Consider the following 115,343-nt stretch of genomic DNA (forward strand, 5'->3'; position numbering starts at 1 on the left):
TTCTCCTGGACCACGGCGTCGAGATACACCGCCACGCCGGCGAGCGCCACAAGGCCAACCAGGCCTAGCTTGAGCGCCCAGCCCAGCCACGGGCGCAGGCTGCGCGAAGGAGGTTTTTTACGGGAACGGGGAGATCGGGTTCGAGTCATGGCGGCGGATTATACGCACTTTATTGATGATCAACATGAGCCGGACAGCGGTTTGCACGACCGCCCGTAGCGGCCATAATGCTTGCCATGATTTCTCCCAGACTTTAAAGGATCGCCCGTGAGCCAGTCCCTGATTGCCGCCCTGCAAAACCCGGCGTTGTACCCGCATCCGGTGGAAGCGTTTCAAGTCATTGAAACCCATATTTCCTGGGTGATCCTGACCGGTCCCTATGCTTATAAACTGAAGAAACCGATGAACTTCGGCTTCCTCGATTTCACCGACCTGGAAAAACGCGGTCACTTCTGCAACGAAGAGCTGCGCCTCAACCAGCGCCTGACCGAAGATTTGTATCTTGAAGTTTTGCCAATTACCGGCACTGCCGACGCACCGCAATTGGCGGGCGACGGCCCGGTGATCGAGTACGCGCTGAAAATGCGTCAGTTCCCGCAAAGCCAGATGCTGAGCACCTTGCAAGCCAACGGTGAACTCACCAGCGCGCACATAGACGAAATGGCCAGGCAGATTGCGCACTTTCACCTCAACGCGCCCAAGGTCCCGCAGGAGCACCCGGCCGGTACTCCGGAAGAAGTGATGGCACCGGTCCGCCAGAACTTCGAACAGATCCGCCCTTTCCTGAGTGACAAGGCCGACCTCATTCAACTGGAAGCCCTGCAAGCCTGGGCGCAAAGCAGCTTCGAACGCCTCAAGCCATTGCTGGAGCAGCGCAAGCTCAACGGTTTCACCCGTGAATGCCATGGTGATATCCACCTGGGTAACGCCACGTTGATCGATGGCCATGTAGTGATCTTCGACTGCATCGAATTCAACGAGCCGTTCCGCTTTACCGACGTGTATGCCGACACCGCGTTCCTGGCGATGGACCTGGAAGACCGTGGCCTCAAATGCCTGGCACGCCGATTTATCAGCCAGTACCTGGAACTGACCGGCGATTATCAGGGGCTGGAGCTGCTGAATTTCTACAAGGCTTATCGCGCACTGGTGCGGGCGAAAGTCGCCCTGTTCAGCATGCCGAGCGAAGCCGACCCGGTGCAACGCGCCACCACCCTGCGCCAGTACCGTAATTATGCCAATCTGGCGGAAAGCTACAGCACGATTCCGTCGCGCTTCCTGGCCATCACCCACGGGGTTTCGGCTGTGGGCAAAAGCCATGTGGCCATGCGCCTGGTCGAGGCCTTAGGCGCTGTTCGCGTGCGTTCGGATGTGGAGCGCAAGCGCCTGTTTGGCGAGCAGCAGGTTGAAAACACCCCGCAAGCCGGCATCTACAGCGATGACGCCAGTGCTGCGACGTACACGCGCCTGAATGAAATAGCCGACACCGTGCTGCGCGCCGGTTTCCCGGTGGTGCTGGATGCCACCTTCCTCAAACGCGCACAACGTGACTCGGCGGCCCGGGTTGCCGAAGCCACCGGCGCCCCGTTCCTGATTCTGGATTGCAACGCGCCCCAGGCCGTCATCGGCAGTTGGCTGGCACAACGTCAGGCAGATAAAAACGATCCGTCCGACGCAACGTTGCTGGTTATTGAAGAACAAAACGCCAGTCGTGACCCGCTGACCGCTCAAGAGCTGCTGTTGAGTAAACGCGTCGAGACCAATGAAAGCGGGACGCTCGATGCATTGGTCGGGCATATTCGTCAACGCTTGCCCGGTCTGTAAGAAATATTTCTTGGTCGTGTCGTCTACGTTGGCGCACGACCCTGCAATAGTGGCACTATAATGGCGCCATAATTCCAACAGGAGTCGCCGTCATGAGTCAGCCCAAGCTTCTTGATACCCCGCTCTACGCGCTCCTGCATAAGGACGACATTCGGGGCTTCAATCAAGAGCGCCCCGAAGGCGGCGTTATCGACATGCGCGGCGGCGACTTCCGAGGGTTGGACCTGCGCGAACTGAACGCTGCGGGGATCGACTTTACCGACGCCTATTTCCGCTCCGCCGACCTGCGCGGGCTGGATTTACGCGAATGCTCATTGGAAGGTGCCAGCCTGGCCCATGCGCAGATTTCCGGTACTTACTTCTCACCCGACCTGACGGCAGACGAGATTCTGATGTCGGTGAATTTCGGTACCCGCCTGCGTTACCGCACCAAATAACCTCAAAACTCCGGCTCCCGGCTGCGCTTCAGCTTGCCGGGCGTTTTCCCGTGCCTGACACGTAGGGTCATTCTTATAAGCTTTTCAGCCGTTCTCGAGCAAAGAATCACGCTTTTCCTACTGAGCGCTACACTCATTTTCAGGCTTGCCTGGTCACGATACCCACCGCACCATTCGGCCGTCGCAAGGAGGCTTGATGAACGATGAGCTGCAACACCTGAAGAATCTTGGCAAGACGTCGGCGCAGTGGCTGCATGCGGCGGGCATCCACAGCGCGTCCGACCTGCGCCGCCTGGGCGCGGTCGATGCTTACCGAGCCGTGCGAACTCGCGGGTTCCGGGCATCAAAAGTGTTGCTGTATGCGATTGAAGGCGCGTTGATGGACGTGCATTGGAACGACATTCCCACGGAGCGCAAGGAAGCGTTGAACCGTCAGTTGGAGGCGCTCTCAACCCGCCAGAAGATGTAGATCCACCAATCAATCCAGTATTTTCAGGATTTTTGAGAAAAGTAAGGGAATGTTGTTGACTCTCAAATGAGAATCGTTATGATTATCACAACTGGTCGCGAGATCAGCCGATAACTGAAAGACCATTGGTTCGGACTCTCAGATTATCTCCTCATCAGGCTAATCACGGTTATTTGACCCGGCTCTTGCCGGGTCTTTTTTTGCCTGCGAAACGCCGGTTCAACGCGCGATGATCAACGGATGACCACGCTCCGGATGCAACTGCACCAACACATCCAGACCAAACACCGCCTTGAGCGGCTCGGGGCGCAGCACCTGTGCGGGCGTGTCCAGGGCGCGCGGGCATCCGTTCTCCAGCAACAGAATTCGATCACAGTAACGTGCGGCCAGGTTCAGGTCATGCAGGATCACCAATACCGCTGCGCCACGATCGGCAAAGCGCCGGATCGCCTGCAAGGTCGTGTGCTGATGCAACGGATCGAGCATCGATGTCGGCTCATCCAGCAATAGCGTCTGGCCCGCTTCCCCCGGCCATAATTGCGCCAACACACGGGCCAGGTGTACCCGTTGACGCTCCCCGCCCGACAAGGCCAGGTAACTGCGACCACTCAAGTGCTCTACATCCGCCGCCTGCAGTGCCGCGCTGATGATTTCCTCATCGCGTACTCGCCCGGTCTGATGCGGCAAACGCCCCAGTCCTACAACCTCTTCGACACGGAACGCGAAGTCCAGGGTCGAGCTCTGGGGCAGTACCGCCAGGCGCTGGGCTCGTTGCGCGCCGCTCCATTGCTTTAACTCTTGCTGATCCAGCCAAACCTTGCCCTGATCAGGGGTCAACTCGCCGCACAGCGCGCTGAGCAAGGTACTTTTGCCTGCACCATTGGGGCCCAATACGCCGAGCACTTCGCCCGGCAGCAGCTCCAGGGTGACATCTGCCAATACGGTTTTACGCCCGCGACGGATCTGCAACGCTTCCACCCGTAGCATCAGGCGCGCCCTCGCAGCAATAAATAGAGAAAAAATGGCGCGCCAATAAACGCAGTGACGATACCGATCGGCAGTTCCGCCGGCGCCATCGCCAAACGCGCCACCAAATCCGCCAACAGCAACAAACTCGCGCCCGCCAGCACCGAAGCCGGCAATAACACCCGATGGTCCGGTCCGGCCAGCAACCGCACCAAGTGCGGCACCACCAACCCTACAAAGCCGATCATGCCCGCCGCTGCCACCGCCGCACCAACGCCCAGCGCCGTACAGAACACCAGCTCACGCTTGAGCTTTTCCACATCGATGCCCAGGTGGCTGGCCTCGGACTCACCCAGCAACAGCGCATTCAAGGCCTTCGCTCGGCGCGGCAACCACAGCGCCACGCCCGCACTCACCAGCAGCAACGGCCATAAACGTGAATAGCTGGCACCGTTGAGGCTGCCCAGGTTCCAGAATGTGAGGGTACGCAAGGTGGCGTCGTCCGCCAGGTAGGTAAACAGACCTACAGCAGAACCGGCCAGTGCAGTCAGCGCGATGCCGGCGAGCAACATTGTTGCAACGTTGGTCTGGCCATTGCGTCGGCCCAGTCGATACACCAGCGCCGTGACGCCCAGGCCGCCCAGAAACGCGCAAATCGACAAAAGATACGGCCCGAGCGCCTCCGGCAGCCCGCCAAAAAAAGATCCGCCGACAATTGCCACCGCAGCCCCCAGCGCCGCGCCACTGGACACGCCCACCAGGCCAGGATCGGCCAGCGGGTTGCGAAACAAGCCCTGCATCGCCACGCCCGACAAAGCGAGCACACCGCCCACGGCCAGGCCCAGTAACGTGCGCGGCAAGCGAATCTGCCCCAGGATCAACTCTGCCTGTTCGAGCCCCTGGGCCTCAATCGGCACTCCGATCATTCGCAGCGCAGCCCTGAGCGTGTCGAACAGCGGCAGGCTGACCGGTCCCAGGGCCAATGAAAGCCAGATCGCCAGCAGACATAACAGCGCAAGCCCGATAAACAGCGTTTTCGGTTTAACCAACCGGGTCATGGGGCGGGTTCAGCCTGGGACGGGTAAAAGCCTGCGGACAACTGCGCCAGGCTCTGCGGCAGGCGTGGCCCAAGCCCGCCCACCAGCAGCGTCGGGTCCAACTCCAGCACCCGGCCGTTCCTGGCCGCTGGCGTGGAAGCGAGGATGGGGTTTTCCTTGAACAACGCCACACGGGCCGCTTCACCACTGAGCGCCCGATCAGCAACTACTAGCACATCCGGGCTCAACCCGGCCAGCGACTCCGCCGAGAACGGTTTGTAACCACTGTGAGTCGCCAGATTACGGCCGCCGGCCTGCTCCAGCATCCAGTCAGCGGCGGTGTCTTTACCGGCGATCAACGGCTTGCCGCCGGCATGCCCGAGCAACAGCAACACACCGGGCGCTTTCTGCGTCAACCGGGCCTTGGTCACCCAGGCTTTCTGCTGATCCAGCGCCTGCTCATATCCGGCAAACAATTCGTTGGCCTTGGCCTCGCTGCGCAGCAGCTTGCCCAGGTGCGCCAGGTTGGCTTTCAGGCTGGGTAAATCCGGTTGTGCCGAGAACATCTCTACCTGTACGCCCGCGTTGCGGATCTGCGCCAGCACCGGTGGTGGCCCCATCTCTTCGGTCCCCACCAGCACCTGCGGGCGCAGGCTGAGAATGCCCTCGGCCGACAATTGGCGCTGATAACCAATACTGGGCAATGCCTTGAGCGACGCTGGATGCTGGCTGGTGGTGTCCACGCCGACCAGCTTCGGCTCGCCCCCCAATGCCGTCACCCATTCCGATAACGCGCCGCCGGCGCTGACCCAGCGTTGCGGCAGGTCCAAGGCTTGGGCCGCGTGGCTGACCAGCAGTCCGGCAACTAGCGCAATAACGCTGGCACTCAGGCGCATAACAGGGTTTCCTTCCAAGGCAGGGCCGCTCAAGCACTCATTGATGTGACAGATAAACCCTGCCCGGCATCGTAGTGAGCACCCGATCAGCTGACGGGCGAAGCGGGCATTTGATAATTGTTTGCATTTGAACGTCAAGGCACTTAAGGATTGAAATGAAGTTTCTCTGCCCCTCCGAGGCCTTGGCGCCCGACAGCAGCCTCGGTTTTGATATCGACGGTTGCAAACTGTTGGCCGTGCGGCGCGCTGGCGTTGCCTACTTCTATGTCAACCGCTGTCCCCATCGCGGCATCCCACTGGAATGGCAGCCGGACAGCTTCCTCGACTCAAGCGCCAGCCTGATTCAATGCGCCACCCATGGCGCGCTGTTCCTGATCGAAAGCGGCGAATGCATTGCCGGCCCGTGCGCAGGCCAAAGCCTCACCGCCCTGCCCGGCCGCGAAGACGCACAAGGCCTGTGGGTGCAACTCTAGTTGCCCAGCAGCACCTTCAACGGCCGTTCGATACAGATTTCTTCAGGCGTGACCCGCACGCCGTACGCCAGCACCTCCACACCCGCTGCCTTGGCCTCACGCAACGCGGCGGCGTAGCCCGCGTCAATTTCCACCGCTGGGCGCACCGCATCGATCCCCGACAAATTAACGCAGTACAACTGCACCGCCCGCACGCCTTCGCGCGCCAGGTGGGCCAACTCACGCAAGTGCTTGGCACCGCGCTGAGTCACCGCATCGGGGAACGCCGCCACAGAGGTGCCATCAAAGCCCAAGGTGACACTTTTGACTTCGACAAACGCCGGACCGTGCGGGTAGTCCAGGCGAAAATCGATCCGGCTTCGTTCCTGCCCGTAAGGCACTTCGCGTTTCAACGCGGTAAAGCCGTTGAGTTCAGTGATCAGCCCGGCGCGCAGTGCCTCTTCGACCAACTGATTGGCGCGTGCGGTGTTGACGCAGGCCAGCCGGCCCTGGGGCGTTTCGGCGATTTCCCAGGTGCCTGGCAATTTGCGCTTGGGGTCGGCGGAACGGCTGAACCAGACCTGGCCGCCTTCGACCATGCAGTTGAGCATCGAACCGGTGTTCGGGCAGTGAATGGTGAGCAACTCGCCGGTAACGGTTTCGATATCGGTGAGAAAACGCTTGTAGCGGCGGATCAGCCGCCCTTCTTCGAGGGGAGGATGAAAACGCATCAGCCTTGCCAACTCCGCAAGCCACGGGCAATTCGCTCCACCGCCTCTTGTAGCCGGTCGAGGTTTTGCGTGTAGGCAAAACGCACATGATGACCCGCCTGATAACGGCCGAAATCCAGCCCGGGGGTAAAGGCCACATGTTCGGTTTCCAGGAAATGGCGGCAGAACGCGAAGGCATCTCCACCAAACGCGCTGATATCGGCATACAGATAGAACGCGCCTTCGGGCTCTACGGCGATACCAAACCCCAACTCACGCAGGGCCGGCAGCAGGAAGTCGCGGCGCCGGCCAAACTCGGCCCGGCGCTCTTCCAGAATGCTCAGGGTTTGCGGGGTGAAACAGGCCAGGGCCGCGTGCTGGGCCATGCTCGGCGCGCTGATGTAGAGGTTCTGCGCCAACTTCTCCAACTCAGCGACCGCTGCAGGTGGCGCCACCAGCCAGCCCAGGCGCCAGCCGGTCATGCCGAAATACTTGGAAAAACTATTCAGGACGAAGGCATCGTCGTCGACTTCCAGCACGCTCGCGGCGTCGGTGCCGTAGGTGAGCCCGTGATAGATCTCATCCACCACCAGATGGCCGTCGCGCGCCTTGATGGCGTTGGACAGGTCGGCCAACTCGTCCCGCGTCAGAAGCGTCCCGGTCGGGTTGGCCGGCGAGGCAACCAGTGCGCCGACGCTGTCCTGGTTCCAGTGTTGCGCCACCAGGTCGGCGGTCAATTGGTAGCGTACTTGCGGGCCGACCGGCACCAGCTGCGCCGCGCCCTCGATCAAGCGCAGGAAATGCCGGTTGCAGGGGTAGCCCGGATCCGCCAGCAGCCAGTGCTTGCCCGGATCCACCAGCAGGCTGGTGGCCAATAACAACGCACCGGAGCCGCCGGGCGTGATCAGAATGCGCTGCGGATCGATGCTCAACCCGTAGCGCTGCTGATAGAAACCGCTGATCGCCTCGCGCAATTCGGGCAGCCCACGGGCGGCGGTGTAACGGGTTTTGCCATTGGCCAAGGCGGCCTGGCCTGCCTGGATAATCGGTTCGGCGGTGGTGAAATCCGGCTCGCCGATTTCCAGATGGATCACGTCGTGGCCGGCTGACTGCAGCTCATTGGCGCGCGCCAGCAATGCCATGACATGAAAAGGTTCGATGGCGCGACTGCGCGCACTGTAGGGCTGAGCCATTAGCCTTCCTAGACGGTGAGGACAAAATCAGGATTCTACCGAACCCTCGCGATAAAACATGTTCTATTGCCTGCCCGGCCGACTTCACGGCCAGGCAAGCGCCGGCAAAACGACTAAAATCAACATTCGAGACGAGACATACCCAGCCACGACGGGCCGCTGCAGTTTGCAACCCCCGACGCGACAGGCTCGACAACCGGGAGTGGCGCACCCCGAATCTATCTGGTAAGTTCGCCCGCTTGCAGCCGCAGGGCCGGCAGGTGTCGGTGACGTTGCAATCCTGCGCAATGGATTAGAAGAGTGAGAGGCGGTCTATTCATGTCCACCCAAGCAAAGCAACAGCAGACTCAAGGCCTCGGCGGCTTCGAACCCTATGTGGAAAAAAAGGGCGAGGAGTACATGGGCGAGCCCATGCGCGAGCACTTCACCAAAATCCTGAACAAGTGGAAACAGGATTTGATGCAGGAAGTCGACCGCACGGTTGACCATATGAAGGACGAAGCAGCCAACTTCCCTGACCCGGCCGACCGTGCCAGCCAGGAAGAGGAGTTCGCCCTCGAACTGCGCGCCCGCGACCGCGAGCGCAAGTTGATCAAGAAGATCGACAAGACCCTGCAACTGATCAAAGACGAAGAATACGGCTGGTGCGAATCCTGCGGCGTCGAGATCGGTATTCGTCGCCTGGAAGCCCGCCCGACCGCGGACCTCTGTGTAGACTGCAAGACCTTGGCCGAAATCAAGGAAAAACAGGTCGGCAAGTAATGCTTGTCGAGCTGAACGAATGGGGCGTGCGAACGCCCCATTTTTGTTGCTGGCGTTTACCGATTTTCCAGTAGTATCCGGCCCATGACTGCCTCTACCTATATCGGGCGCTTCGCCCCCACGCCCAGCGGCCATCTGCACTTCGGCTCCCTGGTCGCCGCCCTCGCCTCCTACCTCGATGCCCGCGCCAATCAAGGCCGCTGGCTGATGCGCATGGAAGACCTCGACCCACCTCGTGAAGAACCCGGCGCCCAGACGGCAATCCTGCATGCCCTGGAAAGCTACGGCTTTGAGTGGGATGGCGAACTGGTCCGCCAGAGCGAGCGGCACGACGCCTACGCCAAGGTGCTGAACGACTTGTTCAACCACGGCCTGGCCTACGCCTGCACCTGCTCGCGCAGACAGCTGGAACCCTACAACGGGATTTACCCCGGGCTTTGCCGCAATGCTGGCCACGATCAGCAAGATGCGGCTATCCGTTTGCGCGTGCCCGAGCTTGAATACCATTTTACCGACCGCGTACAGGGCGAGTTCCGACAGCACCTGGGGCGCGATGCAGGCGACTTCATCATCCGCCGCCGCGACGGCCTGTACGCCTATCAATTGGCCGTCGTCCTGGATGACGCTTGGCAAGGCGTTACCGACATCGTGCGCGGCGCCGACCTGCTCGATTCCACGCCACGCCAGCTTTACCTCCAGGAGTTACTCGGACTAAGGCAGCCGCGTTATCTGCATGTGCCGCTGATCGTCCAGCCCGACGGTCACAAACTGGGCAAGTCGTACCGTTCGCCACCGCTGACCGCAGACCAGGCCACGCCGTTGCTACTCAGAGCGCTGCGCGCCCTCGGTCAGCCGGCCGGTGACGAGCTGCTTTACGCCAGCCCCAGGGAACTGCTGGATTGGGGCATTCGGCAGTGGGATGCCACACGGATCCCGCGCACACTCACCCTGGCCGAAGCGCAATTGAACTGAAGGCGCTTGCAGCTTGCCAGCCATCCGTTACCATCGCCGCAATTCTTCAATCAGAGGCCAACATGTACATCTATCGATTGGTCCTGCTGCTGGTCGTCGGGATCTACCTGTTTTCCCCCGCCATCATGGACTGGTGGATTGATGCCACGGGCGCCTGGTACCGTCCTTATCTGCTCTGGCTGATCCTGATCGTCGTGACCTTCATCCTGCAGAGCCAAAAAGATGCCGATGAGCTTTAGCCTCACCCAGATGCTGCTGATCAGCGCCGCCTACCTGGCGGCGTTGTTCGGCGTCGCCTGGATCAGTGAGCGTGGAATGATTCCGCGGGCGATCATTCGCCATCCCTTGACCTACACCTTGTCCCTGGGCGTATACGCCAGCGCTTGGGCGTTCTACGGTACGGTGGGCCTGGCCTATCAATACGGCTACGGTTTCCTCTCCAGCTACCTGGGGGTGTCCGGTGCGTTCCTGCTGGCGCCGGTGCTGCTGTACCCGATTTTGAAAATCACCCGCACCTATCAGTTGTCCTCCCTGGCGGACCTGTTTGCCTTTCGTTTTCGCAGCACCTGGGCCGGCGCACTCACCACGATTTTCATGTTGATCGGCGTGCTGCCGTTGCTCGCCCTGCAGATCCAGGCAGTGGCCGACTCGATCAGCATCCTCACCCGCGAGCCGGTGCAACATCGCGTTGCCCTGGCCTTCTGCGCCTTGATCAGCCTGTTCACCATTTTCTTTGGCTCACGCCATATCGCCACCCGCGAAAAACACCAGGGCCTGGTGTTTGCGATTGCCTTTGAGTCGGTCATCAAGCTGGTCGCCATCGGCGGTGTCGGCCTTTATGCGCTCTACGGCGTGTTCGACGGCCCGCAACAGCTGGAATTGTGGCTGCTGCAAAACCAGACCGCCCTCGCCGCCTTGCACACGCCCCTGCAGGAAGGCCCCTGGCGCACGCTGCTGCTGGTGTTCTTCGCCTCGGCCATCGTGATGCCGCACATGTACCACATGACCTTCACCGAAAACCTCAACCCACGCTCATTGGTCAGCGCCAGCTGGGGTTTGCCACTGTTCCTGCTGTTGATGAGCCTGGCGGTGCCGCTGATTCTGTGGGCCGGCCTGAAACTGGGGGCCACCACCAACCCTGAGTATTTCACCCTCGGCATCGGCATTGCCGCCAACAGCCCGGCCCTGGCGCTGTTGGCGTATGTCGGCGGTTTGTCGGCGGCCAGTGGCTTGATCATTGTCACCACGCTGGCACTCTCCGGGATGGCGCTCAACCACCTGGTGCTGCCGCTGTACCAACCACCGGCCGAAGGCAACATCTACCGCTGGTTGAAATGGACGCGCCGCGCGCTGATCGTCGCGATCATCATGGCCGGCTATGCCTTTTACCTGCTGCTGGGCGCCGGGCAAGACCTGGCCAACCTCGGCATCGTGGCGTTTGTCGCCACCTTGCAGTTCCTGCCGGGCGTGCTCTCGGTGCTGTACTGGCCGACCGCCAATCGCCGTGGCTTTATCGCCGGGTTGCTGGCGGGCATCCTGGTGTGGCTGGTGACCATGCTGCTACCGCTGGTCGGCAACCTGCAGGGTTTCTACATACCGTTGCTGAACATGATTTACGTGCTGGATGACACCAGCTGGCACATGGCCGCAATCGCTTCGCTGGCCGCCAACGTCCTGATGTTCACCCTGATCTCGCTGTTCACCAACGCCAGCCCCGAAGAAACCAGCGCCGCCGAGGCCTGCGCGGTAGACAACGTGCGTCGCCCGCAACGCCGCGAACTGCATGCGGCCTCGCCCCAGGAATTCGCCACGCAACTGGCCAAGCCGCTCGGCGCCAAGGCCGCGCAAAAGGAAGTCGAACAAGCCTTGCGCGATCTGTACCTGCCGTTCGACGAGCGCCGTCCCTATGCGCTGCGGCGCTTGCGGGACCGTATCGAAGCCAACTTGTCCGGGCTGATGGGCCCCAGCGTGTCCCAGGACATGGTGGAAACCTTCCTGCCCTACAAGGCCGGCGGCGAAAACTACGTGACCGAAGACATCCATTTCATCGAAAGCCGGTTGGAGGACTATCACTCCCGCCTCACCGGCCTCGCCGCCGAACTCGATGCCCTGCGCCGTTACCACCGCCAGACCCTGCAGGAACTGCCGATGGGCGTGTGTTCCCTGGCCAAGGACCAGGAAATCCTGATGTGGAACAAGGCTATGGAAGAGCTTACCGGCATTGCCGCGCAACGCGTGGTCGGCTCTCGCCTCAATACACTCGGCGACCCCTGGAAAGAATTGTTGCAAGGTTTTATCAACCTGCCCGACGAGCATTTGCACAAGCAGCACCTGGCCCTCGACGGCCAGACCCGTTGGCTCAACCTGCACAAGGCCGCCATTGACGAGCCCCTGGCCCCAGGCAACAGCGGCCTGGTGTTGCTGGTGGAAGACCTCACCGACACCCAGATGCTCGAAGACAAGCTGGTGCACTCCGAGCGCCTGGCCAGTATTGGTCGCCTGGCCGCCGGTGTGGCGCATGAGATCGGCAACCCGATCACCGGCATCGCCTGCCTGGCGCAGAACCTGCGGGAAGAGCGCGAGGAGGACGGTGAAATCACCGAGATCAGCGGGCAGATCCTCGAGCAGACCAAGCGCGTGTCGCGCATCGTGCAGTCGCTGATGAGCTTCGCCCACTCCGGCGCCCATCAGAATCAGGACGAAGCGGTGTGCCTGGCCAAAGTGGCGCAGGACGCCATTGGGCTGCTGGCCTTGAACCGGCGCAATTTCGAAGTACAGTTCTTTAACCTGTGCGATCCGGACCACTGGGTCGATGGCGACTCACAACGCCTGGCCCAGGTCCTGATCAACTTGCTGTCCAACGCCCGCGATGCGTCCCCGCCGCACAGTGCGGTACGCGTCAAGAGCGAGGCTTTCGAGCACACGGTCGACCTGATCGTGGAAGATGAAGGCAGCGGCATTCCACAGAACATCATGGACCGATTGTTCGAACCCTTCTTCACCACCAAGGACCCAGGTGAAGGTACCGGTCTGGGCCTTGCACTGGTCTATTCCATCGTTGAAGAGCATTATGGACAAATCACCATCGACAGCCCGGCTGACACCGAAAGCCAACGCGGCACCCGTATCCGGGTGACCTTGCCGCGTCATGTCGAAGCGACGTCCGCTGTGAACTGAGACCGTCGAGAGAATTGAATCAATGCCGCACATTTTGATCGTCGAAGACGAAACCATTATCCGCTCTGCCTTGCGTCGCCTGCTTGAACGTAATCAGTACCAGGTCAGCGAAGCCGGCTCGGTGCAGGAAGCCCAGGAGCGGTTCAGCATTCCCACGTTCGACCTGATCGTCAGCGACCTGCGCTTGCCGGGCGCTCCGGGTACCGAATTGATCAAGCTGGGCCAGGGCACTCCGGTGCTGATCATGACCAGCTACGCCAGCCTGCGCTCGGCGGTGGACTCGATGAAGATGGGCGCGGTGGACTACATCGCCAAGCCTTTCGACCATGACGAGATGCTGCAGGCTGTGGCGCGCATCCTGCGTGACCGCCAGTCGGCCAGCAGCGCGCCAGCCGAACCGCGTCCGGCAGGAAAAGCAGCCGACAAACCGGGCGTCGATAACAGTAACGGCGAGATCGGCATCATTGGCTCCTGCCCGCCGATGCAGGACCTTTACAGCAAGATCCGCAAAGTGGCGCCGACCGACTCCAATGTATTGATCCAGGGTGAGTCGGGCACCGGCAAGGAACTGGTGGCCCGCGCGCTGCATAACCTGTCCAGGCGCGCCAAGGCCCCGATGATCTCGGTGAACTGCGCGGCGATCCCCGAATCCCTGATCGAGTCGGAATTGTTTGGCCACGAAAAAGGCGCGTTCACCGGTGCCAGCGCCGGGCGTGCGGGCCTGGTCGAAGCCGCCGACGGCGGCACGCTGTTCCTCGACGAAATCGGCGAGTTGCCCCTGGAAGCCCAGGCGCGCTTGTTGCGGGTGCTGCAGGAAGGCGAGATTCGCCGGGTCGGTTCGGTGCAATCGCAGAAGGTCGATGTACGCCTGATCGCCGCGACGCACCGTGACCTCAAGAGCCTGGCCAAGATCGGCCAGTTCCGTGAAGACCTGTATTATCGCCTGCATGTGATTGCGCTCAAGCTGCCGCCACTGCGCGAGCGTGGCGCCGATGTCAACGAGATCGCCAGCGCGTTCCTGCTGCGCCAGAGCGCGCGCATCAACCGTACCGATCTGAAGTTTGCGCCGGACGCAGAGCAGGCGATCCGCCATTACGCCTGGCCGGGCAACGTGCGCGAACTGGAGAACGCCGTCGAGCGCGCGGTCATCCTGTCGGAAAGCCCGGAAATATCCGCCGAGCTGTTGGGCATCGATATCGAGCTCAGCGATCTGGACGACGACGACTTCATCGGTCTGGCGCCACAACAGGGCGCAGGTAGCGCGACCAGCCATGAGCCGACGGAAGATTTGTCCCTGGAAGACTACTTCCAGCATTTCGTCCTCGAGCACCAGGACCACATGACCGAAACCGAACTGGCCCGCAAGCTTGGCGTAAGCCGCAAGTGCCTGTGGGAACGTCGCCAACGCCTGGGCATTCCACGGCGCAAGACCGGTGTTCCCAGCGAGAGCTGAGGTAACACCTGCTAATGTGAAAAAACTGTTACCGCAGATATTTCACGTAACAAAAACCGGGGCTTACGGTAACGAAGCCCCGGTTTTTTTTCGCCCGCCAAACCCCGCAAATCACCTCAAACCCCTGCGTTTGCTGGGCGGCGCAAAAGTTGGCACGCACCCTGCTATATGCTTAGTACAAAAACAATAACAAGCTTTGTACCAGACAATAAAAATAAGACGAATCGACTCACGCATAACAAAAACAACACGGCGGAGGCGCAGCTAACTGATTCTTTTGGAGAGGCGTTGCATTGGGGCTTGCCCCGCAACCAGGCCGAGAACAACAAAAACTGCCCTAAGGCAGAGCCTGAACTGGTTGGATCGTAGATCAGCAACACAGCGACCAAAGCAATCCGTTTGCTCTTGGCTCCCGATTGGGAGTGCCATGAAGGTGAAGCTTCCTGGCGAGGGCGATCAACAAAAACAAGAAGCCCGACACCATAATAAAAATAGAGTACGCAACTACTTCTGGGGGAGCTTCGGCTCCCCTTGTAGTTTCCGACAGTTAGCCCCTGGATTTGCCTTTTAAACGCTTATGGCGCAACGCCTGCAGCTTGTTCCTACACCATCCCCTGACTAAATGCTAGAATCCCGGCCCATCATGCGGTCATTCTTCGTTATGGCCGAACATTCCTTCAAACAGTGCATCCCATGCTGAAGAAGTTGTTCCAGTCATTCCGTTCTCCCTTGCGTCGTACGCAACACATTCGCAGCACGCCTGAAGTGCTTAACAGCAATCAGCATTCATTGCAGCGCGCTCAATTCAGCCGTTATGCGGTGAACATCGTCGAACGTTTGCAGAACGCCGGTTACCAGGCCTACCTGGTGGGCGGCTGCGTACGTGACATGCTGCTCAATATCACGCCGAAGGATTTCGACGTCGCCACTAGCGCCACGCCTGAACAGGTGCGTGCCGAATTCCGCAATGCGCGGATCATCGGGCGCCGCTTCAAGCTGGTGCATATCCACTTCGGTCGCGAAATCATCGAGGTCGCGACGTTCCGCGCCGGCCACCCGCAAAACGATGAAGAGGAAGACACCAATCAGTCTTCTCGCAACGAGAGCGGGCGCATCCTGCGCGACAATGTCTACGGCACGCTGGAAGAAGACGCGCAACGCCGCGACTTCACCATCAATGCCCTGTATTACGATCCAGTCAGCGAGCGGATCCTCGATTACGCCAATGGCGTACACGATATCCGCAACAACCTGATCCGCCTGATCGGCGACCCGACGCAGCGCTACCAGGAAGACCCGGTGCGCATGCTGCGCGCTGTGCGGTTCGCCGCCAAGCTCAACTTCGGTATCGAGAAACACACAGCCGCACCGATTCGCGAACTGGCACCGATGCTGCGGGAAATCCCGTCGGCACGCCTGTTTGAAGAAGTGCTCAAACTGTTCCTTTCGGGCTACGCCGCCGACACCTTTGAAATGCTCGTCGACCTGCAGTTGTTCGATCCACTGTTCCCGGCCAGCGCCGAGGCATTGGAACACAACCCGACGTACACCCACACGCTGATCAGCGAAGCGTTGATCAACACTGACTTGCGCATCAAGCAGAACAAGCCAGTGACCCCGGCGTTCCTGTTTGCCGCGCTGTTGTGGCCGGCCCTGCCCAAACGCGTACTGCGCTTGCAGGACCGTGGCATGCCGCCGATTCCCGCCATGCAGGAAGCCGCCCACGAGCTGATCACCGAACAGTGCCAGCGCATCGCCATTCCGAAACGCTTCACCCTGCCGATCCGCGAAATCTGGGACATGCAGGAGCGCCTGCCGCGCCGCAGTGGCAAACGCGCCGACCTGCTGCTGGACAACCCGCGCTTCCGCGCCGGCTACGACTTCCTGTTGCTGCGCGAAAGCGCCGGCGAGCAGACCGACGGCCTGGGTGAGTGGTGGACCGACTATCAGGATGCCAATGACAGCCAACGCCGCGAGATGATTCGTGAGCTCGGCAGCAAAGGCGATAGCCTAGGCGAAGGGCCGAAAAAGCGCCGCCGCAGCTCCAGCAAGCGCAAACGCAGCGCCGCCGATGCCTCGGGCGCAACAGGCGAATAATCGTGGAACGTATCTACATCGGCATGGGCAGCAACCTGGCTGCCCCGCAGCAGCAACTGCGCAACGCTATCGAAGCCCTGGCGCACTTGCCCGACACGGCCCTCGTCGATGTATCCGCCTTCTATCAAAGCGACTCCCTGCTGCCAGGCCAACCGCGCTACACCAACGCGGTGGCGGCCGTGGACAGCAACCTCACGCCGCTGGGCCTGCTCGACGCACTGCACGCCATCGAAAACGATCAGGGCCGCGAGCGCACTGAGCGTTGGGGGCCACGTACGCTGGACCTGGATATCCTGCTATTCGGTAATCGCCTGATTGATGAGCCGCGCCTCAAAGTGCCGCATTACCAGATGCACCTGCGGGCGTTCGTGCTTTATCCATTGGCTGAACTGGTGCCTGCCGACTTTCAGTTGCCCGAGGGCCAAACGCTGGGTGAACTGCTGACAGCTTGCCCATTCGTCGGCCTGGAACGCTTGCCTCTGTAGGAGCGAGCTTGCTCGCAAAAATCGTCAACGATCACGCGCTCAGCCTGATTGAACGCGGTGCCCTTGGATTCTTCGCGAGCAAGCTCGCTCCTGCAATCGCGTCCGTAACAGGGGTAACACCGCCATCGTAACAAGGCGGTAACACATCCAATTGACTTCCCGTGTCCTCCTCACGACTATAGGCGTCCCGCCGCCGCCAACCCGGCGCTGAAGGGCGCAATCCAGGCCATATAAGCACTGCTATCAAGACGGTGCGCCTGTATAAACGAAGACTCACGCGCGTTACTCGCTGTTTCCAAGCGCCTGAACGAGGACCCTTTTCATGCCAGACATTACCCTGACCACCTTGCAGAGCCTCAAGCTCAAGGGTGAAAAAATCACCATGCTGACCTGCTACGACGCGACCTTCGCCCACGCCTGTTGCCAGGCCGGGGTCGAGGTGTTGCTGGTAGGCGACTCCCTGGGCATGGTTCTGCAAGGGCATGACAGCACGCTCCCCGTCACCACCGATGAACTCGCGTACCACACCGCCAGCGTCAAGCGTGGCAATGACGGTGCGTTCATCATCGCCGACCTGCCATTCATGGGGTATGCCACGCTCGAACAGACCTTCCAGAACGCCGGCAAACTGATGCAGGCGGGTGCGCACATGATCAAGGTCGAAGGTGCCGTATGGCTCGCCGAGTCGATCCGGCTGCTGGCTGAGCGCGGCGTACCGGTCTGCGCGCACATGGGCCTGACGCCCCAGTCGGTCAACCTCCTGGGCGGCTACAAGGTCCAGGGCCGCAATGAAGCCCAGGCACGCCAGATGCGCGCCGATGCCATCGCCCTGGAACAAGCCGGCGTCGCGATGATTCTGCTGGAGTGCGTGCCCAGTGAACTGGCCGCCGAAATCACCCAGGCTGTCAAAGTACCGGTGATAGGCATAGGTGCTGGCTCCGCCACCGATGGCCAGGTGCTGGTGCTGCACGACATGCTCGGCCTGTCGATCAGCGGCCACGTGCCCAAGTTCGTGAAAAACTTCATGGCCGGCCAGCCCAGCATTCACGCCGCACTGAGCGCTTATGTCAGCGAAGTCAAGGCCGTGACCTTCCCTGGCGCCGAACACGGATTCTCTGCATGAACACCGTTAAAACCCTGCGCGAACTGCGCGCCGCCGTGACCCACGCGCGCAACGCCGGCAAGCGCATCGGCTTCGTGCCGACCATGGGCAACCTGCACAGTGGCCACGCGACCCTGGTGAGCAAGGCTGCGCAGCAATCGGATTTCGTGGTGACGAGCATTTTCGTCAACCCGCTGCAATTCGGCGCCGGCGAAGACCTGGACAAATACCCGCGCACCCTCGCCGCCGATCAGGAACGGCTGCTGCAAGCCGGTTGCAACCTGCTGTTCGCGCCAACGGTGGAGGAAATGTACCCCGGCGGCATGACCGGCCAGACCCGCGTCAGCGTGCCGCTGCTGTCCGAAGGACTGTGTGGGGCCAGCCGTCCAGGCCATTTCGAAGGTGTCGCCACGGTGGTCAGCAAGCTGTTCAATATGGTCCAGCCGGACATGGCCGTATTTGGCCAGAAGGACTATCAGCAACTGGCGGTGATCCGTGCCATGGTGCATGACCTGAACATGCCGATCCAGATCATCGGAGAGCCGACCGTCCGCGCAGCCGATGGCCTGGCGCTGTCATCGCGCAATGGCTACCTCACCGAAGAGCAACGCGCGATTGCACCGGTGCTGTACCGCAGCCTCAGCCAGATTGCCGCCGCCATCAAAAGCGGTGAGCGTGATTTCGCCAGGCTGCGCGCCGAGCACATCCAGCAGATCGAAGCCGCTGGTTTGCGCATGGACTACCTGGAGGTGCGCCAAGGCGTACACCTGCGGCCAGCCACGCCTGAGGATCGGGACATTGTGATTCTGGTTGCGGCCTATCTGGGCGCGACTCGCCTGATCGACAACCTGCATCTGACCCTCGACTGACCCCTGCCAACAGCCCGCCGATTGCCCTGATCGCTGTGCCGGTATAAAAAAGTACCGGCTACAGCGCAGACAAAGCCAAGACATATCGACACGCTAGGTTTAATGTAATCGCCCTGCGCGTATGGTTAGCGCTGTCCGGAACCCGTGGCCAGTTAAAAGACTGGATGTTCCGGATTTTGAAGTGTCCTAAAAGGCAGTCCCTGTAATAAAAAGGAAACCCGCAGCGATGGCGTACTACCGCACCCCTCATGACGTTACCGCGCTGCCCGCCTGGCAAGCGCTCAATCAACATCGCCAAGCCATGCAGGATTTCAGCATGCGCGAGGCCTTCAATGCCGACCCCCAGCGTTTTTCAGAATTCACCCTGAGCAGCTGCGGGCTTTTCCTCGATTACTCGAAAAACCTGATCACCGGCGAAACCCGCGACCTGCTGGTGGGCCTGGCCAACGAAGTCGGCCTTAAAGACGCGATCAACTCGCTGTATGCCGGCGAGCCGGTCAACTCCTCCGAAGGCCGCCCGGCGTTGCACACCGCCCTGCGCCGTCCGGTAGGCGACAAGTTGTCGGTCAACGGCGTGAACATCATGCCGGACGTGCACAAAGTGCTGAACCAGATCACTGACCTGGTTGGCCGCATCCACGACGGCCTGTGGCGTGGCTACACCGAGAAGCCGATCACCGACGTGGTGAACATCGGCATCGGTGGTTCGTTCCTCGGCCCGGAGCTGGTCTCCGAAGCGCTGCTGTCCTACGCCCACAAAGGCGTGCGCTGTCATTACCTGGCGAACATCGACGGCAGCGAGTTTCACGAGCTGACCATGAAGCTGCGCGCCGAGACCACGCTGTTTATCGTCTCGTCCAAGTCCTTCAACACCCTCGAAACCCTGAAGAATGCCCAGGCCGCCCGCGCCTGGTACTTGGCGCAGGGCGGCTCGGAAGCCGAGCTGTACCGCCACTTCATCGCCGTGTCGAGCAACAACGCAGCGGCCGTGGCGTTCGGTATCCGCGAAGAAAACATCTTCCCGATGTGGGACTGGGTCGGCGGTCGTTACTCGCTGTGGTCCGCGATCGGCTTGCCCATTGCCTTGGCGATCGGCATGTCCAACTTCAAGGAACTGCTGTCCGGTGCCTACACCATGGACCAGCATTTCCAGAACGCGCCGTTCGAAGCCAACATGCCGGTGCTGCTGGGCTTGCTGGGCGTGTGGTACGGCAATTTCTGGGGTTCGCAGAGCCATGCGATCCTGCCGTACGACCACTACCTGCGTAACATCACCAAGCATTTGCAGCAGTTGGATATGGAATCCAATGGCAAGAGCGTGCGCCAGGACGGCACGCCGGTCGCCACCGATACTGGCCCGGTCATCTGGGGCGGCGTGGGCTGCAACGGGCAACACGCTTATCACCAGTTGCTGCACCAAGGCACCCAACTGATCCCGGCTGACTTCATCGTGCCGATCGTGAGTTTCAATCCGGTGTCCGACCACCATCAGTGGCTCTACGCCAACTGCCTGTCCCAGAGCCAGGCATTGATGCTTGGCAAGACCCGCGCCGAAGCCGAAGCCGAGCTGCGCGAAAAAGGCATCCCCGAAGCTGAAGTGCAGAAACTGGCGCCGCACAAGGTGATCCCGGGCAACCGCCCGAGCAACACCATCGTGGTTGAACGCATCAGCCCCCGTCGCCTCGGCGCGCTGGTTGCCATGTACGAGCACAAGGTGTTTGTCCAGAGCGTGATCTGGGGCATCAACGCTTTCGACCAGTGGGGTGTCGAGTTGGGTAAAGAGCTGGGCAAAGGCGTTTACAACCGCCTGACCGGCGCCGAAGAAACCTCGGCCGAAGATGCTTCGACCCAGGGCCTGATCAACTACTTCCGCGGCCGTCACCGCGGCTGATCCGGCGACTTCAAGGCCAATGTCCGTTTGGACGTTGGCCTTGAACCCTGTCTCCTCAGGGTGCATCTTTATGACTTGTCGCAAAACAAGAATAAGGAGCGCTCATGTTCGATATCAGCCAATTCCCCCGCGCCGATGCCGTCCGCCGGGCTGCGCAACTCAGTCAAGATGAGTATCAGCGTCTCTATCGCCAATCCATCGAACAGCCGGACACCTTCTGGGCCGACCAGGCCAAGAGCTTTCTCGATTGGATAACACCATGGCACACCGTCCATAGCGCCGACATCAACACCGGCGCTGCGCAATGGTTTGCCGGCGGCCAACTGAACGTCAGCTACAACTGCATCGACCGTCACTTGCCCCTGCGTGCCGATCAGCCGGCCTTCATCTGGGAAGGCGATGATCCGACACAATCTTCCATCATCACTTACCGCCAACTTCATCAAAACGTCAGCCGCCTGGCCAACGTGCTGAAGAGCCGTGGCGTAAGCAAAGGCGACCGGGTGTGCATTTATATGCCAATGATCCCGGAAGCGGCCTACGCCATGTTGGCCTGCACACGCATTGGCGCGGTGCACTCGGTGGTATTTGGCGGATTCTCACCGGACGCCCTGCGCGACCGCATACTGGATGCTGACTGTCGCACGGTCATCACCGCCGATGAAGGCGTACGCGGCGGCAAACCGGTCGCGCTGAAACACAACGTGGATAAAGCGCTGGCCAGTTGCCCGAACGTCAGCACCGTCTTGGTGGTCCAGCGCACCGGCGCAAACGTGAACTGGAACGAAGGCCGCGACCTCAAGTATCAACAGGCCCTGGAGGCCGCGAGCAATGATTGCCCGCCCGAACCGATGGATGCCGAGGCCCCGCTGTTCATTCTTTATACCTCCGGCAGTACAGGCAAACCCAAGGGCGTCTCGCACAGCACCGGCGGCTATCTGCTGCAAGTGGCGATGACCTTCAAGTACGTACTGGACTACCGCGAGGGCGAAGTGTTCTGGTGCACCGCCGACGTGGGCTGGGTTACCGGCCACAGCTACATCGTCTATGGTCCCCTGGCCAATGGCGCTACGTCGTTGATGTTCGAAGGTGTGCCAAGCTACCCGGACAGCTCGCGCTTCTGGCAGGTCATCGACAAACACCAGGTGAATATTTTCTACACCGCGCCGACCGCATTGCGCGCCCTGATGCGTGAAGGCCACGGCCCGCTGCAAAGCACTTCCCGCGCCAGCTTGCGCCTGCTGGGCAGCGTCGGTGAGCCGATCAACCCGGAAGCCTGGGACTGGTACTTCAACGCCGTCGGCGAACAGCGCTGCCCGATTGTCGATACCTGGTGGCAAACCGAAACCGGCGGCATCATGCTCAGCCCGCTGGCCAGCGCCCAGCTTATCAAGCCAGGGTGTGCCACCCAGCCGATGTTCGGCGTGCAACCGGTGCTGCTGGATGAACAAGGCAAGGAAATCAGCGGTGCCGGCAGTGGCGTGCTCGCGATCAAAGCCAGCTGGCCGGGGCAGATTCGCAGCGTCTATGGCGATCCGCAGCGCATGCTCGACACCTACTTCAAACCCTACCCCGGTTACTACTTCACCGGCGACGGCGCGCGGCGCGATGATCAGGGCGATTACTGGATCACCGGGCGAATCGACGATGTTATCAACGTATCAGGCCATCGCATCGGGACGGCCGAAGTCGAAAGCGCCCTGGTGCTGCATGACCTGGTCGCCGAGGCCGCGGTGGTCGGCTACCCCCACGACGTCAAAGGCCAGGGCATTTATGCGTTCGTCACCCCAATGAATGGCGTCGAACCCAGCGACGCGCTGAAAAAGCACCTGCTGGAGTTGGTCAGCAAGGAAATCGGCAGCTTCGCCAAGCCGGAACTGATCCAATGGGCGCCCGCCCTGCCAAAAACCCGCTCCGGCAAGATCATGCGCAGGATTTTGCGCAAGATTGCCTGCAACGAGCTGGGCAGCCTGGGCGATACCTCGACGCTGGCCGACCCGAGCGTGGTGGATGGCCTGATCAATGCACGCCTGAACCGATAGCAACGCTTGAACGGATAGCAACACCTGAACCGATAGCCTCGAAATAACCCCCGGCCTGTTCAGGCCGGGGCTGTTAAACTGCGCGCCCCCTTTGTACTCACTTACCCGCAAGCAAGGCGCGCTCCATGACTCCCTTGAACCAGGCGCTGCGCGCCGCTCTCGATCATCGCCAAGACCTGATCAGTGAACTGCATGCCCAAAGTACCGATTGCTACCGCTTGTTCCACGGCAGCCAGGAAGGCGCCGGCGGCCTGACAATCGACCGCTACGGTCCGCAATTGTTGGTGCAAAGCTTCCACCAATCCCTGCAAAGCGCTGATCTGTTGGACCTGCACCAACTGATCAACCACTACATGGGCCTGGAGTTGCTGCTGGTATACAACGACCGCTCCCGGGGCAATTCGCGCATCGACCGTGAAGACGCGGTATACCGCGCCGAACCTGCCGCACTGGAAGACCTGGTCGGTCACGAATGGGGCCTTAATTACCGTGTGCGTGGACGGCATGCCGGGCAGGACCCGCTGCTGTTTCTCGACCTGCGCAACACTCGCGGCTGGGTCAAGGACCACAGCGCCGGTAAAAGCGTGCTCAACCTGTTCGCCTACACCTGCGGCGTCGGCTTGAGCGCCGCTGCCGGTGGCGCACGCGAGGTCTGCAACCTGGACTTTGCCGAGGGCAACCTGGCCGTAGGGCGCGAGAACGGCCTGCTTAACCCGCATGTGCCGACGATGGAATTCGTGCAGTCCGATTATTTCCCGGCCATTCGCCAACTGGCCGGCCTTGCGATCACCCAGCGCCGTGGCCAGAAACTGCCGAGCTATCCGCGCCTGGAACAGCGCCAGTATGACCTGGTGCTACTCGATCCCCCCGCCTGGGCCAAAAGCGCGTTCGGCACCGTCGACCTGTTGCGCGACTACCAAAGCCTGCTCAAGCCGGCATTGTTAGCCACCGCCGATAATGGTGTGCTCATTTGCTGCAACAACCTGGCGAAAGTGAGCATGGAGGACTGGCGCGAACAGGTGCTGCGTTGCGCGGAAAAAGCCGGACGCCCTGTACGCGATTGGCAGGCTATGGCGCCGGGAGCCGACTTTCCGTCGAAAGATCAGCAACCTCCGCTGAAGACCCTGATCCTGCAATTGTAGGAAGTTTCCCAAGCCCTGCGGTTCTTCGGAACCGAAATCCCGTGCCATACTCCAAGGCACTCTCGTTCGACATAGATGGCGTCACCCATGCCCAAAGGATTGATCCGCGCCCTAGGCGCCTTGTTGACCGCCCTTGCGTTGTACAGCTTGCTGGGCTTCCTGATTCTGCCCGGCATTGCCCTTCGCATTGCCAACCAACAGTTGGCCGATTACGCGACGGTACCGGCGCGTATCGAGCGTATCGAGCTCAACCCCTTCAGCCTGGAGCTGACGCTATGGGGCCTGAAGATCGGTGAACCGGGCAAGGAACAGCTGGGTTTCGAGCGCCTCTACGCCAACCTGCAGATCGACAGCCTCTGGACCCGCGCCCTGCACCTGGCCGATGTGCAACTCGATCAGCCCAAGACCGAACTGCTCTTCGACAAGTCCGGTCAACTGAACCTGGCGCAGTTGTTCAAGTTGCCGCCGAGCGAACCAACCCCCGCCGACCCCGATGCCAAGCCTTTCCCGCTGCGTATCGACAGCATCAAGCTGGCGCGCGGTTATGTGCACTTCCAGGATCTGCGCCCCAGCGAACCCATCGAATTTCTCTACGACACACTCGACTTCGAGCTGAAAAACCTCAGCACCTTGCCGGAAGATAACGCCGACATGACCCTGGTGGCCGCCGGCCCCGAGGGTGGGCAGATCGACTGGAAAGGCAACTTCAGCCTGGTACCGATCACCTCCGAAGGCTCGCTGAAAGTCACCGACGGCAAGATGAAAGCCTGGTGGCCGTACGTGCGCGATGCGTTGCCGCTGGTGCTCGAGGACGGTGTGCTCAATTTCAGCACCGACTATAAATTCAGCCTGGCCAAAGAGACCGAACTGAACCTGACCAACACCGCCGCCAGCATCGCGCCCTTTGCGATCAAGGCGCCGGATGGCCGGCCCTTGGCACGCCTGGAACGCCTGGACGTCAGCGAGACCACGGTAGACCTGGCCAAACAGAAGGTGGTGATCGGCAAGATCCGCAGCAACAAGCTGGAAACCTGGGCTGCCCGCGAAGCCGATGGGCAACTGGATTGGCAAAAACTGTTCGCCAGCCAACCCGGCAAACCGGCCAAACCCCCGGAGCCCGCCTCCGCGCCAGCCACGGCCGATTCGCCTGAAGCGCCACCGGCGGCGCCGAATAAACCCTGGCAAGTGCTGCTCAAGGATGTGCAACTGCGCAATTACCAGGTGCACTTGGCTGACCGTCAGGCCAACCCTGCGGTAGCCCTGGAGCTGGGCCCGTTGAACGTCGACGTGCAGAACTTCGACAGCCTCAACCAGAGCCCTTTTAGCTTGAAAGTCGACACCGGCCTTGGCAAGCAGGGCAAGATTCAGGCAACCGGCGAGGTCAACCTGAACCCGGTCAGCGCCAAGCTGAAGGTGAACACCCAAGACATTGACCTGCGTGTCGCCCAAGCCTACATCAGCCCGTTCATCCGCCTGGAGCTGCGCAGCGGCATGCTCGGCAGCAACCTGGACGTGAACCTGAAAAGCACCGAGCCGCTGGCCCTCCAGGTCACCGGCCGGGCGCAGATAGATCAGTTGCACACCCTCGACACCCTCAAGTCCCGCGACTTCCTCAAATGGCAGCGGCTGATGCTGGAGGGCGTCAATTACCAGCATGGCGACAGCCTGACGATCGACAAGGTCAACCTGCTGCAGCCCTATGCGCGCTTCATGATCAACGATGACCGCACCACCAACATTGACGACCTGCTGATTCCACAGCCGGCCGACAGCGGTACCAAGCTAGCGGCCAAGTCGGCATCAAGCAAAGACAAGCCGCTGGGCATCCGCATCGGCCAGATTGCGATCAACGACGGCTCGGCCAATTTCGCCGACTTCAGCCTCACGCCCAACTTCGCCACCGCGATTCAACAACTCAACGGCCAGATCGGCACCATTGACAGTCGCCAGGCCAAGCCGGCCAGCGTCGACATCAAGGGCAAGGTAGACCGTTATGCGCCAGTGACCATCAAGGGCAGCGTAAACCCGTTTGACCCGATGGCGGCGCTGGACATCGCAACCAGCTTCAAACGCGTCGAGTTGACCACCCTGACCCCGTACTCGGGCAAATTCGCGGGCTTTCGAATCCGCAAGGGTCGCCTGAACCTGGACTTGCATTACATGATCACCAAAGGCCAGCTGAAGGCCGAGAACAAGGTGGTGGTCGAGCAACTGCAACTGGGTGAGAAGGTCGACAGCGCCGATGCCGTGGACTTGCCGATTCGCCTGGCAATTGCCCTGCTCAAGGACAGCGACGGCAAGATCTCCATCGAATTGCCGGTCACCGGTGACTTGAACAATCCACAATTCAGCGTGATGCCGATTGTGTGGCAGACCCTGCGTAACCTCGTGGTGCGCGCAGCGACGGCACCCTTCAAGTTCATTGGCGGGCTGGTTACCGGCGGGGGCTCGGAAGACCTGGGTAATGTGTCGTTCGCCGCAGGCTCCAGTGAATTGAATAAAGACGCCGAAGGCGCCCTCAACACGCTGGCCAAGGCCCTCAAGGAACGCCCTGCCCTGCGCCTGGAAATCGAAGGGACCGCAGCGGCCAGCAGTGACGGCCCGTTGCTGGCCGCACAACGGCTGGAGCGTGAGTACCAGTACAACTACTACAAAATCCTGCAGCGTCGCGGCGATAAAGTCCCGGCCCAGGCGTCATTGCTTGTCGTGCCGGAGAAGGAAAAGCCGCCTTTGCTGGAAGGCATTTACCGTACCCGCCTGAAACAGCAACCGCCGGCCGAATGGAAAGACCTGGGTAACGATGAGCGCACAGCCAGGCTCAAGGACGGCGTGATCAAGTTCTGGAGTGGCAGTGACGTGCTGCTGCGCCAGCTGGGCCAGGACCGCGCCAGTACCATCAAGGATTATCTGGTGGATAAGGCGCAGCTGGAAGACGACCGCGTGTACTTCATTGATGCGCAGTTGGGGCAGGCCGAGAAGGATGGCCGGGTCGTTACGCCGATGCACCTGGATGCTGAGTAACCAATGTGGGAGGGGGCTTGCCCCCGATGGCGGTAGTTCAGTCAATGATACGTCGACTGCTACACCGCTATCGGGGGCAAGGCCCCCTCCCACATTTCTAGCCTCGCCTGGCCAGCAAATTATTGCGCACCAAATAGAACAGGCCCCGACACAAGTGCCGGGGCCTGTAATGACCACATCCGTGTGGTCGGTCGCATGAACTCCAGAGGTGCATGGGGTGGATATCTGACTCACCCTACGCCGCCGCCATCCAGTTCAGACGAAACCTGCAGCGTTACTCTGCTTTCAGGCCATCGGCCGATACAGCTTTAACGCCTTTGATTTTCTTGGTGATCGCAACAGCCGTTTCTTTCTGCGCGGCGGTCACTGCGGTAGGGGAAGACAGGGACACAACGCCTTTGTTGGTTTCAACCTTGATGTCGGTGCCAGGAATACCTTTCTCGGTAACCAGGTCAGCTTTCACTTTGGTGGTGATCCAAGTGTCGCTGGTGGCGCCTTTGGCGTCAGCCGCTGCACCTTTGGTTTTGTCGATGCCGTCAGCCTTGGTAGCGCCGCCAGCCAGCAGGCCATCAGCAGAAACAGCGGTCACACCTTTGATTTTCTTGGTGATCGCTACAGCAGTCGCTTTCTGCGAGTCAGAGATAGCTACGTCGGAGGACAGGGAAACCACGCCTTTGTTGGTTTCAACCTTGATGTCCGAACCTGGGATGCCTTTCTCAGTCAGCAGGTCAGCTTTGACTTTAGTGGTGATCCAAGTGTCCGAGGTAGACTCTTTGGCTTTGGTCACTTCACCTGCCGCCAAGGTCATCGGGGCTTGGGAAGTCTGAGCAAAGGCTACGTTAGCACCCATGGCCAGAGTCAGAGCGGTAGCAGTAGCGAGAGCGAACTTCTTCATACGAGTAACTCCTGTTTTATTAAAAGACTGCAGTACATAAATCTTGGTGCTGCAGCGCTACTAGGGTTAGTGCAGGCAGTGTGCCAAGTCGCCACACAGCTAAAACTCCTTATAAAACAACAAGTTAAAAAAACATCTGATTTTCGTAATCGTGCAACTTGCATGAAGGTCATCGTGCCTGCATGCAAGTTGCGGCTTTTGGGAGGGGCTAAACAGCTGATTCCGCTTCACTTTCTCGCACGCATAAAAAAAGGACTCCGTAGAGTCCTTTCTTTCAGCGTGAAGCTTGCGGGTAATTAAACGCCCGAAGCCTTGGCTGCTGCTACGTCCTTGATGGACAGTTTGATACGGCCGCGGTTGTCCACGTCCAGCACCAACACTTCCACTTCCTGGCCTTCTTTCAGAATGTCGGTCACTTTCTCAACGCGAGCGTCGCTCAGCATGGAGATGTGAACCAGACCGTCTTTGCCCGGCAGGATGTTGACGAATGCACCGAAGTCGACGATGCGCTCAACCTTACCGACGTAGATCTTGCCGATTTCGGCTTCAGCGGTGATACCTAGGACGCGCTGACGTGCAGCTTCAGCCGCTTCCTTGGTTTCGCCGAAGATCTTGATCGAACCGTCGTCTTCGATATCGATCGAGGCCTTGGTTTCTTCACAGATCGCACGGATCGTCGCGCCGCCTTTACCGATGACATCACGGATTTTGTCGGTGTCGATTTTCATCGCGATCATGGTCGGAGCATTTTCCGACAGCTCGGTACGCGACTGGCCAATGATCTGGTTCATCTGGCCGAGGATGTTCAGGCGCGCTTCCAGGGCCTGGCCCAGAGCGATTTCCATGATCTCTTCGGTGATGCCCTTGATCTTGATGTCCATCTGCAGCGCGGTCACGCCTTTGGCGGTACCCGCTACCTTGAAGTCCATGTCGCCCAGGTGGTCTTCGTCGCCCAGGATGTCGGTCAGGATGGCGAACTTCTCGCCTTCTTTAACCAGGCCCATGGCGATACCGGCAACCGGCGCCTTCATCGGCACACCGGCGTCCATCAATGCCAGCGAAGCACCGCAAACGGAAGCCATGGAGCTGGAACCGTTGGACTCGGTGATTTCCGATACAACACGAATGGTGTACGGGAACACGTCAGCAGCCGGCAGCATGGCCTGGACCGAACGACGGGCCAGACGGCCGTGACCGATTTCGCGACGGCCAGCACCACCCATGCGACCACACTCGCCCACCGAGAACGGAGGGAAGTTGTAGTGCAGCATGAACGGGTCTTTTTTCTCGCCTTCCAGGGTGTCCAGCAGTTGTGCGTCACGGGCGGTGCCCAGCGTCGCGACTACCAGGGCCTGGGTTTCACCACGGGTGAACAGCGCCGAACCGTGAGTCTTCGGCAAAACGCCGACTTCAATGTTCAACGGGCGTACGGTGCGGGTGTCGCGACCGTCGATACGCGGCTTGCCGTTGACGATGTTTTCGCGAACGGTGCGGTATTCGATTTCGCCGAAGGCTGCTTTGACTTCGCTGGCGGAAGGCTGGCCTTCTTCACCGGAGAGCTTGGCCACGACCTGGTCCTTCAACTCGCCCAGGCGAGCATAACGGTCGGCCTTGACGGTGATGGTGTAGGCATCGGAGATGGCAGCGCCGAACTCTGCGCGGATAGCGCCCAGCAGTGCGGTGGCTTCAGGCTGTGGAGCCCAGGCCCAGGTTGGCTTGGCAGCTTCGGCAGCCAGTTCTTTAACGGCGTTGATCACAACCTGGAACTCGTCGTGAGCAAACAGTACGGCGCCCAGCATCTGGTCTTCGGTCAGCTCTTTGGCTTCCGATTCAACCATCAATACCGCTTCCGAGGTACCGGCAACGACCATGTCCAGGCTCGAGGCTTTCTGTTGCTCGTAAGTCGGGTTCAGCAGGTAGCCGGTGCTTTCGTGGAACGCAACGCGGGCGGCGCCGATCGGGCCATCGAAAGGAATGCCGGAGATGGCCAGTGCAGCCGAAGTACCGATCATCGCAGCGATGTCCGGATCGGTTTTCTTGCTGGTGGAAACGACGGTGCAGACAACCTGCACTTCGTTCATGAAGCCTTCTGGGAACAGCGGACGGATCGGACGGTCGATCAGTCGGGAAGTCAGGGTTTCTTTCTCGGAAGGACGGCCTTCGCGCTTGAAGAAACCGCCAGGGATCTTACCGGCAGCGTAAGTCTTTTCCTGGTAATGAACGGACAGAGGGAAAAAGCCTTTGCTCGGGTCAGCGGTCTTGGCGCCAACCACGGTCACCAGTACGGTAACGTCGTCGTCAACGGTAACCAGCACTGCGCCGGAGGCTTGACGGGCGATACGGCCTGTCTCGAGGGTAACGGTCGACTGACCGAACTGGAATTTTTTGATAACCGGGTTCACGGTGTCCTACCTTCTTTGTGGCTCTTGGGGAACTTGTTTTCTTGCGAAATTCTTGGGCAATGTCGGGAATCGGCCCAACCCTTGTCCAGGGTAAAACGTGTATCCAGATAAAACTTGAGGCTGGGAGCCTGCCATGGGCCAGCGGGAATCCCACTGACACACGGCAGACAACCAACCTCTAGCGCAATCGCTGATTAGCGACGCAGACCCAGGCGACCGATCAGAGCCTGATAACGACCCAGATCCTTGCCTTTCAGGTAGTCCAGCAGCTTACGGCGCTGGTTTACCATGCGGATCAGACCACGACGGGAGTGGTGATCTTTACCGTTGGCCTTGAAGTGACCTTGCAGTTTGTTGATGTTGTGGGTCAGCAGTGCAACTTGCACTTCTGGCGAACCAGTGTCACCAACAGCTTGCTGATAGTCAGCTACGATTTGTGCTTTTTCTTGAACGTCGAGAGCCATGAGGCAATCCTTTTTTTCAGGAAACCATCCAAAGGATGATCTCAATAGGCCGAGGGCATACCCTCGTATCTATAAATGAGAAGTGACCATGCCTATTAACAGCCACCCTCGTTCGGTCATTCTGACCGAATCAGTCGACGCGGCGCGATGCGCCCGTCTTCGCTCACTTCACCGATACCGATAAAGCGACCGTTATGATCCTGTACTCGCACCATGCCGAACTTCGGGGCATCCGGGGCGCGTACCGGCTGGCCGTTGAGCCAGTAGAACGCGCTGTGTTCCGAGAAGTGCAGCAATGGCCAATCCAGCAAACCGCTGTCCGAGGGCATCAGGAAGCGATCTACCGCTTCGTTGCCGCCTTCGGCGTGTACCGCTTCGAGCTCTTCCAGCGTGACCGTCTGGGCCAGGGTGAAAGGGCCGGCCTGTGTACGTCGCAGTTCGGCAACGTATGCGCCACAGCCCAGTTGCTCACCAATATCTTCCACCAGGGTACGGATATAGGTGCCTTTGCTGCAGTCCACTGCCAATCGGGCGGTGTCACCTTCACAGGCGAGCAATTCCAGCCGGGCAATAGTAACAGAACGCGGTTCACGCTCCACCACTTCACCCGCACGTGCCAGCTTGTAAAGAGGTTGCCCGTCACGCTTGAGAGCCGAGTACATCGGCGGTATCTGGCTGATTTGCCCACGGAAAGCGGGTAAGGCGGCTTCAATATCGGCACGACCAACGGTCACATCGCGAACCTGCAACACATCACCTTCGGCGTCGGCCGTGGTGGTGGTCTTGCCCAGTTGCATCAGGGTTTCATAACCCTTGTCGGAATCGAGCAGGTATTGCGAGAACTTGGTCGCCTCGCCAAAGCACAACGGCAGCACGCCAGTGGCCAGCGGGTCGAGGCTACCGGTGTGCCCGGCCTTTTCGGCATTGAGCAGCCAGCGAACCTTCTGCAACGCGGCATTGGAGGTAAAGCCAATGGGCTTGTCGAGCAGAATGATGCCACTGACGTTACGGCGGATACGTTTGACCTGAGCCACCGCTTACTCCTTGGCGTCTTCAGGTGTGGACGGGTGCTGGCTGTCTTCAGCCACGGCGCGCTCGATCAGTGCCGACAAATGTGCGCCACGTACGACGCTTTCGTCGTAGTGGAAGTGCAACTGTGGAACGCTGCGCAATTTCATTTCACGGGCCAACTGCATGCGCAGGAAACCTGCGGCCGAGTTGAGCACCTTGATGCTTTGCGCGATTTCTTCGCTGTTGTCCTGGCCCATCACGGTAATGAAGATTTTGGCGTGACCCACGTCACGGCTCACTTCAACGGCGGTGATGGTGACCAGGCCAACGCGCGGGTCTTTGACTTCGCGACGGATCAGTTGAGCCAGCTCACGCTGCATCTGATCGCCGATACGTTGGGTACGGCTGTATTCTTTTGCCATGTCTTGTTACCTGTTGCTGCCACACGGTGAAACCCGTGGGGTCTGAAAGCGGCAAACGCCCGGCCTGACAAAAGCCAGACCGGGCGTTGCGTTTAGAGTCCGTACGCTGCGCGGGGCATTTGCATGCCCACACGCGGCGTGGCTCCGGAAGTGCGCGAGTTAGAGGCTGCGAGCAACCTGGACCTTCTCGTAGACTTCGATCTTGTCGCCAGGCTTGACGTCGTTGTAGCTCTTGACGCCGATACCGCATTCCATGCCGGCACGTACTTCGGAAGCGTCATCCTTGAAGCGGCGCAGGGATTCCAGCTCGCCTTCGAAGATAACGATGTCTTCACGCAGTACACGGATTGGACGGTTACGGTGCACAACACCTTCAATAACCATGCAACCGGCGATCGCGCCGAATTTCGGCGAGCGGAACACGTCACGCACCTCGGCAACACCCAGGATATTCTCCCGAACGTCGCTGCCAAGCATGCCGGTAAGGGCTTTCTTGACGTCTTCGATGATGTCGTAGATGACGTTGTAGTAACGCATGTCCAGGCCTTCCTGCTCGACGATCTTGCGAGCGCCAGCATCGGCACGCACGTTGAAGCCGAACAGTACAGCGTTGGAAGCCAGTGCCAGGTTGGCGTCGGATTCGGTGATACCACCGACACCGCCACCGACAACGCGCACTTGCACTTCGTCGTTACCCAGGCCGTTCAAGGCGCCGTTCAACGCTTCAAGGGAGCCGCGTACGTCAGATTTGAGAACGATGTTAAGCGTCTTCTTCTCTGCCTGGCCCATGTTCTCGAAGATGTTTTCCAGCTTGCCGGCGTGAGCACGAGCCAGTTTGACTTCGCGGAACTTGCCTTGACGGAACAGAGCCACTTCACGGGCTTTCTTCTCGTCGGCAACCACGCTCATCTCGTCGCCAGCGTCCGGGGTACCGTCCAGGCCGAGGATCTCGACAGGGATGGAAGGACCGGCTTCCTTGATTGGCTTGCCGTTCTCGTCGAGCATGGCACGCACGCGGCCATAGTTCGAACCGACCAGCACCATGTCGCCTTGGCGCAGGGTACCGTCTTGAACCAAGACGGTTGCAACCGGGCCGCGACCTTTGTCGAGACGCGATTCAACCACAACACCACGGCCTGGAGCCGATGGAGTTGCTTTCAGTTCGAGTACTTCAGCCTGCAGCAGGACTGCTTCGAGCAGTTCGTCCACGCCAGTACCGACTTTGGCCGAGACCGAAACGAACGGCGTATCACCGCCCCACTCTTCGGACGTCACGCCGTGAACCGACAGTTCGCTACGGATGCGATCGAGATCGGCGCCCGGCTTGTCGATCTTGTTCACTGCAACAACCAGTGGAACACCAGCGGCCTTGGCATGCTGGACAGCTTCAATGGTCTGCGGCATCACGCCGTCGTCCGCTGCAACGACCAGGATCACGATGTCAGTCGCCTTGGCACCACGGGCACGCATTGCGGTAAACGCGGCGTGACCTGGGGTGTCGAGGAAGGTGACCATGCCGCGCTCGGTTTCAACGTGGTACGCACCGATGTGCTGGGTGATACCACCGGCTTCGCCAGCAGCTACCTTGGCACGACGGATGTAGTCGAGCAGGGATGTCTTACCGTGGTCAACGTGGCCCATTACGGTCACAACTGGCGCACGGGAGAACGTCTCACCTTCAAACTTCAGGGACTCGGCCAGGGAATCTTCCAGGGCGGTGTCGCTGACCAGGGTCACTTTGTGGCCCAGTTCTTCGGCTACCAGCTGAGCAGTTTCCTGATCAAGCACCTGGTTGATGGTCGCTGGAGTACCCAGTTTGAACATGAACTTGATGATTTCAGCAGCCTTGACCGACATCTGATTGGCGAGATCGCCAACGGTGATGGTCTCGCCGATCTGCACATCACGCACGACAGGGCCGGTTGGGCTCTGGAAACCGTGGGCGTTGCGTTTTTTCAGCTTGGCCTTGCCGCGACCACCGCGACGGAAGCTATCGCTCTCTTCGTCGGTAGTACGTGGGGCAACGCGCGGAGCAGGCGCTTTCTCTTTGACCGAGGCACGATGTGGAGCGTTTTTACGCTCGCCATCGCCACCACCACCGCGACGATTGTTATCGTCGGCACGTGGTTTGTCCGGACGACGAGGTTCGTCGCGCTTGCGGGCGTCTGCTGCAGGAGCAGGTGCGGCAGCCACCGGAGCGGCCTCACGCACAGCTTCAACAGGCGCGGCAACCGCGTCAGTGTTAGCAGGTTGCGCAGCAGTAGGCTGGCGACGCGCTTCTTCTTCGGCGCGACGCTTGGCTTCTTCTTCAGCCTTCTGACGAGCAGCATTTTCTACTGCGCGACGCTCTTCAAGTTCGCGTTTGCGCTCGGCTTCGATTTCTTCCGGGCTGCGCTGTACGAAGACTTTCTTCTTGCGTACTTCAACGCTGATGCTCTTGCTACCCGCTACACGCAGGGTGCTGGTGGTTTTGCGCTGCAATGTAATCTTGCGCGGTTCTTCCACTTTCGCCTTGTGGCTGCTCTTCAAGTGAGTCAGCAAAGACTGCTTCTCACTATCGCTCACACCTTCATCGGCGGCGGTGTGCGGCAGACCTGCCTCACGCATCTGCTGCAACAGGCGCTCTACCGGTGTTTTGACCTCATCGGCCAGTTGTTTCACCGTGACTTGCGTCATGCACTTCTCTCCTCAGGCCGCGCCTAATTACTCGAACCAATGGGCTCGGGCGGCCATGATCAACTTGCCGGCACGATCTTCGTCAATGCCGTCGATGTCGAGCAGATCGTCAATAGACTGCTCGGCCAGGTCTTCGCGGGTAATTACGCCGCGCACCGCCAGTTCCATCGCCAAATCCTTGTCCATACCCTCAAGCGAGAGCAGGTCTTCGGCCGGATGGGCGTCTGCCAGCTTTTCCTCAGTAGCGATGGCTTTAGTCAACAAACGATCCTTGGCCCGAGCGCGAAGCTCGTTGACGGTGTCTTCGTCAAAGCCGTCGATGTTGAGCATTTCTTCCAACGGTACGTAGGCAATCTCTTCCAGGCTGGTGAAGCCTTCATCTACCAGCACCTGAGCCAGGTCTTCATCGACTTCCAACTCTTCGATAAAGTTGCGCAGGATGTCGCCGGTTTCAGCTTGCTGCTTAGCCTGGATGTCCGATTCGGTCATCACGTTCAGGGTCCAACCGGTCAGTTGGCTGGCCAGACGCACGTTCTGACCACCACGACCAATGGCCTGAGCCAGATTGTCTGCGCCAACGGCGATGTCCATTGCATGGGCATCTTCGTCAACGATAATTGCCGCCACTTCAGCTGGCGACATGGCGTTGATCACGAACTGCGCCGGGTTATCGTCCCACAGGACGATGTCCACACGCTCACCGCCCAACTCACCCGACACTGCCTGGACGCGCGAACCGCGCATACCAATGCAAGCGCCCTGCGGGTCGATACGTTTGTCCTTGGAGCGGACCGCGATCTTGGCGCGCGAACCCGGGTCGCGGGACGCAGCCATGACTTCGATCAGGCCTTCGGCAATTTCCGGCACTTCGATACGGAACAGCTCGATCAGCATTTCCGGCGCGGTACGCGACAGGATCAACTGAGGGCCGCGGTTCTCGGTGCGGATTTCCTTGAGCAGCGCACGCAGGCGCACGCCGACACGGAAGGTTTCGCGAGAGATGATGTCTTCACGGGCCAGCAACGCTTCAGCATTGTTGCCCAGGTCGACGATCACGTTGTCGCGGGTGACTTTTTTCACGGTGCCGGAGATGATTTCACCCAGGCGCTCGCGATAGGCGTCGACGACTTGAGCACGCTCGGCTTCGCGAACCTTCTGCACGATGACCTGCTTGGCGGTCTGTGCAGCGATACGGCCGAACTCGATCGATTCGATCTTCTCTTCGACGACATCACCGACGTTGGCGCCAGGGTGCGTTTGCGCAACCTTGCTCGGCCAGGTTTCAATCGCCGGATCATCAAGATCGGCTTCTTCGACGACCGTCCAGCGACGGAAAGTCTCATAGGCACCGGTGTGGCGGTTGATTTCCACACGCAGATCAACTTCATCTTCAAAACGCTTTTTGGTAGCAGTGGCCAGGGCCAACTCCAGCGCTTCAAAAATCACGTTTGCCGGTACGCCCTTTTCATTGGATACCGACTCAACAACCAGCAGTACTTCTTTGCTCATCGTACGCCTCGCCTTTCGCAAGCCATTGGATCCGCGGGATCCGCGTCTCAGCCAAAACTGGGAATAATGTTGGCCTTGTCGATCATATCGATCGGCAACAGGAACTCATGGTCTTCTACCTGCACCACGACATCCTGCTCTTCTACACCGCGCAGAAGGCCCTGAAAGTTGCGTCGCCCTTCGAAGGGGGAGCGCAGCTTGATCTTCACTTGTTCACCGGCAAATTTTGCAAACTGCTCAATAGTGAACAGTGGGCGTTCCATGCCTGGCGAGGAAACTTCAAGGGTGTATTCAACGGCGATTGGATCTTCAACATCCAGGACACCGCTGATCTGACGGCTGACAATGGCACAATCGTCCACCAGCACGCCGCCCTCTTTATCGATATAAACGCGCAACATTGAGTGGCGACCTTGAGCCGAAAACTCAATACCCCAGCATTCATAGCCTAGGGCCACGACCACCGGGGCCAGCAAGGCCTGCAACTCTTCTAGCTTGCTCGACACCTGAACCCCCTCGTGCATGTATGTGCATGCTGTGCAAAATAAAAAAATGGGCGAAACGCCCATCCTTGAAACGCCGTCGAACAGCGGCGTTGAAAGTGTCCAGCTAACAAAAAGCCCCTTAAAAGGGGCTCCGCTAAAACTGGTTGCGGGGGCCGGATTTGAACCGACGACCTTCGGGTTATGAGCCCGACGAGCTACCAGACTGCTCCACCCCGCGACAAAGCTGGGGCGGAAGTATACGACCGATCCCTTACAGGGTCAATGTAACCTTCCACCTACAAGAAAGCCCGCAACAGCGGGCTCTCCTGATAATTGGTACCGAGAAGGGGACTCGAACCCCTACACCCTATGGGCACAACCACCTCAAGGTTGCGTGTCTACCAATTCCACCACCTCGGCAATACAGCGTTTACAACCTTCTTACTTCTGCTCTTGAGCTGGAGGCACGTCAGTCGCTGGAGTAGCCGACTTTTGCTCTTGAAGCACCGGGACATCATCAGAAGCCGGTTTTGCTTTTGGTACTTCCAACACTGCTGGGTTTGGCAAACCTACTTGAGTCAGCACATGAGCTTTCTCTTTAGCAAAGTAACCTAACCCTAAGCTGGTTATGAAGAAACCGGCGGCAAGTATAGCAGTAAACTTACTAAGAAAGGTAGAGGAACCTTGGCTTCCGAATACAGTATTTGAAGCACCTGCACCGAAAGACGCACCAGCATCCGCACCTTTGCCCTGTTGCAACAAAACCAGGGCAACTACGCCCAGGGCAGCCAACAGATGAAAAACGACTACGACTGTTTCCAGCATTTTTTCAGTTTCCCGCGGCGCGACAGATCGCACCGAACTCATCTGCATTCAGGGAAGCTCCACCAATGAGCCCCCCATCGATATCCGGCATGCCGAACAGTTCGACCGCATTGGCCGCCTTCACGCTGCCGCCGTATAGAAGACGCACACCTTGTGCGACTTCAGAATTCTCTGCCGCCAACTGCGCGCGGATGGCTGCGTGCACATCCTGCGCCTGTTGCGGTGTAGCAGTCAGCCCGGTGCCAATGGCCCAGACCGGCTCGTAAGCAATGACCGCTTTTGCAAACGCACCGACACCCAGCTCTTCGATGATGCTGCCCAGCTGACGCGAGACAACTTCAAGTGTCTTGCCCGACTCACGCTGCTCAAGGGTTTCCCCAATGCACAACACTGGAATCAAGCCACAAGCCTGTGCCGCTGCGAACTTGCGATTGAGGGTCCCATCACGCTCGCCCATCATCTGACGACGCTCGGAGTGCCCGACAAGCACATAGGAACAACCCGCATCAACCAGCTGACTCGGCGAAATCTCGCCGGTCAACGCACCTTGCATGGGCTCCACCGCAGAATTCTGCGCGCCGACCTGAATCGACTTACCCTTCAAGCCATCAACCACTTGGTTGATATGCAAGCAAGGCGGGAACACCGCGACATCAACACCGCCAGGCAAGGCCAAGTGACGAAGGCCATTGATCAGCTCAGCGACACTGGCGCGGGTACCGTGCATCTTCCAGTTACCAGCTACCATAGTGCGACGCATGCTGTACCCCGTCGGTCAAAGTGGGCGCAGATGTTACCCAACCACATCACCACTGGCAAGCCGAATTCAGGCGCAAACTTCAGTTACCAGTTTTGCCAGGTCTTCGGCATGGCCGCGAACCTGTGTTTCGTCCTCGCCCTCGACCATCACCCGCACCAGAGGCTCTGTGCCGGACTTGCGCAATAACACACGCCCACGCCCAGCCATCGCCTGGGTCACGCGCTCGCACGCTTCCTTGACAGAAGGGTGCTCGATCGGGTTTTCGCCACCGGCGAAACGCACGTTGAGCAGTACCTGCGGACACTTGCGCAGTGCTTGCCGCGCCTGGGCCAGGCTTTCCTGACGGCGACGCAAGGCCAGAAGCACCTGCAGCGCAGCGATAATAGCGTCGCCCGTCGTGGTGTGCTGGAAGCACACCACGTGCCCCGAATTCTCGCCGCCCACCAGCCAGTTGCGCTCCAGCAGCTCGGCGATCACATAACGATCACCGACATTGGCCCGAATGAACGGAATGCCCAGCTCCGCCAATGCCAACTCAAGCCCGAGATTACTCATCAGGGTGCCAACGACACCGCCCTGCAGCTTGTTCCGCTCATGCAAGTCTCGGGCAATGATGAACAGCAGATCATCGCCATCCACGATCATGCCGGTGTGATCCACCATCAGCACGCGGTCGCCATCGCCATCGAATGCAATGCCCAGGTCCGCGTGCTCAGCCAGAACGGCCGCCTGCAACTGCTCCATGTGCGTGGAGCCGCAGTTGTCGTTGATGTTCAACCCGTTAGGCTGGGCCGACAGCACGGTGACCTGCGCACCGAGTTCCTTGAATACGCTCGGCGCCACTTTGTAGGTCGCGCCATGGGCGCAATCGACGACAATCTTAAGCCCGGCAAAACTGGTGCTGCTCGGAACGCTGCTCTTACAGAACTCGATGTAGCGGCCGGAGGCATCATTGATGCGAGACACTTTGCCCAGCTTGCTGGACTCCACCACCGTCATCGGAGCATCCAGCAGCTCTTCGATCATCAGCTCGATCTCGTCCGGCAGTTTAGTGCCCTGCCCCGAGAAAAACTTGATGCCATTGTCATCATGGGGGTTGTGCGAAGCACTGATCACGATACCGGCTTCAGCGTGAAAGGTACGCGTCAGGTAGGCGATCGCCGGCGTCGGCATAGGGCCCAGCAGCATTACATCGGCGCCGGCAGCGGACAACCCGGCCTCCAGCGCGGATTCAAACATGTAGCCCGAAATACGCGTGTCCTTGCCAACCAGGATGCGGCACGCGCCCATGCTGCGAAACGCCATACCTGCCGCCCAACCCAGCTTGAGCATGAAATCCGGCGTAATCGGGTATTCACCGACCCGACCACGGATACCGTCGGTGCCAAAATATTTTTTAGTCATGAGTGCTCCATCATTCTTATTCGGCTGATTCTACAGCGGCAATCATGCGCACCACGTCCACCGTCTCGGCAACGTCATGCACACGCAAAATACGAGCGCCCTTGGTCACGGCAAGCGCAGCCAGCGCGAGACCGCCAAACAAGCGCTCACCCACCGGGCGATTCAAGGCCTGCCCTATCATGCTCTTGCGCGAAACGCCGACCAACAGGGGCCGACCGAGGGCATGCAGGGCTTCCATATGTTTGAACAGGCTTAAATTATGTTGCAGGGTCTTGGCGAAGCCAAACCCCGGATCAAGGATGATCTTTTCAGGACCAATGCCCACGCGGGCACATTGAGCGACCCTGTCGGCAAGAAAACCACTGACTTCGCCCACCAGATCCTCGTAGTGCGGATTATCCTGCATATTGCCGGGCTCGCCCAGCATATGCATCAGACACACAGGCAGTCCAGTCGCCGCAGCGGCGTCGAGAGCACCGTCACGCCGCAACGCACGCACATCATTGATGAGCCCCGCCCCCAGGCGCGCAGTCTCACGCATCACTGCCGGCGTTGACGTATCCACGGAGATGATCACATCCAGCTCACGGGCGATGCGCTCGACAATCGGCGCCACCCGTTCCAGTTCCTCCACAGGAGAAACAGCGCGAGCCCCAGGCCGAGTCGACTCGCCGCCGACATCGATCAACGTTGCACCGGCAGCCACCATCGCCTCGGCATGACGCAGCGCGGCATCCTGCTGGCTGAAGCGGCCACCATCGGAAAACGAGTCTGGAGTGACGTTAAGAATGCCCATGACATGTGTATGGGCCAAATCAAGAACCCGGTTGCCGCAAGGCAACCGGGTGGAGGACGACGCGAAAATCATTTCAAACCTTAGTGGTCAGCTGCAGGGCCGCCGATCGGGGCTTCAGGACGCTCATTCTGCACCACTGGCGGAGTGCCCGAGGTACCCGAACCACCTTCCCAATCGCGCGGCTCCCGAGGTGTACGACCGGCCATGATGTCGTCGATCTGATCGGCATCAATGGTCTCGTACTTCATCAGCGCATCTGCCATCGCGTCCAGCTTGTCGCGATTGTCGGTGAGGATCTGCCTGGCCGTGCCGTAGCACTGGTCAATGATGCTGCGCACCTCGGAGTCGATCAGCTTGGCTGTCTCACCCGAGAAACTGGCGCTTTGACCGCCACCGCCACGTCCCAGGAATACCTCGCCTTCTTCCTCGGCATACATCAATGGACCGAGTTTTTCCGACAAGCCCCACTTGGTCACCATGTTCCGTGCGATCTGGCTGGCACGCATGATGTCGTTGGAAGCGCCGGTAGTCACCCCGTCGAAGCCCAGGGTCATTTCTTCCGCAATTCGACCGCCGTACAGCGAGCAGATCTGGCTGATCAGGGCGCGCTTGGAGAGGCTGTAGCGATCCTCTTCCGGCAGGAACATCGTCACACCCAACGCACGACCGCGTGGAATGATCGACACCTTGTAGACCGGGTCATGCTCAGGCACAACGCGGCCAACAATGGCGTGACCTGCCTCGTGATAGGCGGTGTTCTGTTTTTCTTTCTCGGACATGACCATGGATTTGCGCTCAGCGCCCATCATGATCTTGTCCTTGGCCAACTCGAACTCTTTCATTTCAACGATGCGCTTGCCGGTGCGGGCCGCGAACAACGAAGCCTCGTTCACCAGGTTGGCAAGGTCGGCACCGGAGAAGCCTGGCGTACCACGGGCAATCACGCCCGGAGCCACGTCGTCGCCCATCGGCACTTTGCGCATGTGGACTTTAAGGATCTGCTCGCGACCACGGATATCCGGCAAGCCCACGACCACCTGACGGTCGAAACGGCCTGGACGCAGCAGCGCAGGGTCCAATACGTCCGGACGGTTGGTTGCGGCGATGACGATAATGCCGTCATTCATCTCGAAACCATCCATCTCCACCAGCAACTGGTTGAGGGTCTGCTCACGTTCGTCATGACCGCCGCCCATGCCGGCGCCACGGTGGCGACCAACAGCGTCGATTTCGTCAATGAAGATGATGCATGGCGCGTGCTTCTTGGCCTGTTCGAACATATCGCGAACACGGCTGGCACCGACGCCGACGAACATCTCGACAAAGTCAGAACCGGAAATGGTGAAGAACGGCACCTTGGCTTCGCCGGCAATCGCCTTGGCCAGCAAGGTTTTACCGGTACCCGGCGGGCCGACCATCAGCACGCCGCGAGGAATACGCCCGCCCAGGCGCTGGAACTTGCCCGGATCGCGCAGGAACTCGACCAGTTCACCCACTTCTTCCTTGGCTTCGTCGCAACCGGCGACATCCGCCAGGGTCGTTTTCACCTGGTCCTCCGAGAGCAGCCGTGCCTTGCTCTTGCCGAAGCTCATCGGCCCGCCCTTGCCTCCCGCACCACCTTGCATCTGGCGCATGAAGAACATGAACACGGCGATAATCACCAGGATCGGGAAGCTGGCTACCAGGAGCTGGGTCCAGATGCTCTGCTGCTCAGGCTGCTTGCCTTCCACGACGACCTTGTTGTCTACCAGGTCGCCGATCAGACCGTTGTCCTGAATGGCCGGACGAATGGTCTTGAAGCTGTCGCCATCGACACGCTTGCCGGTAATCACATAGCCATCAACCGCTACGCGCTCGACCTTGCCATCCTTAACTTGCTGGATGAAGTCGGAATAGTTGAGGGTCTGCGGCTCGTTAGGGCTGGAGAAGTTGTTCATCACTGTCACCAGGACAGCCGCGATGATCAACCACAGGATCAGATTCTTTGCCATATCGTTCAATTAACTACCCTCTGAAGCAAGCTCCGCTACTGGCGCGCGCTTCGCATGATATTCACCGGCCTAACTTACTACATTACCTACACCACTGGCAGGCGCCGTCTGTAACCCTTTGTGAAACTTTAACTACACAATATTCGTAAAGCTTCGTGACGAAAGCGACATAAAAAAACCTATCGCCCTCCTCGAATTCCTCAAAAACGCTCTTCGCTCGCCGCGCCTTCCACACCGCGAAAGCCGCGGCAGAGCAGGTATTGCTCACGGGACCTGTCCCGGGAAGAGTCAGGTTTACGCGTTTGAACCTTGTCAAACAGCTTGCGGATGTTCTTGTGGTACTCGTCAAACCCTTCACCCTGGAAGACCTTGACCAGAAAATCACCACCCGGACGCAACACCCGTCCAGCCAGATCCAGTGCCAATTCGCACAGGAACATGGCGCGCGGCATATCAACAGCCGGTAATCCACTCATATTGGGGGCCATGTCGGAAATCACAAGGTCTACCTGCGAATTTCCGACGGCCTCGAGGATCTGCGCGAGCACGGCGTCCTGAGTGAAGTCCCCATGAACAAAGGTCACATCGGGGATGCTGTCCATTTCCAGGATATCGGAAGCGATCAAGCGGCCCTGCCCACCAATCAGACGACTGGTCACCTGGGACCAGCCACCGGGAGCAGCACCCAGGTCGATAACGCTCATGCCAGGCCGGATCAGTTTGTCCTTGTCCTGGATCTCCAGCAGCTTGTAACTGGCCCGGGAACGGTAGCCGTCCTTCTGCGCCTTTTTGACGTAAGGATCGTTGAAATGTTCTTGTAGCCACTTAAGGCTGGTTTTGGAACGGGCCACGGGCCACCTCGAAAATAAAACGGGTCGTGATTAACTGGGCGGTCCCGGACTCGCTCGGGTAAACTGGCCGCCGCTTTTTACAAGATCAGACGCAGGGGTCAGATTATGCCGCTCACTCAAGAGCAGAAGAAACAGTACAAATCCATTGGCCACCATTTGAAACCAGTTCTGATTGTGGCAGACAACGGTTTGACTGAAGGTGTGTTAGCCGAGTTCGAACGCGCACTCAATGATCATGAACTGATCAAGATCAAGGTCAACATCCTTGATCGCGAAGCGCGCCTGGCCGCCATTGCAGAACTGTGCAAGGTTGGCAAAGCGGACCTGGTTCAGGTTATCGGCAAGATGGCGCTGCTGCATCGCAAGAACTTCAACGTTAACAAGCAATTGTCGAACGTTCATCGCTTCAAATGATGACAAGGGTCAAGGGCGTGCTTCGCGCGCCCCGCCACTCCATCCCGGCGCAGGCTGTATCGCCAGCACCAAGCCAGAAAACCCTAGCACAAGATAGCTGAACAACTGCCAGCGCAACGCTTGCGGCAGCCACACATGCACAATGCAATACATTGCGCACGCATACAGCGCCATCAACAGCAGTTGGCCGCGAATATCCCGCCACAAACTCCCCAAGCCTTCAGCCTTGACCAGCACCAACGCCTGGAGCGTCACGCATGCTGCGGCAAAACTCACCAGCAACGTAGTCAGCAAGCCGTCGATCTCATCGATCAGCAAGGGTGCCAGGCCTATTAAACCCAGCGCCGGCAACACGCCAATATGCAACAACCATAGGCCACCCACCCAAAGCATCTGGGAAAGTTGCCACAGCATGGCGCCCGCACGAAGCGGGCGCCGTCCTTCAGATGTGACGAACTTCGACAATCTCGTACTCGATCACGCCGCTCGGCGTTTTTACGGCAACCACGTCGCCTTCTTCCTTGGCGATCAGGGCGCGGGCCAGCGGCGAACCAACAGAGATCTTGCCGAGTTTGAAGTCAGCCTCGTCTTCGCCCACGATTTGGTAGACAACACGCTCATCCGTCTCGACGTTGGCGATTTCCACCGTGGTGCCGAAAATCACCTTGCCGGTATGCGGGATGGTCGTGACGTCGATGATCACCGCATTCTGCATACGGCCTTCGATGTCACGGATCCGCGCCTCGACCATACCCTGCTGCTCGCGAGCAGCGTGATATTCGGCGTTTTCCTTCAAGTCACCCAGTTCGCGGGCCGTACCGATGTCCTGGCTCAGCTTTGGACGTACGACCTTGGTCAGATGGGCGTGCTCCTCTTCCAGGGCCTTGGCGCCCTGGACGGTCATTGGATATTTGATCATGCCTTCAATCCTGCGTGTAGATCCTGCAAGCGACGCACGGTCTTTTCCGGACCGAACTTGAGCGCTTCGCAGATGGCTTCGCCTGCAGCAATGGTGGTGGTGCAGTAGATCTTGTGCTGCAAGGCATTACGGCGAATGGAGTAGGAGTCGGCGATCGACTGGCGACCTTCGGTGGTGTTGATGATCAGCGTGACTTCGTCATTCTTGATCATGTCGACCACGTGCGGACGGCCTTCGGTCACCTTGTTCACGCGGCGCACTTTCAGGCCGGCAGCCTCGATCAGCTTGGCGGTCCCGGCGGTAGCCACGACTTCAAAGCCCAAGTTGATCAGATCACGGGCTACACCCGCAACCAGTGGCTTGTCGTCATCACGCACGCTGATGAACGCAGTACCGCCGGTCGGCAGCACTTCGCTGGCGCCCATCTGAGCCTTGGCGAACGCTTCGCCGAAGGTGTCACCCACGCCCATCACTTCACCGGTGGACTTCATCTCCGGGCCGAGGATCGGGTCCACGCCAGGGAACTTGGCGAATGGGAACACCGCCTCTTTCACGCTGTAGAAGTTCGGAATGATTTCCTTGGTGAAGCCGATTTCCTTCAATGTCTTACCGGCCATTACGCGGGCAGCGATCATAGCCAGGGAAACACCGATACACTTGGAAACGAACGGCACGGTACGCGAAGCGCGCGGGTTGACTTCAATGACGTAGATGTCTTCGCCTTGCAGCGCCAACTGTACGTTCATCAGGCCGACCACACCCAGTTCCAGGGCCATTTTCTTGACCTGTTCGCGCATCTCGTCCTGGATATGCGCAGGCAACGAGTACGGCGGCAGCGAGCAGGCGGAGTCACCGGAGTGAACGCCAGCCTGTTCAATGTGCTGCATGATCGCGCCGATCACTACGTCAGTACCGTCACAAACCGCATCTACGTCCATTTCGATGGCGCAGTTGAGGAAGTGGTCGAGCAGCACAGGGCTGTCATTGGACACTTTCACCGCGTCACGCAGGTAGCGCTTGAGTTCGTCTTCTTCGTAGACGATCTCCATCGCACGGCCGCCCAGTACGTAGGACGGACGCACCACCAGCGGGTAGCCGATCTTGCTGGCTGCGCGGATGGCTTCGTCTTCGCTGCGCACGGTGGCGTTCGGCGGCTGGCGCAGGTTCAGGCGCTCGACCATTTGCTGGAAGCGCTCGCGGTCTTCAGCTCGGTCGATGGCGTCCGGGCTGGTACCGATGATCGGCACGCCAGCCGCTTCCAGGGCACGCGCCAGTTTCAACGGGGTTTGCCCGCCGTACTGGACGATCACGCCTTTTGGCTTCTCGACGCGGCAGATTTCCAATACGTCTTCCAGCGTTACCGGCTCGAAATACAGGCGGTCGGAAGTGTCGTAGTCAGTGGAAACCGTTTCCGGGTTGCAGTTGACCATGATGGTCTCGTACCCGTCTTCGCGCAGTGCAAGGGCGGCGTGTACGCAGCAGTAGTCGAACTCGATGCCCTGGCCGATACGGTTCGGACCACCACCGAGGATGATGATCTTGTCGCGGTCCGACGGCGCGGCTTCGCACTCTTCCTCATAGGTGGAGTACATGTACGCCGTGTCGGTGGCGAACTCGGCTGCGCAGGTGTCAACGCGCTTGTAGACCGGGAAGATATCCAGCTTGTGGCGATGGGTACGCAGGTTCTTCTCGGTCACACCCAGCAGCTTGGCCAGGCGTTGGTCGGAGAAGCCTTTGCGCTTGAGGCGGAACATCAGGTCGCGGTCGATCGACGAAAGACCGAGGGTCTTGACCTTCTCTTCTTCCTTGATCAGGTCTTCGATCTGCACCAGGAACCACGGGTCGATCATGTTCATGCCGAAGATATCTTCGACGCTCAGGCCGGCGCGGAAAGCGTCAGCCACGTACCAGATACGCTCGGCGCCCGGCACGGTCAGCTCGCGCTTGAGGATGCTCATGCTTTCCGGGTTGCTCAGGTCGAGCTTTTCGTCCAGGCCGCAAACACCGACTTCCAGGCCGCGCAGGGCTTTCTGCAGGGATTCCTGGAACGTGCGGCCGATTGCCATGACTTCACCGACAGACTTCATCTGGGTGGTCAGGCGCGCATCAGCCTTGGGGAATTTTTCGAAGGCAAAGCGCGGCAGCTTGGTCACAACGTAGTCGATAGACGGCTCGAAAGAGGCCGGCATGGCGCCGCCGGTGATTTCGTTTTGCAGCTCGTCCAGGGTGTAACCGATCGCCAGCTTGGCAGCGATACGCGCAATCGGGAAACCGGTGGCTTTTGAGGCCAGCGCCGACGAGCGTGATACACGCGGGTTCATCTCGATCACGACCATGCGGCCTGTGTCCGGGCAGATGCCGAACTGAACGTTGGAACCACCGGTTTCAACGCCGATCTCACGCAATACCGCCAACGAGGCGTTACGCATGATCTGGTATTCCTTGTCCGTCAGGGTCTGCGCTGGAGCCACGGTGATCGAGTCACCGGTATGCACGCCCATCGGGTCGAAGTTTTCGATGGAGCAGACGATGATGCAGTTGTCCTTCTTATCGCGGACAACCTCCATCTCGTATTCTTTCCAGCCGATCAGGGATTCGTCGATCAGCAGCTCTTTGGTCGGCGACAGGTCCAGGCCACGGGCGCAGATTTCTTCGAACTCTTCACGGTTGTAGGCAATGCCGCCACCGGTGCCGCCCATGGTGAAGGACGGACGGATAATGCACGGAAAGCCGAGCTTTTCGAGAACAGCGTTGGCCTCTTCCATGCTGTGGGCGATACCGGAGCGCGGGCAATCAAGGCCGATGGACTTCATCGCCTTGTCGAAACGCGAACGGTCTTCAGCCTTGTCGATGGTGTCGGCGTTGGCACCGATCATCTCTACGCCGAACTTTTCCAGGACGCCTTCGCGCTCCAGGTCCAGGGCGCAGTTCAGCGCGGTCTGGCCGCCCATGGTCGGCAACAGCGCGTCCGGACGCTCTTTCTCGATGATCTTGGCAACGGTCTGCCATTTGATCGGTTCGATGTAGGTGGCGTCGGCCATGGCCGGGTCGGTCATGATGGTGGCCGGGTTGGAGTTCACCAGGATGACGCGGTAGCCCTCCTCGCGCAGGGCTTTACAGGCCTGGGCGCCGGAGTAGTCGAATTCGCAGGCCTGGCCGATCACGATCGGGCCAGCGCCGAGAATCAGGATGCTTTTTATGTCTGTACGTTTTGGCATGGGTTTGTCACTCAAATCCGCAGGTCAGTCGGCAAGCCGTCTTGAACAATCCTTGAAGAGCCTGCGGGGGCCACCGAAATCAGGGGCCGCCCGCACGCCGCTCAGTCAGCGTCGCTTGGCCATCTCATTGATGAAACGGTCGAACAGCGGCGCTACGTCGTTCGGGCCCGGGCTGGCTTCAGGGTGGCCCTGGAAGCTGAACGCGCTCTTGTCGGTGCGCTCGATGCCTTGCAGGGAGCCGTCGAACAGCGACTTGTGAATGGCGCGCACGTTAGCCGGCAAGGTCGCTTCATCCACCGCAAAACCGTGGTTCTGGCTGGTGATCATTACAACGCCAGTATCCAGGTCTTGCACCGGGTGGTTGGCGCCGTGGTGGCCGTGCCCCATTTTCAGGGTCTTGGCGCCGGAAGCCAGGGCCAGCAACTGGTGGCCCAGGCAGATGCCGAATACCGGGATCTCGGTTTCCAGCACTTCCTTGATCGCCTGGATGGCGTAGTCGCATGGCTCGGGGTCGCCTGGGCCGTTGGACAGGAACACACCGTCCGGCTGCAGGGCAAGCACGTCGCTGGCCGGGGTTTGTGCAGGCACCACCGTTACGCGGCAGCCCCGCGCAACCAGCATGCGCAGGATGTTGTATTTGACGCCGTAGTCGTAGGCAACCACATGGTATGGCAGCTCGGCCGCGTCGATGGTCGCGTGACTGTCGGTCTTCAGGTCCCAGACAGTGGAGCGCCATTCGTACTGCTCTTTGACGCTGACGACTTTCGCCAAGTCCATGCCCTTCAGGCCAGGGAACCCTTGCGCCGCGGCAATCGCCGCCTCTTCGGAGATATTGTCACCGACCATGATGCAGCCATTCTGCGAGCCTTTTTCACGCAGGATGCGCGTGAGGCGGCGCGTATCGATACCGGCGATCGCCACCACGTTGTTGGCTTTCAGGTAATCGGACAGCGACATCGTGTTACGCCAGTTGCTCGCCACCAGAGGCAGGTCACGAATCACCAGACCTGCCGACCAGACACGATCAGACTCGACGTCTTCCGGTGTAGTACCGGTGTTGCCGATGTGCGGATAGGTCAGGGTGACGATCTGTTGGGCGTAGGAAGGATCGGTAAGGATTTCCTGATAGCCGGTCATGGCAGTGTTAAACACCACCTCTCCAACGGTTTGACCGTCGGCTCCAATGGCTTCGCCGCGAAAAATGCTGCCATCAGCAAGGGCGAGTATGGCTGGCTTAGTCAAGAAGACCTCCCGTAAATAAAGCCTGAAAGGGCGATCGCAGGTTGTAAAAAAGCGGAGTGACGTATGGACACGTCACCCCGCTTCTTCACCGAATAATTCTGCGCGCTTTTAGTGGACACACTAAAGCTGTAGCTTACAGAAAAAGGCTTTTTGGGTCCACCGCTAATGAGCCTTAAAGGCAGGAGAATGCGACAGGGCGTCGCCTAGCGGGTAAAAACGGGGCCTAAGCATAAGCTTGAAGCCCTGTTTAAGCTACTGATTAGTGCAGGTCGAGCACGTCGCGCATGTCGTACAGTCCAGGCTCGCGCCCCTCCAGCCAAAGCGCAGCACGTACCGCACCCTTGGCGAACGTCATGCGGCTGGAAGCCTTGTGCGTGATCTCAAGGCGCTCGCCTTCAGTGGCGAACAGCACAGTGTGATCACCCACCACATCACCACCGCGCACTGTCGCAAACCCGATGGTGTCGCGCGCGCGTGCACCGGTATGCCCCTCGCGGCCATACACCGCCACTTTCGACAGGTCACGCCCCAATGCATCGGCGATGGCCTCGCCCATGCGCAAAGCAGTTCCGGACGGCGCATCGATCTTGTGACGATGATGGGTTTCGATAATCTCGATATCCGCCTCATCACCCAATACGCGAGCGGCCATGTCCAGCAACTTGAGAGAAAGGTTCACGCCCACGCTGAAGTTAGCAGCGAAGACCACCGGGATATCCTTGCCCGCCTCTACCAGCAAGTGCTTCTGCTCAGCCGTCAAACCGGTGGTACCGATGACCATCGCCTTTCCCGCCTTACGGCAGAACGCGAGGTTTTTCAGCATCACCTCCGGCAGCGTGAAATCGATCAATACGTCGAACTCGTCAGCCACCTGCTCCAGGTTGCCGGACAACGAAACGCCGATACGGCCCAGCGAGGCCAACTCACCGGCATCCGCACCGATCAACGTGCTGCCCGGGCGAACGATCGCCGCGGTCAGCCCGGACGCCGGCGAGCGCTGCTGCACCGCTTCGACCAGCGTCTTGCCCATGCGCCCGGCAGCGCCCATTACGGCTATACGTCGCATACTCAATTCCTTACAGGTCGCCGAAGAAGCGCTTCACGCCATCGAAAAAGCCCGTGGTTTTTGGCGAGTGGGAGTCATCACCCGCTAACGAACTGCGGAACTCTTCAAGCAGCTCGCGCTGACGGCGATTCAAATTGACGGGCGTTTCTACCGCCACACGACACATCAAGTCGCCCGCCCCACCACCGCGCACTGGCGCAACGCCTTTGCCACGGATGCGGAACTGCTTGCCGGTTTGCGTGCCTTCAGGGATCTTGAGCTTGACCCGCCCGTCGAGGGTCGGAATCTCCAACTCGCCGCCCAGTGCCGCATCGACAAAGCTGATCGGCACTTCACAGAACAGATGCTTGCCATCGCGCTGGAAGATCGAGTGCTCGCGTACATTGATGACCACGTACAGATCGCCGGTAGGACCACCTTGAGCACCCGCCTCGCCCTCGCCCGACAGACGAATGCGGTCGCCGGTATCCACGCCCGCCGGCACTTTCACCGACAGCGTCTTGTACTCTTCGACACGGCCTTCGCCATGGCAGGAGTCGCACGGATCGGAGATGATCTTGCCCTGGCCATGGCAGCGCGGGCAGGTTTGCTGCACCGAGAAGAAGCCCTGCTGCATACGAACCTGACCGATACCGCCACAGGTCGGGCATGTGATTGGCGAAGAGCCTTTCTTTGCACCCGAACCGTCGCACGGCTTGCAGTTGACCAGCGTCGGTACACGGATATTGACGCTGGTGCCGCGCACGGCTTCTTCCAGGTTCAGCTCCAAGGTGTAACGCAAGTCGCTGCCACGCTGGGCACCGCCACGCTGACCGCCACGGCCACCGCCGAAGAAATCACTGAACACATCGCCGAAAATATCGGAGAAGTTCTGCCCACCAAAACCGGCACCGCCGCCGCCCATGCTTGGGTCGACACCGGCATGCCCATACTGGTCGTAGGCTGCACGCTTGTTCGGATCAGACAGACATTCGTAGGCCTCATTGGCCTCTTTGAACATTTCTTCGGATTCTTTGCTATCCGGATTACGGTCCGGGTGGTGCTTCATTGCCAGGCGGCGGTAAGCCTTTTTCAGGTCCGCGTCGGCGCAGCCACGCTCCACACCCAATACTTCGTAATAGTCACGCTTTGCCATAAGTCTTTGCACTCTTAAGGACGTTCAGCCAGACCCTCCTGAGCCTCGCCAAACTCGTTGAGCCCCAATGCAGGCCCGGACCCAACTCACGTCAATTCAACGATCCTGGTCATTACTACTCTTTAGCCGGCCACCCGACTAAAAACGCGGCATTTACTGCTCGGAAAGCAGGAGCATTCCCGATCACACCGCCAGCATCCGAACGCTGTCGCATACTGTAAAAATTCGCATACCCCAGACACGCCAACGCGGGAGCAAGCTCCCGCGCGGCGACATCCTACCAGTCACCGCTTGTGAGCGGTCAACCGGGCGACCAAGTTACTTCTGGTCTTTGACTTCTTCGAACTCGGCATCGACCACATCGTCGTGCTTGGCTTCAGGCTCTGCTTGTTGTGCAGCACCCTCGGCCGGCTGGCCTTGCTCGGCGTACATTTTCTGAGCCACTGGCGCGGACACCTTCGACAGCTCCTCAACCTTGGCTTCGATAGCGGCCTTGTCGTCGCCTTTGATAGCGGCTTCCAGGGCAACCACGGCAGCTTCGATTGCAGTTTTCTCTTCGGCAGTCACTTTGTCGCCAGCGTCAGCGACCATTTTGCGCGTCGAGTGAACCAGCGCATCACCCTGGTTACGGGCGCCAGCCAGCTCGGCAAACTTGGCATCCGCATCAGCGTTGGCTTCAGCATCACGAATCATCTGTTGAATTTCTTCATCAGACAGGCCGGAGTTGGCCTTGATGGTGATCTTCTGCTCTTTGCCGGTAGCCTTGTCTTTCGCACCAACGTGCAGGATACCGTTGGCGTCGATGTCGAAGGTCACTTCGATCTGCGGCACACCACGTGGAGCTGGTGGAATCTCGGCCAGGTCGAATTTACCCAGGGATTTGTTCTGCGCAGCTTGCTTACGCTCGCCTTGCAGCACGTGAATGGTCACGGCGCCCTGGTTGTCATCGGCAGTCGAGAACACCTGGGATTTCTTGGTAGGAATCGTGGTGTTTTTCTCGATCAGCGCAGTCATCACGCCACCCATGGTTTCGATACCCAGGGTCAGCGGGCTGACGTCCAGCAGCAGCACGTCTTTCACGTCACCGGCCAATACCGCGCCCTGGATGGCAGCACCCATGGCAACCGCTTCGTCCGGGTTCACGTCTTTACGTGCTTCTTTACCGAAGAACTCGGTGACTTTCTGCTGTACCAGCGGCATACGGGTCTGGCCGCCGACCAGGATCACGTCGTTGATGGAACCAACGTCGATACCGGCGTCTTTCAGCGCAATGCGGCAAGGTTCGATGGTGCGCTGAACCAGGTCTTCAACCAGCGCTTCCAACTTGGCGCGAGATATCTTCACGTTCAAGTGTTTAGGGCCGGTTGCGTCGGCAGTGATGTACGGCAGGTTCACGTCGGTGGACATGCTCGACGACAGTTCGATCTTGGCTTTCTCAGCAGCCTCTTTCAGGCGCTGCATCGCCAGCGGGTCACCCTTGAGGTTCATGCCGCTTTCTTTCTTGAATTCGTCAACGAGGTAGTCGATCAGACGGATGTCGAAGTCTTCACCACCCAGGAAGGTGTCGCCGTTGGTGGCCAACACTTCGAACTGGTGCTCGCCGTCAACTTCAGCGATTTCGATGACCGAAACGTCGAACGTACCGCCACCCAGGTCATAAACGATCACAGTGTGGTCGCCTTTGGCCTTGTCCATACCGTAAGCCAGGGCAGCTGCGGTAGGTTCGTTGATGATACGTTTTACGTCCAGGCCCGCGATGCGGCCGGCGTCTTTGGTCGCCTGGCGCTGGCTGTCGTTGAAGTAGGCCGGAACGGTGATCACCGCTTCGGTCACGGTTTCACCCAGGTAGTCTTCGGCAGTCTTCTTCATCTTTTTCAAGACTTCAGCCGAGATCTGCGGCGCAGACATCTTGTTGCCATTTACTTCAACCCAGGCGTCACCGTTGTCAGCCTTGGCGATTTTGTAAGGCACCATCTTGATATCTTTCTGTACGACTTCTTCGTCGAATTTACGACCGATCAGACGTTTTACCGCGTACAGAGTGTTGTGCGGGTTGGTAACAGCCTGACGCTTGGCCGACTGACCGACCAGGATCTCGCCGTCGTTGGCGTAAGCGATGATCGACGGCGTGGTACGCGCGCCTTCAGCGTTTTCGATAACCTTGGCTTTGCCGTTTTCCATGACCGAGACGCACGAGTTGGTGGTCCCCAGGTCGATACCGATAATTTTGCCCATGATTCACTCTCCCGAAACTTGAATTTGGATGCCGCAGCAGTTGTGGCTAACTGCGGTAGCACTTAAACGCTTGACTTATAAATGGGGGCCTTGCGGCGGATTTCAAGCCTGCTCATCAATAGAAGGCGAAACGGGTGCCGGCGCCTTGCTCACCACGACCATCGCCGGGCGCAACAAGCGGCCATTGAGCAAGTAGCCCTTCTGGAACACTTTCAATACGCTGTTAGGCTCGAGGTCATGACTTTCCTGCATCGCCATTGCCTGGTGGTGCTCCGCGTTGAACGGCTCACCGCCTTGCGGATCGATGGCTTCCAGCTGATAACGCTTCAGGGTGTCCTGGAACATTTTCAGGGTCAGTTCGATCCCTTCGCGCATAGGGCGGATGTTTTCGTCGTCCGGGTTGGACAATTCAAGGCCACGCTCCAGGCTGTCAATAATCGGCAGCAGGTCGTTGGCGAATTTTTCCAACGCGAATTTATGCGCTTTTTCTACGTCCTGCTCGGCACGACGGCGGACGTTCTGCAGATCGGCGGCAACACGCAACGACTGATCCTGCGCTGCGGCCAGCTGCTCTTCGAGCACTTGCACACGAGTTCCCAGTTCATCACCGGCAGCCGAATTGGCGTCTGGCGTTTGCGTATCCTGCGTCTGTTCGTCAGCCATAGATTTCTCCTTTCAAAATCATGCGCGAACTCAACTCGCGCTTCTGTTCCGGTATATGGGGCCACAATTTTCAGGTTCAAGGGCGCAGGCGTTACCAAAAGTCTTTCGCATGACTTGGATCATTTCCTGCCTCTACATTCCTAATCGCGCTAAAAAATCACATCGATCAAGCAAATCGAGCTAAGCGTCAGGATTGTCAGCCCAGAACAAAACACTGTATAAATAACCAGACCTAAAGCCTGGGAGCGACCTTCATGCTCGTGCACCTGTCCGTACATAACTACGCCATCGTTGAACATCTGGATCTCGAACTGGATCGCGGCATGAGTGTAATCACAGGCGAGACCGGCGCCGGCAAGTCGATCATGCTCGACGCCCTGGGCCTGACACTCGGCGACCGTGCCGACAGTGGCGTGGTGCGCCCCGGTGCCGACAAGGCCGATATCCTGGCCACCTTCGACCTGGTGGACATTCCCGAAGCCGAGGCCTGGCTGGCCGAGCGCGACCTCAATAATGAAGGGCCGTGCATTCTGCGCCGGGTGATCACCGCCGAAGGACGCTCACGCGGCTACATCAATGGTACGCCCTGCCCCCTTGGCGACCTCAAAGCCCTGGGCGAATTGCTGATCGATATTCACAGCCAGCATGAACACCAATCCCTGCTTAAAACCGACACCCATCGCCGCTTGCTCGATGAGTACGCCGGCGCCACCGAACTTGCCCGCCAGGTTCACCTGGCCGCTCAACGCTGGCGGCAGACGCGCCAGGAACTGGAACGCCTTTCCAATTCCGGCGACGAGCAACGCGCTCGTCACCAACTGCTCAGCTATCAACTCGAAGAGCTGGAAAGCCTGGGCCTGGGCGAGACCGAACTGGAGCAGCTTGAGCAGGAACACAAGAACCTGACCAACGCCGAAACACTGCTGGGTATCTGTCGCCAGGTGATCGAGCAATGCAGCGAAAGCGATTCCGGCAATGTGCTTAACGCACTGACGGCGAGCCTCAATCGGCTGTCCAGCGTGAATAACGCATCCGGCTCACTGAGTGAAGCCACCACATTGCTGACCAGCGCGCAGATCCAGGTGGAGGAGGCGGTCGGCGAGCTGAATCGCTTTCTGGATCATTTCGATGCCGACCCGGCGCGCCTGCAGGAAATAGAAGAGCGCCTGGACACCATCTACACCCTGGCGCGCAAGCATCGAATCCAGCCAACCGAAGTGGCGGCGATGCAGCAAAAACTGCTGGATGAAATCGAAACCCTGAACGCGAACGACGAGTCCATTGAACGCCTCGGCGAAGAACTCGCCTCCTTCGCTCGGCATTATCAGGAAAAGGCTCGCGAGTTGAGCGACCTTCGCCAGCAGGCCGCCACCCGCCTGGCCGGTGCCGTGGAACAGGAAATCCAGCGCCTGGGCATGCCCGGTGGTCGCTTCACCATCCAGTTGAACGCCAACACCAGCCATGAGCTGCAACCCCATGGCCTGGAGCAGGTGGAGCTGCTGGTCAGCGCCAACCCGGGGCAACCGCTCAAAGCCCTGGCAAAGGTCGCCTCCGGCGGCGAGCTTTCACGGATCAGCCTGGCCATCCAGGTCATCACCGCGCAAACCTCGCGCGTACCGACACTGGTGTTCGATGAAGTGGACGTAGGCATTGGCGGGCCGACTGCGGAGATTGTTGGCCAGTTGTTGCGACGCCTGGGGGATCGAGGCCAGGTGCTTACGGTGACCCACTTACCGCAAGTGGCAGCCCAAGGGCATCAGCATTTGTTCGTGCATAAGGTGCGAGGCAGCGACGCGACGCGCACGGCCGTGTCCAAACTGAACAAGTCGGAGCGCGTGGAAGAAGTGGCGCGGATGCTTGGCGGTATTGATTTGACCAAGGAGTCTCTGGCTCATGCGAAGAAAATGGTCGTCGCCGCGAAGGCTTGAGGCGAGCATTTTGCTTCTTATATAAAGCACGAAGGCGACCCTAGGGTCGCCTTCAATCGTTTCGCAGAGCAACTCTGCGTCGATTTTTACTTTTTCTTACGGATGTACAGCACCAGATTATGGTCGACCAAATCGAAGCCATGCTCCTCAGCGATCTTATGCTGCAGCGCTTCGATCTCAGGGCTGGTGAACTCGATTACCTCATTGGTATCCAGGTCAACCATGTGGTCGTGGTGCCCGCCATCGGCCAATTCAAACACTGCATGACCGCCGTCGAAATTATGACGAACCACCAGCCCTGCGGCTTCAAACTGGGTCAGGACACGGTAGACCGTGGCCAGGCCGACGTCTTCATTAGACTCCATCAGCGCCTTGTAAACGTCCTCGGCACTCATGTGGCGCTGCTCAGCAGAATCGAGCATTTGTAGAATCTTGACTCGGGGCAGAGTCACTTTGAGACCGGCTTTGCGTAGTTCGCTATTTTCAACCATGGTTAGCTTTCTCGCGGATGCTGCTTCGCAGCTTCTCTTAATACGGGTATGATCGGCGTTTACGTTGTCCCAGCCAAGATAGTGGAAGTCGCCCACCGATGCAAAACACCAAGCTCTTGCTAACCAGTTTCACCTTTGTGGGACTGCTCGCACTCGCCGGTTGTTCATTCCCCGGGGTTTACAAAATCGACATCCAGCAGGGCAATGTCGTCACGCAGGACATGATAGACCAGTTACGCCCGGGAATGACCCGACGGCAAGTACGGTTTATCATGGGCAATCCCCTGCTGACCGACACTTTCCATGCCGATCGCTGGGATTATCTCTACAGCCTCCAGCCTGGCGGCGGTGAGCGCCAGCAGGAGCGTGTCAGTGTCATCTTCAATGGCAATGACCAGCTTGTCAGCCTGTCCGGTGACTTCATGCCCGGCGTAAGCCGCGATGAAGCGCTGATGGGCAAGGACAGCGGTACCAGCGTGACCGCCCCTGCACAGGAAGCCGAGAAGCCGAAATCCGAGGTGCCGGCCAAGCCAGGCTCCTTGCTGGACCAGATCCAGAAAGACGTCGATGGCGTGGAAACCGTGCCAGTCCCGACGCCACAGCCTCTGGACACCAGCCCGCAGTAACAAGGCGACACTCAACAAAAAGCCCGGCATGCCGGGCTTTTTGTTGCTTGCTGATTTATGAGCTTTGCTGCCTGGCCTTCGCCGCTTTGGCCGCACGCTGCCTGCGCACTTCCTTGGGATCTGCCAGCAACGGCCGGTAGATCTCAATTCGATCACCTGGCTGCACCACACGCGTATCAGCGTCGGCAACCACCTTACCGAAGATTCCCAACGGGCATTCAGCCAGTTCCAACTGCGGGAATTGCTCAGCAATCCTCGACACGTGCACCGCCGCCCTCAGGCTTGTGCCCTCCGGCACCGCCACCGCCAGTAACACTTGGCGCTCAATGGCGGCATGCACCACTTCAATGTCAATCATGCAGCTGCTTGGCTCGCTGGCAGAATGCATCCACCAGCGTATTCGCCGCTTGGTTGAATAAAGGTCCCAACGTCGCCCGGACAATAGGCCCGGCGTAATCGAACGACAGATCCAGGCTGATCTTGCAGGCCTTGTCCGTCAGCGCCTTGAATACCCATACCCCATGCAACTGAGTGAACGGCCCCTCCTGCAGATTCATCTCGATGGATTTTCCAGGTACCAGCACATTGCGCGTAACAAAATGCTGACTAAGCCCACCCTTGGCTACGCCGACGCTGGCCACCATGTACTCATCACCGCCCTCCAACACCTCGGCAGTCGAGCACCATGGCAGGAATTCCGGGTAACGCGCCACGTCGTTGACCAGGTCATAGAGCGCCTGCGCGGGATAGGGCAACAGGGCCGAACGTTGAATATGCGTCGTCATGTGAGCGTTATTTCCACAGCTGAGCGGGCAAACATCGCGAAAGAACAGCCAGATCCGCGAGAGAAAAAAACCAAAGAACTGCCGGCATTGTCCGGGATTCATCGAACACGCTCAAGCACGCAGGTTGACCGTAGCCGACTCGCTCGCAACTCCCTATAATGCCGCCCCTATGGCTAAACAAAAGAAACACCCCACAGGGACCATCGCGCAAAATAAAAAAGCGCGACACGATTACTTCATCGAACATCGGTTCGAGGCTGGTCTGGTCCTGGCCGGCTGGGAAGTAAAGAGTCTGCGTGCCAGCAAGCTGCAGCTGGTCGACAGCTATGTGCTGCTCAAGGATGGCGAGGCATGGCTGCTTGGCAGTCATATCACCCCGCTGACCACCGCGAGCACCCATGTAATTGCCGACCCGGTGCGCACGCGCAAGCTGCTGCTCAACGCCCGCGAGCTGGAAAAACTCGCTGCGGCAGTGCAACAGAAAGGCTACGCCTGCATCTGCTTGTCCTGGTACTGGAGCAAGCACCTGGTCAAGTGCGAGATTGCGCTGGGCAAGGGCAAGAAGGAATACGACAAACGCGATACCGAACGCGAGCGCGACTCCAATCGCGAATTGCATCGCGCGGTGCGCAACAAGGGCAAGGAAGAATAACCTTGTGACCCTGTAGCCTCGGGCAACTCGCCCGAGGCTACATGCCTTTACGTCGCTCCGCCCGGGCCACGCGCTGAACCTCCTGACGCACCTCCTCCAGCACTTCCTGCACATACAGCAGGTGACGTGTTGAAATTTCGCGCGCCTGCTCGGCCCGCCCTTCGATAATTGCCAAATACAGGTCGCGATGCTGACTGATCAGCATGTCGCGGGTCTCGGTGCGCTGCTGATACATGCCGCCAATGTTGGTCACCACGTTACGCTTGAGCAAATCGAACAGCCCACGAATGGTATGCAGCAACACAGCGTTATGGCTCGCTTCCGCAATGGCCAGATGAAACCGCGCATCTGCGGCGCCCTCCTCCACTCGACTCACCTCATCGGCCCGGGCATAACAATCCTGCAACGCTTCGAAAGCCGCCGTCAGCCGCTCACGGTCAACTTCCGTTGCTCGTAATGCCGCGTAATACGCGCAAGAAGCTTCCAGTGTCTGGCGAAACTCCAACAGGTCCCGTTGAGCTTCAGGGTTGTTTTCCAACAGATTCAACAGAGGATCACTAAAGGTCGACCCCAGGGATTCCACGACATAGTTGCCACCGCCTTGACGACTGACCAACAACCCTTTGGCCGCCAGCTTCTGGATCGCTTCTCGCAGCGATGGCCGTGACACGCCAAATTGCTCAGCCAAAGCACGTTCGGCCGGCAAGCGCTCGCCCGACTTCAACGTGCCCTCAAGGATCATGCCCTCAAGTTGCTCGACGATATCGTCAGACAAACGGCGCTGACGCACCTGATCAAACCCCATAACCCACTCTCCACCATCCCGACCACTCGCCGGGGCTTCTATTCTGGCCTATCGCCGCGCTCGCGGCACCTATCAGAACGCCTTCGATTCACCCCATCAGAACAACCACGCCCGGCTGTACGACCAAAGTTTCGCGGGCGGCAAATTGACACACCCCCAACAAGCCTCTTAATCTAGCCAACAGCGGTTGTAAATTGGTATTACCAATTACCCAAGCCATACAAACAACAACAATCAGGGGCCACCCCATATGCAAACCTGGCAACAGCTCTACAGCCCTCTCGGCAGTCTCGGTGTATCCGCACTGGCCGCCGTTATTCCCATCGTATTTTTCTTCCTGGCCCTGGCCGTGTTCCGTCTCAAGGGGCACGTGGCTGGCAGCATCACCCTCGCGCTGTCGATCCTGGTCGCCATCTTTGCCTTCCAGATGCCGGTAGACATGGCCCTGGCTGCCGCCGGCTACGGCTTTGCCTATGGTTTGTGGCCGATTGCGTGGATCATCGTGGCGGCGGTATTTCTCTACAAGTTGACGGTCAAGAGCGGTCAGTTCGAAGTGATCCGCAGCTCGGTCCTGTCGATTACCGACGATCAACGTTTGCAGGTACTGCTGATCGGTTTCTGCTTCGGCGCGTTCCTCGAAGGTGCGGCCGGTTTCGGTGCGCCCGTGGCAATCACCGCCGCCTTACTGGTCGGCCTGGGTTTCAACCCGCTCTACGCCGCCGGCCTGTGCCTGATTGCCAACACCGCCCCAGTCGCTTTTGGCGCGCTGGGCATCCCGATCATCGTTGCAGGCCAAGTCACCGGCATCGACGCCTTCAAGATCGGTGCCATGACCGGCCGCCAACTGCCGCTGCTGTCGCTGTTCGTGCCCTTCTGGCTGGTGTTCATGATGGACGGCCTGCGCGGCGTTCGCGAAACCTGGCCCGCTGCCCTGGTGGCGGGCCTGAGCTTCGCCGTCACGCAATATTTCACATCCAACTTCATCGGCCCGGAACTGCCGGACATCACCTCGGCATTGGCCAGCCTGATCGCCCTGACCCTATTCCTGAAAGTCTGGCAGCCCAAGCGCAGCGCCGGCGCGCAGATCGCCGGTGCCACCTCGAGCACGGCGGTTACCGCCAGCGCTGGCGGCTTCGGCCTGCCGCGCAACACCGTTGTTTCGCCGTACAGCCTGGGGCAGATTTTCAAGGCATGGTCGCCGTTCCTGATCCTCACCGTGCTGGTCACCATCTGGACACTCAAACCCTTCAAAGCGATGTTCGCCGCAGGCGGCTCGATGTACAGCTGGGTATTCAACGTGGCGATCCCGCACCTGGACCAACTGGTGATCAAAGTCGCACCAATCGTAACGAACCCCACCGCCATCCCGGCCGTATTCAAGCTGGACCCGATCTCAGCAACCGGTACCGCGATTTTCTTTTCGGCGCTGATCTCGATGGCAGTCCTGAAAATAGACTTCAAAACTGGTCTTACCACTTTAAAAGAAACCTTCTATGAGCTGCGCTGGCCAATCCTGTCCATCGGTATGGTGCTGGCCTTCGCCTTTGTCACCAACTACTCGGGCATGTCCTCCACCATGGCCTTAGTCCTGGCCGGCACAGGCGCTGCCTTCCCGTTCTTCTCGCCTTTCCTCGGTTGGCTTGGGGTTTTCCTGACAGGCTCGGACACCTCGTCCAACGCACTGTTCAGCTCGTTGCAAGCCACCACCGCGCACCAGATCGGCGTTAACGACACTTTACTGGTAGCGGCCAATACCAGTGGTGGCGTGACCGGTAAAATGATTTCGCCGCAATCGATCGCCGTGGCCTGTGCGGCGACCGGCCTGGTGGGCAAGGAATCCGACCTGTTCCGCTTCACCCTCAAGCACAGCCTGTTTTTTGCCACCCTCGTCGGGTTGATCACCTTGGCGCAGGCATATTGGTTCACCGGTATGCTGGTGCACTGAGACCTGCACGCAATAGGGTAAAAACCGACGCCGGACAACGGTTCCGGCGTCAGCTATTTCTGGAGGACCGATGAGCCTGCCTGCAGCATTCCTGAGCGACGTCGCACAGCTGATTCCGAAGGATCGGCGATTCGACGATCCACTTTCCACCCTCGCCTTCGGCACCGATGCCAGCTTTTACCGATTGATCCCACAGTTGGTGATTCGGGTTGAGTCGGAAGACGAAGTCGTCACGCTGCTGCAACTGGCCCAGCGCGACCGCGTCCCCGTGACCTTCCGCGCGGCGGGCACCAGCTTGTCCGGCCAGGCCATCAGCGACTCGGTGCTGATCGTGCTGGGGGAGCAGTGGAATGGCCGCGAAATACGCGGGCATGGCACGCAGATCCGCCTGCAACCGGGCGTCATCGGCGCCCAGGCCAATGCCTGGCTTGCGCCATTCGGGCGCAAGATCGGGCCGGACCCGGCGTCGATCAATGCCTGCAAAATCGGCGGCATCGTCGCTAACAACGCCAGTGGCATGTGCTGCGGTACGGCACAAAATACCTACCACACCCTGGCCGGTATGCGTCTGGTTCTGGCCGACGGCAGCCGCCTGGACACCGAAGACTCTGCCAGCGTCCAAGCCTTCCGCCAGACCCACGGCGCGCTGCTCGAACGCCTGGCAACACTGGGCCGCGAAACGCGGGCAAATGCCGAACTTTGCGCAAAGATTCGCCACAAATACCGTCTGAAAAATACCACTGGCCTGTCGCTCAATGCCCTGGTGGATTTTGATGACCCGCTGGACATCCTCAGCCATCTGCTGGTGGGCTCCGAGGGCACGCTAGGGTTTATCAGCGCGGTGACCTACAACACGGTGATCGATCACCCGAACAAAGCCTCGGCGCTGATCGTGTTCCCGGATGTCGAGACCTGCTGCAACGCGGTAACTGTGCTGAAAACCCAACCGGTCTCGGCGGTTGAGCTGCTGGACCGGCGCAGCCTGCGCTCGGTACAGGACAAACCGGGTATGCCGGCGTTCGTACAGCACCTGTCGGATAATGCCTGCGCGCTGTTGATCGAATCCCGCGCCGCCTCCCCTTCATTACTGCATGAACACATGGCGCTGATCATGGCCTCCCTGGCAGCGTTTCCGGTGGAGAAACAGGTCGACTTCACCGAGGACCCGCTGGAAAACGCCCGGCTCTGGGCAATCCGCAAAGACACTTTTCCCGCCGTGGGCGCCGTGCGCAAAACCGGCACGACCGTCATCATCGAAGACGTCACCTTCCCGGTTGAACAACTGGCGATTGGCGTTAATCGTTTGATCGAACTGTTCGACAAACACCACTACGACGAAGCCATCCTTTTCGGACACGCGCTGGAAGGCAATCTGCATTTCGTCTTCACTCAAGGCTTCAACAGCGCGGAAGAAATCGCACGCTATCAGGCGTTCATGGACGACGTTGCACAGCTGGTGGCGGTTGAATTCGGCGGCTCGCTGAAAGCCGAACACGGCACTGGCCGCAACATGGCGCCGTTTGTCGAGCTGGAATGGGGCAGCGATGCCTATCAGCTGATGTGGCAGCTCAAGCGCCTGCTCGACCCCAACGGCATCCTCAACCCGGATGTGGTGCTCAGCGATGACCCGCAGATTCATCTCAAGCACCTCAAGCCCCTGCCCGCCGCCGACGAGCTTGTGGATAAGTGCATCGAATGCGGCTTCTGCGAGCCGGTGTGCCCGTCCAAAGGCCTGACCTTGAGCCCGCGCCAACGCATTGTGATCTGGCGCGATATCCAGGCCAAACAACGCGCCGGCGTCGACACTACCGAATTGGAAACCGCCTACCACTACCAAGGCATCGACACCTGCGCCGCCACCGGGCTGTGCGCCCAACGCTGCCCTGTCGGCATCAATACCGGCGACCTGGTGAAAAAGCTGCGCAGCCGCGACGCCGACCGTACGAAAACCGCCGAATGGCTCGCCACCCATTTCGCCACTGCGCTGCAAGGTGCGCGCTTCACCCTGCATGTCGCCAACGGCGCGCGCATGCTGCTGGGAGCGCCGCGCCTGGCAAAGTTATCGGCCACCGTCACCCGGCTGTCCAAGGGCCAGGTCCCACAATGGACCAACGCCATGCCGCAACCGGAAAAAGCCATTCGCTTCAGCCCGGCCGTCACCGACGAGCGACCACGAGTAGTCTACCTGGCGGCCTGTGTCTCACGCGCCATGGGCCCGTCGGCGGGGGATAAAGAGCAAATGTCGCTGTACGACAAAACCCGTGGCCTGCTGGAAAAAGCCGGTTACCAGGTAGTCTTTCCCGACCATCAAGACAACCTGTGCTGCGGCCAACCCTTCGCCTCCAAAGGCTATGCCGAACAGGCAGAGCACAAGCGCCAGGAACTGCTCGGCGCCCTGCTCCACGCCAGCCGTGGCGGCCTCGACCCGATCTATTGCGACACCAGCCCGTGCACCCTGCGCCTGATGCAAGACCTGGGCGAGACACGCCTGGACCTCTACGACCCGGTACGCTTTATCCGCACCCACCTGATGGACCGCCTCGACTTCACGCCGCAAGAGGCGCCGATTGCCGTCCATGTGACCTGCAGCACCCAACACCTGGGTGAAAGCCAAGCGCTGATTGACCTCGCCCGGCGCTGCGCCAAAACCGTGGTCATCCCCGAAGGCATCCACTGCTGCGGTTTTGCCGGCGACAAAGGCTTTACCACGCCAGAACTCAACGCCCACGCACTGCGCACCCTCAAGGAGGCGGTGCAACAGTGCAGCGAAGGCATCTCCACCAGCCGCACCTGCGAGATCGGCCTGAGCCAGCACGGCGGCATCGATTATCACGGTTTGGTGTACCTCGTAGACCGCGTAACCCAGGCCCGCGCCCATTAAGCCTGCAAAAAAACAGAACCCCTGCGCGCCGGCGTAGTCATTTGCATAGGCCTCGACAAACGAGGCTCATCCGTGATGTCGCTGGCAGGCCCCCAACGCCAGCAGCGTCGAGCCCAATCGTGCAAGGAGATACCCTATGAAGCGTTCCGCTCTTGCTGGCTTGTTCATTACCGCTGCGATGCTGGCATCCCCTGTTTTTGCGGCCGGTGAGCCTGACCTGTGCAAAATCAACCTGGACAAAATCAACAACGGTAAAGCGCTGCTCGCCACCGACACCAGTGGCAAAAGCGGCGAGATAGACACTGCGGTCTCCCAAGCCAAAGCGGCGCACGCTGCTGGTGATGACAAGAAGTGCATCGAAATCACCTCCAAGGCCCTACAAGACCTGCAGAACGGCGACAAAGGCGGTCAGTAAGCGATAGGGCCGACCTTCGGGTTGGCCTTTCGTGAAGGTTTGGCGTACACTACACAAGCTTGTCACTCACTAGAAACAACGAGTTACAAGCACGGGGCCGTTTAGGATTCGACGCCGGTCGCGAAACTTTAGGTGCATGCCGAGTTGGTAACAGAACTCGTAAATCCACTGTTGCAACTTCTTATAGTTGCCAATGACGAAAACTACGGCCAGGAATTCGCTCTCGCTGCGTAAGCAGCCTTAGCCCTGAGCTTCTGGTACCTTCGGGTCCAGCAATCACCAGGGGATGTCTGTAAACCCAAAGTGATTGTCATATAGAACAGAATCGCCGTGCAGTACGTTGTGGACGAAGCGGCTAAAACTTACACAACTCGCCCAAAGCACCCTGCCCTTCGGGTCGCTGAGGGTTAACTTAATAGAAACGGCTACGCATGTAGTACCGACAGCGGAGTACTGGCGGACGGGGGTTCAAATCCCCCCGGCTCCACCAAATAAGCTATACAAATCAGGCACTTAGCGTTTATCGCGAGTGCCTTTTTTGTGCCTGAATGGTTGGTTTTGGCTCGGTTATGCCAGCTTAATGATAGCCTCGACCGATTTCGTACGAGGCTTCCCAGGCGAACAAAATTCGCAACGATAAGTCGCTCAAGCGCAAGGATCTGAATGATGCTCGGTGTTGAAGTCTTTGAGGATGCGTACAGAAAACTAGCCAGTCGGTATGCTGGCCTAACATCGGATGTATATCTCGTTCCCTCCAAGCAGATGAGTGAGCACACCGACCTTTTGGACATCTGTAAGGTTAGATACGATGAAAAACTCTACTTCAACGATGACGCAGCTGACTTAGAAAAGTACGGCATAGAAGGGGCGGGAGGGATCACGATAAATTTTCTGTTGGCTGGTAGGGGTCATAGTGCCGTGTTCGTCAACGAAAACTGCATGCCTGAAGGGACTCGAGAAGACCTCGTTTGGCTCTGGAGATACAACTCTCTCCACCACGAGCTGATGCATGCGCTGGACTTCAAAAAACAGAAGAATTTCAACACATCCAATAGGACGATGGACCTTGTGGGCGCTGAGGTTTTTGCTGATCAAAAAACTTTGCTGCACCTAAAGTCTCTTAGCTCCAACGGTTTCATGAAAATCGCGCTGCAATCGTATGCATCGAACGTTAAGACAATGGGCGAGAAGGGCGGAATCAGGACTGATATCTACAACCGGCTGATCAAGAAGATTGACTGCAAGACAATCGACTACTGGTCAACGATGGAGATATAGGAGGGCCCATGAAGCGGGGAGCATCCGATCTTGTACCGACGCCCATTCAACGTAAATCAGGGTCGGTTAGCGCGCCATTGAAGTCGCCATTGGTCGGCTGACCATCTCGTACCGCAATGTGATGCTAGGCGTTTTCTGGCACGACATCTTTCCAAAACATCCAACTGGTGCTCGCTGCGCAGACCGAGGGGGTCGTGCCTCACCTCTGGGTACAGAGCGAATGAGCAAACTTACAATCCAACTGTTCGGGCTGGATAAACTGGGGAATATCGAGCGTACTATGGCTAGGCTGGAACAGGCACTAGTAAGAGGTTGGCGGGGTAGTTGTGATTTGTAAGCGCACAACAAAGCAGTGCAGTACGTGCAGTGCCTTGTTATGCGGTCTGATTGAATCACTTTGCGGTTCACACTAAGGCTGGCAGGCCTAGCTCTTTTAGGAACGCATTGTGTTTTTCCCGTGCCTCCTGAATGGTTTTTTCCAGTGTGACCAGTTCGGCATTCACGATTTGTAAGTCAATCTCTACCTCTGCGCTGGCCGTGCTGATGTAGCGAGAGATATTCAGGTTGTAGTCGTGCTTCTCGATCTCCTCCATCGTCACCCGGCGGGCGTAGCGGGGCTCTTCCTTGCGAAACTGGTAAGTCTCGATGATCTTGGCGATGTTCTCATCCGTCAGCTGGTTCTGGCGCTTGCCTTTAACGAAGTGCTCAGCCGCGTTGATGAACAGCACGTCGTCCGGTTGCTTGCATTTTTTTAGCACGAGAATGCAAACCGGGATACCGGTGGAGTAAAAAAGGTTGGATGGCAAGCCGATCACGGTGTCGATGTGGCCGTCCTTTAGCAGCTTGGTGCGGATGCGTTCCTCAACTCCGCCACGGAATAGCACGCCGTGGGGCAGGATGATGGCCATCACGCCCTCGTCTTTCAGGAAGTGAAAGCCATGCAGCAGAAAGGCAAAGTCGGCAGCCGATTTGGGGGCCAGGCCGTGGTTTTTGAAGCGCACGTCGTCGGCCAGGGCATCGGTGGGCTCCCAGCGGTAGCTGAAGGGTGGGTTGGCCACGATGGCGTCGAACGCGGGTTTTTTGGCGGGATTCAACTCGCGCAGGATGTCCCAGTCGTTGGTCAGGGTGTCGCCATGATAGATCTCGAACTCGGTGTCCTTAACCCCGTGCAGCAGCATGTTCATGCGGGCCAGGTTGTAGGTGGTGATGTTCTTTTCCTGACCGTAAATCTTGCCAATTCCATGCGATCCCATGCGCTTGCGGACATTAAGCAGCAACGAACCGGAGCCGCAGGCGAAGTCCATCACGCTTTCCAGGCGCTGCTTACGACCAGTTTTCGGATCCTGGCTGTCGAGGGTCACGATGGTGGAAAGGATGTCGGAAATTTGCTGGGGCGTGTAGAACTCTCCCGCCTTCTTGCCTGAGCCAGCGGCAAACTGACCGATTAGGTATTCATAGGCATCGCCCAGCGCATCAATGTTCGTGGAGAAGTCCGCCAGACCCTCAGCGATTTTTTGAATGATGCTGCAGAGCTTGGAGTTGCGATCCGTGTAGTTTTTGCCCAGCTTTGGGGAGCTCAAGTCAATTTCCGAGAACAGACCCTGAAAGGTGCTCTCGAAAGACTCGGTTTCGATGTATTTGAAACCCTCCTGCAGTGTGTTGAGCAGTTCACCGTTCTGAGTGCGGGCCATATTGGCAATGCTGTTCCACAGATGCAGCGGCTCGATGACGTAATGCACCTTGCGGCGCATCTGCTTTTCAAATTCGATGATGTCGTCCGGGCTATTGGCGTACCAAAGGGCCAGTGGTACACGTCGATCGTCACCTTCAACCTTGGGGTAATCGCTGCCTAGCTCCTTCTTTGCCGCCGCTTCATAGTTGTCTGACAGGTAGCGCAAGAAGAGAAAGGACAGCATGTAGTCGCGGAAATCATCCGCATCCATGGCCCCGCGCAATTGGTCGGCAATGGCCCAGAGGGTCTTGCCCAGTTGTATTTGGTTTTGTTCGGACATGGTAATTAATTCGCTTCGCTGGAAAACAGCATCTCGTTAAAGGGATGGGTAGCAATAAATGTTCGGAAGATCCTCCGAAAGTGATCTTTGTTCTCGTCCATCATTTCCCTCGGCTCGTACAACGAATAATCGCCGTGACTCATTAAGTCGATGATTCGCTTATGTAGTGTCCTGTCGGGATCATCTTCTTCAACCCTGATGCATTCATTCCAGCTATTCAAACCGAAAAAGTTAGCTGTTTGCTCCATGACGCGGCGCAGCATATTGAAATGGTGTGTGTACAGGGCACCTGACGACAGTAATTCGTTCAGCTCTACCAACGTTGCAAGATGGTGCAGAAATGGCTTACTGGTCGTATCTTCAAGTATATAGTTATCTGACGTTGCTCCCTTTTTGAGGAAGTGCCGATGAGCCTTGTTTTTCAACTCATTGCTTAAGACGTTAAAGAACAGAACGTGATGCGACGAAACAACCGTCCTCGGCCCCTTGTCTGTCCTCGTTAACAACTGTGCTAGATGATTCGCTACCGTGATTGCGTTGTGCTCGTCGAGGGAGGAAATCGGGTCGTCGATATAAATGTATTTTACCCAGCTATAGGTATCCGCTCCGTCCAGGACGAGCTGAACGACAGCAAGAAAGAAGCACCAGATGAAAATATTCTCCTCGCCGCGGGAAACCTTAATGTGTGTTTCCATCTGGGTCCGTTCTTCGAGGGGATTCGCTACATTCTCGTCAAAATTTGGATTCGTCACCTTTCGAGAAAAGATCACCTCCCAATTGTCGGTATCGATTCGAAAATCAAAGTCCGCATAGCGATCGAGGAAGGGACGGATACGGGTTTCCATCTCCAGTTCCCACAGTGCGGTGATGAAACGCGAGTTTCGGTTTATTTTAAGCTTCCGCTCACGATCTTCTTCGAGGTCGTTGTCCCAATAAAAAAGATCTTCGGTGAACGCATTGAAATAAAGGGTGTCAGGCTGATCGTCGACCTTGCCTGAGTCCTTAAAAGTTGTAGAGAGGCGTGTTTTTCCAGTGCCGTTATAAGCGTAGAGAATGACAAATTTTTTGCTCGTCAGCTCTTGGCGCAGATGGGATGCTAAATCCTTTAAATTGGCAAAAGACCGTGGCATTACGCTTCGACCTCTTCTGGCAATGGAAAAATTTTCTGCATCAACCCCTTTTTATGGCTCTTTATGGTATCGAGCTTGCAGCTTTGGGCAACGATCAGATCATCAAGCGACGAGAGGCAGGCGGAAATTTTTTGTTGTTCCAAATCGGATGGCACCAGAATTGGCAGGTTTTTCAAAATACTTCCTGTTATCAATGGTTGTCCTGAACCGAAAATCAGCCTATTTATATTTATTTTTCCTAGATACTGAAAGAGGAAATCAATATTGGTTGAGGGCTTGAGGCTGAGCACAAGAGTGTTGTCAGTTACACCAAACGCACCTTCCGCTTTAGTCAATAGCCCGGCGTTCGCGCCTACCCTGGCGACTAATATTCGCTCACCGCTAAAGCTCGGGTTTTTCGTTTTGCCAATTACACTAGTCGAACCGTAAAGATCAAAGGCTCCATCAGGGTCAAGCTGATCTCGGCCCGATGAAATACTGCTGCAAAGATAGTTTAGTTGGCTCTCGGCCCATGGTTCTCGGAATTCGGAGAAGCGCAGACTAGGTTGAGTTTCTCCCTCACGGGGAAAAAGTTGCTGCATCAGCCCTTTTTTATGGTTCCTGAGTGCGTCAACTTTCCTGGCTTGCAAGGCAAGCAGCTCGTCTACCGAATCAAGGCAATCAGCGATTTTTTGTTGCTCTTTCAGTTCGGGAACACAGATATCTCCTTTGAGAACATCTGCATTATTTACTTTCATGTCATTCTTGGCGCCCTTTTTTACAATGGGCTGCAAATACGAATTTAGGTTGAAATCTCCGGAGAAGAAGTGATCCAAGTACGTTGCAGAGCAACTTTGGAAAGGCCGATAGACGGCATATAGGGTCGAAACGATACCTCGCTTCCCTTTGTTTTCTTTGATTATGCCGAAAGGGTTCCTTTTCAGCGGGCTCTTTGTGTAAACAATGTCACCGTGCTCAACAACGTGATAGTCCTTCACGCTCACTCCCGCATATGAGCGTCCCATAAATTCGATTTGATTGACGCAGCCATGCTCTCCAGACACCGACAGCACATCGCTTGGGCCAAGTTCGAGTGTCCTATTTCGATGTTTCGCCTCAAATAACAATTCGTTGAGTTTCCTAACACGCCAACCCTCCGCGTTTCGAAACTGCGGAAAACGCAGTTTTGGCATCAGCGTGGATTGGCCGTTTTCGCTTTGGCTCGTGCTTTTTGTCTTACTGCTCATACGCGCTGAGTCCTGATATATCGCGGCCTTGGGCACGTTTGCTGAGTAGGGGGTGTAAATCTTCCATGAGGGCCAGTTCGGCCTTGGTGCGGGCTTTCCAGCCAAGCTCCAGCGGGGCCATAAGGTCGCTAAGCTGTTCCCCATCGAAGATCATGCGTTGCAGGATGCTGTCTACAAAGCTTTGTAGGGCTGCGGGGGGCAGGTGGTGTTTGCTCGCGATGGCGGCGAGTTCGACGGAGTCTTTTTCTTTTTTGAACCGGGCATAGCCGTCGCGGATGGCGGTTTCACTCAGACCTTCTCCGGCTTTGAGCGTTGCGATGTAGGCAGCAATGTCCTCGCGTTCGTTCATAAACTTGGCATCGGCCTGGATCAGGCCGATAAGCTGCTCGCGGCTCATCTTCTGCTTGCCCGGACCCTGTTGCGAGAAGCGGGACATGAGCCCCACAATGTAGTCGTAGTCAATGACAGCGGAGGCGAAGAGGACGAACTCGAAATCGAGCTGGTCCACCTCGTCTGCTGTGCCATCTGCGTCTTTACCGCCCTTGCCCTGCTGGGCCTTGATTCGCTGGGCCGTTTCCAGATAAGCGCCGCGAAAGCCGAGCAGATTTTCCTTGGGCAGGATGTGCTCAATAGCGACTGCGTTGTCCTCAGTGAGGTCGGTGTATTGGTCAAGCTGAGTCTTGATTCGCTGCACTTCCTTGAAGCGGCTGATGAAGGCTGCGCGGGCTTCGTCGCCCTTGAGGTTGGGTACAGCCTCGGGGGCGCAGCTGAGGCCCTGCGATTGCATGAAATCGTCCAACTTTTGCACGGCAGCTTGCAGTTTTTCAATAACTACGGGGGCCTTGTCCACCAGCCAGATTTCTCGTGCCTGCGGGCCAGATTTTTCGCCAGAGAACCGAGTGATAGCGGTATCCACAGCCTCTTGCTGCTGGCGGAAGTCGAGGATGTTGCCGTAGGGCTTGGTGCTGTTGAGTACGCGGTTGGTGCGCGAAAAGGCCTGGATCAAGCCGTGGTACTTGAGGGGTTTGTCCACGTAGAGCGTGTTCAGGTATTTGGAATCGAAGCCGGTGAGGAGCATATCCACCACGATGGTGATGTCGATTTTCTGCGCGTGCGGGTGGTCGGTATTGGGCCACTGTTGGTCTTTGATGCGCTTTTGCACGTCCTGGTAGTAGAGGTCGAAGTTACTGACGCTGTGGTTGGTTCCGAAGCGGTTGTTGTAGTCGGCAAGGATGGCCTTCAGCGCAGCCTTTTTGCTCTCAGGGTCTACCTCGTTGTCTTGCTTTTCCTGCGGTAGGTCTTCCTGAATCTGCTTCACATCAGCATCGCCCTCGGCGGGCGGCGAAAACACGCAGGCGATGTTAAGCGGCCGAAAGTCGGGGTCGGCAAGCTGCTTGGCTCTTTGCAAATCGGCAAACAGTCCGTGGTATTCGATGGCATCGTTAATGCTGGCGGTGGCGAGGATGGCATTGAAACGGCGCTGGCCGGTGGCCATGTCGTGCTTGGCCAGGATAGCTTCGATGACCGCTCGCTTGGCCAGGCCCTCGCCGGGCTTGGGTATCTTTTTGCCTTCTGGCTTGAAGTAATCGATATGGAAGCGCAGGACATTTGCGTCTTCAATGGCGTGGGTGATGGTGTAAGCGTGCAGTTGCTTCTGGAAGAGTTCCTCTGTTGTTTGGTACCAGGCCTGCTGGTCTTCCACCTTAACGCGGGAGGCATTGTCTTCAAAGATGGGCGTGCCGGTGAAGCCGAATAGTTGGGCCTTGGGGAAGAAGGCTTTGATGGCCTTGTGGTTCTCGCCAAACTGGGAGCGGTGGCATTCGTCAAAGATGAAGACAATGCGTTTGTCGCGCAGCGGGGCCAGCTGCTCTTTGTAGGTGAGCTGATCGTTCCTTTTGCGCTGCTTATTGCGCTTGCTGTTTTCATCCAGGGCGAGGCCGAGCTTCTGGATGGTGGTGACGATGACTTTGTCGGCGTAGTCCTCGGAAAGCAGGCGACGCACGAGTGCTCCGGTGTTGGTGTTTTCCTCGACGCAGCCCTCTTGGAACTTGTTGAACTCCTCGCGCGTCTGGCGATCGAGGTCTTTGCGGTCCACCACAAAGAGGCATTTCTCGATGTCAGGGTTGTCCTTGAGCAGGGTTGAGGCTTTGAAAGATGTGAGCGTTTTGCCGCTGCCGGTGGTGTGCCAGATGTAGCCGTTGCCGCAATTTTGATGGATGCAGTCCACGATGGCCTTGACGGCATAGACCTGATACGGGCGCATCATCATGAGCTTTTGCTCGCTGGCAATTAGCACCATGTAGCGGCTGAGTATTTGGCCGAGTGTGCATTTGACGAGGAAGGTCTCGGCGAAGCTGTCGATGTGAGTGATTTTCTTGTTCACCTCGTCGGCAAACTGGTAGATGGGTAGAAAACGCTCGTCGGCGTTGAACCCGAAATGGCGGGCGTTATTGTTGGCGAAGTACCAGGTGTCAGTGCGGTTGCTGACGATGAACAGCTGGAGAAAGCACAGCAGGGTTTTGGTATAGCCGTTGCCGGGGTCGTTTTTGTATTCGACGATCTGCTCCATGGCTCGCCGTGGGCTGATACCAAGCGTCTTCAGCTCCACTTGTACGCACGGAACACCGTTGATGAGGATGAGAACGTCGAAGCGGTGGTGGCTGTTGTCGGTGTTAATGCGCAGCTGGTTGACGACCTCGAAGGTGTTTTTGCACCAGTCCTTGATATTTACCAGCGTGTAGTTTAGCGGGGTGCCGTCTTCGCGGGTGAAGGCATTACGCTCGCGAACGGTGCGGGCTGCGGCGAAAACATCGGGAGTGACGATCTCGTCGAGCAGGCGCGCGAATTCGCCATCGCTGAGGTGAACGCGATTGAGCGCTTCGAATTTTTCGCGGAAGTTGCGCTCCAGTGAGGCGCGGTCTGTGATATCTGGGCGGTAGGTATATTTGAGCTCAACTAGCTTGTCGATAAAGCTTTGTTCGATTTTTTGCTCACTCATTGATGGTGCTCTGCAATCTTCATATGGCCAGTAGTAAAACATGACTATTGTGAATCTCCACGTGCCAACCGGAAAAGGGCCTGCAGTTGAGCTGCGCGGAGATGCAGAATCCATGGCGCTTGGCCAGGACCATGCTGTTCTTGTCGTAGCCGCTACCGATCAGTCCGGCCACCTGAATGTCGCGACCCAGGCATTGGTTGAGCACGGCTTCGTCGCGGTCGGCGATGCCAGCATCCGTGTGTGTGGAGGCCGGCCAGATGATTCTCAGCTTTATTTAAAGGGCAACCGTCTGCTTTTGGCCGGTTTCTGCCTGTTGCCACCTTCCGACTCGGATCGATTGCTACCCGTTGTCCCGACTGCTGCGAGAAGATCACTGCTTATCATGGATGCGAAGCAAGGTTTTCAGATCGAATACAGGCGGGGATAACGGAGTGCTATCTCATGAGGTATTCCATTTGGTATTCCAATCAAAGCACAAAAACAACATTAACTATAATAATCAATAGGATAAGTTACCGCTTCAGATTACCCCGGCCCACCATTCGAAGCATCGACAAAACTCGCCTTGTACGGGTTTTGCTATTTCTGGGCTTTAAAAATCCCAGCAGACGGGCCTTCAGAATTTTCCTTCAACATACCACGCCCTCGATGAACTGGCACACCCTGCTCCATCACGCTACCTTTCCCACGTCGCTGCTCATCAGCGACCGGCTTTGACAGGCCGAAAAGTGTAACCTTTCACACCCCTTGGTAAGACGGCATGCTCTACGCATTCCGCCTCGTTCATGGTGGCTGTGCGTGGGGCATCTTCGGGTGCGCCGGGTTCCTACACTTCCGGTCTGTCAACCCGCGTACAGCTGCCACCCAATCCTGTTTGACAGCAGGGGGCGGTAGCTCCTTAAACAGTGTGGGAGTTTCATCATGAAAAAGATCACCCCCAATCCCCCAACAACCCTCTTCACCCTCGCCCCAGACATCCCCGCCGAAACCCTCCTTATCCAAGCCAGTGAAACCCTCGCCTCGCTGAACGCCATGACCACCGATCTGGCCTTTGAACTGGAAGGCTCGCAGCGCCAAAAGCTGCTGGGTGCTCAGCAACTGATCGTGCTGGGTGAGTTGCTGCTGGAGCGGATGCTGGACGCTCAGTTATTCACGATGCAGCCCCCTGGCGCAAATCCATAAAACATCCCTGTCAGTTGAACGACCAACCCGTACCTGTGGCGAGCGAGCCCCCTCGCCACAGGTACGCTATTGAACCCCGCCGCTCCGCCGCCTCCTGTGCCCCGTCAACCAACCGCTCATAGACCCCATCGATCAACCAGTCGCTAAGAGTGATTAGACGCCCGCAGAAAACACCGTTAGCCTCGCCTGAATCACCCGCCTATATAAGCGCCAGGGTATATACCCAACGTCGCCGCGGAGGTTTTTAGTGACCGATCAAATCCTGATGGATAGTTTTTCCCGCCGGGTCGACTACCTCCGGATGTCTGTAACCGACCGTTGCGATTTCCGTTGTGTGTATTGCATGGCCGAAGACATGGAGTTCCTGCCGCGCCAGCAGATTCTGTCGCTGGAAGAGCTGTACCAACTGGCGCAGAGTTTTGTCGCGCTGGGCACGCGCAAGATCCGTCTGACCGGCGGTGAACCCTTGGTTCGGCAGGGCGTGGTGGAGCTGTGCAAGCGCATTGCCGCGCTGCCCGGTCTGCGCGAGTTGTGCATGACCACCAACGGTTCGCAACTGGGCAAACTTGCCGCGCCGTTGTTCGATGCCGGGCTCAAGCGCTTGAACATCAGCCTCGACAGTCTGGACCCCAAGCGCTTTCGTGAACTGACGCGCACCGGTGACTTGGCCAAGGTGATCGAGGGTATCGATGCGGCGAATGCCGCGGGTTTTCAGCGCACCAAGCTCAATTGCGTGGTGATGAAAGGTCGCAACGACCACGAGATCAACAACCTCGTGGCCTTCGCCATTGATCGCAGCCTGGATATTTCATTTATCGAAGAAATGCCATTGGGCGTGATCAGCGAGCACAGCCGTGCCGAGGCGTTTTATTCCAGTGCGCAGGTACGCGAGCGTATCGCCGAACGCTACACGCTGATCGACTCCGCAGAATCCACCCAGGGGCCGTCGCGCTATTGGCGCCTGGCCGAAGCGCCGCATATTCGCCTGGGCTTTATTTCGCCCCACAGCCACAACTTTTGCGGCACCTGCAACCGTGTGCGCCTAACCGTCGAAGGCCGGCTGTTGCTGTGCCTGGGCAACGAGCATTCGGTCGACCTCAAGGCGGTACTGCGGCGCTATCCGGGCGAACCGCAACGTTTGGAGCGCGCGATTGTGGAGTCGATGAAACTCAAGCCCTATCGGCACAATTTCACCCTCGACGATGAGGTGCAGGTGGTGCGCTTCATGAACATGACGGGCGGCTGACCGACCCGGTTTCAACCCATTGCACTAGGCTATTTCCATGATCGTCAGAGCCAAACCCAACCTGATCGGTGTATTGACGTCGCTCAAGGGCTCCGTGGCCCGGCGCATCGCACTGCGCAGCCTGCTGGTGACACTGCTGGCCTCGGTGATTGTGCTGGTGGAAACCCTTCATCCAGCCTACTTCTCCAAGGTCAACGCCACGCCGTTCACGCTGTTGGGCTTGTCACTTTCGATCTTCATGAGCTTTCGCAACAATGCCTGCTATGACCGCTGGTACGAAGGGCGCAAAGCGCTCGGCGCCATGCTGATGGATGTGCGCGCCATGATCCGGGAAACCCAGGTGATCCAGGACGCCCGCCAGCGCAGCGAGATCCTGCGTAACCTGTGCGGGTTCGCCCATGCCTTGAACGCCCGGCTGCGCCATGAAGACGAGCCCAGCGCGGCAGCCCCCTGGCTCGACACGCCGCCGTCGGCCAATACGCCGAATATCCCGGAAAGCATCGTCGGTCGCGTCACCCAACAATGTTCGGCGCTGGTCGAGTCCGGGCGTCTCAGCGAGTGGCGCTATCAGCTGATGGCCGGCCACTTGAGCAGCCTGACCCGCACGCAAACCATTTGCGAGCGCATCAAAAGTACCCCGCTGCCCTTCCCCTACACGCTCCTGTTGCACCGCACCAGCTACATGTTCTGCATCTTGCTGCCCTTCGCCATGGCCGAACCCTTGGGTTGGCTGACGCCGGTATTCACTGCCATCGTGAGCTACACGTTTTTTGGCCTGGACGCGATTGGCGATGAGTTGGAAGACCCCTTCGGCTACGACGAAAACGACCTGCCGACCAACGCCATCGTGCGCACCATCGAACGCGAAGTGCTGCACGCCAACGGCGCGACAGAACTGCCGCCTGTCCTTGAACCCATTGACTGTGTACTCAATTGAAGCCGTACACACAACGCATCCGACGTTACGCTCATGTCTTTCTCCAGCAGGCCGCCATCAATCGATTGCCATGAGGCTAAAGCGCCTAAACAATGGCTGCCTAATTGTTACGGCTGACTGGCAGGTGTGTTGATGGACATAAAGCAACTCAAATTCCTGATCGCGCTGGAGCAGACCCGTCACTTCGGCCAGGCGGCTGCGCGCTGCCATATCACCCAGCCGACGCTGTCGATGCGCCTGCGCAATCTGGAGGATGAACTGGGCCTGGAGTTGGTCACCCGGGGCCAGCGCTTCGAAGGGTTCACCGAGGCCGGTGAGCGTGTGCTGGCCTGGGCCAGAACCCTGCTCGCCGCCCATGACGGGTTGTTCGCCGAAGCGGCGGCGTGTCGCGGCCAGTTGGTGGGTAACTTGCGCCTGGGCCTGGTGCCGCTCAGCGGTTTCAACCCCATCAGCTACATCCAGGGCCTGTCCCACACCTTCCCGGAACTCAAGTTCAGCCTGACCTCCATGAGTTCGGACAAGATCATCGAAGCGCTGGGCACCAATCAGCTGGACCTGGGGGTGTGTTACCTGGACCACGTAAACTCCAGCTACCTGGATTTTTTCGAACTGGGCGAAACCCGCGTCGGCCTGCTGTACGACACGCGCCACTTCCACTTCGAAGGCACCGAAATGAGCTGGGAAGACGCCGCCCAATTGCCCCTGGGAATGATCAGCACGGGCATGCACTATCGAAAGTCCATTGACCTGAGCTTCCGCAGCCGCGGCCTCGCCCCCCAGCCCATGCTCGAAAGCGATTCAACCTATCAGCTGTTCCAGGCAATCCACGAAGGCTTTTGCTGCGCAATCATGCCGCTGGACAGCGCCCTGGAAAGCCCGATCGAAAACCTCGCGTTTATCAACCTGCCGGACGCCAGCGTGCTCGCACCACTGGGCATGGTGATGCGCAAGACCGAACCGCGCTCGGCGATTGCTGAGAAGTGTTTTGCTGAGGCTAAGAGATTGTTTGCTGCCAAAGACGCGGTTTAACGTGTCGGAGCACAGTACCCAATAAGGCGATATACCTTTAAGTAAATCACCGGAAAGCTCCTACAAGTTGGCGTGCATCAGGTGAACTGGCGTGGAATGAATTGTACGGATACGCTTTGGACTACAGCTCGTCTCCCCAAGGTTGAACGAGATCACATAAGCCACCAGACTTCATCGCCCGACTCAACGACAAGGAGGCCATCCATGCAAACGACTTCGCCCAGCCCTCTTGTCGGGGTGGGTCTCTATACCCCTGGCGAGGCATCGTTATATACCGGCATCCCCGCCGCAGACATACGCCGTTGGCTATTCGGCTACAGTGCCAATGGCGTTCAGCATGCCGGGCTCTGGCAATCGGAACTGACAGGCATCAATGATTGCATTCTAGGTTTTCATGACCTGCTCGAAATCCGCTTCGTGCATGCATTTCGCCAGCATGGGCTGAGCTTGCAGGCCATACGCAACGCTTCACGCCAGGCTAGTGAGCTGTTCGGCCAGCCCTATCCGTTCACCTGCAAGCGGTTCCAAACAGATGGCCGTAGTATTTTTGCCACTGTGCTGGATGAGACGGGTGACGAGACACTGCTGGACCTGATCAAAAAACAATATGCGTTCAAACAAGTCATCAAGCCCTCGTTGTACGAAGGGATCGATTACACCGGCAAGGGGTCGGCGCAACGCTGGTATCCGGTCAAACGTAGCAAAGCGGTAGTGCTGGACCCTGCCAGAAATTTTGGTAAGCCCGTGCTGACCGGGGCCGGCATTGATACCGCCGCCATTTTTAATGCGTATGAAGCAGAAGGACGTGATGCCAGGCGCGTAGCCATGCTCTACGAGGTTCCAGCGGCTGCAGTAAAAGCAGCTGTCGAGTTCGAGCAAAGGCATGCTGCTTGAACTTTCTCCTGGATCATAACCTTCCTCCCGCGCTGGCACGCGCCTTGAACGAACTATCAAAAGTTCATGAACATGGCGTGTTCCCGCTCCGGGATAAATTCCCCCAAAATACCAGCGACATTGCTTGGATATCAGCGCTGCGTGAAGAGGGAGGCTGGGTCGTGATCTCTCAGGATCGATTTATGAAAGGGCATGCGGAGAAGAAAGCCTTTCGAGATTGCGCACTGCCCATTTTCTGCCTGGCAAAACACTGGAGTGGTGAAAGCTACTGGAGCAAAGCGCACAATCTCGTGCGCTGGTGGCCAGCCATCTTGAAACAAGCTGAGTTGATACGTGGAGGGGCGGCTTTCAGTGTTCCCTGGCGTTTCTCTGCTCCGGGTAAATTCGATCAGATCAAACTGTAAGCCTCGTACCCGACCGCACAAAACCCCACACTCGTTCACGAATCGTTAAGAAACCCATCCCTATACTGGCGGGCAGCCACGCTCGCTCTCCCGAGCGGTCTCCTGCCCGGTAGCCACCCCATGACGCGTCCCGTTCCCCTGCTGCTCCTGCTCGCTGCGCTGTTGTTCTTCTTCGCCCTGGGCAACCATGAACTGCAAGGCTCCACCGAAGCCCGCGTTTCCGGGATCGCCATGGCCATGCACCTGGACGATGACTGGGTGGTGCCGCGTTTGTTTCGCGAGCCTTTCCTGGAAAAACCGCCGCTGAGCCTGTGGCTGGATGCCGGGGCGATTCGCGTGTTTGGCGCGAGCACCGGGGCTGTGCGCCTGGCATCGGCCTTTGCCGGATTGTTCAGCGTGATGCTGCTCTACGGCATGCTGCGCCGGTTCGGGCGGCCAACCACGCTGGCGTTCAGCGCCGCGTTGATCCTGGCGACCATGGCCAGTTATTGGGGCAATGTGCGCGGGGTGGGTGAGGATTCATTGCTCAGCCTGGGCGTGACCGCTGCGTTGCTCGGGTTCTACCAGGCGATGCGCCCCGCGTCCGAACGCCACGGCTCCGCTGCCTGGGCCTGGGCATTGTTTACGGCGGGGATGGTCATCGCGACGTTGAGCAAGGGCGTGCTGGGCCTGGCGATGCCGGGGAGTGTGATCTTCGTTTACCTGGCCTGCACCAGCCTGATGGATAAACGCCTGCGCCTTGGCGACTGGCTCAAGCCCGCGTTGTTCACGCTGCTGGCCTTGGTGCCGTTGCTGATCTGGCTGGGGTTTCTGTTTCAGCGCGGCGGCATGCAGGCCGTCGGTGAGGTGCTGTGGACCAACAGCGTCGGGCGCTTCAGCGGCTCGTTTGTCGAAGCCGGGCATTACGAGCCGTTCTACTATTACCTCGCCAAACTGCCCGAGGCCTTCCTGCCGTGGAACATTCTGGTGTACCTGGGCCTGTGGCACTTTCGTAAAAGCCTGGTGCGCAACCGCTACCGCCTGTTTTTCAGCGTATGGCTGGTGGCGCAGTTCACTCTGCTGACACTGGCCTCGAGCAAACGCACGGTCTATTTGATGGCACTGACCCCGGCCGCCGCCGTGCTGGCCGCAGAATATGCGCGGGTGCTGCTGGAATGGGTGAAAGCCCACAAACCGGCGCTGTACCGCTACCACCGGCGCATTATTTTCGGCGTATTCACCCTGGCCATCGCCTGCTACCTCAGCGCAGCCTTCTGGTTCGCGCCCAAAGCCGATGTGCGTCAGTCATTCGTGCCCGTGATCAGTCAAGTCCAGGCATTGCAAGACGAAGGTAGGGAGGTGGCGCTGTTCCAACCCAATGAGCGGATCGCCGGCGCCAGCGTGTTCTATCTGCAGGCCTATTTGCCGATTTTGCAAACCGAGCCGCAATTACGTGCATTTCTCGGCGCCAAACCCGGCAACGTTGCGCTGCTGGACCACACGGACCGACTGAATGAGAAAGTGACAGTGATCAAGGAAATGGCGATCAATCGCCAGCCTTACTACTTCGTCGAGCAGTAAGGCGAGCGCGCGCCATCAGTGCTTGGTCAGTTTGTCCAGGTAACCCATGGCAAACGCCGAGACCACGAAGGTCATATGGATGATCACGTACCACATCAGGTGCTGCGGATCGACGTTCTTGGCGTCCATGAAGATGCGCAGCAGGTGGATGGAGGAAATCGCCACGATGGAGGCCGCCACTTTCATCTTCAGCGACGAAGAGTCCATGGTGCCCAGCCAGTTGAGCTTTTCCTTGTTTTCATCAATATCCAACTGCGAGACGAAGTTCTCGTAGCCGGAAATCATCACCATCACCAGCAGGCCACCGACCAGGGCCATGTCGATCAACGACAGCAACAGCAGGATCACCTCCGACTCCAGCAAGGTGAAAATATTGGGGATCACATGAATGATTTCCTGGAAAAACTTGATCGCCAGGATCAGCAACCCCAGGGATAAACCCAGATAGATCGGCGCCAGCAGCCAGCGCGCGGCATACATCGTGTTTTCGATAAAGCGTTCCATTGAATCTCACACAGCTTGGCTAAAAATGGAGCCGAGTATACCAGCCGCTACCGGGCACCTGTCACCGCGAGAAAACTGACTTGAAGTGGCATCTGTAAGGGCGTTTTTCTGCTAGTGTCGAGCCCCTCAACTCGGCTCGATGCTGTCGGACAGGAAGACTCTGATGATGGATGTGCGATCCCCTTTGGCCACTCTCGGCCTGTGCGCGGCGTTGCTGATGACCAGCGGCTGCTCCCCCAAAGAAGAGCAGAAGCAGGCCACCCTCGAAGAGAAAACCAGCCAGTTCGAACAGTCCCTGGACAACATCCAGGACCCCAAGCTGCGCGACGCCATCGCCGACCTCGGCGGCTCGCTGCTGTTGCTCGAACGTGCACGCCTCAAGCTCGCCGCCAAGCCCATCGAAGCCGAATACGGCGAAGACACGCTGGCCCTGCTCAAGCATTACCCCACACCTCAGGCCTTGGTGGACACCTATATCAACGGCCTGTTCGTACTGCGCAGAGCCTCCCATTCCGACTACTTGACGGATCTGCAGCCGGTCTTCCCGTTCACCTTCAACGCCCCTGACCAGTTCCCCTTCCCCCATGGCCTGGAATGGCAGTCGGTGACCTTGAGCAACAACAAAGTCATTCCCTTCCAGCCCGAATGGTCGGAAACCGACCCCGGCATCCAGCTCAGCCCCAGCAGCTCCAACCTGACCAACCCCGACGACCTGACGGTGACCTACCCGTTCATCGAAGGCATCGAGACGGAAAACAAGAGCCAGCCGCAGCCCGTCAGCCTCAAAGGTGCGATTGAGGTTGCTGCGCCAGGCAAGGTGCTGACCTTCGACCTGTCGAAAAAAGACCTCGGCCACCCGCGCACCGAGGGCAATATCACCCTCAACCTGGTGTCGCTGGACAAGAATTACGCCGAGCTTGAACTGACCAACAGCGCGCCCCTGGCCGCAGAACTGGGCGACGACTCGCCCAACCCGCTGCTGGTACAGGCCCGGGACGGTACCGGCCAATTTCTCACGCGCTCAGGCTCGATCAACGAAAATGCCGCGCAAGTGGCGTTCTATGAGAAGCAACTGGCCGAGATGCAAAAACAAACGACCTGGTCCGAAGCGTTCGAAAAACACCTCACAGACGCGCAAAAAGCCTTCGAACACACACAGAAGAGCCACTACGCCAAGGTGTACTTCAACGGATTGATCGACACCCTGCAGGTCAATGTACTGGATTTTTCCAAGACCACGGTGACCCGCAAGGAGCTGGACCTGCCCGTGATGCGCTTCGACAAAAACAGCCTGCAACACTCCGTGCAACCCTTGCCGATGCCGGTCACGGTGTATGACGACGCTGCGGCCAGCTGGCTCAAAGACGCCTCGCTGACGGAAGAACAATTGAAAGGCAGCGTCACCATCAGCCAGTCCACCGACGACGCCAGTGCCGCGAAAATCGTGTTCGACCACCCTTTCACCTTCAATGACGACCTGGTCGGCGCCGAGCGCAACAACAGCGACGCGCCGATCACGTTTTTCACGGCCGACGATAAAGGCGAGCGCGGCGAACCCATCGAGTTGCCCACCGAGGCCTTCGAGATGAATGCGGCCAGCGGCACGCTGACCTACGACCTCAACCTGTTCCCGGAAACCCCGGCGTTTGTGGTCGGCTCGGTGCCCTTGTTCCTCGCCACCATCGAGAAGGCCTCGATTGACACCAGCAAACTGCCCAAAGGCCTGGTGCTCAAGGACAACGCGTTGATCGTCGACCAGCGCGCGTTTCCCGCCGACAGCTGGCGCTTCTACGCCAAGGACGGCAGCGGCAACTACCTCAAGGAAATTCTCGGCGTGAGCCACCGCGCCGAGGAGTACGGCACGGCGCTGTTTGACGTGCATTATTTCTACGGCCAGCCGACCACCCTGGAAAGCTACCAGCGCACCGACCTCGACACCGTGCAATATGGTTTCGAGGTCAAGCTGGACAAACCGGAAAGCAAATAGCCCGATTACAGGGCCAGTTGCTCGTGGCCGCCGTTGAGTTGGCGCAGATGGGCCTGCAGGTGCAGGCACCAGATCTGCGGCTCGTCCAATTGCTCGTAGCCATGCAGGGTCAGGTTGTCGACGATGGAACCCAACATGGTTTCTGCCACGAATGGCCCGTGAAACGGGCCTTGGGACTTGACCGTGGAAGGCTGTTCGCCCGACATGCCGGCGGCGAACAATAATGTCCACAACCCGTTTTCCCCGGCGAGGGGGCGAATGGAGCATTCGATACGGGTTTCCAGGCCCAGGCACTGGCGGGTAAGGCAAAGGTTGCGCGGCATGGCGGCGACCCTCGGTAGATCGGCGTTCAGCCCCAGCGCAAAGGCGAGGCTGTTTCTATCCTGCGACTCCTGTGGATATCCCTGATTCTCAGAATAGAATAAAAACGCGACAGACCAAGGTGGTAGGGACCAACGGCATTGGATTGCGGATGGTCGTCAATTTAATGGCATCCACAAAACTAAATGTGGGAGGGAGCTTGCTCCCGATGGCAGTGTGTCAGCCTCAGAATTGATCGTTCCCACGCTCTGCGTTTGATCGTTCCCACGCTCTGCGTGGAAATGCCTCTTGGGACGCTCCGCGTCCCGCCACCGCTGCAAGTTTCGGTAATTGCGCACAAGTGACGCAGAGCGTCACGGGGTACATTCCCACGCGGGAGCGTGGGAATGATCGTACATTTTTGATCCCATCAAGCTTCAGGGATCAGGTAGGTTTGGCTTCCGCCAGTGCCTGCTGCGCCAGCTCCTTTTCCGCCTCCTTGAGGTCTTCCTCGCTGATCATTTCCGCAATCGCGCGCAAACGTTCCACCACGCGGGCATTGACCGTACCTTCCGGGAACTGCCCCTCGGCGTCCGGTTCACCGGCATCCTCGCCCACCAGCAGGCTCAACGCTTCATCCGCCTGGCGTACCGCATAAATATGGAATTGCCCGTCGCGCACGGCTTGCAAGACCTTTTCGTCGAGCATCAGCGTGGCCACGTTGGCCTTGGGAATGATCGCGCCCTGTTCACCGGTCAAACCCCGCGCTTCGCACAGGCGGAAGAAGCCTTCGATCTTCTCGTTAACCCCACCCACGGCCTGCACTTCACCAAACTGGTTGATCGAGCCGGTGATGGCAAAGCACTGCTTGAGCGGCGTTTTCGACAAGGCTGAGATCAGGGTGCAGGCTTCGCCCAGGGACGCGCTGTCGCCGTCCACGTAACCGTAGGACTGTTCCAGCGCAATGCTCGCCGAGATCGCCAGCGGGAATTCCTGCGCATAACGGCTGCCCAGGTAACCGGTGAGGATCATCACGCCCTTGGAGTGAATCGGCTGGCCGAGGTTGACCTCACGTTCGATATCGACGATACCACTGCCGCCGGGGTACACCGTGGCGGAAATCCGCGCCGGTACGCCAAACGCCGAATCCCCTACCTCCAGCACCGTCAGCCCGTTGCACTTGCCGACGGCGGCGCCGGCGGTGTCGATCAGGATCACCCCGGCGAGCATGTCGTCGAGAATCCGCGCCGACACGCGCCCGGTGCGCGTGGCCTTGGCCTTGAGCGCGCGCTCGATATGCCCGGCATCAGTCATTTCGTCGCCTGCCAGGTGTCGAATGAAGTCCGCCTCGCTGACCAATTGGAACAAATCGCCGATACGCGCCGACAATCGGCCCTGATGTTCCGCCAGGCGTGCGCTGTAAGTCGCCAGCCGCGCCACCGCATCCGACGTCAGCGGCGCCATGCCTTCTTCCGAGGTGCGGGTTTTGAGCAACTGGGCGAACTGCTCCAGGCTTTCGTCGACCATCGGGATGTCTTCGTCGAAGTCCACCAGCACCCGGAACATTTCCTGGAAGTCCGGATCGGCATCCTGCAACGCGTAGTACAGCTGACGCGAGCCGATGATGATCACCTTGACCTGCAACGGGATCATTTGCGGGTTGAGCGTGACGGTGGCCAGGCGACCGAGCTCGCCAAGCGGCGACTCCATCTTCAATTTGCGCGATTGCAAGGAACGCTTGAGCGCATCCCACACAAACGGCTCGCTGAGCATTTTTTCCGCTTCCAGGATCAGGAAGCCACCATTGGCACGGTGCAGCGCGCCTGGGCGCAGCTGACGATACGTGGTGTAAAGCGCGCCCTGGTCGGTGCTGTATTCGATACGGCCGAACAGGTTGTCGTAGGTCGGGTGTGGCTCGAAGACCACCGGCGCACCACCGTTGACCGGATGGCCCACCACCAGGCTCGGGCAGTAATGCTCTTCCAGCAGCTTGCGGGCCTGGGCGTCGGTCTTGGCGTCGTCGACCAATTGCTCGACCACGGTTTTCAGCAGATACACCTGCATGGCCTGCAGATAACCGCAGACGGCGGCGTTTTCCGCGTACTTTTCCGACAACGGTGCGAGCAAAGGCTGCAGGGCCAGGGTGATGGTTTCTTCGTTGAACTGGCGCAGTTGGTTGTTCGACTCACGCTTCCATTGCGGCAGGCTCGCCAACTCTTCGTTGAGGCGCTCTTCCAGCTCGGAAATATCCGTGTGGAAACGCTCGCGGTCGATTTCCGGCAGCTGCGAGAACTCGGCCTCGTCCAGAGCCTTGCCATCGAGCATCGGGGTAAACGCGATGTTGGAGCTGTCGCGGTACAGCGCCACGTCTTTTTCCAGGGCCAGGCGTTCGATCACGTCCAGGGCCTTGTCGTAACGCTGGTTGAATGCCCGGTCGATGGCGCTTTTGCGCTGTTGATACGTCGGGTGTTCGAAGACGGCCGGGAAGGTCGCCACCAGGTTGTCGACCAACCCGTTGATATCGGCAATGAACGCCGCCGCAGCGCCGCCTGGCAATTCCAGGGCACGCGGTTCGCGCGGCTCATCGAAATTATTCACGTACACCCAGTCCGACGGGGTTTGCAGGCGCTTGCCTTCGGCCCTCAGGTAACGTTTGACGAATGAAAAGCGACCGGTACCGGGTTCGCCCATGACAAACACGTTGTAACCGGGACGTGGCATTGCCACGCCGAACTGCAATGCTTCAACTGCACGTTCCTGGCCAAGCACACCGCGAAAGGGCTCCAGATCATTGGTGGTCGAGAAGCTGAACTGTTCAGCGGAAAAAGGGCGAGTCAGCGCTTCGGGCGCTAGACGCAAGCTGGCAGCAACAGGATCAGGCATCGGGCTTCCTTACATCAGGCGGGGCAGATGGGGGCATTCTGGCTCTCGGTTGCGCGCTCTGGCAAGGCGCGCTTTCGGGAAAGCATAGACAGCCCGCACGGCGTACAAAAAAATCGTTCGAGACTGAATGTTTTATAAAAAATCACGGAACCCCAGGAACGTGCCTAAACTCCAAACTGCGCGGGTTGGACTAATAACTGGCCCCTAGGGTGCTGCGAAGCGCCTGAACCCTTGTCCATTGGTTTGCACACAAAGAGAACAAAGCTATGAAACGGATCCTTCTTGGTACTCTCTTCACCGTCGTCTCCCTCAATGCAATGGCAGAAGCACCAGGTGGCCCGAACTGCGGTTGGGGCAACATGTTGTTCGAAGGCCAGCGCGGTACTCCGGCCCACTTCCTGGCCTCCACCACCAACGGCACTTCAGGTAACGCCACCTTCGGCATGACCTCGGGCACCAACGGTTGCAGCACCAACAGTTCCCTGACCTACGGCGGCAAGTCCTGGATTGCCATGAATGGCATGATGAACGAGCTGTCCGAAGACATGGCCAAGGGTAACGGCGAAGCGCTGACTACCTACGCCGTGGTACTGGGCGTGGCGCCGGAAGATCGCGAGCACTTCGCGGCCGTGACCCACGAGCACTTCCAGCAGATCTTCAGCAAGGCTGACGTGACCGCTGACGACGTGCACAACAACACCATTGCCGTACTGAAAAGTGATGCCCGTCTGGCGAAATACGCTACCCAGGCTTAAGCTCGACCCACCCGCGCCTTTCGAGGCGCGGGTTTTGTTTTTTCGACCTGCCCCCCTTGGGTCTTTTTTTCAGTCCGACTTAAGTAGCCCCCATGCTCAAACGCCTCGCTTGCCTGGCTTTCTTCGCCTGCGCCCCGCTGCATGCGGCACCGCACCTCGACGATCAACGTTTGCAGCAACTGGCCAATGACCCGTTCTGGCTGTCGCTGGGCCATTACGAAGCCGGCAAGATCAGTGGCTGGCGCAGCTATGTCAGCGACAAGAAATTCTTTCTCGCCGCCGACGGGGCGCATCATCCGGACGCCGAACTCAAGGCCACTGTGGATGCGCTCTATGCACCGGCCAGCCTGGGTGAAAAGCACGTCCAATGCGTCTACCCCGCCCGCACCCGCTGGCTCAAGGACCAGTTGCAACTGACCGACCTGCCCGCCGTGGACTGCAAGGAATTCAAACAATGGTTCACGGACGTCGCGCCCCACAGCGCGGTGATGATTTTCCCGGCGGCGTACCTCAACAGCCCGTCGTCGATGTTCGGCCACACCCTGCTGCGCATCGACCAGGCGGACGTGCAAAGTAACAACACCGCCCTGCTCAGCTACGCGATCAACTTCGGCGCCTATATCGAAGGCTCGGACAACAGCATTCTGTACGCCTGGAAGGGCCTGATGGGCGGCTACCCCGGCCTGTTCGCGCTGGTGCCCTACCAGGAAAAACTCTCCGAATACCGCAGCCTGGAAAACCGTGACCTGTGGGAATACCGCCTGAACCTCACCGAAGTCGAGACCAAGCGCATGGTCGAGCATGTGTGGGAACTCAAGCAGATCCAGTTCGACTATTTCTTTTTCGACGAAAACTGCTCCTACCGCTTGCTGGAATTGCTGCAAGTGGCGCGTCCCGGCCTGCGCCTGACCGAGCAGTTCCCGCTGACGGCGATCCCCACCGACACTGTCAAGGCGGTCAAGGAAGCGGGCCTGGTGGAAAAGATCGACTATCGCCCGTCCCGTGAACGCGAACTGCTCGAACGCGCCAAACCGCTGGACGGCGATGAGCAACAATGGGTGCTCAACATCAGCGATGACCAGCAGCAATTGCAGGCGCCGGCCTTCAAAGCCCTGCCCCGCGAGCGCCAGGCGCTGATCATCGATGCCGCCTATCGCCTCGGTCGCTACCGCGCCAACGGCCTGGAGCGCGACACTGCGCGCTCCCAGCGCAGCTTCGAACTGCTGCGCGCGATCAACCAGAACCCTGCGCCCGACCTGAAGATCACCCCACCCGGCCTGCCCGAGAACGGCCACGAATCGCGCACCTGGCAGGCCGGCATCGGCACCCGCGGCGACAAAGCCTTCGGTGAATACGGCCTGCGCATGGCCTATCACGACCTAAACGACAACGCCGAAGGCTTCCCCCTGGGCGCACAAATCGAAATCCTGCAGATGAAACTGCGCCAGTACGAAGGCAATCACTGGCAATTGCAGCAACTGGACCTGGCCACCATCCGCTCCCTGACCCCACGCAACGCCCTGCTGCAACCCTGGTCATGGCAAGTCACCGGCGGCCTGGAGCGCGTACCGGGTAAACACGACGACGAAACCCTGGTCGCCCACGTCAACGGCGGCGCGGGCGGCACCTGGCAGTTGAGCGACGACATGCTCGGCTTCGCCCTCGGCACGGTGCGCGTGGAACACAACAATGACTTCAGCGAAGCCATCTCCCCGGCAGCCGGGTTCAACACCGGCCTATTGTGGAAGAACCCGCTGGGCAACCTGAGCCTGGAAGCCAAAGGGGATTTCTTCACCAATGGCGAAGTACGCCGCAGCATCAGCCTCAACCAACAGTGGGAATTGTCGCGCAACCTGGGCCTGCGCCTGAGCGCCCAGCGCGAGTACAGCCACTTGTCGACACCGGTGAATGAAGTGATGCTCGAAGTGAAGTGGTACCACTACTGATTCATACCCCCTCCCACACTTATTTGTGCATGAACAAAATTTGCCGGAGAAGATCGTTCCCACGCTCCCGCGTGGGAATGCAGCCCGTGACGCTCCGCGTCACCTGTGCGCAGTAATCCAAACGTGCAGCGGTTGGCGGGACGCGGAGCGACCCAGGAGGCATTCCCACGCAGAGCGTGGGAATGATCATTTTGCACAACCCACATCCCGCCGACTCCCCTTTCACACACATCTGACAAATCCCTGACTAGACTTCCCCCTATCAGCCGTAAATCGGCCAGGGAGTACGCCATGTGGCGGTCTGCGCTAATGCTGTGTGTGGTGGTGGGGTTGTCAGGCTGCCAATCGACCCACCAAGACTTATTGGCCAAAGGTTATCCGCCCGCCTTTGCCGATGGCTTCGACGACGGTTGCAGCAGCGGTCGCCAGGCCGCTGGGGTGATTATCGGGGAGTTTCGCAAGAACGTGCCCCGCTATCTGAAAGACCGGCAGTACGCCGAAGGCTGGGAAGATGGTTTCCGCCAGTGCAAGGCCATGCGCGAGAACGAGGAGCTACGGGACTACCAGGACAACCGCAGGGATGACCGCGAGCACGAATGGCAGCAGGAGAAGGATCGCGATGCGGCCAAGGCTTATCGCTCGCAATAGCGCGCCGCGTTAGAAGCGAACGCGGAGCGTCCTGGGCGCCATTCCCGCGCAGAGCGTGGGAACGATCGAGCGGCGAACATGGCCCAAGCTCCATTGAGGGAGAACATCATGAGCCGAGCTTTTGTAAATGAAGACAATGCCGCCGCCCAGGCTGATCAGCCGGTGGAGCGCCAGGTCAGTGCCCAACCCAATCGCTTGACCGCGCAGGGATTGGAGCAGTTGCAGGCCAAGGTTGCGCAGTTGCAGCAGGAATACAGCACCGAATCCGCCAAGGGCGAAAAGGCTGACAAGCAACGCCAGGCCGACCTTGAGCGGGATTTGCGCTACTTCAACCAGCGGGTACAAAGCGCCCAGGTCGTCGCGCCAGCCATTTCTACGGACAAAGTACAGATCGGCAGCTGGGTGACCTTCGCCAACGAGCAGGACGAGCAGCAGCGCATCCAGTTGGTCGGCGAAGATCAGGCCGATGCCAACGCAGGCTTGATCAACTGGGGTTCGCCCCTCGGGCGCGCGTTGCTCGGCGCCCAGGTGGGGGACGAGGTGCTGTGGCAGCGCCCCGTTGGCGATCAGTTGATCGAAGTGTTGCGTATCGAGCCCGGGGTATAGACGATGCCCTGGGCCAGCATCGCTTCGGCGACTTTGACGAAGCCTGCGATGTTTGCGCCCTTCACATAGTTGACCCGGCCATTTTCTTCGCCGTAATGCACGCAGGCATGGTGGATCGACTGCATGATGCTGTGCAGCTTGCTGTCCACCTCGCCGGCGGTCCATAGCAGGCGCATGGCATTCTGCGACATCTCCAGGCCACTCACGGCCACGCCTCCGGCATTCGACGCCTTGCCCGGCGCGAACAGAATGCCTGCCTCGATAAAGATATCCACCGCTTCAAGGGTGGTCGGCATGTTGGCGCCTTCGGCGACGCAGATGCAGCCGTTGCGCAACAGGGCGCGGGCAGCGTCGGCGTCGAGTTCGTTCTGGGTGGCGCAGGGCAGCGCGATATCGCACGCCAGCGCCCAGGGGCTTTGGCCTTGGCGAAATTCCAGGCCGAAACGCTCGGCCAGTTCACTGATGCGGCCGCGCTGCACGTTTTTCAGCGCGAGCAGGGCTGACCATTGCTCTTCGGTCAACCCGCTCTCGGCGTACAGCGTGCCTTCGGAGTCCGACAGGGAAATCACCTTGCCTCCCAGGTCCATCACTTTGCGCGCCGCGTATTGCGCCACATTGCCCGAACCGGAGATGGCCACGCGCTTGCCTTCGACCCGTTGGCCGTCGCGCTTGAGCATTTCTTCAGCGAAGTACACACAGCCAAAACCCGTGGCTTCCGGGCGGATCAGGCTGCCGCCGTAGGTCATGCCCTTGCCGGTCAACACCGAGGTGAACTGGTTGCTCAGGCGCTTGTACTGGCCGAACAGGAAACCGATTTCACGGGCGCCCACGCCGATATCACCGGCCGGTACGTCCACGTCGGCGCCGATATGGCGGTACAGCTCGCTCATGAACGCCTGGCAGAAACGCATGACTTCGGCGTCGCTCTTGCCCTTGGGGTCGAAGTCCGAGCCGCCTTTGCCACCGCCCATGGGCAGCGAGGTAAGAGAGTTCTTGAAGGTTTGCTCGAAGGCGAGGAATTTCAGTACGCCCAGGTTCACCGAAGGATGAAAGCGCAAACCGCCTTTGTAAGGGCCAATGGCACTGTTCATCTGGATACGGAAACCGCGATTGACCTGGACCTTGCCCTGATCGTCCACCCACGAAACCCGAAAGCTAATCGCACGTTCCGGCTCGCAGATGCGCTCCAGAATTCCCGAGGTCAGGTAATGGGGGTTGGTTTCAAGAAACGGCCACAGACTGCGCAGGACTTCTTCTACGGCCTGATGGAATTCCGGTTGGTCGGGGTCGCGTTTCTTGAGGCGGGCAAGGAAGGATTCGACGGATTCGTGCATGAAAAGTCTCGGCAAAATGATTGTTGTTAAACAGAGATTGAGCCGGACTTTATCAATTCATTTCGCACCGTGACAGGGCAAAATGTCGCCTTTATGAATTTAAATGGTGCATTTCTATAAATAACTGGCGTATTTCGCCCTGAAACAGGGACTCCAACCCGACACATGCACCAATGAGTGAAAGGTTGGACGACAGCCCCGCGCATCGCATTACCGCGTCCCGGGCACCAGATCGAGTATCTCGTTGATGCCCAGACAGCGCGGCTCCAGCTCCAGCGTCCTGCCATGGGCGAGTATGCCCAAAGCGGTATCGCGCATGGCCAGGTAGGCACTGCGCAACATATGGTTGGCATAAATCACCGCGTTGAAACCTGCCTGCTCCAGCACCTCGAATTTCAGGTGAACATAACTGGTCGGCACGCAAATCAGCGGAACCTTGGGCCGTTGCAGACGAAACTGCCTGGCGAACTCAAGGATTTCCAGGCCATCCTGCCTGCGACTGTGGATCATGATGCCATCCGCCCCCGCCTCGACATACGCCAGGCACCGCGCCATCGCTTCCTCCATGCCGCGATCCAGGATCAGGCTTTCACACCGCGCAATCAGCATCAGCCCTGAGCCAGTGCGACTGGCGCAGCCGGCCTGGAGCTTGGCGCAAAATACCTCGATGGACTCCTGCGCCTGGTCGACCTCGGTGCCGAACAATGAGTTTTTCTTCAAGCCGCACTTGTCTTCGATCACCACCGCCGAGACGCCCGCGCGCTCCAGCATCTTGATATGAATCGCGAGATGCTCGGCCTTGCCGCCGGTATCGGCATCGAATATCAGCGGCAGCGAACACACATCAAATATTTCGCGGATCCCGGGCAAGCGGTTGCTGGGCGAAAGAATCTCGATATCGGGTAACCCCCGCTGGGTCGAGTCGGTCAGCGAACTCGACCAGATGGCGTCATACCCCACCGTATGCCCTGGGCTGATTTCCAGCCGGGCGCGCTGCGCGAGCAATGCCGATATCGGGCTATGGGCTTCGAGTACGCGCAGGCAACGATTGCTATCCAGTAGCGCCGACAGAGGGCGTCGGCGCGCGTCGGTATCCATCATAGGTTCAGGCTCCATGTCAGCGGCACAACGGGAGTTATCGGACAGCTCAATCCCAGGCGGGCTGTTCACATTTGAGTACCGATGCCATTTTCTGCAGATGTTCACAGGCCCTGGCCACGTACTCCCTGGATAGCTGCGCGATACGGCTGTAATCCACGGCCTGCCCGGTGGCGCTGGCGTAAAGCCGTAACGCCTCTGCCGCGTGCCTGAAATGGCGCGCTTCCACGCTGCCGCAGTGCACGCTGAGAAAGCTCGCCACGCGGCTGGCCTCACCGGCGCTGTACCCGCGCACATCGCGCAACCATTGTTTCCATAACGGCGTCATCAGGTTGTACTCGCCGGTGTTGAACAACTCCGTCATGGCCATCATTTCCAGCGCTTCGATGAGCTGCGGCGCCAACGGGCGTTTTTCCCCGACCCAACCGGAAAACTCCTTGGTGATCGGGTCCAGGAACTTGTCCTGCAGGCGCCATTCATCCGAGCCGCAGATCGCCGAAGCCATGCGGTAATACAGCTTGGAGTGGTGCGGATGCCCGTGCATTTCGCCCAGTCCGATGTCCTCGACGATGATCTCCCCACAGTGGGCCGCCGCTTCGAGCATCTTCAGCCGAGCGTCATCGGCCAGGGATGCCGACTCCTGAAGGATGCGCACGATGATGCTCGAGACGGCATGGGCGGCGCCGTCCGGGCTGCGCCAGCCACAGAAGAACGTACACAGCGACGACTCGCTCCAGTTACTGGAGGTCATGTCGACATAAGTCTCGCAGTACCTGTCCAGCTCGGCGGGCTGGCTGTTGAAACCGCTGAGCAGGGCCTGGGCCAGATGTCGGTCCTCGACATCCACCAGTGCCTGGTTCACGTACCCGATAAATTGGCGGCTCAGATTTTCCACGGCTCATATCCTTTTGGGTGGGGTTAATGCGCAACGACTTCTGACATGAAGCGGGCAAAGCGCGTGAGGCCTTCGATCAACGCTTCATGCTCAACGGCGTAGGAAATGCGGATGCTGTTGCGGTCGCCACAGCCGGAGCCGGGCACCACCGCGATATGGGCCTCGGTCAATAACAGATCGGCCAGGTGGTCGACGTCACGGATAACGGTGCCCAGGTAGCGGCCACCCAATTTGCGCGACACATCGATAAACAGATAGAACGCGCCCTCCGGCGGGGCGCAGGTGATGTCATCCACATGCCCCAGGCAAGTGCAGGCTGCGAGCAACTGCTGGTCGAGGAAGGCATTGATCTGCTGGGTAAAGTGCGGCGCGTCAGCCATCAGGCTGCCGAGTGCGGCGTATTGGGACAGGCTGCTGGGGTTGGACGTCGTGTGCCCTTGCAGGTTGTGCATGGCGGCAATGACCGGGGCGGGTGCGCACGCATACCCTACCCGCCAGCCAGTGACCGCGTGGCTTTTGGAAAACGAATCGACCAGCACCGTCTGGTGCTTGAGCGGCGCAAACAGCGACACGATGTTGTGATGTTCATGGGGCGCGCGTACCAGCTTGCGGTAGCACTCGTCGAACACCACCCAGAGCCGGTGTTTGAACGCGAGCCGGGCAATCCCCAACAGTTGTTCACGCTGATAAACCGTGCCCGTCGGATTGTTCGGGGTATTGATCACAATCATGCGGGTGCGTGGGGTCAGGGCGTTTTCTACCGCCGCGCAGGTGAGGCGGTAGTCATCCGCTGCGGTATCGACATAGACCGGAACGCCACCGGCCAGCTGGATCTGGGTGGGGAAGGTTTCCCAGTACGGCACCGCAACGATGACTTCATCCCCCGGATCGAGCAGCACCATCGCGGCGTTATACAGCGCCTGCTTGGCACCGGCGGTCACCGCCACTTCATCGGCGGCGTAATTCACCCCGCAGCGCTGAGTGACCTGCTGCGCCAGCGCCTGGCGCAGTTGGGGCAGGCCGATGGGCGGCGTATAGCGGTTGCGGGCATTGGCCAGCGCATCGCTCACGGCGGCTTTCATCGCCGGGCAGGCATCGAAGGACAATTCCCCGGCGGCAAAATTGATCACGTTGACGCCGGCTTCTTTCAAGGCATTGGCTTTGCTGCGCATGCTGGACGTGCCCGGTGCGCGCAGACGTTGCGCACGCCGGGACAACGGCAATGACACGGCAGACGGTTCACTGTTGTTCATTGTTATACCTGCCAGAACACGCTGAAAAATTCGTTCGCCCTACCGGGCCTGAGCCTCCAGCCCTCGTTGAACCCGCCAGGACAGCGGCAGGGTGAGCAACAAGGTGGCGGCCAGCAGCAAAACGGCCAGGGGCACGCCGGTGGCATCCCCCAGGCTGCCGAACAGCACCGGCGCCAAGGCGCCGCCGCCGATGGTGCCGGTGTAGAACACTGCAAAAGCCTGGTCGCGCCTGCCCGGCCCCGCCAGGTCCGGGACCGCGCCGTAGAGCACCGACGACGTGCCATTGAGCACCAGCCCCAGCAGCGGCAACATCACCATCAAACCGGCGTAGGGCAGGTATACCGCCATGACGATCAGCAGCGCCGTGGTGAACTCCGTGACCCACACCGTCTTCATCATGCCGATGCGCGCACCGAGGTAACCGCACAACAGTTTGCCGAAGGCGCCTCCCACGAACAGCATCGTCAGCGCCAGACCGATCCCCGCAGGCCCGGCCCCCTTGGCCTTGAGCAAAAACGGCAGGAACGTGAGAAATCCCATGCGCACCGCGCTGTCCAGCGTGCCGGTCAGGATCAGCGCACGCAGGCCGCTCACGGAGCCGGTGCCGCCGCCCGCACGGGTGGCTTTGGGCGGCGCCGCCAAACCCTCGGTGCGCGCCGGAATCAGCCACCACAACAAGCCTGCCGCCAGCAGCCCGAGTACACCCAGCAGGGTGACACTGGCGCGCCAACTGATGACCGCCAGCAACAGGCCGATCAACCCGGGGATCAGAGTTTTGCCGATATCTCCACTGAAGTTGTACTGCGACAGCGCTTGCTTGACGCCCCCGCCCGCCTCCCCGCCCGCCTCGTAGGCATCGGTGATCAACGACGAGGCCAGCGGGTGCTGCGTACTTGCGCCCAGCCCGCCCAGCAGCAGCGCCACCAGCAGCACCGCCAGCCCACCGGCCTGGCCCGCCAGCAGATAGGCCAAGCCCGCCAGCGCAGTGCCGCCCACCAGCAAGCGCTGGCGCCCCCAGCGTGCCGCAGCGCGACTGGCCAGTAACTGGAAGCCGGCCATCATGCCCGCATAGGCCCCGCGCAACAGGCCGACCTGGGCGTAGCTGAGGCCGAACTGCGCCTGCCAGATTGGCAACAGCACATAAATTACATCGGTCAGGCCGTCGTGCACGGCATGCGCGCCACAACCGGCCACCAGGGAGCGGCGGCGCACAGTTGCCTGGTCAGGCGGTGACAACGACGGGGCTGCGGTTTGCTTCAGGGTGTTCATCCGGGTCAGTGGCTCTCAGGTAAAACGCCGGGTCAACCCAGCAATTGCGCGCAATCGTTCATCACGCTGGCTTTACGCTGCAGGTATTCGGCAAAAATACCGCGCGCCGTGGCGGGGTCCGCTTCAATCTGCAGAGCGGTGGTGAACTCGTTCACCGCCGCCACCGCATGGGCGAAATGGTCGCTCTCAGTGCCGCCGGTGTGCACGGTGACCCAGGCCACCGTCGCACGCGATCTTTCCGGCGGCACGCCCATGTCGCGCACAAACCACTGCGAGTACAACGGATGGATGAACTCCACTTCGCCGTGGGTGTACACCTCGTGGATCAGCGTGGTCAGCAGCCCCTGCAGCAGGTCGCGATCACGCAGGCGACGGCTGTCGGTCCAATCCTTGAACGCCTGCGCCGAGGGCAGGCAGTTGTCCTTCAACATCCACTGGTCATCGCCGCACAGCGCGGTCGCCATGGTGTAGAAAAGGTCCGCGTGCACGGTGTTGCCCAACGCGCCCAAGTCTTCATCGGTAATGCGCTGCAGGCTGCCGCAGGCACGGTACAGCTGCGCCGCAGCGGTGGAGCCGGCGTCGGAACGCGCCAGCAAGGTAATCCGGTTGGCCAGGCCGGACACACTGGCCGCCGAATTATTGGTCTTGGACCAGCTGGCGAAGAACTTGCGCAGCACCGCCGGCGAATGCCGACGCGAGGTGAGTCGCGCAAAAGCCTCTTCGATATCCATCAGCGCCTCTTCCTGAGCCCAAAAGGCTTCGAACAGGGCATGCCGCAAGGTACTGGCCGGCATGTCATTCAATACCGGTTCGACGATCTTCAGCAACTGGCTGCGCTTGATCACGGTGTCAGTCATATTCACCTCTCATAGTCCATTATTGGATGAAACATCAGGCCGGTTTGCCGCGTTGGCCGGCGATCAGCGCCTGGGTGTCTACCGGTTTCCAGCCCAGCAGGGCGATTGCCAGCGACAACAGTTGAAAGCCTGCGATCAATGCCACGCAGCCCGGCCAGCCCCACTGCTCCCAGAGCAGCGCCGGGGCCACTGCACCGGCGCTGCCGCCCAGGTAATAGCCGGTCAGGTACAGGCCCACGGCGCCGGACTTGTCCTGCCCGGCCGTGGTGGCGATGTACGCATTGGCACAGGCCTGGGCCAGGAATACGCCGGTCGAACTCAGGGCCAGGCCCAGCACGATCAACCACAGGGACGGCAACAAGGTCAGGGCCGAACCGCAGAGGCCGAGCGCCACGGCGCCGCTCAGTAGCTGCGATTGCGGTCGCGACTTGCTCAAGCGCCCCGCAATGGGAATGACCACCAGCGCCAGCAGGAACACGGCATACAGTGTCCCCAAGGCTGCGGCGCCCAGGTTGAACGGTGCCTGGCTGAGATACAGCCCGGCATAGGTAAAGGTCGCGACTTGTGAGAACAGCACGCAGAAACCGACACCATAGGCCGCCATCAAGGGTTTGCGCAGCAACCAGAGTACCCCGCGCGCGCCCACGTCCCCGACGCCGGGACGCGCCACTGGATTGACCGGCAGCAGCAACAGGATCAGCAGGCCGACCGCCAGGCTGATCACCGCCAGCAGCTCGAAGGCTTCCCGCCAACCGACATACTGGGTCATGACCCCCGAGACAAAGCGCCCGGCAAACCCGCCGAGTACCGTACCCGCGACGTAGAGGCTGGTGATCTCGGTGACGCTCGCTGCGCGCCAGCGGTCGCCGATATAGGCCACGCTGGTGGCGAACACCACCGGGATCAACATACCCTCGATAAACCGCCACACCAGCAGCTCGGCAAAACTGTCCACATAGGCCGTCAGCAGCGCCGGCAGCGCCAACAGCAACGCGGCCACGACAATCACGTTGCGTTGCTCGAAACGCCCGGTCAGGCGCCCGACAAAAGGCGCAGCCAAAGCCACTGCCAGGGTGGTCACCGTAATGCTCCACCCGGCCTGCCGGGCGCTCACCTGGAAGCTTTCGGCAAACACAGGCAGGATGCTCTGGGTCGCGTAGAGATTGAGAAACGCCGCACAGCCACACAGAAACACGGCAAAGCGGGCATGATGCAGGCGCGGGTTCATGGGACCTCTCGTCTTATTGTCGAGGATCTTTATAGAATGCGCAGCGTGGCGAATACCAATACCGAATTCGGACCGATCAATACCCAGGAAACAGAATGCTTGATCTACGCAAGTTACGTTACTTCCTGACGGTCGCCGAAGAGCTGCACTTCGGTCGCGCGGCCCAGCGCCTGCACCTTGCCCAGCCGCCCCTGACCCGGCAGATCTCGGCCCTGGAAACCGAGCTCGGCTTTCGCCTGTTTGACCGCACCAGCCGCACGGTCACGCTGACCGCCCAGGGCCGGCACTTTCTACCCTACGCTCGCGCGGCGCTGGAGCACGCCCGGCTTGCGCAGGACATTGCCGCCAAGCTGGCCGCCGGCTCGACCGGCCAACTGGTCGTGGGGTATGCCAGCTCGATCGCGCTGTCGGAGCTGTTCAGCCAAACCCTGCAAGCCTTCGCCCAGCGTTTTCCCGAGGTGCAACTGACCCTGGTGGAAAGCGCTTCCGGCAGCCTGCACGCGCATGTGCTGGACGGCCGCATCGACATCGGCATGAGCCGCCTGCTGCCGGAGCCCGGGCAAGCCGACGTCGAGGTGTTGTCGTTGGGGCAAGAACCCCTGGTGGCGGCGCTTTGCAGCGACAACCCATTGGCTGGCCAGGCCGAAGTCACCCTCGCCCAGCTCAGCGAGTTCCCGTTGATTCTGTTCCCCAGCGATTACGGTTCAGGCCTCAACGGTTCCATCGAGCACCTGTATCAACGCCACGGCCTGGCGCTGCGCCCGGGCCCTGCGGGGCGCCAGATCACCTCGATCATCGCTCTGGTGGCGGCAGGCCAGGGTGTCTCGCTGGTGCCCCAGTGCACCCGCACCCTGGCCAGGCAAGGCGTGGTCTACCGACCGTTGGCAGACCCCGAAGCCTGGGTGCACCTGCTGATCCTCACTCGCTCACAGTCACGCTCGCTGTTGGTCGAGGCGTTCATGGGGGTGGTCGGTGAATTGCTGCAAGGCCGGCCGGCGCTGGCGCCGCTGGCATAATCCGGGCAAAAAAATACCCCTGCGCGAGGGGTATTTTTCTACAGGCTGCTCCGTACAGGCGCTGCCGAGGCGGCGCCTGTTGCCGAATCAGGCCAGTTTCTTGTGGCGTACCCGGTGCGGCTGGGCCGCCGCGTCGCCCAAACGCTTCTTGCGGTCGGCTTCATACTCGGTGTAGTTGCCTTCGAAGAACACCGCTTGCGAATCATCCTCGTAAGCCAGGATATGGGTGGCAACACGGTCAAGGAACCACCGATCGTGAGAGATCACAATGGCGGCGCCCGGGAAGTCCAGCAGGGCTTCTTCCAGGGAGCGCAGGGTTTCAACGTCGAGGTCGTTGGACGGTTCGTCGAGCAGCAAGACGTTGCCGCCTTCTTTCAAGGTCAGGGCCAGGTGCAAGCGACCACGCTCACCACCGGACAGGTCCTTGACGAACTTCTGCTGGTCGCCGCCCTTGAAGTTGAAGCGGCCGACATAGGTGCGCGACGGGATTTCGTAGTTGCCGATACGGATCTGGTCGGATCCGTCGGAAATCTGCTGGAACACCGTCTTGCTGCCGTCGAGGTCGTCGCGGCTTTGGTCCACACAGGCCAGTTGCACGGTTTCGCCGATCTCGATGCTGCCGGAGTCCGGGGTTTCCTTGCCCATCAGCATGCGGAACAGCGTGGATTTACCCGCACCGTTACCGCCGATAACGCCGACGATTGCGCCTTTTGGCATGGAGAACGACAGGTTGTCGATCAACACACGGTCGCCGTAGCCTTTGCTCACGTTCTTGAATTCGATGACCTTGTCACCCAGGCGCGGGCCGGCCGGGATGTAGATCTCGTTGGTTTCGCTGCGCTTCTGGAATTCCTGCGACTGCATTTCTTCAAAGCGCTGCAGACGGGCCTTGGATTTGGACTGGCGAGCCTTGGCGCCTTTGCGCACCCACTCCAGTTCTTCCTTCATGGCTTTTTCATGGGCCGATTGCTGCTTGGATTCGGCGGCCAGACGGTCGGACTTGGCTTCCAGCCAACCGGAGTAGTTACCCTCGTAAGGGATACCGGCGCCACGGTCGAGCTCGAGGATCCAGCCGGCGACGTTGTCCAGGAAGTAGCGGTCGTGCGTGATCGCAACCACGGTGCCTGGGAAGTCGTGAAGGAAATGTTCCAGCCAGGCGACAGAATCGGCGTCCAAGTGGTTGGTCGGTTCGTCGAGCAGCAACATGTCGGGGGGCGACAGCAGCAGGCGGCACAGGGCCACGCGGCGTTTTTCACCGCCGGAGAGGAATTCGACCTTGGCGTCCCACGCCGGCAGGCGCAGCGCGTCGGCGGCGACTTCCAGCTGGCGCTCCAGGTTGTGACCGTCGCTGGCCTGCAGGATCGCCTCGAGCTTGGCCTGTTCCGCGGCCAGCTTGTCGAAGTCGGCATCTTCCTCGGCGTAAGCGGCGTAGACTTCGTCCAGGCGGGCCTGGGCGTTCTTGATCACGGCGACCGCTTCCTCGACCACTTCACGTACGGTCTTAGTCGGGTCCAGGATCGGCTCCTGGGGCAGGTAACCGATGTTCAGTTCGGGCATCGGGCGGGCTTCGCCTTCGAACTCGGTGTCGACGCCGGCCATGATTTTCAGCAGCGTGGACTTACCCGAACCGTTAAGGCCAAGCACGCCGATCTTGGCGCCCGGAAAAAAGGACAGTGAAATGTTTTTCAGGATTTCCCGCTTCGGCGGAACAACTTTTCCCAGCCGATGCATGGTGAAGACGTATTGAGCCATGGTGAACCTAGCGTCAGTGACGGATGAATTAAGCGGACGAAGCCCGTGCCAGGCCATGCGCCGCGCGGGCCGTTGACTATTATCAATGCCGGCGAGCGGAAAAAGCCTGAATGTCTGGGGCTGGAACGCCCCCGCGTAACCGGCAAAGCTACCTGAATGCGCTGGGGCAGTCCAGCCAGGCGGGACTGGCACTTTGCCACAACTCAAGGCATGCTAGCCGCCCTCCGGGCGTCCGGCTTATAGTGCACGTCGCGCGCCAGTCCAGCCAAACCGCAGGATTACAGCTTGTCCAAAGTCACGTCGCCTACTCCCTTGCGCGCCGCTCATATAGCGCCGGGGGCGCCCCTGCATGGCACCCTCAAGGGCGCATTGGCGACGCTTGTGCTGATGTTGCTCGCGTTATTGTTCTGGCAACTGCTCGATCAACTGCAGCAAAACCAGAAAAACCAGCAGCAATACACTATCGACTACAGCGCCGACCTGGCCGAGCAGATCAGCCAGAACATGGCCTTGAGCGCACAGATTGCCCTGAATCTGCTGCCGATCGTCGAGCCGCCGCGCAACGCCGAACAACACCAGGCCCTGATCCTCACGTTGCAGCGCTCATTGCCCGAACTGCGCAGCGTCGCCCTGCTCGCCCCCAGCGGTGCCCTGATCAGCGACACCGCCAACGACAGCCAGGACAGCGCCCTGCTCCAGGAACTGGTCAAGCGCAGCCACGCCCAATCCTATTACCTGAGCAACGACAACGACGGCAACGTGATTTATCTGTTGCTGCACCAGCCCAGCGGCGGCTCGAAGATGTACTGGGCGCTGCGCCTGGCGCCCACCTACCTGGCCAACCTGACTCGCCAGGATGCCAAGGGCCAGCGCCCGATGTGGGCGATCGAGAACCGCCTGAACCAGCGCGTGGTCAGCCGTGACAACGGTATGCCGGCTCCGTGGGCCGGTGCGTTGACCCCGGACGAATTGAATAAAAGCGTGCTGGTCACGCCGTTGAGCAAGAGCGACTGGCAACTGCGCGGGCTGTTCGACCGCAGCGCGGTGCTCGAACAACTGCTGCCGGCGTTTATCGGCAAATGCCTGCTGGGGCTGGCGTTTTCGCTGGTCCCGGTAATCGTGCTGCTGAACATGCGCCGCCGTCAGCGCCAGGTGCACGAAGGCCGGCGGCGTTATCAGGATATTTTCGAAGGCACCGGCGTGGCCCTGTGCGTACTCGACCTTTCGGGGTTGAAGGCGTTCTGCGACAAGACCCAGGTGCAGGGCCGCGAGCAATTGCACGCCTGGCTGCGGGCCAACCCCGCTGAGCGGCGCAAACTGCTCAAAGAGCTGCGCGTCACCGAGGTCAACCAGATGGCGGTGCGCCTGTTGAACGTGGCTTCCTGCGAGCAGGCCTGGGAGCGCCTGATTGACGATTGCCCGAGCAATGCCACGTCTATCGGCCACCAGGTGCTCGAAGCCGTACTGACCCGGCAAAAACAGCTGGAGCTGGAAATCCTGCTCAACGATGTGGCGGGCAATGACCAGTACCTGTGGCTCGTGATGCGTTTGCCGGAACAGCAGGATGACGTCAAGGCGGTGATCCTCAGCATCAGCGATATCACCAGTCGCAAGCTGATCGAGCTGTCGCTGGTCGAGCGCGAGAGTTTCTGGTCGGATGTGGTACGCACCGTGCCCGACCACCTGTATGTGCAGGACGTGATCAGCCAGCGCATGATTTTCAGCAACCATCACTTGGGCCATACCCTCGGCTACGACAAGGCCGAACTGCACGAGATGGGCGAGTACTTCTGGGAAATCCTCTTGCATCCCGAAGACGCCGAGCATTACCACGACTTGCGTCAACAGCAACGCCAGGCGGCCTACACCACCCAACTGCACTGCCAACTGCGCTTTCGTCACCGCAATAACCAGTGGCGACGCTTCGACATCCGCGAACAGGCCCTGGCCAGGGACACGTCGGCGGTGGTCACACGGATCATCGGCGTGGCCAAGGACATCACCGACCAGATCGAGGCCAGCGAATCCCTGCGCGACAGCGAACAGCGCTACCGCATGCTGGCCGAAAGCATCAGTGACGTGATCTGTTCCACCGACAGCCAGTTGGCCCTCAACTACGTCAGCCCCTCGGTCAATGCGGTACTGGGGTATGACGTGGACTGGGTGTTCAAGAATGGCTGGCAGTCGATCATCGCCAACCCGCAACAGCTCAGCGGTATTTATGGGCTGATGGAACAGGTCAGCCGCGCGGTGGGCAACCCCGAAGCGCTGAACAGCCTGCGCGACGAGGTGCAGACCCAACTGTTCCTGTTCGACTGCCTGCGCGCCGATGGGCGCAAAGTGCCCATCGAGCTGCGCGTGGTGCTGGTGTGGGACGAACATGGCGCGTTTGAAGGCATCCTCGGCGTGGGCCGCGATATCAGCCAACAGCGCCGCGCCGAAAAAGACCTGCGCATGGCGGCCACGGTATTCGAGCACTCCACCTCGGCCATCCTGATCACCGACCCGGCCGGCTATATCGTGCAGGCCAACGAGGCCTTCAGCCGGGTCAGCGGTTACGCCGTGAGCGATGTACTCGACCAGCTGCCGAATATGCTCACCGTCGACGAACAGCAAGAAGCCCACCTGCGCTACGTGCTCAAGCAACTGCACCAGCACAGTACCTGGGAAGGCGAAGTGTGGCTCAAGCGCCGCAATGGCGAGCACTACCCGGCCTGGGTCGGCATCACGGCGGTGTTCGACGATGAAGGCGACCTGGCCAGCTACGTGTGTTTCTTCAGTGATATCAGCGAGCGCAAGGCCAGTGAACAGCGCATCCACCGCCTGGCCTATTACGACGCCCTGACCCACCTGCCCAACCGCACCTTGTTCCAGGACCGCCTGCACACCGCATTGCAGTCAGCGGAGCGGCAAAAGTCGTGGGTGGTGTTGATGTTCCTCGACCTCGACCGTTTCAAGCCGATCAACGACTCCCTGGGCCACGCCGCCGGCGACCGTATGCTCAAGGAAATGGCCACGCGCCTGCTCGGTTGCGTGGCCGAAGACGACACCGTGGCGCGGATGGGTGGCGACGAGTTCACCTTGCTGTTGCAACCGCGCGTCAGCCGTGAACTGGCGCTGAACCGCGCGATCACGGTGGCCGAGCAGATTCTGGCCAGCCTGGTGAAGCCATTCGTGCTGGAGGGCCGCGAGTTCTTCGTGACCGCCAGCATCGGCATCGCCCTCAGCCCCCAGGACGGCAACGAGCTAAGCCAGTTGATGAAAAACGCCGATACGGCGATGTATCACGCCAAGGAGCGCGGCAAGAACAACTTCCAGTTCTACCAGGCCGACATGAACGCCAGCGCCCTGGAGCGCCTGGAGCTGGAAAGCGACCTGCGCCACGCCCTGGAACAGAACGAATTCGTGCTCTATTACCAACCGCAGTTCAGCGGCGACGGCAAACGCCTGACCGGCGCCGAAGCCCTGCTGCGCTGGCGCCACCCGCGCCGGGGCCTGGTGCCGCCGGGGGATTTCATCCCGGTGTTGGAGGAACTGGGGCTGGTGGTGGACGTGGGCGACTGGGTGATCAGCGAAGCCTGTCGCCAGCTCAAAACCTGGCACCAGAACAAAGTGCGGGTGCCGAAAGTCTCGGTCAACATCTCGGCGCGGCAGTTCTCCGACGGGCAACTGGGCACGCGCATCGCCACCATCCTCAAGGACACCGGCCTGGCGCCGGCGTGCCTGGAGCTGGAGCTGACCGAAAGTATCCTGATGCGCGAAGTCAACGAAGCCCTGCAGATCCTCGCCAGCTTGAAAAACCTGGGGCTGAGCATTGCAGTCGATGATTTTGGCACCGGTTATTCGTCGCTCAACTACCTCAAGCAATTCCCTATCGACGTGTTGAAGATCGACCGCACGTTCGTCGATGGCCTGCCCTCCGGCGAGCAGGACGCGCAGATCGCCCGCGCCATCATCGCCATGGCCCACAGCCTCAACCTGGCGGTCATCGCCGAGGGCGTGGAGACCCACGAGCAGTTGGACTTCCTGCGCGAGCATGGCTGCGATGAGGTGCAAGGCTACCTGTTCGGGCGGCCGATGCCGGCGAGCCGGTTCGAGGCGCAGTTCAGTAATGATGCGCTCTTCATGTTCGACTGAGATTTTGTGTGGGGCTGATGGCCTCATCGGGGGCAAGCCCCCTCCCACCTTTTGACTTGCGAATACCTTCAAATGTGGGAGGGGGCTTGCCCCCGATGAGGCCGGCACAATCACCGCCTACCCCAGATGAGCCCCGCTTGTCCGCGACATGATGTCCTTTCATATGCCATCTAAAACCCATTGGGTTAGAATGCCCTCCTTTTCTGCCCCGATCCTTGAGGACCGCCATGTTCAGCCGTGATTTGACTATTGCCAAGTACGACGCCGATCTCTTCGCCGCCATGGAGCAAGAAGCCGTGCGCCAGGAAGAGCACATTGAGCTGATCGCTTCGGAAAACTACACCAGCCCTGCGGTGATGGAGGCTCAAGGTTCGGTTCTGACCAACAAGTACGCCGAAGGCTACCCAGGCAAGCGCTACTACGGTGGTTGCGAGTACGTCGACGTGGTTGAGCAGTTGGCCATCGATCGTGCAAAAGAGCTGTTCGGCGCCGATTACGCCAACGTCCAGCCGCACGCCGGTTCCCAAGCCAACAGCGCGGTGTACCTGGCCCTGCTGCAAGGTGGCGACACCATCTTGGGCATGAGCCTGGCCCACGGCGGTCATCTGACCCACGGCGCCAGCGTTTCTTCCTCGGGCAAGCTGTACAACGCCGTTCAATACGGCATCGATGCCAACGGCCTGATCGACTATGACGAAGTCGAGCGCCTGGCGGTCGAGCACAAGCCAAAAATGATCGTGGCCGGTTTCTCCGCCTATTCGCAGATCCTGGATTTCCCACGTTTCCGTGAAATCGCGGACAAGGTCGGCGCCTACCTGTTCGTCGACATGGCCCACGTGGCCGGTCTGGTCGCAGCTGGCGTCTACCCGAACCCGGTGCCTTACGCTGACGTTGTCACCACCACGACCCACAAGACCCTGCGCGGTCCACGTGGCGGCCTGATCCTGGCGCGCGCCAACGCCGAGATCGAGAAGAAGCTGAACTCTGCGGTATTCCCGGGCGCCCAGGGCGGCCCGCTGGAGCACGTGATCGCCGCCAAGGCGATCTGCTTCAAGGAAGCGCTGCAGCCTGAGTTCAAGACCTACCAGCAACAAGTGGTCAAGAACGCCAAGGCCATGGCCGGCGTGTTCATCGAACGCGGTTATGACGTGGTGTCCGGCGGGACTGAAAACCACCTGTTCCTGCTGTCGCTGATCAAGCAGGACATTTCCGGTAAAGATGCTGACGCTGCCCTGGGCAAAGCTTTCATCACCGTGAACAAGAACTCCGTGCCGAACGACCCACGCTCGCCATTCGTCACCTCCGGCCTGCGCTTCGGCACCCCGGCTGTGACCACGCGCGGCTTCAAGGAAGCAGAGTGCAAGGAGCTGGCCGGCTGGATCTGCGACATCCTGGCGGACCTGAACAACGAAGCCGTGATCGACGCGGTACGTGAGAAGGTCAAGGCTATCTGCAAGAAGCTGCCGGTGTACGGCGCTTGATAGCAGTGGTTTGAACAAGAAGCCCGGCTCTTAAGCCGGGCTTTTTTTATGGCTGTTTGAATGTGAAATGCGATCAAATGTGGGAGGGGGCTTGCTCCCGATAGCGGTGGGTCAGTAATAGATAAGTGCCTGACACACTGCCATCGGGAGCAAGCCCCCTCCCACATTTTTTGATCGCATTTCAGGTCAGGGTTGATGGACCTTGGCGAAGCCTTCGCGAATCTTGTCCTCCGGCAACTCATCGGCAATAAACACAATCACACTCTCCCGTGCCTCGCCTTCCGCCCATTCGGTGTCCCAGTCGAAGCCATAGAGCTTCAGCACGCCCTGAAACACCATGCGCCGCTCTTCCCCGGCAATGTTCAGCACGCCCTTGTAACGCAGCAATTGCTTGCCGTGGTCTTCCAGCAACTCGTTCATGAACTCACTGAGGCGGTCGATATCCAGCGGCTGGTCGGTGCGCAGCACCAGGCTGGAGATACGGTCGATGGACGGCGCTGCGCTGACCGGACGCAAGCTCATGCCAGCGTTTAGGTTGAAGCCTCGCACATCGAGCAGTTCGGCCAGGTCGATGGCGCCATGTTCCACCACCCGGATCGGTGCGCGGCGGTTGATGCGGGTCAGGCGTTCGCTGAGGGCGTCGAAGGTGGCATCGTCGACCAGGTCGCGCTTGCTCACCAGCAGGCGGTCGGCAAAGCCGATCTGTGCCTGGGCGATGGTCTGGGCCAGGTGTTGCTCGGCGTGGGCGGCGTCCACCAACGTAATGATGCCGTCGAGGATGTAGCGGTCGCGCAGTTCCTCGTCGATGAAAAACGTCTGCGCCACGGGCGCAGGGTCCGCCAGACCGGTGCATTCGATCACCAGGCGGTCGAAAGCGATCTCGCCGCTGTCCAGGCGCTCAAGCAGCAGGTAGAGGGCTTTGGTCAGGTCGGTGTGGATGGTGCAGCACACGCAGCCGTTGGACAGGGTCATGACTTGCACCGGCTCGGCGCCCAGCAGTTGGGTGTCGATGCCGGCGTCACTGAATTCGTTTTCGATCACGGCGATCTTCAAGCCGTGTTCGGCCTTGAGCAGGTGGCGCAGCAAAGTAGTCTTGCCGGCGCCGAGGAAGCCACTGAGAACGGTGACGGGAATGGGAGAGGACAAAAGAAATTCTCCTTGAAGAAACACAGAAACAAATGTGGGAGGGGGCTTGCTCCCGATAGCAGTGTGTCAGGCACTTATGTGGCACTGATACACCCTATCGGGAGCAAGCCCCCTCCCACAGGGGTATTGCACTAATTCAGCAGCACTTGGGCCCACCCTTGCCGCCGTAACGGGCTTCCTGGCGTTCCCGGAAGAACGCCTTGTAGTCCATCATCGGCTTGTCCGGGTGTTTGGTTTGCATATGCTCGACGTAAGTGTCGTAGTCGGGCATGCCGACCATCAGGCGCGCAGCCTGACCGAGGTATTTACCGAGGCGACTGATGTCATTGAACATGGGTGCAATCCTCGATTATGCGTCCGGTACAGCCTGGAACGGGGCTTCTTTATCCGTACGCTCTTTGTTGCCCCAGGCGGCAATGCCGACCTTGAGCGCATAGAACAGGATGCTGAACACCACGAACAGGAACAGCGCCGTCAGCGTTGCGTTGGTATAGGCGTTATAGATCACATGCTGCATCTGATCGATGCTCTTGGCCGGGGCCAGGATCTGGCCATTGGCCAGGGCATCGCTGTATTTCTTCGCCAGCGACAGGAAGCCGATCGCCGGGTTGGCGTCGAACAACTTGATGAAGCCCGCCGTGGTGGTGCAGATCAACAGCCAGACCGCCGGCAGCAAGGTCACCCAAATGTAGCGCTGGCGCTTCATTTTGATCAGCACAACCGTGGCCAGCATCAACGCGATACCCGCCAGCATCTGGTTGGAGATACCGAACAGCGGCCACAAGGTGTTGATGCCACCCAGTGGGTCGATCACGCCCTGGTAAAGCAGGTAACCCCACATCGCCACACAACCGGCGGTGGCGATCAGGTTGGCGGTCCAGGATTCGGTGCGTTTGAGTGACGGCACGAAGGAGCCAAGCAGGTCCTGCAGCATGAAGCGACCGGCACGGGTACCAGCGTCAACCGCCGTCAGGATGAACAGCGCTTCGAACAGGATCGCAAAGTGGTACCAGAACGCCATGGTGTTTTCACCCGGCAGTACGCTGTGCAGGATCTGCGCGATACCGACCGCCAGGGTCGGCGCACCGCCGGCACGCGCCAGGATGGTGGTTTCACCGATGTCGTGGGCCACGGCCGACAGCGCCTCGGGGGTGATTGCAAAGCCCCAGCTGCTGACGGTCTGCGCCACGGTAACAACGTCGCTGCCGACGATCGCCGCCGGGCTGTTCATGGCGAAGTACACGCCAGGCTCGATCACCGACGCGGCAACCATCGCCATGATGGCCACGAATGACTCCATCAGCATGCCGCCGTAACCGATGTAACGGGCGTGGCCTTCATTGGCCAGTAGCTTGGGCGTGGTGCCCGAGGAGATCAGCGCATGGAAGCCGGAGACCGCGCCACAGGCGATCGTGATGAACAGGAATGGGAACAGGCCGCCCTTCCACACAGGGCCCGTGCCGTCGATGAACTGGGTGAGCGCCGGCATTTTCAGGTCAGGCATGGTGACCAGGATGCCAATCGCCAGGGCGATGATGGTGCCGATCTTCAGGAAGGTCGACAGGTAGTCACGCGGTGCCAGGATCAGCCACACCGGCAACACTGCCGCGACGAAACCATAGCCGATCAGCATCCAGGTGATCTGGATCCCGGTGAAGGTGAAGGCCTTGGCCCACACCGGGTCAGCGGCAATTTGCCCGCCCAGCCAGATCGAACCGAGCAGCAACAGCACGCCGATGATTGAGATTTCACCAATGCGGCCTGGGCGGATGTAGCGCATGTAGATGCCCATGAACATCGCGATCGGGATGGTCGCCATCACCGTGAAGATGCCCCACGGGCTCTCGGCCAGGGCCTTGACCACGATCAGCGCCAGCACCGCGAGGATGATGATCATGATCAGGAAGCAGCCAAACAGCGCGATGGTCCCCGGCACGCGGCCCATTTCTTCGCGGACCATGTCGCCCAGGGAACGGCCGTTACGCCGGGTGGACAGGAACAGGATCATGAAATCCTGCACCGCACCGGCCAGCACCACGCCGGCGATCAGCCACAGGGTGCCGGGCAGGTAACCCATCTGCGCCGCCAATACCGGGCCGACCAGAGGGCCTGCGCCGGCAATCGCCGCAAAGTGGTGACCGAAAAGGATGTGTTTGTTGGTCGGCACATAGTCCAGACCATCGTTGTTGATCACTGCGGGGGTGGCCCGCCGTGGGTCCAGTTGCATCACGTTATTGGCGATGAACAGACTGTAGTAACGGTACGCAACCAGGTAGATGGCCACTGCAGCGACCACAATCCACAAGGCGTTGATCGCCTCGCCGCGGCGCAAGGCCACTACGCCAAGGGCGCACGCTCCTACGATTGCCAGCACCAGCCAGGGTAGATGGCGTAGCAGGCTATTATTATTTTTCATTTTTATATTCCAGCCAGGGTGGACAGAAAGGACAGCCAGCCCGAGTTTAGCGCTGTTGGCCTTAAAGGCCACCCCCCTACGTTGGTCTAGAGCCTTGCCGGCGCAAAAAAAGCAGAAATAACTGCCGAATGATGGCGTAGGGCTACAATTTGCCTATTCGGCATTGCTGGAAAGCTAGAAGCCAACACAGATCAAAATGTGGGAGGGGGCTTGCTCCCGATGGCGGTGTATCAGTGACCTATATGTGCCTGACACACTGCTATCGGGGGCAAGCCCCCTCCCACATTGGTTTTGCGGTGTTGTTGATTATTCGAACAGTGCATCCAAGGCCTGCTCCAGGCGCGTGACCCCAATCACCTGCAACCCCGACGGCATTTCCTTTGGCGCATTGCCCTTGGGCACGATCGCGCGTTTGAAGCCGTGCTTGGCCGCTTCCTTCAAGCGCTCCTGGCCACTGGGCACCGGGCGCACTTCGCCCGACAGGCCCACTTCACCAAACACCAGCAAATCATGGGGCAAGGGCCGGTTACGCAGGCTGGACATCACCGCCGCCATCAACGCCAGGTCGGACGCGGTCTCCAACACCTTGACCCCGCCGACCACGTTGAGGAACACGTCCTGGTCGTGGGTCGGAATACCCCCATGGCGGTGCAACACTGCCAGCAGCATCGCCAGGCGGTTTTGATCCAGTCCAAGTGTGACCCGGCGAGGGTTGGCCAGATGGCTGTCATCCACCAGCGCCTGGACCTCCACCAGCATCGGCCGGGTGCCTTCCCACGTCGCCATCACCACGCTGCCGGGGACTTCTTCCTGGGCGCGGGTAAGAAAAATCGCCGATGGATTGGAGACTTCTTTCAGCCCCCGGTCAGTCATGGCGAACACACCCAACTCGTTCACCGCGCCGAAGCGGTTTTTCACCGCCCGCAGCAACCTAAGGCGGCCATCGGATTCACCTTCGAAATACAGCACGGTATCCACCATGTGTTCCAGCACGCGCGGCCCGGCCAGCGCGCCTTCCTTGGTCACGTGGCCCACCAGGAAGATCGCCGTACCGCTCTGCTTGGCGTAGCGCACCAACAGCGCCGCACTTTCACGCACCTGGGAGACGCCGCCAGGGGCAGATTGCAGTTGCTCGGTGAAAATCGTCTGGATCGAGTCGATCACCATGACCTTTGGCTTCTCGATCCGCGCCGTGGCGATGATGGTTTCGATGCAGGTTTCGGTCATGACCCGCAGTTGGTCCTGGGGCAAGCCCAGGCGACGAGCACGCATCGCCACTTGTTGCTGGGACTCTTCGCCGGTGACGTACAGCGCCGGCATGCGGCTGGCGATGCTGCACAGCGTTTGCAGCAGGATCGTGGATTTACCGATGCCTGGGTCGCCGCCGATCAACACGACGGAGCCGTCCACCAGGCCACCGCCCAATACCCGGTCCAGCTCACCGGAGGCCGTGGAGAAGCGCGGCACCTCTTCGACGCTGACTTCGGCCAAGGTCTTGATCTGCGCTTGTTGCCCGGTCCAGCCGGTGCGCCCGGCAGGGGCCGCAGCGCCACCGCTTTCAATCATGGTTTCAGTCAGGGTGTTCCACGCACCGCACTCGCCGCACTGGCCCGCCCACTTGGGAAAGGTCGCGCCGCACTCCGTGCAGCCGTACATGCGCTTGGCCTTGGCCATTCGAGAACCTCCAACCGAAAAACCGCGATGATAGCTCAGCGCGGCGCCGGGGTCCGGATTTCGCCGTTGGCCAAGCGTGAAGCCGTGTTACCGATGGGGTCTTCGGCGTTAAGATCGGCGCCTTTGGCCTTCAATTCGCCCAGCAGTTCGACCCGCTTGAACAGCCCGGCGTACATGGCGGCGGTCTGCCCCGCGCCATTGCGTTGGTCAGGGTTACAGTCGGTTGCCAGCAAGCGCTGGGCGATGCTCAGCTCGCCTTTGAAGATGGCTCCCATGAGCGCAGTGTTGCCGCGTTTGTCCTGCACGCACGCGTCGGCACCGGCGGCGAGCAAACGCTCCACGTAGGCACCTTCGCCGTGATAGGCGGCCAGGATCAGGGCAGTGTAGCCCTTGTCGTCCTGAGTATTCAGGGCGTAGCCCGATTCAATGAAAGTGTTGAGCATGTCGAGATCGCCACGACGGGCGGCGTCGAAATAGTAGTCCTGAAGCTGCGCCTTGAGCGCACCAGGGTCATTGGATGGGGGTTGTTCGGCCAGCACACTGAACGAACAGCAGGCCAGCAGTGCCCATATGAACGTACGCATGATCAAAATCCTTGAGAAATATCCCCTTGTAGGAGCGAGCTTGCTCGCGAAAAACGTCAACGATAACGCGTGCATCCTGGATAAATGCGTTGCCTTTGAGTTCTTCGCGAGCAAGCTCGCTCCTACAGGAGGGCGCGGTTAGTCGCTCAGTTTTTCAGCCAGTGCTTTCACACGAGCCAGGTCGCCCTTGGCCACCTTGGCCACGCCAGTGCCGTATTCCGGATCAGCCTTGTAGAGGAACGAGAGGATGATGTGCTTGCTCTCATCGTCCGTGGTCGCCAGCGAGCCGCCGAAGTTGTCGATCAGGTCCTGACGCTCTTTCTTGCTGTAGGAGCGATACAAGTCACCGGCCTGCTTGAAGTTCTGCTCACGCTGGATCTTCGCCTGCTGGGTGCTGCCCGACAGCGGCGATTGGCTGTAGCGCGCAGTTTGCGGCTCATCCCGTGGCAGCAGGCGGCTTGGCTGGTAGTTCACGCCGGTGGTGGTCTTGCCGAAATTCAGCGCACCGTCCTGGTTACCGTTGTTGACGGTCACCCGTGGCGCGTTGATCGGCAGTTGCAGCGCGTTGGCGCCCAGGCGGTACATTTGCGTATCGGCGTAGGAGAACACCCGCCCTTGCAACAGGCGGTCTTCCGACGGTTCGATACCCGGCACCAGGTTGGCCGGGGCCATCGCGACTTGTTCGGTCTCCTGGAACACATTGGCCGGGTTGCGGTTGAGCACCATTTGCCCGACTTTGCGCTCCGGCACATTCGGCCAGATCTTGGTGGCGTCCAGCGGGTCGAAATCGAACTTGGCCAAGTCTTCAGGTTTCAACACCTGCACATACAAGTCCCACTTGGGGAAGTCGCCCTTGTTGATATGGGTGACCAGGTCATTGGTCATGTGGCTGTAGTCACGCCCTTGCACTTCGGTGACTTGCTTGGGATCAAGATTCTTGATGCCTTGCAGGCTCTTCCAGTGGAACTTGACGTAGTGCACTTCGCCCTTGGCGTTGATCAACTTGTAGGCATGTACGCCATTGCCGTCCATTTCCCGATAACTGGCCGGCGTGCCGGAGTCCGAGTACAGCTCGGTCAGCGTACGAGTGGACTCTGGAACGTGGGAGAAGAAGTCGAAGCGACGCGAATCGTCGTCCAGGTTAGTGCGCGGGTCCGGTTTGAATGCGTGGACCATGTCCGGGAACTTGATGGCATCGCGAATGAAGAAAGTCGGGAAGTTATTGCCGACCAGGTCCCAGTTGCCTTCGGCGGTGTAGAACTTGGTCGCGAAACCCCGTGGGTCGCGCAGGGTTTCCGGGGAATGATTACCGTGGACCACGGCCGAGAAGCGCACGAACACCGGCGTGGCTTCACCGGCGGCGAACACCTTGGCCTTGGTCAGGTCGCTGAGGTTGTCGGTGACGGTGAACGTGCCATGGGCGCCCGTACCACGAGCGTGAACCACGCGCTCGGGGATGCGTTCGCGGTCGAAGCGCTGCAGCTTCTGAATCAGTTGGACATCCTGCAGCAGCACAGGGCCATTGGCGCCGGCGGTCTGCGAATTCTGGTTATCCCCAACGTTGGCGCCGTTATCGCGGGTCAGGTTGGCGGCCTGCACGGAGAGGGTCAGCAGGCTGGCGGTCACCAACGCCAGCGCATGGCGCGCGGACACGGGCCTGCGGTTGATTGAAATGTTCATCAAGGTTTCCTCTGGTTTTTTTAGTGCACATTCAGTTGTGCTTGCCAGAGGCTAGTGACCTGCGGGTCAGAAGATAAATAGAAAAACACCACAGGGCCGATTGAGAAAAAAATATGGTAACCCGCTGAAATACGGCGTATTTCGCGCGCGATTGGTGGCACTTTGCAAACTAATTGCGATTTAATGTGTCGATAAAAACCAACAGTGTTAACGGTTGTGTCGCGCTAGCCCGCTACGACTGACTTACACTGACCTCCACCCTTCTCATCTGTAACAAGGAATAACTTATGGGCGTGATCAGTGAGTTCAAGGCCTTTGCGGTCAAAGGTAATGTGGTCGACATGGCCGTCGGTATCATCATCGGCGCCGCGTTCGGCAAAATTGTTTCCTCATTTGTAGGGGACGTGGTGATGCCTCCGCTCGGCCTGTTGATCGGTGGCGTGGACTTCGGCGACCTGGCAATCACGCTTAAAGCCGCGCAAGGCGATGTACCCGCCGTGGTGCTGGCGTACGGCAAGTTCATCCAGAGCGTGGTCGACTTTTTGATCGTCGCTTTCGCCATCTTCATGGGTGTAAAGGCCATCAACCGCCTCAAGCGCGAAGAGGCCGTAGCCCCGAGCTTGCCGCCGACGCCGACAAAGGAAGAGGTGCTGCTGGGCGAGATCCGCGATCTGCTCAAGGCACAGAATGACAAACCGCTCTGAGCTGCGGCTCAACGTAAAAGGCGCCTCGTGAGGCGCCTTTTTTTACCAATAGTTTTCCACCGCCACCTGGCCCGGGCGTCGGCTCAGGCTCAGTTGCATGTCGCGCTGTTTGAGCAACTGGCGAGTGTCGTCGACCATCTGCGGATTGCCGCAAATCAGCACGCGGGAATGCTCCGGGGTCAGCGCGACGCCGGCTGCGCTCTCCAGTTCGCCGTTCTCGATCAACGTGGTGATGCGCCCATTCAACGCGCCCGGATGCCGTTCACGGGTGACGATAGGGATGTAGGTGAGCTTGTGGGCATAGTCGGCCAGGTATTCACGCTCGCCCAGTTCAGTGATCAGCGATTGGTACGCCAGCTCCTTGGCCTCTCGGGCGCTGTACACCA

The 115,343-nt window shown here is 59.3% G+C and carries 95 protein-coding genes, 2 tRNA genes, 1 other RNA gene and 1 pseudogene (2 of these 99 cut by a window edge); 42 read left to right on the top strand and 57 right to left on the bottom strand.

From position 1 onward, the window contains the following. Positions 1 to 149, bottom strand: the start of a protein-coding gene (gene mrcB / locus C4J91_RS23130) for a penicillin-binding protein 1B (protein WP_124364413.1). The gene continues 2,176 nt to the left of window position 1, outside the view; only the first 149 of its 2,325 coding nucleotides appear in the window; its start codon is at positions 147 to 149; the stop codon falls past the left edge of the window. Positions 150 to 267: 118 nt separating this feature from the next. On the opposite strand from mrcB, the gene C4J91_RS23135 reads away from it, so the two are divergent. From C4J91_RS23135 to C4J91_RS23145, 3 genes are all read left to right on the top strand, one after another. Continuing rightward, positions 268 to 1,824 carry a bifunctional aminoglycoside phosphotransferase/ATP-binding protein gene (locus C4J91_RS23135; protein ID WP_124364414.1) on the top strand — a complete coding sequence of 519 codons (1,557 nt, stop codon included), beginning with the start codon at positions 268 to 270 and terminating at the stop codon, positions 1,822 to 1,824. A 92-nt stretch (positions 1,825 to 1,916) separates the two neighbouring features. Next, complete coding sequence (locus C4J91_RS23140; RefSeq protein ID WP_124364415.1) at positions 1,917 to 2,261, top strand: pentapeptide repeat-containing protein; 345 nt, start codon at positions 1,917 to 1,919, stop codon at positions 2,259 to 2,261. A gap of 196 nt (positions 2,262 to 2,457) precedes the next feature. Continuing rightward, entirely contained in the window at positions 2,458 to 2,730 is a 273-nt protein-coding gene (locus tag C4J91_RS23145) for a TfoX/Sxy family protein (protein WP_124364416.1), read from the top strand. Between the two features lie 219 nt (positions 2,731 to 2,949). Here the strand turns inward: C4J91_RS23145 and C4J91_RS23150 are convergent, their stop codons facing one another. Genes C4J91_RS23150 through C4J91_RS23160 form a run of 3 tightly spaced genes read right to left on the bottom strand, consistent with a single transcriptional unit; the run spans position 2,950 to position 5,629 of the window. After that, positions 2,950 to 3,717 carry a heme ABC transporter ATP-binding protein gene (locus C4J91_RS23150; protein WP_124364417.1) on the bottom strand — a complete coding sequence of 256 codons (768 nt, stop codon included), beginning with the start codon at positions 3,715 to 3,717 and terminating at the stop codon, positions 2,950 to 2,952. Beyond that, positions 3,717 to 4,700, bottom strand: a complete 984-nt coding sequence (locus C4J91_RS23155) for an iron ABC transporter permease (RefSeq protein WP_164484596.1) — start codon at positions 4,698 to 4,700, stop codon at positions 3,717 to 3,719. The genes C4J91_RS23150 and C4J91_RS23155 overlap by 1 nt, the downstream gene beginning before the upstream one ends. Positions 4,701 to 4,750: 50 nt before the next feature. Continuing rightward, a complete protein-coding gene (locus tag C4J91_RS23160) occupies positions 4,751 to 5,629 on the bottom strand; it encodes a hemin ABC transporter substrate-binding protein (RefSeq protein ID WP_124364419.1) in 879 nt (292 codons plus the stop codon). Positions 5,630 to 5,784: 155 nt separating this feature from the next. Here C4J91_RS23160 and C4J91_RS23165 point away from each other — a divergent pair, with 155 nt between their 5' ends. Next, complete coding sequence (locus C4J91_RS23165; RefSeq protein ID WP_124364420.1) at positions 5,785 to 6,102, top strand: Rieske 2Fe-2S domain-containing protein; 318 nt, start codon at positions 5,785 to 5,787, stop codon at positions 6,100 to 6,102. Here the strand turns inward: C4J91_RS23165 and sfsA are convergent. Further along, on the bottom strand, positions 6,099 to 6,812 hold the full coding sequence (gene sfsA, locus C4J91_RS23170; RefSeq protein ID WP_124364421.1) for a DNA/RNA nuclease SfsA: 714 nt from the start codon (positions 6,810 to 6,812) through the stop codon (positions 6,099 to 6,101). The genes C4J91_RS23165 and sfsA overlap by 4 nt on opposite strands. Continuing rightward, on the bottom strand, positions 6,812 to 7,984 hold the full coding sequence (locus C4J91_RS23175) for a pyridoxal phosphate-dependent aminotransferase (RefSeq protein WP_124364422.1): 1,173 nt from the start codon (positions 7,982 to 7,984) through the stop codon (positions 6,812 to 6,814). The genes sfsA and C4J91_RS23175 overlap by 1 nt, the downstream gene beginning before the upstream one ends. Before the next feature lie 318 nt (positions 7,985 to 8,302). Between C4J91_RS23175 and dksA the strand changes: the two genes are divergently transcribed. From dksA to C4J91_RS23240, 13 genes are all read left to right on the top strand, one after another. Further along, positions 8,303 to 8,746 carry an RNA polymerase-binding protein DksA gene (gene dksA / locus C4J91_RS23180; RefSeq protein WP_003194150.1) on the top strand — a complete coding sequence of 148 codons (444 nt, stop codon included), beginning with the start codon at positions 8,303 to 8,305 and terminating at the stop codon, positions 8,744 to 8,746. Between the two features lie 84 nt (positions 8,747 to 8,830). Beyond that, entirely contained in the window at positions 8,831 to 9,718 is an 888-nt protein-coding gene (gene gluQRS, locus C4J91_RS23185) for a tRNA glutamyl-Q(34) synthetase GluQRS (protein WP_124364423.1), read from the top strand. A 62-nt stretch (positions 9,719 to 9,780) separates the two neighbouring features. Beyond that, positions 9,781 to 9,957 (top strand): hypothetical protein, encoded by a 177-nt coding sequence (locus tag C4J91_RS23190; RefSeq protein WP_003176118.1) that lies wholly within the window; start codon positions 9,781 to 9,783, stop codon positions 9,955 to 9,957. Further along, positions 9,941 to 12,895, top strand: a complete 2,955-nt coding sequence (locus C4J91_RS23195; RefSeq protein ID WP_164484567.1) for a sensor histidine kinase — start codon at positions 9,941 to 9,943, stop codon at positions 12,893 to 12,895. Before C4J91_RS23190 ends, C4J91_RS23195 begins: the two co-directional genes overlap by 17 nt. 22 nt (positions 12,896 to 12,917) lie before the next feature. Further along, positions 12,918 to 14,348, top strand: coding sequence for a sigma-54 dependent transcriptional regulator (locus C4J91_RS23200; protein ID WP_124364425.1), 1,431 nt, complete (start codon positions 12,918 to 12,920; stop codon positions 14,346 to 14,348). Between the two features lie 693 nt (positions 14,349 to 15,041). Then, a complete protein-coding gene (locus C4J91_RS23205) occupies positions 15,042 to 16,445 on the top strand; it encodes a polynucleotide adenylyltransferase PcnB (protein ID WP_124364426.1) in 1,404 nt (467 codons plus the stop codon). Between the two features lie 2 nt (positions 16,446 to 16,447). Further along, positions 16,448 to 16,930 carry a 2-amino-4-hydroxy-6-hydroxymethyldihydropteridine diphosphokinase gene (gene folK / locus C4J91_RS23210; RefSeq protein WP_124364427.1) on the top strand — a complete coding sequence of 161 codons (483 nt, stop codon included), beginning with the start codon at positions 16,448 to 16,450 and terminating at the stop codon, positions 16,928 to 16,930. A gap of 322 nt (positions 16,931 to 17,252) precedes the next feature. After that, positions 17,253 to 18,053, top strand: a complete 801-nt coding sequence (gene panB / locus C4J91_RS23215) for a 3-methyl-2-oxobutanoate hydroxymethyltransferase (protein WP_124364428.1) — start codon at positions 17,253 to 17,255, stop codon at positions 18,051 to 18,053. Further along, entirely contained in the window at positions 18,050 to 18,901 is an 852-nt protein-coding gene (gene panC / locus C4J91_RS23220) for a pantoate--beta-alanine ligase (protein WP_124364429.1), read from the top strand. Before panB ends, panC begins: the two co-directional genes overlap by 4 nt. Positions 18,902 to 19,127: 226 nt before the next feature. After that, the gene (gene pgi, locus C4J91_RS23225; protein WP_124364430.1) at positions 19,128 to 20,792 is read left to right on the top strand and encodes a glucose-6-phosphate isomerase; all 1,665 of its coding nucleotides are present in this window, start codon (positions 19,128 to 19,130) and stop codon (positions 20,790 to 20,792) included. A gap of 104 nt (positions 20,793 to 20,896) precedes the next feature. Then, complete coding sequence (gene acs, locus C4J91_RS23230) at positions 20,897 to 22,834, top strand: acetate--CoA ligase (protein ID WP_124364431.1); 1,938 nt, start codon at positions 20,897 to 20,899, stop codon at positions 22,832 to 22,834. Positions 22,835 to 22,959: 125 nt separating this feature from the next. Beyond that, complete coding sequence (locus C4J91_RS23235) at positions 22,960 to 23,976, top strand: class I SAM-dependent rRNA methyltransferase (protein ID WP_124364432.1); 1,017 nt, start codon at positions 22,960 to 22,962, stop codon at positions 23,974 to 23,976. Positions 23,977 to 24,063: 87 nt separating this feature from the next. Further along, a complete protein-coding gene (locus C4J91_RS23240) occupies positions 24,064 to 26,997 on the top strand; it encodes a DUF748 domain-containing protein (protein WP_124364433.1) in 2,934 nt (977 codons plus the stop codon). 274 nt (positions 26,998 to 27,271) lie between these two features. Here the strand turns inward: C4J91_RS23240 and C4J91_RS23245 are convergent, their stop codons facing one another. From C4J91_RS23245 to rlmE, 16 genes are all read right to left on the bottom strand, one after another. Next, positions 27,272 to 27,892: a BON domain-containing protein gene (locus tag C4J91_RS23245; protein ID WP_124364434.1), complete on the bottom strand. Its 621-nt coding sequence runs from the start codon at positions 27,890 to 27,892 to the stop codon at positions 27,272 to 27,274. Positions 27,893 to 28,188: 296 nt separating this feature from the next. Then, positions 28,189 to 30,294 (bottom strand): polyribonucleotide nucleotidyltransferase, encoded by a 2,106-nt coding sequence (pnp, locus tag C4J91_RS23250; protein ID WP_124364435.1) that lies wholly within the window; start codon positions 30,292 to 30,294, stop codon positions 28,189 to 28,191. Positions 30,295 to 30,488: 194 nt separating this feature from the next. Continuing rightward, a complete protein-coding gene (rpsO, locus tag C4J91_RS23255; RefSeq protein ID WP_003176135.1) occupies positions 30,489 to 30,758 on the bottom strand; it encodes a 30S ribosomal protein S15 in 270 nt (89 codons plus the stop codon). 116 nt (positions 30,759 to 30,874) lie between these two features. After that, the gene (gene truB, locus C4J91_RS23260; RefSeq protein WP_003176136.1) at positions 30,875 to 31,792 is read right to left on the bottom strand and encodes a tRNA pseudouridine(55) synthase TruB; all 918 of its coding nucleotides are present in this window, start codon (positions 31,790 to 31,792) and stop codon (positions 30,875 to 30,877) included. 3 nt (positions 31,793 to 31,795) lie between these two features. After that, a complete protein-coding gene (gene rbfA / locus C4J91_RS23265; protein WP_003176137.1) occupies positions 31,796 to 32,191 on the bottom strand; it encodes a 30S ribosome-binding factor RbfA in 396 nt (131 codons plus the stop codon). A 159-nt stretch (positions 32,192 to 32,350) separates the two neighbouring features. Beyond that, on the bottom strand, positions 32,351 to 34,867 hold the full coding sequence (gene infB / locus C4J91_RS23270; RefSeq protein ID WP_124364436.1) for a translation initiation factor IF-2: 2,517 nt from the start codon (positions 34,865 to 34,867) through the stop codon (positions 32,351 to 32,353). A 27-nt stretch (positions 34,868 to 34,894) separates the two neighbouring features. Beyond that, positions 34,895 to 36,376 carry a transcription termination factor NusA gene (gene nusA / locus C4J91_RS23275; protein ID WP_057725019.1) on the bottom strand — a complete coding sequence of 494 codons (1,482 nt, stop codon included), beginning with the start codon at positions 36,374 to 36,376 and terminating at the stop codon, positions 34,895 to 34,897. A gap of 47 nt (positions 36,377 to 36,423) precedes the next feature. Further along, positions 36,424 to 36,882 (bottom strand): ribosome maturation factor RimP, encoded by a 459-nt coding sequence (gene rimP, locus C4J91_RS23280; RefSeq protein WP_164484568.1) that lies wholly within the window; start codon positions 36,880 to 36,882, stop codon positions 36,424 to 36,426. Between the two features lie 140 nt (positions 36,883 to 37,022). Next, positions 37,023 to 37,099 (bottom strand) — tRNA-Met (locus tag C4J91_RS23285). 96 nt (positions 37,100 to 37,195) lie between these two features. After that, positions 37,196 to 37,281, bottom strand: a tRNA-Leu gene (locus C4J91_RS23290). A gap of 21 nt (positions 37,282 to 37,302) precedes the next feature. Beyond that, positions 37,303 to 37,686, bottom strand: coding sequence for a preprotein translocase subunit SecG (gene secG / locus C4J91_RS23295; protein WP_010206600.1), 384 nt, complete (start codon positions 37,684 to 37,686; stop codon positions 37,303 to 37,305). 4 nt (positions 37,687 to 37,690) lie between these two features. Beyond that, positions 37,691 to 38,446 (bottom strand): triose-phosphate isomerase, encoded by a 756-nt coding sequence (tpiA, locus tag C4J91_RS23300; RefSeq protein ID WP_043051841.1) that lies wholly within the window; start codon positions 38,444 to 38,446, stop codon positions 37,691 to 37,693. A 66-nt stretch (positions 38,447 to 38,512) separates the two neighbouring features. Continuing rightward, a complete protein-coding gene (glmM, locus tag C4J91_RS23305) occupies positions 38,513 to 39,850 on the bottom strand; it encodes a phosphoglucosamine mutase (RefSeq protein WP_124364438.1) in 1,338 nt (445 codons plus the stop codon). Between the two features lie 16 nt (positions 39,851 to 39,866). After that, a complete protein-coding gene (gene folP, locus C4J91_RS23310) occupies positions 39,867 to 40,718 on the bottom strand; it encodes a dihydropteroate synthase (RefSeq protein ID WP_124364439.1) in 852 nt (283 codons plus the stop codon). Positions 40,719 to 40,726: 8 nt separating this feature from the next. After that, on the bottom strand, positions 40,727 to 42,637 hold the full coding sequence (gene ftsH, locus C4J91_RS23315; protein WP_124364440.1) for an ATP-dependent zinc metalloprotease FtsH: 1,911 nt from the start codon (positions 42,635 to 42,637) through the stop codon (positions 40,727 to 40,729). A 200-nt stretch (positions 42,638 to 42,837) separates the two neighbouring features. After that, positions 42,838 to 43,488: a 23S rRNA (uridine(2552)-2'-O)-methyltransferase RlmE gene (gene rlmE / locus C4J91_RS23320; protein ID WP_032862906.1), complete on the bottom strand. Its 651-nt coding sequence runs from the start codon at positions 43,486 to 43,488 to the stop codon at positions 42,838 to 42,840. A 105-nt stretch (positions 43,489 to 43,593) separates the two neighbouring features. Between rlmE and C4J91_RS23325 the strand changes: the two genes are divergently transcribed. Continuing rightward, positions 43,594 to 43,902 (top strand): YhbY family RNA-binding protein, encoded by a 309-nt coding sequence (locus C4J91_RS23325; protein WP_124364441.1) that lies wholly within the window; start codon positions 43,594 to 43,596, stop codon positions 43,900 to 43,902. A gap of 9 nt (positions 43,903 to 43,911) precedes the next feature. Here C4J91_RS23325 and C4J91_RS23330 read toward each other — a convergent pair whose 3' ends face one another. The 8 genes from C4J91_RS23330 to grpE all read right to left on the bottom strand — a co-directional run bounded on the left by C4J91_RS23330 (position 43,912) and on the right by grpE (position 54,380). Next, entirely contained in the window at positions 43,912 to 44,316 is a 405-nt protein-coding gene (locus tag C4J91_RS23330) for an MFS transporter (protein WP_124364442.1), read from the bottom strand. A gap of 28 nt (positions 44,317 to 44,344) precedes the next feature. Further along, entirely contained in the window at positions 44,345 to 44,821 is a 477-nt protein-coding gene (greA, locus tag C4J91_RS23335) for a transcription elongation factor GreA (RefSeq protein WP_124364443.1), read from the bottom strand. Next, positions 44,818 to 48,039: a carbamoyl-phosphate synthase large subunit gene (gene carB, locus C4J91_RS23340; RefSeq protein ID WP_124364444.1), complete on the bottom strand. Its 3,222-nt coding sequence runs from the start codon at positions 48,037 to 48,039 to the stop codon at positions 44,818 to 44,820. The genes greA and carB overlap by 4 nt, the downstream gene beginning before the upstream one ends. 105 nt (positions 48,040 to 48,144) lie before the next feature. Beyond that, a complete protein-coding gene (carA, locus tag C4J91_RS23345) occupies positions 48,145 to 49,281 on the bottom strand; it encodes a glutamine-hydrolyzing carbamoyl-phosphate synthase small subunit (protein WP_124364445.1) in 1,137 nt (378 codons plus the stop codon). A gap of 259 nt (positions 49,282 to 49,540) precedes the next feature. After that, on the bottom strand, positions 49,541 to 50,347 hold the full coding sequence (gene dapB / locus C4J91_RS23350; protein ID WP_124364446.1) for a 4-hydroxy-tetrahydrodipicolinate reductase: 807 nt from the start codon (positions 50,345 to 50,347) through the stop codon (positions 49,541 to 49,543). Positions 50,348 to 50,357: 10 nt separating this feature from the next. Next, complete coding sequence (gene dnaJ / locus C4J91_RS23355) at positions 50,358 to 51,482, bottom strand: molecular chaperone DnaJ (RefSeq protein ID WP_124364447.1); 1,125 nt, start codon at positions 51,480 to 51,482, stop codon at positions 50,358 to 50,360. Between the two features lie 318 nt (positions 51,483 to 51,800). Then, positions 51,801 to 53,717, bottom strand: coding sequence for a molecular chaperone DnaK (gene dnaK, locus C4J91_RS23360; RefSeq protein WP_124364448.1), 1,917 nt, complete (start codon positions 53,715 to 53,717; stop codon positions 51,801 to 51,803). Between the two features lie 102 nt (positions 53,718 to 53,819). Continuing rightward, the gene (grpE, locus tag C4J91_RS23365) at positions 53,820 to 54,380 is read right to left on the bottom strand and encodes a nucleotide exchange factor GrpE (protein ID WP_057725007.1); all 561 of its coding nucleotides are present in this window, start codon (positions 54,378 to 54,380) and stop codon (positions 53,820 to 53,822) included. 254 nt (positions 54,381 to 54,634) lie between these two features. Here grpE and recN point away from each other — a divergent pair, with 254 nt between their 5' ends. Then, positions 54,635 to 56,308: a DNA repair protein RecN gene (gene recN, locus C4J91_RS23370; protein WP_124364449.1), complete on the top strand. Its 1,674-nt coding sequence runs from the start codon at positions 54,635 to 54,637 to the stop codon at positions 56,306 to 56,308. 86 nt (positions 56,309 to 56,394) lie between these two features. On the opposite strand, the gene fur is transcribed toward recN, so the two are convergent. Then, positions 56,395 to 56,799, bottom strand: a complete 405-nt coding sequence (gene fur, locus C4J91_RS23375; protein ID WP_003194220.1) for a ferric iron uptake transcriptional regulator — start codon at positions 56,797 to 56,799, stop codon at positions 56,395 to 56,397. 98 nt (positions 56,800 to 56,897) lie between these two features. Between fur and C4J91_RS23380 the strand changes: the two genes are divergently transcribed. After that, positions 56,898 to 57,425, top strand: coding sequence for an outer membrane protein assembly factor BamE (locus C4J91_RS23380; protein WP_124364450.1), 528 nt, complete (start codon positions 56,898 to 56,900; stop codon positions 57,423 to 57,425). Between the two features lie 55 nt (positions 57,426 to 57,480). Here the strand turns inward: C4J91_RS23380 and C4J91_RS23385 are convergent, their stop codons facing one another. Both C4J91_RS23385 and C4J91_RS23390 read right to left on the bottom strand, forming a co-directional pair. After that, positions 57,481 to 57,783 (bottom strand): RnfH family protein, encoded by a 303-nt coding sequence (locus tag C4J91_RS23385; protein ID WP_124364451.1) that lies wholly within the window; start codon positions 57,781 to 57,783, stop codon positions 57,481 to 57,483. Continuing rightward, positions 57,776 to 58,210, bottom strand: a complete 435-nt coding sequence (locus C4J91_RS23390; protein ID WP_124364452.1) for a type II toxin-antitoxin system RatA family toxin — start codon at positions 58,208 to 58,210, stop codon at positions 57,776 to 57,778. Before C4J91_RS23390 ends, C4J91_RS23385 begins: the two co-directional genes overlap by 8 nt. A gap of 169 nt (positions 58,211 to 58,379) precedes the next feature. Between C4J91_RS23390 and smpB the strand changes: the two genes are divergently transcribed. Further along, on the top strand, positions 58,380 to 58,862 hold the full coding sequence (gene smpB, locus C4J91_RS23395) for an SsrA-binding protein SmpB (protein WP_003176160.1): 483 nt from the start codon (positions 58,380 to 58,382) through the stop codon (positions 58,860 to 58,862). 37 nt (positions 58,863 to 58,899) lie between these two features. On the opposite strand, the gene C4J91_RS23400 is transcribed toward smpB, so the two are convergent. Further along, complete coding sequence (locus C4J91_RS23400; RefSeq protein WP_124364453.1) at positions 58,900 to 59,667, bottom strand: GntR family transcriptional regulator; 768 nt, start codon at positions 59,665 to 59,667, stop codon at positions 58,900 to 58,902. 250 nt (positions 59,668 to 59,917) lie between these two features. Here C4J91_RS23400 and C4J91_RS23405 point away from each other — a divergent pair, with 250 nt between their 5' ends. From C4J91_RS23405 to C4J91_RS23425, 5 genes are all read left to right on the top strand, one after another. Beyond that, positions 59,918 to 61,612 (top strand): lactate permease LctP family transporter, encoded by a 1,695-nt coding sequence (locus C4J91_RS23405; RefSeq protein WP_124364454.1) that lies wholly within the window; start codon positions 59,918 to 59,920, stop codon positions 61,610 to 61,612. Between the two features lie 70 nt (positions 61,613 to 61,682). Further along, positions 61,683 to 64,493, top strand: coding sequence for an FAD-binding and (Fe-S)-binding domain-containing protein (locus C4J91_RS23410; protein WP_124364455.1), 2,811 nt, complete (start codon positions 61,683 to 61,685; stop codon positions 64,491 to 64,493). Between the two features lie 136 nt (positions 64,494 to 64,629). Then, on the top strand, positions 64,630 to 64,908 hold the full coding sequence (locus tag C4J91_RS23415) for a hypothetical protein (protein WP_124364456.1): 279 nt from the start codon (positions 64,630 to 64,632) through the stop codon (positions 64,906 to 64,908). Positions 64,909 to 65,001: 93 nt separating this feature from the next. Next, positions 65,002 to 65,398: a transfer-messenger RNA gene (gene ssrA, locus C4J91_RS23420) on the top strand. A gap of 176 nt (positions 65,399 to 65,574) precedes the next feature. Beyond that, complete coding sequence (locus tag C4J91_RS23425) at positions 65,575 to 66,186, top strand: hypothetical protein (protein ID WP_124364457.1); 612 nt, start codon at positions 65,575 to 65,577, stop codon at positions 66,184 to 66,186. A 404-nt stretch (positions 66,187 to 66,590) separates the two neighbouring features. Here C4J91_RS23425 and C4J91_RS23430 read toward each other — a convergent pair whose 3' ends face one another. From C4J91_RS23430 to C4J91_RS27910, 5 genes and pseudogenes are all read right to left on the bottom strand, one after another. Then, the gene (locus tag C4J91_RS23430; RefSeq protein WP_124364458.1) at positions 66,591 to 68,198 is read right to left on the bottom strand and encodes a type I restriction-modification system subunit M; all 1,608 of its coding nucleotides are present in this window, start codon (positions 68,196 to 68,198) and stop codon (positions 66,591 to 66,593) included. 5 nt (positions 68,199 to 68,203) lie between these two features. After that, the gene (locus tag C4J91_RS23435) at positions 68,204 to 69,328 is read right to left on the bottom strand and encodes an AAA family ATPase (protein ID WP_124364459.1); all 1,125 of its coding nucleotides are present in this window, start codon (positions 69,326 to 69,328) and stop codon (positions 68,204 to 68,206) included. Further along, on the bottom strand, positions 69,328 to 70,554 hold the full coding sequence (locus C4J91_RS23440; RefSeq protein ID WP_124364460.1) for a restriction endonuclease subunit S: 1,227 nt from the start codon (positions 70,552 to 70,554) through the stop codon (positions 69,328 to 69,330). Before C4J91_RS23440 ends, C4J91_RS23435 begins: the two co-directional genes overlap by 1 nt. Then, a complete protein-coding gene (locus C4J91_RS23445) occupies positions 70,544 to 73,552 on the bottom strand; it encodes a type I restriction endonuclease subunit R (RefSeq protein WP_124364461.1) in 3,009 nt (1,002 codons plus the stop codon). Before C4J91_RS23445 ends, C4J91_RS23440 begins: the two co-directional genes overlap by 11 nt. Before the next feature lie 19 nt (positions 73,553 to 73,571). After that, positions 73,572 to 73,790, bottom strand: a pseudogene (locus C4J91_RS27910) (hypothetical protein); the annotation flags it as partial. Between the two features lie 683 nt (positions 73,791 to 74,473). Here C4J91_RS27910 and C4J91_RS23455 point away from each other — a divergent pair. The 7 genes from C4J91_RS23455 to C4J91_RS23485 all read left to right on the top strand — a co-directional run bounded on the left by C4J91_RS23455 (position 74,474) and on the right by C4J91_RS23485 (position 80,804). After that, positions 74,474 to 74,734 carry a DUF6124 family protein gene (locus tag C4J91_RS23455; RefSeq protein ID WP_124364463.1) on the top strand — a complete coding sequence of 87 codons (261 nt, stop codon included), beginning with the start codon at positions 74,474 to 74,476 and terminating at the stop codon, positions 74,732 to 74,734. 265 nt (positions 74,735 to 74,999) lie between these two features. After that, entirely contained in the window at positions 75,000 to 75,980 is a 981-nt protein-coding gene (gene moaA / locus C4J91_RS23460) for a GTP 3',8-cyclase MoaA (RefSeq protein ID WP_372238316.1), read from the top strand. A 37-nt stretch (positions 75,981 to 76,017) separates the two neighbouring features. Beyond that, on the top strand, positions 76,018 to 76,917 hold the full coding sequence (locus tag C4J91_RS23465) for a bestrophin family protein (protein WP_124364465.1): 900 nt from the start codon (positions 76,018 to 76,020) through the stop codon (positions 76,915 to 76,917). A gap of 132 nt (positions 76,918 to 77,049) precedes the next feature. Further along, on the top strand, positions 77,050 to 77,946 hold the full coding sequence (locus C4J91_RS23470; protein ID WP_124364466.1) for a LysR family transcriptional regulator: 897 nt from the start codon (positions 77,050 to 77,052) through the stop codon (positions 77,944 to 77,946). A gap of 204 nt (positions 77,947 to 78,150) precedes the next feature. Beyond that, positions 78,151 to 78,840 carry a helix-turn-helix domain-containing protein gene (locus tag C4J91_RS23475; RefSeq protein WP_124364467.1) on the top strand — a complete coding sequence of 230 codons (690 nt, stop codon included), beginning with the start codon at positions 78,151 to 78,153 and terminating at the stop codon, positions 78,838 to 78,840. Beyond that, complete coding sequence (locus C4J91_RS23480; RefSeq protein ID WP_124364468.1) at positions 78,837 to 79,244, top strand: hypothetical protein; 408 nt, start codon at positions 78,837 to 78,839, stop codon at positions 79,242 to 79,244. Before C4J91_RS23475 ends, C4J91_RS23480 begins: the two co-directional genes overlap by 4 nt. Before the next feature lie 120 nt (positions 79,245 to 79,364). Continuing rightward, positions 79,365 to 80,804, top strand: coding sequence for a glycosyltransferase family 39 protein (locus tag C4J91_RS23485; RefSeq protein WP_124364469.1), 1,440 nt, complete (start codon positions 79,365 to 79,367; stop codon positions 80,802 to 80,804). Positions 80,805 to 80,819: 15 nt separating this feature from the next. Here the strand turns inward: C4J91_RS23485 and C4J91_RS23490 are convergent, their stop codons facing one another. Then, a complete protein-coding gene (locus tag C4J91_RS23490) occupies positions 80,820 to 81,308 on the bottom strand; it encodes a TIGR00645 family protein (RefSeq protein WP_124364470.1) in 489 nt (162 codons plus the stop codon). Between the two features lie 163 nt (positions 81,309 to 81,471). On the opposite strand from C4J91_RS23490, the gene C4J91_RS23495 reads away from it, so the two are divergent. Next, positions 81,472 to 83,295, top strand: a complete 1,824-nt coding sequence (locus C4J91_RS23495) for a hypothetical protein (RefSeq protein ID WP_124364471.1) — start codon at positions 81,472 to 81,474, stop codon at positions 83,293 to 83,295. A 5-nt stretch (positions 83,296 to 83,300) separates the two neighbouring features. Here C4J91_RS23495 and C4J91_RS23500 read toward each other — a convergent pair whose 3' ends face one another. Both C4J91_RS23500 and C4J91_RS23505 read right to left on the bottom strand, forming a co-directional pair. Then, positions 83,301 to 83,618, bottom strand: a complete 318-nt coding sequence (locus tag C4J91_RS23500) for a hypothetical protein (protein ID WP_124364472.1) — start codon at positions 83,616 to 83,618, stop codon at positions 83,301 to 83,303. Between the two features lie 421 nt (positions 83,619 to 84,039). Beyond that, positions 84,040 to 86,478, bottom strand: a complete 2,439-nt coding sequence (locus C4J91_RS23505; protein ID WP_124364473.1) for a Lon protease family protein — start codon at positions 86,476 to 86,478, stop codon at positions 84,040 to 84,042. Between the two features lie 266 nt (positions 86,479 to 86,744). On the opposite strand from C4J91_RS23505, the gene C4J91_RS23510 reads away from it, so the two are divergent. The 4 genes from C4J91_RS23510 (at position 86,745) to C4J91_RS23525 (ending at position 90,433) form a co-directional block, all read left to right on the top strand. Beyond that, positions 86,745 to 87,233, top strand: coding sequence for a DUF3015 domain-containing protein (locus tag C4J91_RS23510; RefSeq protein WP_124364474.1), 489 nt, complete (start codon positions 86,745 to 86,747; stop codon positions 87,231 to 87,233). 92 nt (positions 87,234 to 87,325) lie between these two features. Next, on the top strand, positions 87,326 to 89,179 hold the full coding sequence (locus C4J91_RS23515; RefSeq protein ID WP_124364475.1) for a DUF4105 domain-containing protein: 1,854 nt from the start codon (positions 87,326 to 87,328) through the stop codon (positions 89,177 to 89,179). Between the two features lie 291 nt (positions 89,180 to 89,470). Further along, positions 89,471 to 89,827, top strand: coding sequence for a hypothetical protein (locus C4J91_RS23520; RefSeq protein ID WP_124364476.1), 357 nt, complete (start codon positions 89,471 to 89,473; stop codon positions 89,825 to 89,827). A 108-nt stretch (positions 89,828 to 89,935) separates the two neighbouring features. Beyond that, entirely contained in the window at positions 89,936 to 90,433 is a 498-nt protein-coding gene (locus tag C4J91_RS23525) for a GreA/GreB family elongation factor (RefSeq protein WP_124364477.1), read from the top strand. Here C4J91_RS23525 and gdhA read toward each other — a convergent pair. From gdhA to C4J91_RS23560, 7 genes are all read right to left on the bottom strand, one after another. Then, the gene (gdhA, locus tag C4J91_RS23530; protein WP_124364478.1) at positions 90,394 to 91,767 is read right to left on the bottom strand and encodes an NADP-specific glutamate dehydrogenase; all 1,374 of its coding nucleotides are present in this window, start codon (positions 91,765 to 91,767) and stop codon (positions 90,394 to 90,396) included. The genes C4J91_RS23525 and gdhA overlap by 40 nt on opposite strands. A gap of 210 nt (positions 91,768 to 91,977) precedes the next feature. Next, complete coding sequence (gene aepX / locus C4J91_RS23535; protein ID WP_124364479.1) at positions 91,978 to 92,868, bottom strand: phosphoenolpyruvate mutase; 891 nt, start codon at positions 92,866 to 92,868, stop codon at positions 91,978 to 91,980. 46 nt (positions 92,869 to 92,914) lie between these two features. Further along, positions 92,915 to 93,760, bottom strand: a complete 846-nt coding sequence (locus C4J91_RS23540; protein WP_124364480.1) for a hypothetical protein — start codon at positions 93,758 to 93,760, stop codon at positions 92,915 to 92,917. A gap of 23 nt (positions 93,761 to 93,783) precedes the next feature. Continuing rightward, positions 93,784 to 95,013, bottom strand: a complete 1,230-nt coding sequence (locus C4J91_RS23545; RefSeq protein WP_124364481.1) for a pyridoxal phosphate-dependent aminotransferase — start codon at positions 95,011 to 95,013, stop codon at positions 93,784 to 93,786. Positions 95,014 to 95,052: 39 nt separating this feature from the next. Next, on the bottom strand, positions 95,053 to 96,282 hold the full coding sequence (locus C4J91_RS23550) for an MFS transporter (RefSeq protein ID WP_124364482.1): 1,230 nt from the start codon (positions 96,280 to 96,282) through the stop codon (positions 95,053 to 95,055). Positions 96,283 to 96,314: 32 nt separating this feature from the next. Then, a complete protein-coding gene (locus tag C4J91_RS23555; protein ID WP_124364483.1) occupies positions 96,315 to 97,139 on the bottom strand; it encodes a hypothetical protein in 825 nt (274 codons plus the stop codon). 34 nt (positions 97,140 to 97,173) lie between these two features. Beyond that, positions 97,174 to 98,367 carry an MFS transporter gene (locus C4J91_RS23560; protein WP_124364484.1) on the bottom strand — a complete coding sequence of 398 codons (1,194 nt, stop codon included), beginning with the start codon at positions 98,365 to 98,367 and terminating at the stop codon, positions 97,174 to 97,176. 95 nt (positions 98,368 to 98,462) lie between these two features. On the opposite strand from C4J91_RS23560, the gene C4J91_RS23565 reads away from it, so the two are divergent. Next, the gene (locus tag C4J91_RS23565; RefSeq protein WP_124364485.1) at positions 98,463 to 99,383 is read left to right on the top strand and encodes a LysR family transcriptional regulator; all 921 of its coding nucleotides are present in this window, start codon (positions 98,463 to 98,465) and stop codon (positions 99,381 to 99,383) included. Between the two features lie 87 nt (positions 99,384 to 99,470). Here C4J91_RS23565 and ettA read toward each other — a convergent pair whose 3' ends face one another. Beyond that, on the bottom strand, positions 99,471 to 101,135 hold the full coding sequence (gene ettA / locus C4J91_RS23570) for an energy-dependent translational throttle protein EttA (protein ID WP_124364486.1): 1,665 nt from the start codon (positions 101,133 to 101,135) through the stop codon (positions 99,471 to 99,473). 285 nt (positions 101,136 to 101,420) lie between these two features. Between ettA and C4J91_RS23575 the strand changes: the two genes are divergently transcribed. Together C4J91_RS23575 and glyA are read left to right on the top strand one after the other, a co-directional pair. After that, on the top strand, positions 101,421 to 105,272 hold the full coding sequence (locus C4J91_RS23575) for a bifunctional diguanylate cyclase/phosphodiesterase (RefSeq protein ID WP_124364487.1): 3,852 nt from the start codon (positions 101,421 to 101,423) through the stop codon (positions 105,270 to 105,272). A gap of 227 nt (positions 105,273 to 105,499) precedes the next feature. After that, positions 105,500 to 106,753, top strand: coding sequence for a serine hydroxymethyltransferase (gene glyA, locus C4J91_RS23580; RefSeq protein WP_119740983.1), 1,254 nt, complete (start codon positions 105,500 to 105,502; stop codon positions 106,751 to 106,753). A 186-nt stretch (positions 106,754 to 106,939) separates the two neighbouring features. Here the strand turns inward: glyA and yjiA are convergent, their stop codons facing one another. The 6 genes from yjiA to katB all read right to left on the bottom strand — a co-directional run bounded on the left by yjiA (position 106,940) and on the right by katB (position 114,253). Next, positions 106,940 to 107,899: a GTPase gene (gene yjiA / locus C4J91_RS23585; RefSeq protein ID WP_124364488.1), complete on the bottom strand. Its 960-nt coding sequence runs from the start codon at positions 107,897 to 107,899 to the stop codon at positions 106,940 to 106,942. A gap of 136 nt (positions 107,900 to 108,035) precedes the next feature. Beyond that, positions 108,036 to 108,233, bottom strand: coding sequence for a YbdD/YjiX family protein (locus C4J91_RS23590; protein ID WP_003176208.1), 198 nt, complete (start codon positions 108,231 to 108,233; stop codon positions 108,036 to 108,038). A gap of 15 nt (positions 108,234 to 108,248) precedes the next feature. Continuing rightward, positions 108,249 to 110,315 carry a carbon starvation CstA family protein gene (locus C4J91_RS23595; protein ID WP_124364489.1) on the bottom strand — a complete coding sequence of 689 codons (2,067 nt, stop codon included), beginning with the start codon at positions 110,313 to 110,315 and terminating at the stop codon, positions 108,249 to 108,251. A gap of 306 nt (positions 110,316 to 110,621) precedes the next feature. Beyond that, positions 110,622 to 111,989 (bottom strand): DNA repair protein RadA, encoded by a 1,368-nt coding sequence (gene radA / locus C4J91_RS23600; protein WP_124364490.1) that lies wholly within the window; start codon positions 111,987 to 111,989, stop codon positions 110,622 to 110,624. A gap of 35 nt (positions 111,990 to 112,024) precedes the next feature. Beyond that, entirely contained in the window at positions 112,025 to 112,573 is a 549-nt protein-coding gene (locus C4J91_RS23605; protein ID WP_124364491.1) for an ankyrin repeat domain-containing protein, read from the bottom strand. Positions 112,574 to 112,711: 138 nt separating this feature from the next. Beyond that, entirely contained in the window at positions 112,712 to 114,253 is a 1,542-nt protein-coding gene (katB, locus tag C4J91_RS23610) for a catalase KatB (protein ID WP_124364492.1), read from the bottom strand. A gap of 287 nt (positions 114,254 to 114,540) precedes the next feature. Here katB and mscL point away from each other — a divergent pair, with 287 nt between their 5' ends. Continuing rightward, positions 114,541 to 114,957 carry a large-conductance mechanosensitive channel protein MscL gene (gene mscL / locus C4J91_RS23615; protein WP_065910193.1) on the top strand — a complete coding sequence of 139 codons (417 nt, stop codon included), beginning with the start codon at positions 114,541 to 114,543 and terminating at the stop codon, positions 114,955 to 114,957. 42 nt (positions 114,958 to 114,999) lie between these two features. Here the strand turns inward: mscL and C4J91_RS23620 are convergent, their stop codons facing one another. Further along, a protein-coding gene (locus C4J91_RS23620) for a ferredoxin--NADP reductase (protein WP_124364493.1) crosses the window boundary here: on the bottom strand, positions 115,000 to 115,343 show its end. Its footprint extends 433 nt past the window's final position; 344 of the gene's 777 nt are visible here — the last part of the coding sequence; its start codon lies beyond the right edge, outside the window; it ends in the stop codon at positions 115,000 to 115,002.

Origin of the sequence: Pseudomonas sp. R3-52-08 (genome assembly GCF_003851745.1) — a bacterium.
Taxonomy (GTDB): domain Bacteria; phylum Pseudomonadota; class Gammaproteobacteria; order Pseudomonadales; family Pseudomonadaceae; genus Aquipseudomonas.

Coding starts and splice junctions, on each gene's coding strand:
- C4J91_RS23325 (WP_124364441.1), top strand. CDS start 43,594: ATGCCGCTCACTCAAGAGCAGAAGAAACAGTACAAATCCATTGGCCAC.
- C4J91_RS23385 (WP_124364451.1), bottom strand. CDS start 57,783: ATGATTGACATTGAAGTGGTGCATGCCGCCATTGAGCGCCAAGTGTTA.
- C4J91_RS23190 (WP_003176118.1), top strand. CDS start 9,781: ATGTACATCTATCGATTGGTCCTGCTGCTGGTCGTCGGGATCTACCTG.
- C4J91_RS23550 (WP_124364482.1), bottom strand. CDS start 96,282: ATGAACACCCTGAAGCAAACCGCAGCCCCGTCGTTGTCACCGCCTGAC.
- C4J91_RS23545 (WP_124364481.1), bottom strand. CDS start 95,013: ATGAACAACAGTGAACCGTCTGCCGTGTCATTGCCGTTGTCCCGGCGT.
- dapB (WP_124364446.1), bottom strand. CDS start 50,347: ATGCGACGTATAGCCGTAATGGGCGCTGCCGGGCGCATGGGCAAGACG.
- carB (WP_124364444.1), bottom strand. CDS start 48,039: ATGCCAAAACGTACAGACATAAAAAGCATCCTGATTCTCGGCGCTGGC.
- infB (WP_124364436.1), bottom strand. CDS start 34,867: ATGACGCAAGTCACGGTGAAACAACTGGCCGATGAGGTCAAAACACCG.
- C4J91_RS23145 (WP_124364416.1), top strand. CDS start 2,458: ATGAACGATGAGCTGCAACACCTGAAGAATCTTGGCAAGACGTCGGCG.
- secG (WP_010206600.1), bottom strand. CDS start 37,686: ATGCTGGAAACAGTCGTAGTCGTTTTTCATCTGTTGGCTGCCCTGGGC.
- C4J91_RS23560 (WP_124364484.1), bottom strand. CDS start 98,367: ATGAACCCGCGCCTGCATCATGCCCGCTTTGCCGTGTTTCTGTGTGGC.
- gluQRS (WP_124364423.1), top strand. CDS start 8,831: ATGACTGCCTCTACCTATATCGGGCGCTTCGCCCCCACGCCCAGCGGC.
- ettA (WP_124364486.1), bottom strand. CDS start 101,135: ATGGCTCAATACGTCTTCACCATGCATCGGCTGGGAAAAGTTGTTCCG.
- C4J91_RS23555 (WP_124364483.1), bottom strand. CDS start 97,139: ATGACTGACACCGTGATCAAGCGCAGCCAGTTGCTGAAGATCGTCGAA.
- panB (WP_124364428.1), top strand. CDS start 17,253: ATGCCAGACATTACCCTGACCACCTTGCAGAGCCTCAAGCTCAAGGGT.
- C4J91_RS23485 (WP_124364469.1), top strand. CDS start 79,365: ATGACGCGTCCCGTTCCCCTGCTGCTCCTGCTCGCTGCGCTGTTGTTC.
- panC (WP_124364429.1), top strand. CDS start 18,050: ATGAACACCGTTAAAACCCTGCGCGAACTGCGCGCCGCCGTGACCCAC.
- C4J91_RS23330 (WP_124364442.1), bottom strand. CDS start 44,316: ATGCTGTGGCAACTTTCCCAGATGCTTTGGGTGGGTGGCCTATGGTTG.
- glmM (WP_124364438.1), bottom strand. CDS start 39,850: ATGACTAAAAAATATTTTGGCACCGACGGTATCCGTGGTCGGGTCGGT.
- recN (WP_124364449.1), top strand. CDS start 54,635: ATGCTCGTGCACCTGTCCGTACATAACTACGCCATCGTTGAACATCTG.
- C4J91_RS23525 (WP_124364477.1), top strand. CDS start 89,936: ATGAGCCGAGCTTTTGTAAATGAAGACAATGCCGCCGCCCAGGCTGAT.
- aepX (WP_124364479.1), bottom strand. CDS start 92,868: ATGATGGATACCGACGCGCGCCGACGCCCTCTGTCGGCGCTACTGGAT.
- C4J91_RS23510 (WP_124364474.1), top strand. CDS start 86,745: ATGAAACGGATCCTTCTTGGTACTCTCTTCACCGTCGTCTCCCTCAAT.
- C4J91_RS23410 (WP_124364455.1), top strand. CDS start 61,683: ATGAGCCTGCCTGCAGCATTCCTGAGCGACGTCGCACAGCTGATTCCG.
- C4J91_RS23565 (WP_124364485.1), top strand. CDS start 98,463: ATGCTTGATCTACGCAAGTTACGTTACTTCCTGACGGTCGCCGAAGAG.
- ftsH (WP_124364440.1), bottom strand. CDS start 42,637: ATGGCAAAGAATCTGATCCTGTGGTTGATCATCGCGGCTGTCCTGGTG.
- greA (WP_124364443.1), bottom strand. CDS start 44,821: ATGATCAAATATCCAATGACCGTCCAGGGCGCCAAGGCCCTGGAAGAG.
- C4J91_RS23165 (WP_124364420.1), top strand. CDS start 5,785: ATGAAGTTTCTCTGCCCCTCCGAGGCCTTGGCGCCCGACAGCAGCCTC.
- dnaJ (WP_124364447.1), bottom strand. CDS start 51,482: ATGGCAAAGCGTGACTATTACGAAGTATTGGGTGTGGAGCGTGGCTGC.
- C4J91_RS23245 (WP_124364434.1), bottom strand. CDS start 27,892: ATGAAGAAGTTCGCTCTCGCTACTGCTACCGCTCTGACTCTGGCCATG.
- C4J91_RS23495 (WP_124364471.1), top strand. CDS start 81,472: ATGATGGATGTGCGATCCCCTTTGGCCACTCTCGGCCTGTGCGCGGCG.
- C4J91_RS23605 (WP_124364491.1), bottom strand. CDS start 112,573: ATGCGTACGTTCATATGGGCACTGCTGGCCTGCTGTTCGTTCAGTGTG.
- grpE (WP_057725007.1), bottom strand. CDS start 54,380: ATGGCTGACGAACAGACGCAGGATACGCAAACGCCAGACGCCAATTCG.
- C4J91_RS23520 (WP_124364476.1), top strand. CDS start 89,471: ATGTGGCGGTCTGCGCTAATGCTGTGTGTGGTGGTGGGGTTGTCAGGC.
- C4J91_RS23425 (WP_124364457.1), top strand. CDS start 65,575: ATGCTCGGTGTTGAAGTCTTTGAGGATGCGTACAGAAAACTAGCCAGT.
- C4J91_RS23515 (WP_124364475.1), top strand. CDS start 87,326: ATGCTCAAACGCCTCGCTTGCCTGGCTTTCTTCGCCTGCGCCCCGCTG.
- C4J91_RS23240 (WP_124364433.1), top strand. CDS start 24,064: ATGCCCAAAGGATTGATCCGCGCCCTAGGCGCCTTGTTGACCGCCCTT.
- C4J91_RS23435 (WP_124364459.1), bottom strand. CDS start 69,328: ATGCCACGGTCTTTTGCCAATTTAAAGGATTTAGCATCCCATCTGCGC.
- C4J91_RS23445 (WP_124364461.1), bottom strand. CDS start 73,552: ATGAGTGAGCAAAAAATCGAACAAAGCTTTATCGACAAGCTAGTTGAG.
- fur (WP_003194220.1), bottom strand. CDS start 56,799: ATGGTTGAAAATAGCGAACTACGCAAAGCCGGTCTCAAAGTGACTCTG.
- rpsO (WP_003176135.1), bottom strand. CDS start 30,758: ATGGCTCTCGACGTTCAAGAAAAAGCACAAATCGTAGCTGACTATCAG.
- mscL (WP_065910193.1), top strand. CDS start 114,541: ATGGGCGTGATCAGTGAGTTCAAGGCCTTTGCGGTCAAAGGTAATGTG.
- moaA (WP_372238316.1), top strand. CDS start 75,000: ATGGATAGTTTTTCCCGCCGGGTCGACTACCTCCGGATGTCTGTAACC.
- smpB (WP_003176160.1), top strand. CDS start 58,380: ATGGCTAAACAAAAGAAACACCCCACAGGGACCATCGCGCAAAATAAA.
- C4J91_RS23150 (WP_124364417.1), bottom strand. CDS start 3,717: ATGCTACGGGTGGAAGCGTTGCAGATCCGTCGCGGGCGTAAAACCGTA.
- C4J91_RS23455 (WP_124364463.1), top strand. CDS start 74,474: ATGAAAAAGATCACCCCCAATCCCCCAACAACCCTCTTCACCCTCGCC.
- C4J91_RS23475 (WP_124364467.1), top strand. CDS start 78,151: ATGCAAACGACTTCGCCCAGCCCTCTTGTCGGGGTGGGTCTCTATACC.
- acs (WP_124364431.1), top strand. CDS start 20,897: ATGTTCGATATCAGCCAATTCCCCCGCGCCGATGCCGTCCGCCGGGCT.
- C4J91_RS23140 (WP_124364415.1), top strand. CDS start 1,917: ATGAGTCAGCCCAAGCTTCTTGATACCCCGCTCTACGCGCTCCTGCAT.
- C4J91_RS23505 (WP_124364473.1), bottom strand. CDS start 86,478: ATGCCTGATCCTGTTGCTGCCAGCTTGCGTCTAGCGCCCGAAGCGCTG.
- katB (WP_124364492.1), bottom strand. CDS start 114,253: ATGAACATTTCAATCAACCGCAGGCCCGTGTCCGCGCGCCATGCGCTG.
- folP (WP_124364439.1), bottom strand. CDS start 40,718: ATGATTTTCGCGTCGTCCTCCACCCGGTTGCCTTGCGGCAACCGGGTT.
- C4J91_RS23390 (WP_124364452.1), bottom strand. CDS start 58,210: ATGACGACGCATATTCAACGTTCGGCCCTGTTGCCCTATCCCGCGCAG.
- C4J91_RS23205 (WP_124364426.1), top strand. CDS start 15,042: ATGCTGAAGAAGTTGTTCCAGTCATTCCGTTCTCCCTTGCGTCGTACG.
- nusA (WP_057725019.1), bottom strand. CDS start 36,376: ATGAGCAAAGAAGTACTGCTGGTTGTTGAGTCGGTATCCAATGAAAAG.
- C4J91_RS23195 (WP_164484567.1), top strand. CDS start 9,941: ATGCCGATGAGCTTTAGCCTCACCCAGATGCTGCTGATCAGCGCCGCC.
- C4J91_RS23430 (WP_124364458.1), bottom strand. CDS start 68,198: ATGTCCGAACAAAACCAAATACAACTGGGCAAGACCCTCTGGGCCATT.
- C4J91_RS23490 (WP_124364470.1), bottom strand. CDS start 81,308: ATGGAACGCTTTATCGAAAACACGATGTATGCCGCGCGCTGGCTGCTG.
- C4J91_RS23440 (WP_124364460.1), bottom strand. CDS start 70,554: ATGAGCAGTAAGACAAAAAGCACGAGCCAAAGCGAAAACGGCCAATCC.
- C4J91_RS23595 (WP_124364489.1), bottom strand. CDS start 110,315: ATGAAAAATAATAATAGCCTGCTACGCCATCTACCCTGGCTGGTGCTG.
- C4J91_RS23465 (WP_124364465.1), top strand. CDS start 76,018: ATGATCGTCAGAGCCAAACCCAACCTGATCGGTGTATTGACGTCGCTC.
- sfsA (WP_124364421.1), bottom strand. CDS start 6,812: ATGCGTTTTCATCCTCCCCTCGAAGAAGGGCGGCTGATCCGCCGCTAC.
- C4J91_RS23400 (WP_124364453.1), bottom strand. CDS start 59,667: ATGGGGTTTGATCAGGTGCGTCAGCGCCGTTTGTCTGACGATATCGTC.
- C4J91_RS23175 (WP_124364422.1), bottom strand. CDS start 7,984: ATGGCTCAGCCCTACAGTGCGCGCAGTCGCGCCATCGAACCTTTTCAT.
- C4J91_RS23500 (WP_124364472.1), bottom strand. CDS start 83,618: ATGCCGCGCAACCTTTGCCTTACCCGCCAGTGCCTGGGCCTGGAAACC.
- C4J91_RS23380 (WP_124364450.1), top strand. CDS start 56,898: ATGCAAAACACCAAGCTCTTGCTAACCAGTTTCACCTTTGTGGGACTG.
- C4J91_RS23200 (WP_124364425.1), top strand. CDS start 12,918: ATGCCGCACATTTTGATCGTCGAAGACGAAACCATTATCCGCTCTGCC.
- C4J91_RS23415 (WP_124364456.1), top strand. CDS start 64,630: ATGAAGCGTTCCGCTCTTGCTGGCTTGTTCATTACCGCTGCGATGCTG.
- gdhA (WP_124364478.1), bottom strand. CDS start 91,767: ATGCACGAATCCGTCGAATCCTTCCTTGCCCGCCTCAAGAAACGCGAC.
- radA (WP_124364490.1), bottom strand. CDS start 111,989: ATGGCCAAGGCCAAGCGCATGTACGGCTGCACGGAGTGCGGCGCGACC.
- dksA (WP_003194150.1), top strand. CDS start 8,303: ATGTCCACCCAAGCAAAGCAACAGCAGACTCAAGGCCTCGGCGGCTTC.
- C4J91_RS23235 (WP_124364432.1), top strand. CDS start 22,960: ATGACTCCCTTGAACCAGGCGCTGCGCGCCGCTCTCGATCATCGCCAA.
- glyA (WP_119740983.1), top strand. CDS start 105,500: ATGTTCAGCCGTGATTTGACTATTGCCAAGTACGACGCCGATCTCTTC.
- dnaK (WP_124364448.1), bottom strand. CDS start 53,717: ATGGGCAAAATTATCGGTATCGACCTGGGGACCACCAACTCGTGCGTC.
- rbfA (WP_003176137.1), bottom strand. CDS start 32,191: ATGGCAAAAGAATACAGCCGTACCCAACGTATCGGCGATCAGATGCAG.
- pgi (WP_124364430.1), top strand. CDS start 19,128: ATGGCGTACTACCGCACCCCTCATGACGTTACCGCGCTGCCCGCCTGG.
- C4J91_RS23160 (WP_124364419.1), bottom strand. CDS start 5,629: ATGCGCCTGAGTGCCAGCGTTATTGCGCTAGTTGCCGGACTGCTGGTC.
- C4J91_RS23590 (WP_003176208.1), bottom strand. CDS start 108,233: ATGTTCAATGACATCAGTCGCCTCGGTAAATACCTCGGTCAGGCTGCG.
- C4J91_RS23405 (WP_124364454.1), top strand. CDS start 59,918: ATGCAAACCTGGCAACAGCTCTACAGCCCTCTCGGCAGTCTCGGTGTA.
- C4J91_RS23470 (WP_124364466.1), top strand. CDS start 77,050: ATGGACATAAAGCAACTCAAATTCCTGATCGCGCTGGAGCAGACCCGT.
- tpiA (WP_043051841.1), bottom strand. CDS start 38,446: ATGCGTCGCACTATGGTAGCTGGTAACTGGAAGATGCACGGTACCCGC.